The following is a 115,343-nucleotide window of genomic DNA, read 5'->3' as shown; positions in this document are numbered from 1 at the left end:
TCCCGCTTCGAGCGCCGGGGACCGAGAAGCGGCCACGCTGCGCCTGCACCAGCTGACGTCGACGACCACGACGGTCATCGTCAGCATCGGCCTGCTGGGCACGGTGATCCTGATGACCGCCGCCGGCGCCCTGGAGACGTTCTTCACTGCCATCGATGCTGCCAGCGGACACGCCTCAGCGCCCTTCTCCTCGATGAGTCAGGCGATCATGGTCATGGCCCTCGCAGTCCCCGGCTGGTCCTTCGTCGCCTGGGGTACGCGCGTCTTCTACGCCATGGAACGCTCCCGCCATGCGGCCGTGGCCACAACGGTCGGCTGGGTCTTCGTCATCGTCGGCATGGTGCTCGCGATCCTGGTCACGAACGCAGACGGAGACCCCGGCCTGACCCTCGTGGCAATCTGCGCCGGCTATGTCCTCGGCATGAGCGTTGCCGGTCTGTTCCTGCTCGTCTCAATGCGCCGGGTCCTGGGAGCGGCTGGCCTGCGCGGCATTGTGCGCCGCAGCCTGCACTCCCTGCTGGCCGCGGCCGTCGCCTCAGCCGCCGGTGTCCTCGTGTCGGGGTGGCTGGTCGGCCCTCTCGGCACCGCAGCCGTGGGGTCGGTGATCAACGGCGTGGTCTCCGCTCTTGTCGGCGTGGTGGTCTTCATCGGCATCCTCGCCATCGACCGCAGCTATCTCACCGAGGTTCGCGGACTGCTGTCGAATCGCCGAGGTGGTCCCGACCTCGCCGAACAGACCGACCCTGCCGTACAGGCGCAGCGACCGATCACTCCGAGCGAGAATGAGGATGAGAGATGAGAATCGTCTACGTGCTCGGTACATCGACCGGGGGAGTGGGCACCCATGTGCGTGCCCTGGCCCGTGACGTCGCAGCCTCCGGCCATGAGCTCGGGGTCATCGGTCCTGCGTCCACCGATGAGCACTTCGGCTTCTCCTCTCTGCCCGGAGTCCGCTTCGCCGCACTCGACATGGGAACCGGAATCGGTGCCCGTGACGGCGCTCTGATCATCCGGCTGCGAAAGCTCCTCGGCGCCTTCAACGCCGACATCGTCCACGCCCACGGCTTCCGGGCAGGCTTCGTCACTCTGCTGTCGACGCGGTCCATTCGGCACCGCCCCCGCCTCATCATCAGCCTCCACAACCGGGCCAGTGGTCAGGGGTTGAGAGCCACGGTCGAGACCGGTATCGAGACTATGCTGGCCAAGGGCGCTGACCTGACGATCGGTGCCAGCACCGACTTGGTGGACAGGGCTCGGGAGCTCGGCGCACGCGATGCCAGGTTCGTGCCCGCCGCAGCCCCGGAAGTCCAAGAGGTCCCCGCCGAGGCGGCCGTTGCCACCCGTGCGGCACTGGCCGCGGAGTTCGGATTCGGGCCAAACGCGCTCATCGTGCTCGCCGTCGGGCGTGTCGCACCGCAGAAGAACTATCCGATGCTCGTCCGGGCGCTGGGCCACCTCGGCGGGCGTCAACAACCAGAACTCGTCTTCCTCATCGCAGGAGCCGCCGACCGCGCCGTCCTCGACGAGGTGCACGGGCAGTACGAGGACGTCGCCGCCACCTCGGCGGTGCCTGCTCTGCATTTCCTCGGCCCCAGAGACGATATCGCCGAACTCAATGCGGCCGCCGATCTCTATGTGCTCACCAGTGTTTGGGAGGCCCGTGCACTGGTGCTGCAGGAGGCGCTGATCTCCGGACGAGCCATCATTGCCACCCGTACAGGTGGCACGACGGAACTCGTCGGGGATGCGGGCATTCTCATCGATGACGATGATGACATGAGCCTTGCCGCAGCCATCGGCGAATTGGCCTCGGATCCCGCTCGCAGGGCCCAGCTGGCCGCCCTGGCCAAGGCCCGCGGAGCCCAACTTCCCGATGAGAGGGAAGTGGCCAAAGAACTGGTGGGCATATACACGGAACTCATGCCCTCCCAGGTAGGGTAGAAGCAGCGTCGATCTAATGAAAAGGATGAGGAAATGAGCGAATCCGGCGAGGTCCACCCACTCAGCGCAGACACGAGGATTCTGCATGTACTCGCCGAAACCACGGGTCCCGTCGTCGAAGTCGCGAAACTCGCAGTCCTCGGGCATCTGCGCGCCGGCTTCAAGGTAGCAGTCGCTGCCCACCGTTCGCTGCTGGGCACATTCGGAGTCCCCGAGGACCTGGCGGACAACTTCCGCGAGATCGAGCTGGCAGCCCGACGACGCTTCACCTTGGCAGATCCCAATACCGCATTCACTCTGCACAAGTACTACCAGCACGTGGACATCGTCCACGCCCACGGCCTGCATGCTGCGACCCTCGCCGGCCTCGCCTTCACCGGTCTCCCCGCCCGCCTGCACCCGAAGGTCGTCGCGACGATCGAGTCCTTCGACGCAGCCGGCGTGATCGAGAAGACCGGCGCGGAGATCGTCGGTCGCACCGCAACCGCGCTCCTGGGCACCACCGAACCGGTCGTCGACTACTTCGGGGGCAAGGTCCCGATCGTCGAACGCGCCGAGCTCGTCCACCCGGACATCGACGTCGACCTCACCGTCAGGACACCGCGTGCACAGGTGCGCCGGGAACTCGGCGTCGAAGAGGGCACGTGGATGGTCGCCAGCCCCATTGCCCTACGCGACCACACCGCTCTGGCCACGGTCCTCGATGCGGCCGACCAGATCAACACGAAGCGGCCCGGCCGTTCCGTCGTCACGGTCCTCACAGGCACCGGCAAGGACCGGGCCACGATTGAGTCCGCCTTCGCCGACCGCGGCGTCATCGTCGCCCCGTCCGGTGACCTCGTCGACGTCGCAGCTGCCGCGGACGTCGTCATCGCCAGCGAGACCATGACAGGACTCAGCCATGAAGACCTCATGCAGCTGTCGAAGCCGGCCGTCTTCATCGGCAACCAGAGACGCGCCGGCATCTGGGGCGCTGCGGCCAAGGCCGTCGCAGCTGACGACACCGACGCGCTTCTGAGTGAGATCAATCATCTTCTCGACGACCCAGCCGGACGTGGATCGCAGGCTGTGGCCGCGAAGAAACGCGTGATTGACGTGAACAACGGGGCAGCGATCTCTGCGACGCTGCTTGACCTCTACGCCGAAGTCGCCGAATCGTCGGATTCGTGAGCCCAACTTTGATAGGATCAAATCCCGTGGTGAATCGAACTGGCCCAGGCGGCACAAATACGGCAAAGCACATCTTCGTCACGGGAGGCGTTGCCTCTTCGTTGGGCAAGGGACTGACGGCTTCGAGCCTCGGCCACCTGCTCACTCAGCGCGGACTCTCGGTAGCAATGCAGAAGCTGGATCCCTACCTCAATGTGGATCCCGGAACAATGAATCCCTTCCAGCACGGTGAGGTCTTCGTCACCGAAGACGGTGCTGAGACCGACCTCGACATCGGCCATTACGAACGTTTCCTCGACGTTGATCTCGACGGCGCAGCCAACGTGACGACCGGACAGGTCTACTCCTCGGTCATCGCCAAGGAGCGTCGCGGGGCCTACCTCGGCGACACCGTTCAGGTCATCCCGCACATCACCGACGAGATCAAGTCGCGGATGCGGGCCCAGGCCGAACGTCCCATCGACGAACGTCCCGATGTCATCATCACCGAGATCGGCGGAACCGTCGGTGACATCGAATCCCAGCCGTTCCTCGAGGCCGCACGTCAGGTCCGACACGACATCGGCCGCGACAACGTGTTCTTCATCCACGTGTCCCTGGTTCCCTACCTCGGACCCTCCGGTGAGCTGAAGACGAAGCCGACTCAGCACTCTGTGGCAGCACTGCGCTCGATCGGCATCCAGCCTGACGCGATCGTGCTGCGCTCCGACCGGGAGCTTCCGGACTCGATCCGCACGAAGATCGCCTCCTCCTGCGACGTGGAATCCGACGCCGTCGTGTCCTGTGTGGACGCACCGAGCATCTACGACATTCCGAAGGTCCTCCACGACGGTGGCCTCGACGTCTATGTGATCCGTCGCCTCAACCTTCCCTTCCGTGATGTCGACTGGACGAAGTGGGACTGGGTTCTCGAACGCGTCCACAACCCAGAGCACGTCGTGCGCATCGGCATCGTCGGCAAGTACATCGACCTCCCGGACGCCTATCTGTCGGTCACCGAGGCATTGCGCGCCGGTGGATTCGCCAACAACGCCAAGGTCAAGGTCGAATGGATCGCCTCCGATGACTGCGACACCGAGGAAGGCGCTCGTGAGCGTCTGTCCGGTCTGGACGCGATCTGCGTGCCCGGCGGCTTCGGCATCCGCGGCATCGACGGCAAACTCGGCGCACTCGAATACGCCCGGACAAACGGCATTCCGACCCTGGGTCTGTGTCTGGGCCTGCAGTGCATGGTCATCGAATATGCCCGGAACGTAGCCGGCATCGACGAGGCGTCATCCTCCGAATTCGACCCCGATACGCAGGTCCCCGTCATCGCCACGATGGCCGAACAGCTCTCCATCATCGAAGGCGAAGGCGACCTGGGCGGAACCATGCGCTTGGGCACCTACGAGGCGAAGCTCGACGAAGGCAGTGTCGTCGCCGGAGTCTACGAATCGACGCTCATCACCGAACGTCACCGTCACCGCTACGAGGTCAACAACACCTACCGTGATCAGCTGGCCACGGCAGGTCTCCGCTTCTCGGGCACCTCGCCCAGCGGTGAACTCGTGGAATTCGTCGAGCTGCCGGAATCCGAGCACCCCTACTACGTGGCGACGCAGGCTCACCCCGAGCTCAAGTCACGCCCGACCAAGCCGCATCCGCTGTTCGCAGGGCTCGTGGCAGCGGCACTGAAGGCCAAGAAGTAGGCAGGACCCCCAAATGAGCGATCTGCGCGACGAGGCCTATACGCCGACCATCACCGCATCCGACGTGGTCTACCACGGAGCGGTCTGGAACATCCGGCGAGAGACCTTCGACCTGCCCGAAGCATCTGGGCTGGTGCGCGACATGATGGCTCACACGGGTGCTGTGGCCATCGCGTGCGTGGATGAGCAGGAGCGGATCCTGCTCATCCAGCAGTACCGCCATCCCGTCCGGGCCAGGCTCTGGGAAGTCCCCGCCGGTCTCCTCGATATCCCCGGCGAAGATCTCTTCGACGCTGCGAAGCGAGAACTGGCAGAAGAAGCCGATCTTCGAGCCGGGCGCTGGGAAGTCCTCACCGACTCCTGCCTGACACCAGGCGGCAGCAGCGAATCGATCCGCCTCTACCTGGCCCGGGACCTCGAGCTCATCGCAGACGAGGACCGGCACGCACGCAGCGAAGAGGAAGCGGGCTTCAGATTCCGCTGGGCCAGCCTCGACGAGGCTCTCGACGCAGTGAGTGCGGGGGAGATCACGAACTCGATCGCGCAGCTGGCGATCCTGCAGGTGGATCGCATCCTGCGTGCCGAAGCCGCTGGGGAGCCCATCAGAACCCGCAGCGTCGATGCGCCCCGCCGTCTCATTGATGGCCGTGACGATGCTGCTGACCAGGGCACTGCCGGCGGCTCAGACCGACCGCGAGCCTGAGGTCTGAGCCATGGCCCGGCACGGTGCCGAACTGCTCCCGGAGCTGCCGCAGTCGCTGTCCCGCGCCTTTGAGACGTACCTGAACTCACTGCGGTTCGAGCGTGGGCTCTCGCGGAACTCCATCGATGCCTACGCCCGTGACCTGGCCAGGTACGGCACCTGGCTGAACGGGCAGGGGATCGGCCACCTCGGCGAGGTCGAACGCACCCACGTCGAAGCCTTCGCTCTGCATCTGCTCGATGAGAACCTCGCCCCACGGACCCGTGCGCGAGCACTCGTCGCGGTGCGCCGGTTCCACGGATTCGCCCTCGGCGAGGGACTGGCGGCCACAGATCCCGCATCCGAGGTCAGCCCACCACAGGAAGGGCTGCGCCTGCCCAAGGCGCTGTCTCTGGATGATGTCGAAGCGATGCTGGCCACAACAGGCGGCGAGGAGCCCGCACAGATCAGAGCGGCCGCACTTCTGGAGCTGCTCTACGCAACGGGGGCACGGATCTCCGAAGCTGTCGGCATCGACCTCGACGACGTCGATCTCGAGACCAGCCTTGTACGCCTCTACGGCAAAGGCGGGAAGGAGCGGATCGTGCCCTTCGGCTCCCACGCCTCCACAGCACTTGGCGCCTGGGTGTCACGGACCAGACCGAGCATGGCCGCGAAGGCCAGATCATCAGCACCGGCCGGGGCCCTGTTCCTCAACGCGCGGGGGACCCGCCTGTCGCGTCAGACCGCGTGGCAGATCGTCAAGGATGCCGGCGAACTCGCAGGGCTGGAGGCTGAAGTCTCACCGCATACGTTCCGGCACTCGTTCGCGACACACCTGCTGGAGGGCGGAGCCGATATCCGCGTCGTCCAGGAACTGCTGGGACACGCGTCAGTCACAACCACGCAGATCTATACCAAGGTGTCAGAGGAAACATTGCGGGAAGTGTACGCGACCTCTCACCCCCGGGCGCGGTAGGGTTGGGGAAGAGAGCAACGAAAGGTGGCCATCCGAGTGATGAATACGCAACAGGCGCTGGATATTCCCAAGTCGAAATCCACTGACCCTGAGCAGCAGGACTTCGACGAACCAGCACCGCTGGACACTCATGGGCCTGCCCGCATCATCGCGATGGTCAACCAGAAGGGCGGCGTCGGCAAGACGACCTCGTCGATCAACCTCGGCGCCTCTCTGGCCGCCTACGGGCGCAAGATGCTCCTCGTCGACTTCGACCCGCAGGGTGCCTTGTCCGTCGGACTGGGCGTCAACCCATACGACCTGGAAATCAGCATCTACAACCTGCTGATGAATTCGCGGATGGATCCGCACGAGGTCATCGTCGGAACCGACTTCGAGAACATCGACATCCTCCCGGCCAACATCGATCTCTCCGCCGCCGAAGTCCAGCTCGTGGGCGAGGTCGCCCGTGAGCAGATCCTCTCACGAGTGCTGTCGAAGGTCACCGACGAATACGATGTCATCCTCATCGACTGCCAGCCTTCCCTGGGCCTGCTGACCGTCAACGCTCTGACGGCCGCGCACGGTGTCATCATTCCCCTCGAGACCGAGTTCTTCGCCCTTCGCGGCGTCGCACTGCTGGTGGAGACCATCGAGAAGATCCAGGACCGACTCAATCCCTCCCTCGTCGTCGACGGGATCCTGGCCACGATGTTCGACTCACGCACCCTCCACTCGAAGGAGGTCATGTCGCGCGTGACCGAGGCCTTCGATGACAAGGTCTTCGATACGGTCATCAATCGCACTGTGAAGTTCCCGGACGCCTCGGTCGCTGCCGAACCGATCACGAGCTTCGCCCCCAGGCACGCGGGCTCCGAGGCCTACCGGCGACTGGCCAGGGAGCTCATCGCCCGCGGAGGCGCACCCTGAGCGAGACCGTCAGTGAAGGGTTCCAGGTTGAGCTGGAGAACTTCTCCGGTCCCTTCGACCTGCTCCTGGGCCTGATCTCCAAACGTCGTCTCGACGTCACAGAGATCGCCCTCGCCGAGGTGACCGATGAGTTCATCGCCTACACGACCGGTCTGAGTCAACGGGCAGGTGCCAAAGCCGGTTCCAGCCTCGCCGAGATCTCCCAGTTCCTGCTGGTGGCTGCGACTCTCCTCGACCTCAAGACGGCACGTCTGCTGCCGAACGAAGACGGCGAAGAGGAACTCGACCTCGAACTGCTCGAAGCCCGCGATCTTCTCTTCGCCCGTCTGCTGCAGTACCGGGCCTATAAGTCCGTGAGCAGATTCTTCGCCGAAGCCATGGCCGCGGGATCGATCAGGGCGCCGCGCAGCGTTGGACTCGAACCCGAGTTCCAGGACGTGCTGCCGCCGCTGGAGATCCATATCGGTCCAGGTGAGCTGGCTGGACTCTATGCGACTGTGCTCCAACGCGACCACACGCCGCCGAGCGTCGCCGTCGACCACATCCACCTGCCGCTGGTCAGCGTCTCCGAGCAGCGCGGCCACATCCTCAGCCTGCTGCGATCCGGGGACCTCGACTTCCAAAGACTCCTCGACACGTCCGAGAACACCTTGGTCGTCGTGGCCCGATTCCTGGCACTGCTGGAACTGTTCAAGGTCGGCCTCTGCGACTTCGCCCAGGAGGAGCCGCTCGGACCGCTGTTCATCTCCCGCACCGAGTCCACCGACGACGGGGTGGACCTGCGCACCGAGGGGGAGTGGGACGGCGATGGGGAGTGGGACGGCGATGCGGAATTCGACGCCGAGAACGTCCACGGAGTCGCCGGAGAGAACGCTGAAGGCATCGCCGGCGAACCGGATAGTGCCCACGATGACGAAGAGGGATCTGCATGATCGATGACGAAATTCTGGCCGGGATCGAAGCGGTCCTCATGATCAGCGACTCCGCAGTGTCGGCGAATGAACTGGCCGCTGCCCTCGGACTCGACGAGGACACGATCACGGATGCCATTGCCGAGCTCAAGGCCGACTACGACGGCGGAGACGGCGGCCGGCAGCGCGGATTCGAGATCCGCCTGGTCGCCGGAGGCTTCAGGATATTCTCCCGCGGGGACTACCACGAGATCGTCAAGGACTTCCTCACATCTGGCCAGAGCGCGAAACTGTCGCAGGCCGCCCTCGAGACGCTCGCCGTCATCGCCTACCGGCAGCCGATATCGCGCCCGCGCATCGCCGCCATCCGCGGGGTCAGCGTCGACGGTGTCATTCGCACTCTGCTCCTGCGCGGACTCATCGTCGAAGCCGGGAAGGAAGCGACCACCTCGGCGCTGCTCTACACCACCACGCACCAGTTCCTCGACGCGTTGGGGATGAACAGCATCGACGACCTGCCGGAGATCGCTCCCTACCTTCCCGAAGACGCCGACGTCGCCGAATTGGGTGCCGACAACTCCGAGGTTCTGGCCTCCGCAGACGACGAAATGGCCGATCTCGACGACGAGATGTCACGAGTTGACGATTGATTTGAGAGAATGGAGTTTATGAGTCCATACCGTGATCCCCGAGCGCCAGGCGGGCGCAACAATCGTCCGACCCGAAAACAGCGATCCAGCACCTCTTCGAAGGGGTCCCAGCGTTCGCAGTCAGGCACGGGCCAGAAGTCGGATGCCCATGTCAGCGGGGGTGTGAGACTCCAGAAGATCCTCGCCGAGGCGGGCCTGGGCTCCCGTCGTGCATGTGAGCAGCTGATCCTCGACGGTCGGGTCGAAGTCGATGGTGCCATGGTGACCGAGCTGGGCACCCGAATCGACCCCGAGACCCAGTCCGTGTACGTGGACACAATGAGAATTTCGACACAGACCGCGAAGGTCTACCTGGTGCTGAATAAGCCCGCAGGTGTCGTGTCGACGATGAGCGATCCTGACGGTCGTCCCTGCTTGGCGGACTACGTCAACAACCACGTCGAACGACTCTTCCACGTCGGACGCCTCGACACGGAGACGGAAGGTCTCATCCTTCTGACCAATGACGGAGAGCTGAGCAACCGACTGGCTCACCCGCGCTACGAGATTCCCAAGACCTACCTTGCTCAGGTCAAGGGACAGCTGGCCAAGGACGTCAGCTCCCGCCTCAAGGCCGGCATCGACCTCGACGACGGCTTCGTCAAGGTCGATGGGTTCAAACTCGTGGACTCGACGCCTGGCAAGTCAGTGGTCGAACTGACTCTGCATTCGGGGCGCAACCGGATCGTGCGGCGACTGCTCAAGGAGGTCGGCAACCCGGTCGAGCGTCTGGTGCGGATCAAGTTCGGTCCGATCACTTTGGACGAACAGAAGCAGGGCAAGATCCGCCCGCTGCGCTCAGACGAGATCGGCGAGCTCTTCGAGGCCGTCGGGTTGTGAGAATCCACATCATCGGCACGGGTCTGCTGGGTGCAAGCCTCGGACTGGCGCTGAGCGCACAGAAGTACCAGGTCAGCCTCGAGGACACCTCACCGACTGCGCAGCAGCTGGCCGCCGATCTGGGTGCAGGGACGATCGTCGCCGATGGCAGCAACGGCGGCAATGCCAGCGACGACAGCAACGGCGGCAATGACAGCGACGACAGCGACGACAGCAATGGCGGCAGTGGCAGTGATGGCGATAGTGGCGGAGATCCACAGATCGTCGTCATCGCCACCCCACCCGATGTTGCGGCCCAGACCATCGCAGCGGCTCTGGAAACATACCCGAACGCGACGGTCACTGACGTCGCAAGCGTCAAGACCAGCCTGCTCGAATCGGTGCGTGATCTGGTCGAACAAGTCGAACTCGACCGCTACATCGGGTGCCACCCGATGGCAGGCCGGGAGAAGTCGGGAGCGATCGCTGCCCGGTCGGACCTGTTCACAGCTCGACCATGGGTGATCTGCTCGGACGAGAATACACCGCCCAACCGCCTCGGCGAGGTCGTGGCCATGGCGGAGGCCACCGGCGCCTCCGTCATCCACCTCGATCCGCGCATCCACGATGCTGCGGTCGCGAAGGTCTCCCACGTGCCGCAGGTCGTCGCCTCTCTCGTCGCCTCCCAGCTCCGGCATGCGCCGCTGGAGGAAGTCGCACTGGCAGGTCAGGGACTGCGAGACGTGACTCGGATCGCCGCCTCCGACCCGCGTCTGTGGACGCAGATCCTGGCTGGAAACTCCGAGGAGGTCCGCTCCGTGCTGTTGGATCTGCGGACGGAGCTCGACGAGGTCATCACCGCCTTGGAGATGGGCCCGGGCGCGACCGGTGCGCTGGCCAAGGCCATTGCCTTGGGCAACGAAGGTCACGATCGGATCCCGGGCAAGCACGGACAGGCTCCGACCAAATATGCTGTAGTCACGATCCTGATTCCAGACACCCCGGGGACCCTGGCCACACTGTTCAAGGACATCGGTGACCTGAACATCAACGTCGAGGACTTCCGGATGGACCACGCACCGGACCAGAAGCTCGGAATCGTCGATGTCTCGGTGGTACCTGCCACCCAGCAGGAACTTGAAATCGGTTTGTTGTCGAAGGGATGGCAGATTCCTGAATCCGCCATCGAGAAAGAGGGAATTGCATGAGCGTCGTCGCCATTGACGGACCAAGCGGGGTCGGCAAGTCGAGCACCGCGAAGGAAACGGCCCGCCGATTGGGCTACAGCTACCTCGACACGGGTGCCATGTACCGTGCGATGGCCTGGCTGTGCCTGAACCGGGGTGTGAGCGACCCGGTCGACGTCCTCGAACAGGTGCGCGGGGTCGACCTGGAGATCTCCACCGATCCGGACGAGTTCTTCGTCTCCGTCGACGGAATTGATGTCAGCGAGGAGATCCGTGAACCCGAGGTATCGGAGAACGTGCAGACTGTGTCTGCCGTCGTCGACGCCCGCGAAGAGCTCATCGACATGCAGCGGACCATCATCGCCGCAGCGCCCGAGGGAATCGTCGTCGAGGGGCGTGACATCACGACCGTCGTGGCTCCGGATGCCCCGGTCCGCATCCTCATGACCGCTCGTGACGAGGTGCGCGTGGCCCGCCGGGCCAAGGAGCTCCACGGAAATGCCGACGCCGAGGCTGTCGCCGCCACCCAATCCCAGGTCACAGGCCGTGACGCCAAGGACTCAGCGACAACAAGCTTCCTAGAGGCCTCCGAAGGCGTCTACACACTCGATACCAGTGACATCGATTTCGACCAGGTGGTCGAGACGGTGCTGAAACTGGTGAAGGACTCACAATGACTGAATCAGAATTCCACGAGAACCCGGACGAGCATCTTGCCGAGCGTCTCGAGAACATCAGCGACGAGGAGGCCGAGAAGAGGGCGACTGCTCTCGAGGCCGGTCTCTCCAGCTACGACCTCGAAGACGAAGACCGGGCACTGCTCGACGCCTACGGCTTCGAGTTCGAAGACGAAGAGTCCCGCGGGGCTGATCCCGTCCTGGCCGTCGTCGGTCGCCCCAACGTGGGCAAATCGACCCTGGTCAACAGGATCCTCGGCCGCCGCGAAGCCGTGGTCGAAGACGTCCCCGGAGTCACCCGTGACCGGGTGAGCTACCGGGCGGAATGGAACACGAAGGAATTCACCCTCGTCGACACCGGCGGCTGGGACTCCGATTCCAAGGGCATGGCCTCTCGCATCGCGATCCAGTCCGAGGTCGCAGTCGACATGGCCGATGCAGTGGTCCTCGTCGTGGATGCGACGACCGGCCCGACCGCGACCGATGAACTGGTCGTGAAGATGCTGCGGAGGAAGAAGAAGCCCGTCATCCTGGCAGCGAACAAGGTCGATGACGAACGCGGCGAGCTCATGGCCGCCGAGCTCTGGGGCCTGGGCCTGGGACAGCCATGGACGGTGTCCGGACTCCACGGTCGCGGGGTCGCTGACCTCCTCGACGAAGTGCTGACCATCCTGCCCGAGGTCTCCGCCGTCGAAACCCGCATCGAAGAGGGCGGACCGCGCCGGATTGCTCTGGTGGGTCGACCGAATGTCGGAAAGTCCTCCCTGCTCAACCAGCTCATCGGCTCCGACCGTGTGCTCGTGGACAATGTCGCCGGCACCACCCGGGACCCGGTCGACGAACTCATCGAGCTCGGTGACAAGCAGTGGCGTTTCGTTGACACCGCTGGCATCCGCCGTCGAGCACATCAGGCCAGCGGTGCTGACTTCTATGCGGCGCTGCGCACCCAGACCGCTCTGGAACGCGCTGAGCTGGCACTGGTCCTCCTCGAGGTCCAGGAACCGCTGAGTGAACAGGACGTCCGCATCGTCACGACGGCCGCCGAGGCGGGTCGTGCCGTGGTGCTGGCGTTCAACAAGTGGGATCTGCTCGACGACGAACGTCGCTACTACCTCGAACGTGAGATCGAACGGGACCTGGCACATGTGGCCTGGGCGCCGCGAGTGAACATCTCGGCGAAGACGGGACGCCACGCCGACAAGTTGGTCCCAGCGATGGAAGCGGCTCTGGAGGGGTGGGACACGCGCATCCCGACCGGACGACTCAACGCATTTCTCGGGGAACTGGTCGCAGCGAACCCCCACCCGGTGCGCGGAGGCAAGCAGCCGAGGATCCTGTTCGGAACCCAGGCACAGTCTCGCCCGCCGAAATTCGTGCTCTTCACCTCCGGCTTCCTCGATCCGGGGTATCGTCGTTTCATCATCAGGCGTCTGCGTGAGACGTTCGGGTTCAAGGGAACCCCCATCGAGGTGTCGATGCGGATCAGGGAGAAGCGGAAAGGGCGCTGAGTGAGCGATGACGGTCAGGTCCGCGAGCAGCCGCAGGGGCTGACTCGGGAGCATCGTCCTTGGCATACGAGTCAGCCAGCCAGGGTGCTGGTAGTTGCGCTGACTCTTGCCGGTCTCGCGTATACTCTGATGTTCTTCAGAGGACTGCAGGACATCGCCGCTCCGGTGTTCCTGGCGCTGAACTTCTACATCGTCGTCTATCCGCTGCAGAAGTATCTGACCAGGCTGAAGGTCCCACGGGCAATCGGTGCCTGCGTCTCGGTGATCCTCGTACTTGTGATGATCTTCGGGTTCTTCGGGCTGACGGCATGGTCCGTCGCCGAACTCGTGCTCCTCATCCCCAGCTACGGCGAACGGCTCGTGGCGACCTATCAGAGCGCCTTGGCCTTCCTGTCCGACATCGGTGTCACCTCCTCGGTGCTCGAAGAGCAGTTCAAACAGTTCAACGTCAGATCCCTCATCGATGCCGTCTATCCGCTGCTGACCAATGTCTCGCTTGTTGCGGGCCTGCTCACCACTGTGGTGATGGCAGTGTTCTTCGTGGCCATGGACTCCATGGGCTTCGACCGGCGCATGCGGATGCTGCTTGACGTCAAACCCTCGCTGTCGGCTTCGCTGGGCGGCTTCGCCAGCGGAGTCCGACGCTATTGGATCGTGGCGACGGTCTTCGGCCTCATCGTCGCTCTCCTCGACGTCATCGCCTTGGCAATCATCGATGTGCCGCTGATCTGGGTCTGGGGTGTGCTGGCATTCCTGACGAACTACATTCCGAACATCGGTTTCGTCATCGGTCTCATTCCTCCCGCGCTGCTCGCGCTCGTCGACGGCGGGTGGCAGGCGGGCCTGTGGGTCGTCATCGCCTACAGCGTGCTCAACTTCGTCATCCAATCGATCATCCAACCGAAGTTCACAGGAGAGTCGGTCGGAGTCACACCGTTGGTGTCCTTCCTGTCGCTGCTGTTCTGGGTGTGGGTGTTCGGATGGCTCGGCGCACTGCTCGCGCTGCCTGCGACACTGCTGTTGAAGGCGCTGCTCGTCGACGCGGACCCGAAGGCGAAATGGGTGAACATCCTCATCGCCTCCGACCCGGGGACTGCGAATTCGTCGACGGAGGAACCACCGGTGTCGCCTCTCGGGACTGCTGAGGAGGACTCTCCGACTGCGCCTTCGGGCCGATCAGAGCACAGCACCACCTCGGCGACCTCCGGGGAAGCTGCCTCTGGGACGTCGGGGGACGACGTCCCTGGGACGGCGGTAGAAGGCGAGACTCCTGAGTCACCTGATGAACAAGCTCCCGTGTCGACCTCGGGCAAGTCACCTGTGACGCGGGCAGACGAGTCCCCGACGAACTGACCCTGAGGGGCGACGGGCAAAGAATTGTCCGAGCGATTGCGCCTGGCCCCTCGCCTCGTGCGCTGTGAATGGTTAGCATGAAGTATGGCGACACTACTGAATATTCATCCTGAGAATCCACAGAACCGAATGATCGACAAGGCCGTGCAGACTCTGCGGGACGGCGGACTGATCGCCTACCCCACAGACTCGTGCTATGCGCTGGGCTGTGCCTTGGACAACAAGGCCGGGATCGAACGGATCACCCGCATCCGACAGTTGGACTCGAAACATCACTTCACTCTGATGTGCCGCGACTTCGCGCAGTTGGGACAGTTCGTCATCGTCGACAACTCTGATTTCAGGGTCATCAAGTCGATGACCCCGGGACCCTACACGTTCATCATGAAGGCGACGAAGGAAGTCCCACGTCGTATGATGCACGCCAAGAAGCACTCGGTCGGTGCGCGGATCCCGGAGAATGTGACAGCTCTGGCACTTGTTGAGGCAATGGGCGAACCCATTCTGTCATCGACGTTGCTGCTGCCTGGCGCAGAGGACCCGCTGACCCAGGCCGACGATGTCGTCGATCAGATCGGCCACGATGTGGATGTGGTCATCGAATCGGGAGTGCCGGGAACAGTTCCCACCTCCGTCATCGACTTCACCGGTCGGGTGCCGGAGGTCGCACGCGTCGGGGCCGGAGACGTTTCACGCTTCGAATGAGCGTCAGCGGTTCGAACGAGCTCGCTCACAGCCCCAGCTCACAGCCCCAGCTGACAGCCCCAGCTGACAGCCCCAGCTCACAGCCCCAGGTAGGCTGCTTGCACCTGGGGATTGTCGAGCAGCTTGTCGGCATCGTCGGCGAGCACGACGCGTCCTTCTGCCAGCACATAACCGCGGTGAGCGATCGCCAATGAAGCCTTCGCATTCTGCTCACTGAGCAGCACCCCGATCCCGTTCCTGTTGATCTGGGCAATCGACTCGAGCACCTGTTCGACAACGAGGGGTGCCAACCCCATAGACGGCTCGTCCAAGATCAGCAGACTGGGATCCGACATCAGTGCGCGACCGATCGCCACCATCTGCTGCTGCCCGCCTGACAGCGAACCTGCCGGCTGGGCCGACTTCTCCTTCAGGATGGGAAACAGCTCGAGCACTTCGTCAAGGATCTCCTCGGTGCGGGTGCGGTCCCTGTGCGGGTACGTGCCCAGCCGAAGATTCTTCTCCACTGACATCTTTCCGAACAGATGCCGCCCCTCGGGGCAATGTGCGATGCCGCGCTTGACGATGCTGTTGGGGCGCGTTCGTTGGATCGTCTGCCCGTCGTATTCGATCGTTCCCGAGCGAGTACGCAGAAGTCCGCTGATGGTTTTGAACAGGGTGGTCTTTCCAGACCCGTTCGCCCCAAGGATCACGGTCAGCTCACCGGGCCGGGCGGTGATGCTCACCCCGTGCAGCACATCAGTCGCGTCATAGCCGACGCTTATGTTCTCCAGAGAAAGCATCAGTTCTCCTCATCCTTGGTCGATCCCAGGTAGGCACGAATCACGTCTGGATTGCTCTGGATCTCCGCTGGGGAGCCGATCGCCAGCTTCTGGCCGTGATCGAGGACGAGGATCGTGTCCGCCAGGTCCATGATCATCGACATCTTGTGTTCGACCAACAGCACCGAGACCCCGCGACTGGGCAGGGAACGGATGAGGTTGCCGAAGTCCGTCGTCTCCTCCTCGGGAATGCCTCCAGCCGGCTCATCGAGGAGTATCAGCTCCGGTTCGGTCGCCAACGCCATGGCCACAGCCGTGCGCTTCTGCACTTCTTGCGGCACATTTGACGCAAGATCGTGTCGGAACTCGGCGACACCGCAGAAATCGAGTGCCTCGAGTGCCTTGTCGTGGTTGAGTGCGGATTCACGTCGATGCCGCGGAGTGTGGAAGATCGCGTCGAACACATTGGACTTCGAACGCACGATGCGACCGGCCAACACGTTCTCCAACAGCGTGGAATCGTCGAAGAGGTGCGTCGTCTGGAAGGTTCGCGCAATACCCCCGTTGACCGAGTTGTGCGGAGACGACTGTGTGATATCCCGACCGTTGAAGGACACGGTTCCGGCGGTGGGGCGATAGAACCCGTGGATGAGATTGAACAGCGTTGACTTGCCGGCACCGTTCGGGCCGATCACAGCGGTGATCTGTCCTTCCTGCACATCGAGATCGACGTTCTTCACGGCATCGAGGCCGCCGAAGCGCTTTCCGAGCCCTCGAATTTCGAGCAGCATCACTTCTCCTCATCGTCGGTGGTGATGGTGTCGGCAGTCGTTTCCCTGCGTTCAGCAGCCCCGGCACGAGTGGAGCCGTCTGAGTTGGCAGACTTGTCGGCCCGAACAGAGTCGTCCTTCGTGGCCGTGCCGCCTGCCTGTGCGGTGCCCTGCGACCGGGCAGCCCCATCCTTGTGGGCGGAACCGATTCGTCGCTTCCGAGCTCGTTTGTCGATGAACCCTCCCAGATACCCCACGATTCCGCGAGGTGCGAAGATCACAAGAGCAATGATGATGGGTCCGAGAACGATGAAACGGTAGGCCTGGAAGTCCTGGAAGAGTTCGAACAGGAAGGTCACAATCATGGTGCCCACCAGTGGCCCCGCGACCGTGCCCATTCCTCCGACCAGGATGAACATCAGGAACTCGAAGGTCTTGTCCACGGTCGCCGCATCGGGGCCTATGAAACCGACCACAGAGGCGTAGAGGCCGCCGCCGATCCCGCCGAAGAACGCCGAGGCGGCGAACGCGAGCTGCTTGCTCAGCCCCACATTGACGCCGATCGCATCGGCAAGGTCCTCGCTGGTTCGAATCGTCAGCAGCGTGCGTCCAACGCTGGAGCGTCGAATCGCGTAGGTGATGTAGACGCAGATCAGCAGAATGATGAAGACGAGGTAGAACATCGCTGTCGGATTGCTGAAGTCCACGATGTCTCCTGCCTCGGGGAACTTCACATTGTTGACGCCGGAATGGGCGTGAGTCACCGCCTCCCACCGGCTGATGGTCAGGTAGATGATGAAGCCGATGGCCATCGTGAAGATGGCGAAGTACTCGTCCTTCGTGCGCAGTGCGATCAGTCCGGACAGGTACCCGATGGCAGAAGTGCCGACCACTCCGACGAGGAAAGCCTGCCAGAACGACCAATCGAAATCGGTTGTCAGCAAGCCGACTGCGTATGCTCCGATGCCGAAGAAGCCGCCTTGGGCCAGAGACAGCTGGCCTGTGAAGCCGAGGATGATGTTCATCCCGTAGACCGCGATCGCCGAACACAGGCCGACGGTGATCACTCGCATGATGTAATTCTCATCGCCGAATGCCACTGGTGTCAGGGCAATGATGAGCAACACGGCCAAGGTTCCGATGATTCGAGGATTCTTCAGTGCACTCATCGCTGCACCGCCTTTGCGAACAGGCCCGTGGGTTTGATCGCCAGGACCGCCACCAGAACGATGAAGGCCACGGCCTCTCCGACGGCCGAGGAGATGTACGTCGATGTCATCGTCTCGGCGATGGCGAGTGCGAAGCTGCCGACGATGGCGCCCGGCAGTGAACCAAGCCCGCCGAGGATGATGATCGCGAACACCTTGAGGTTGAGCGAATCACCCATGGTGGGGGAGAGGAGGTTGATGGGAGACACGAGACCGGCGGCGATTGTCACCAGCAGTGCCGATAGGCCCAAGGTGAGCATCGAGACCATCGCGGGGTTGATCCCGACCAGAGCGGCTCCGGTGCGATCCTGTTCGATTGCCTCGATCGTCTGGCCGTGAATGGACCGTTTGATGAACCAAGTCAGCAGGGAGAGCACAACGACCGCAGTCACGATGATCACGATGCGCTGGGCGGAGATCTCTGCGCCCAGAATGTGCACGCTCCCGGAGATCGGTGTCTCCATCCGCCGGAAATCAGCACCCCAGATCGCCTGCGCGACGGCCTGGAAGAAGAACATAGCACCGATGGCGGCAATCATGTGATGAGTGTGCGGTGAGTTGCGCAGCGGGTGGAAGACCAAGCGTTCGAGCAGCACACCGAGGACGAACAGGATGAGCGCCGCAATGCCGATGGCAGCCACGTAGGGCACACCGACAGTGGTCAGAAAGAAGTACGTGACATAGGCGCCGAGCATGTACAGCGAACCGTGCGCGAGGTTGGGAATGCGCAGGACGCCGAAGACCAGTGTCAGGCCGATTGCGGCAAGGCAGTACACACCGCCGAGTGCAACGCCGTTGAAGAGCTGTTGGGTGAAAAGTGTCATGAAGCGAATCCTCACAGGACGTCAGACGGCGCGACAGCGGGGTATGAAGCTCATACCCCGCTGTGGGAAGCGCCGACGGTGGAGACTACTTGGCGTCGGAAACCTGTTCGACGGGTACCTTCGTGTACTTCTCGTCCTTGTCCAGGTAAGTGACCTCCAAATCGGGATTCATCAAATGCCCTTGATCAGTGATTTTCGTCGGGAAGCCGTTGACTTTGTACTTGTCGTCGACCTTGCTCAGCGCATCCGGTACTGCCGCCCGGATCTTCTCGGGATCGCTGGTGGTCCCTGCGACTTCCATCGCCTTGGCGATGATCGCGATGCTCTGATAGTTCAGTGCCGTCTCGCTGGTTGCCACCTTCTTCTCACCGGCAACCTCCGCGAACTTCTTCAGGAAGCCCTTCGTGCCCGGATCATCGTATTCCTTGACAGGCAGCACCCCGACGGAATTCGTCAGGTTCTTGGGCTTCGTCACGGTCGCCATCTCGTCGAGCTTCGCCTGGTCCATGACGAGGAAGCTGCCCTTGAAGCCCTGCTTCTTCGCTTCTTCCATGATCAGCGCGGTCGGCTGTGAGGGGCCACCGACGAAGATGCTGTCCGGCTTCTCGGACAGGGCCTTCGAGACAGGGCCTGCGAAGTCAGACACGGTGGCGTAGTCAATGCTGTTGTCTGCACCGATCTTGCCGTCCGCCTTCTTCCACTCGTCCGTGATCGCCTTCGTCCACTGCTGACCGTATTCACTCTGTGTACCGAGCAGCGCGAGCTTCTTGCCACCATTCTTCATTCCCTGTTCGGTGAACGGCTTGGCGTAGGACTCGAAATTCGGCGGAATCATCATCGTCAGCGGATTGTCAGACTGCACGATGGCGGGATCCGAGGTGTACGCGGAGATCATGAACTTGGATCGGCCGTTGTTGATCTGCTGGATCGCTTTGATCGCGCCGGCGTTGGGGGAGACGACGACTGGCGCTTTGTCCTGGTCTGCCAGTCGCTGAGCGTTGCTGGCCGCGGTGGAGGGCGCGTACTTGTCATCAAGGGATTTGAGCTCGATGGTGACCTTCTTCCCGTCGACTTCGAGCCCATCCTTGTTGAGGTCATCGACAGCCATCTGGAGGCCAGTCTGGACGTTCTCTCCATAGGCCGCGCCGCCGCCGCTCAGGGGGCCGGTATAGCCGATGACGACCGAGCCGTCGCCACCGGAGTCACCGCTTCCACCGCCCCCACCACAGGCGCCGAGGGTCAGTGCGAATGTGCTGATCACGGCCGCCGCAAGCACAGGACGGCTCGCCCTTCGCGGGATTGAGGTCATCTTTTCTCCTTTGAAAAGTGAGACGGAGCAACAGCGCTCCTCAAGGTTGTCGGGATGCCTGAGCGGAAGCCCGAAGCCAATCTGAACGAATATTCGATTGAGGCTTAGAATGGAACCTATACATCATCAAATGTGATGTCAATCGCATTTTCGAAATCCCTGACATCTGTCCTCAATTCTTGTGGGGCGGCTGGTTCGTTCCTGACGTGTTCGTCCCTGGCTTGCACCCGATTCGCACTGACGTCGGCATTCGGCAGAGTCGGGTGAAAATCGCGGTCCAAAGTTTGAGCAAACAATCGTTCAGTTACTTTTGTGGTCTATGGTGGAAACTGCGAGAGGTGAGATCCAAGTCACCCTCTTCGTCATCAATTACGAACTATCATCTCGGAGGAAAATCGTCATGACTCGGACAGCAATCGTCACTGGTGGCGGCCGCGGCATCGGAGCCGCCATCGCCCAGCGCTTGGCCTCGGATGGAATGAACGTCGCGATCCTCGACATGGGCCCCACCGAGGATTCGGTTAAGGCTGTCGAATCCGCAGGTATGAAGGGGCTGGGAGTCGACACCGATGTCTCTGACGAAGCCTCCGTGGAGTCCGCTGTGAAGACTGTCGCGGAGACTCTCGGTGCTCCGACTGTCCTCGTCAACAATGCCGGCATTCTCCGGGACAACCTGCTGTTCAAGATGACTCATGAGGAATTCCAAAAAGTCCTCTCCGTTCACCTCGGCGGGGCATTTCTGATGACCAAGGCCGTTCAGTCATACATGGTGGAAGCGAAGTTCGGGCGCATCGTGTCGATGTCGTCGACATCGGCGCAGGGCAACCGTGGGCAGACGAACTACTCCGCTGCCAAGGCGGGGATCCAGGGGATGACGAAGACGTGGTCGATCGAACTCGGCAAGTTCGGGGTCACGGCAAACGCGATCGCACCCGGCCTTATCGAAACAGATATGACCAAAGCCACCGCTGAGCGGATGGGCGTGAACTATGAGGACTTCATCGCAGCGGGAGTCGGCCAGATTCCGGTGGCGCGCACGGGAAAACCCGAAGACATTGCCCACACCGCCTCATTCCTCGCCTCCGAAGGCGCCGGGTTCGTCTCCGGGCAGGTCATCTATGTGGCCGGAGGGCCCAAGGACTGACCCGCAGCGAATTCTGGTTCCACGATCATCGCGGCGAACTCAGGTCCGGCGCACCACACTGAAGAAAGGCACGTCATGCGCGAAGCAGTTATCGTCTCCACCGCCAGAACTCCGATCGGAAAGGCGTACAAAGGAGCGTTCAATAACACTCAGGCCCAGGAACTTGCTGGCCACGCCATTTCTCACGCTGTCTCACGGGCTGGCCTGGAAGGGGGCGAAGTCGATGACGTCATCCTCGGTGCGGCCCTCCAACAGGGCAGCCAGTCCACCAACGTCGCGCGCCAAGCGGCACTCCGAGCAGGTCTCCCCACAACAGTCCCCGGAATGACGATCGATCGTCAGTGCTCCTCCGGTCTGATGGGCATTGCGACGGCAGCGAAGCAGATTCTCTTCGACGGCCAGGAGATCGCAGTCGGCGGCGGCGTTGAGTCGGTGTCGCTGGTGCAGAACGACAAGATGAACATGTACCGGGCGCAGGACCCATGGCTGGTCGAAAATGTTCCCGGAATCTACTACCCGATGCTCGCCACCGCCGAGGTGGTTGCCGAACGGTATGGCATCAGTCGTGAAGCGCAGGACGAATACTCGCTGTCCTCGCAGCAGCGGACTGCCGCCGCTCAGGAGGCCGGCCGGTTCGACGATGAGATCGTACCGTTGCCGACGACGAAGATCGTCGTCGACAAAGAGACGAAGGAATCGTCAACCCAGCAGGTGACGCTTGACCGTGACGAGGGGAACCGCCCATCGACGACATTGGAGAGTTTGGCAGGGTTGAATCCCGTGCTCAAGCCTGGCGATGCGTCCAAGGTTCCGAGCATCACTGCGGGCAATGCCTCACAGCTTTCCGACGGCGCTTCTGCTTCAGTGCTGATGTCGGGCGACGAGGCGAGTCGGCGAGGCTTGGAACCACTGGGCATCTATCGAGGTATGGCAGTAGCCGGCTGTGATCCCGACGAAATGGGGATCGGACCCGTCTTCGCGATTCCGAAGCTGCTCAAGGCGCAGGGGCTGTCAATCGATGACATCGGACTGTGGGAGCTCAACGAAGCATTTGCGGTGCAGGCTCTCTACTGCCGTGAACGGTTGGGGATTGATCCCGAGAAGTACAACGTCGATGGTGGAGGCATTTCAGTCGGTCACCCATACGGAATGACCGGTGGTCGCCTTGTCGGCCATGCTCTTATCGAGGGACGTCGTCGCGGGGTCAAGTATGTAGTCGTCACGATGTGCATCGGCGGCGGCCAGGGTGCTGCGGGGCTCTTCGAGGTCTGCTGAGTCAACACAACGCGCTGAGCCATCAGAACGGTGGCTGTTCACCCGAGTCCCAGAACCACTGCTTCGCGTTCTGGCCGGGTAGGCGGGAGAAGGGGTCGATGTATTCGGCCCGGCCGGGGGACTGAAGTCCTTCGGCGGGACCAGCCGTCGGCTGTGCAGTTTGTGACTGCATGGTCGACGGCTTTTCTTCTGCCGTCTCTGATTTCTTGCGTCGGTTCTTCTTCCTGGGCGGATTCTCTGTGTCAGCAGGGGCAGGTTCCGTCGCAGGGGCAGGTTCCGTCGGACGTGCGGCTCCCGTCGGAGGTGCAGGCCCCGTCGAGGACGCAGCTGTCGGAGGTGCAGGCCCCGTCGAGGACGCAGCTGTTGGAGGTGCAGCTGTCGCAGACGTAGCCGGTGGTGGATCAGTCGTCTGGGGCGGGGGTGTGGTGAAATATTTGAGGAAGAGTCTCGCGTGCTCGACGTTGATCGGATTGTCGGGCGGCATGACTTCGGTGGTGATTCCGTGCCTGAAAATGTATTCGATCCGCCCAGGTTCTGTCATTCTGACTGAGAACTTCCGGTCTGTCTTGGCTTGGTGATGGAGCTTGCACAGATTGTGGAGATTGCCGAATCGAGTGTGGCCGCCGCTCTGTGGACTGTCGTGGTCAAAGGGAATGATGTGATCGACCTCTGTCAGCTCGGCACGACGAGTGCAACCTGGCATGGTGCAGTTCATCCACTGGGCGGCGAGAGACTGTCGAATGCTGTTGGGGATCGTGTAACTGGTTGCCTTTGCATCGAGTGGCGTGCCGGTTGCTGGGTCCGTGAGGATCCTGGTCCATGTTGATGCATATCCGGCGAGCCGGCGCGCCATGTCGGGTGGAAGGGGAGAGCCGTCTGGAAGCATTCCGGCCAGGTCGCATACATCTGTATCGGTCCGCTGCTCACCAGCGGTGTCGACCGAAGAGGACATTGTCGACGCTGTCGCCGTGGCTGCCTCTGTTCCTTCTGCGGCCGTGGTTTCTGCTGCAGTCGTTGCGTCGTCGGAGGTAGCCAGGAACTGGCTGAGGAGTGTGAGCATAGGAACGGTGATCGTCGTCCGCGCCTGGTGGGAGAGCCAATACTCGTGGGTCGGCAAGTCGAGGAGAACCTCGTAGCCGACTTTGCACTTTGATCCGTCAGGTTCGGACGAGGAATCAGTACCGAATTCTGTATCAGGATCGAACCCCGTCGGCCAGAAAGGGGCACCGGGTGCTGGTCGGCTGCTCTTCAGCGCTTCGAGGAACCGTGGGTCGCTCAGCCAGCAGTCGGACGATGTTTGCCCCTGAGTTTCGTTTCCGGCGTCGGCCGGTGCTGAAGCCTCGTCGTCCATCTGGCCGAAGGTCCGCTCGATGTAATCGAGCATAGATTCCTCGGGAGACATGGGGACACCGTCTGGTCCTGCGAACAGACCGTCGATCGGGAAGTCGGTACTCGTCGTCTCGCCAGTTGTGGTGTTGTTGCTGGTGATCCGCAGTTTCAGCTGCGGCCGAGTTCGAGTGAATATGTCGAGCATGAGCGCATCGATGCCGCGATCGTCTTCGAATGACTCCCCAGGGTTCAGCTGGTCGCCGAATGCGGAGGTGTTTCCCTTGTAGACGGAGCGAGCGAATGCTTCGACTCTTCTATAGCAGGCGGTGAGCTCTGGGGCCGGTCCGGTGAGAGTGAGGTAGGCGGTGCCGTCATCACCCGTGCTGATATCGACTCGGCGGCGAACTGCGACCTCCTCAAGGGTCTCCTGTGCTGGTTGAGTCGCCGCGATCTTCAGTGCGAGAGAGCGTTTGAACGTTTCGATTGTGATATCCGCACGCCTGTCGGCTAAATAGTCATCAATGCTCGGCAGGTATCTGAATGCGACGTCCCGGCAACGACGCGTCACGAAGGCAACATGTTCAATGGTGAAATCGCCGTCGGCGCAACGCTGGTGGAACTTCGGAAGCCCGTGCACCAACGTCATCGCAGAGGTGATGTGCTTATAGGCTCCGGACGTAGTTGCGCCGAGCAGTGCCGAGTATTCGCTGATGTCTTCAGCACAAGCGTATTGATGCGTCCATCCGTTGAACGTCGACGTGGGTCTGTATGCAGGGAAATCGGGAAGCGGTTCGGGGTGTTCTTGGGCTTCCCTCCGTTCACGACGCACCCTTCGCCCCGCTCCACGGTCCTTCTTTCTGCTTGACCCGCCAGCGGTATCAGCAGTGCCAGCCGTGCCCGCGTCACCCGAGGTGCCGGCGTCACCCCTGTCGTCCGATTTGGCGCTCGCCGTCGTGCTCTTCGCGGAACGGCTGCGGGGGCGTTTGCGGCTGGTGTGTCGGCGGACGGTCTCCGCGAGCGGCGCGAAGTCGTATGGAATCGTCAGGTCGGGACCCGCGAGGCTAAGGTAATGCGCAACCTCTCGGACGAAGATGCTGCTGGTTGCCTCCAGTGCCGCAAACTGTGCCTGGTCGCTGCAGGCGTAGACGGCCGACAGGTCGCTGAATGGTGAATCTTCATCGATATCAAGGCTGCGGCCGCTGAAGGCTGATGCACTGGAGTCGTCGGAGTGCACGCCGTAGTGAGAGCCGTCGTCGTCCATGTGCTTCATCGCGTCGCCTCCTCTCCACTGCGATGTGGAGTCTGCTGATAGTTTGGCGCCTAGTTTCATTATAACTGATAATAGAACGTAAAGCCATAGAAATTCGAATAATAGACGAACATAGAAAGATAGAAGCATAGATCTAGCGCGTCGGGACGTCACTTTCATATGATTGTGAAGTTTCTTCAGCCAGTACCGGGAGTAAAGTCCTGTTTGTTGTTATATGATCCCATTCGCCACTGACACGAGAAGCTGCGCTACCGACGCTGGAACGGTTGCCACTGGCCCGAGAGTCTGCGCGCCGTCGCGAGAGACTGCGCCACCGATTCGTTAGACTCGATACGTGGCAGCGATCGACAAAGACATTCTCCGTTTGGCACTTCCGGCCCTCGGAGCGCTGATCGCCGAACCCATCTTCTTGCTCTCTGACACGGCCATGGTCGGCCACCTCGGCGCCGGTGCACTGGGATCGCTGGCGATCGCGTCGACGATTCTGCAGACCGTCCTCGGACTGATGATCTTCCTCGCCTATGCCACCACCCCGCGGGTCGCCAGGCGAATGGGTGCCGGAGACCGCTCTGGTGCCATCAACGCGGGCTTCGACGGTATCTGGCTTGCTCTGTGCACCTCGGTGCTGCTGCTGGCGATCGGGCTGCCTCTGCTCAAGCCGGTGATCGCTGCTTTCGAACCCGGCGCCGAGATCGGCGAGGGCGCCTACTCCTATCTCGCCATCTCCTGGTGGGGCCTGCCCTTCATGCTCGTCGTCATCGCCGCCACAGGACTCCTGCGCGGACTGCAGGACACGCGCACACCACTTATCGTGGCTGCGGTCGGATGCATCGCCAACATCGGGTTGAACGCGCTCTTCATCTACGGCCTCGATATGGGAGTTGCCGGCTCCGCGCTGGGCACCGTCATCGCGCAAGCCGGGATGTGTTCGGTCTATGTGGCGATCTCGATCAGGGCGGCACGACGCTTCCACGCCTCTTTTCGGCCTGACTGGTCCGGGGTGCTCTCCTCGGCGAAGACCTCCGGTTGGCTGCTGGTGCGCAATGCATCCCTGCGCGCGGCTCTGATCATCCTCGTCTTCCTCGCCACTGCTATGGGAACGACCGAACTCGCCGCGATCCAAGTCGCACAGAGCATCTTCTTCGCTCTCGCACTTGCCCTCGACTCACTGGCGATTGCCGGTCAGGCCCTGATCGGACTGCAGCTGGGCGCACGGAACGTCGACGCGGTGGCCGCGATCAACCGCAGGCTGTGTCTGTGGGGCATCGTCTTCGGGGTCATCGTCGGTCTCATCCTCTTAGCAGGTGCTGGAATCATCCCGCGGGGCTTCTCTTCGGACCCGGCAGTCGTCGCACTGATGACGAGTCTCCTTCCCGTGCTGGCCCTGAGTATGCCCATCGCCGGCTATGTATTCGTCCTCGACGGAGTCCTCATGGGTGCCGAGGACGCCAGGTATCTGGCTCTGGCACAATTGGTTGCTGTGGGCGGATATGCGATCCTGCTGATTCCGATCGTCCTCTACTGGCCCGGTGCTCTGGGCCTGTGGGCCGCGTTCTGCATCGGCTTCGTCGGCCTCCGGGCGCTGACGTTGGGATGGCGGGTGCGCAATCGCAGTTGGATCGCTCGTGCGGTCGAGAAGGGAACCTCATGAACGAACGTCAGAACCAGGATTCCGCCGAGGCGGCCCGCCGGACCGAACTCAGGTCACGGATCCGTCCGTTGGGTGCAGAGACCCCAGACGAGGCATTCCTCCCTTTCCTCGATCTGTGCTTCAACTGGTCTATGGACAAGCCGAGGATCGACGTCGACGAGCTCCTCGAGCGTGACGATGCGGCCTTCTACTTCAAGGACTGGGGGCGCGAGGGTGACATTGCGGTGGCCGCCTATGCGAAGGACCCGAACGGTGGAGACGTCACCGACGAGCAGACCACCGACGAGCAGACCACCGACGAGCAGACCAGCGAAGACCACCCCGCCGACGGACAAACCGGTGCTGCGGATTCAGAACCGGAGATCATCGGTCTCGCATGGCTGCGTCTGGCCGCGTTCGATGCAGTGATCGAAAAGTCGACCGACACCACCTCCGAGGCGGGTTCGCGCTTCACCGGGTACGGCTGGGTGGCCGGGGACATCCCCGAGCTGTCATTGGCTGTTCTGCCCGATCATCAGTCCCAGGGAATCGGCGGCATGCTCCTCGACGTGGCGTGCACTTTGGCGAAGATGAGTGGTTTCCCGGCCGTCAGTCTGTCCGTCGAGGACGGAAACGGCGCGGCTCGTCTCTACCACGACCGCGGGTTCGTCACGGTCGGGCGCAATGGAGACGCCGATATTCTCGTCCGCCAGCTCAAGTGACTGAGCCGAGGTCAGCAATGACATCAGGAGCCAGGCGAACCAGCCCAGCCAGGCGAACCAGCCCAGCCAACCGAACCAACTCGGCCAACCGAACCGGCTAGGCCAGCTCGGGCAGCTCCTCTTCGAACAGCCACGGCCGGACAACCTCGGCGAGGTCGCGGCCGACGACGCCGGAGATGCACTCGAGGAAATCCGAGGTCTCGACCGAAGAATGACGATGCTTCGTCGTCCACTCGGAGATCGCAGCGAAGAAGTCCTCATCGCCGATCTCGAGTCTCAGCGCGTGCAAGCAGAGTGCACCGCGCTTGTACACACGGTCATCGAACATATCGGGACCGCCCGGGTCGCTGAGTACGAAGTCCTGCGGCTCGTCGGCCAGGGCCTCCCGCCAGGTCTGCGCACACTCGTGCGCGCTGCTGCGGCCCGATGCCTCCGACCACAGCCACTCCGAATAGCAGGCGAAGCCCTCATTGAGCCAGATGTCTGACCAGCGCCGAGGCGTCAGCGAGTTCCCGAACCATTGATGGGCCATCTCATGGGCGACGAGTCGCTCGGCCTCCCACTCCTCGCCAAGATGGTTGGGGCCGAGCACGGACAGAGGCTGTGACTCAAGGGGGATCTCGAGTTCGTCGTCGGTCACGACCACGTCGTAGCGGTCGAAGGGGTAGGGACCAAATCGTTCGATGAACTCGTTCATCATGGAGTGCTGGATCTGCAGACGAGTGGACGCAGCCGTCCAATGCTCGCCGGCGTAGAGGCCCAGGGAGACAGGAGAAGGCTCAGCACCATCCTCGGCGTCGATCTGGGTGTGCCGGTAGCGGCCGATCTGCACCGTGGCCAGATAGGTTGCCAAGGGAGTCTGTGACTCGTAGGTCCATGCCGTGCGGCCGGCCTTGCGAACCTTGTCGACGAGTTCTCCGTTGGACACGACCGTATATTCGTTTTCCGTGAGCACACGGATGCGGTACTTCGACTTGTCCGAGGGGTGGTCGTTGCAGGGGAACCAGGTTGAGGCCCCGACGGGCTGCCCGGCCACGAGGACACCGTCCTCGAGCTCCTCCCAACCCACGTCACCCCAGGTCCCGATCGCGGGCTGCGGGTTTCCGACATAGGAGACGTCGATGCGCACCGGCTGGTTCTTCGGCAGGAGATCTGTCGTCAGGCGCAGCTTCTTGCCCCGCGTGGAGTACCGAACCTTCTTGCCGTTGACGGCGGCCTTCGTGACTCGCAGACCTGTGAGGTCGAGGAGGATCGTCTTCGTCTCCTCCAGCACACGACCTGTCAGGCTCGCCTGTGCGGAGAGGCGGTTGGGCCCGATCCGGTAGTCGAGGTCGAGATCGTAGTGATCGATGGCGAGCTCGGCGCTGCCGACGTTGGGGGTATAGGGATCAAGCATCGTGGTGCCGCCTTGACGTTGTTTCGGGCTCGCTGGATCCGCCCTCAGGAAGTTCTGGTGCATCCACCCAGGGTATGACAGGATTGCCGCTGAAATAGGCGTGGGCCGGCACGAACTCTCCGCGCATGACCAGGGAGGTCGCACCGACCGTGGAATTCGTGCCCAAGCTGGAGGCGGGCAGGATCACGCTGTTTGGCCCCAAGGTCGATCCCTGCTCCAAATCGACGGTGTCCAAGCTCATGACCCTGTCGTGGAAGAGATGGGTCTGGACCACACAGCCGCGGTTGATCGTGGAGTTGTCGCCCAGGCTGACCAGGTCGGCTTCGGGCAGCCAGTAGCTTTCGCACCACACTCCGTGGCCGATCTTCGCTCCCATGGCCCGCAGATACCACACGATGGCGGGAGTTCCCACGGCATTCCGGGCGAACCATGGTGCGGCGATGAGCTCGACGAAGCAGTCCGCGACCTCGTTGCGCCAGATGAACGATGACCACAGGGGATGTTCGCCGGCTCTGATGGGACCGGCGCAGATCCACTTGGCCGCGATGGCGAGCCCCGCCGCCACCGCCCCAGCGGCCATCATCACGATGCCCGAGGTCAGCAGGGCGAGCCCGACAGAGGCCAGGAAAGCCCCGCCATCTCCAGCCGTGCCACCGGTCTCGGCAGCCGCGCCCGTACCAGCTGCAGACGTCCCTGCCCCCGGCAGTCCGAGGAGGAATTCGATTGTGAGGAGGACCGCGGCGACGAGTGCACCGGCGACCATCACCGAGGTGATCCGCAGGGTCTCGAAGAACGCCCGGGCCGATCTGACGCCGAGCTTCGGTGCATAGGTCAGGGCCTCATCGGCATCGACCGCTGCCCTGCGCAGCTGCACAGGGGGAGAGCCGAGCCACGACGAGCCCTTCTTCGCCTTCGCCGGGGCCGCCGACAGCACGGCAACCAGTGCGTTCTTGGGCACTCGCCGTCCAGGGGAAGCGATGCCCGAGTTGCCGAGGAAGGCGCGCTTGCCGACCTTCGCCTTGCCGGCTCGCATCCACCCGTGACCGAGTTCGTAACTGGCCACCATGGTGTCATCGGCCAGGAACGCACCCGCGGCGATGGTCGTCATCTTGGGGACGAACACCACCGTTGAGATCTCGGTGCCCGGCCCCACCTTCGCTCCGAGCAGTCGCAGCCACCACGGGGTGAGCATCGAGGCATAGAGAGGGAAGAGGAGATCACGGGCCAAGTCGAGGAGGCGCTCCGTGGCCCAGACACGGTAGCCGTGAGCAGAACGGACCGGGAACTCTCCCTCCTCCATTCCGATGGCCAGCAGCCGCACCGACACGAGGATGAACAGGGCCGTGCAGACGAACCAGATGCAGGCGATGAGAGGGGACCAGGCGAGAACGAGCAACGGAGACTCGACGACGCCGATGCCTGAGACCGCAATCATCAGTGCAATGCCCGGTACGGCAGCCAGATAGGGCAGAGCCGCGTTGAGCTGAGAGCCCACAGCATAGAGGAGGAAGGGCAGCCGACGGCGAGGCGGTGGAGCGGGCCAGCTCTTCTTGGCCTTGCCGATCCGGACAGCAGGGGAACCGGAGTAGATCTGGTTCCGGCGCACCTTGCCGGTCACAGCCGATCCGGCTTCGACCAGTGCGCCTTCACCGATTCGGGTGCCCGGCATCAGTGTGGAGCGAGCTCCGACCGTCACGTTGGCACCCACGTCGATCGTGCCGATGCGCAGCAGGTCACCGTCGACCCACCATCCCTTGAGATCGACCTCCGGCTCGATCGCGGCGCCCTCGCCCACGGTCAGCAAACCGGTCACCGGGGGAGCCGAGTGCAGATCGGCATCGGAGCCGATCCGGTTGCCAAGGAGCTTGGCGTACCAGGTCACCCAGGGGGCGCTGGCTACCGAGACGGCCGCTGCGAGATCGGCGATGTGCTCGGCCAGCCACAGGCGCTTATGCACCCACCCCGACCGCGGATAGTCACCCGGACGAATACCGAGCATGAGTGCGCGCGCGGCACCGGCGGAGATGAGCATACGGCCCCACGCGGTGACGAAGACGAGGAATAGGGTGATGACCACAGGCCAGGGGGTGACAGGGAGATCCGCGCCGAGGCTGCTGCCGAGATTCGCGAGCACCATCGCAATGACGACCCACCTGATCCCGCCGAGGATGTGGACCGGTACCGCGAGCAGAGTCTGGAAGGCCTGCATCCCCCGTGACGTCCGAGTGATCGTCCGCTTCGGGCGACCGGCGCCCGCCGCGGCTCCGTCGTCGGCGCGGCACAGGTTCGCGAGTGCGCCGAAGCGCGGGTGGGCATAGATGTCGCCGACGGTGACGCTGGGATGCTGGGTCCTCAGTCGGGAGACCATCTGCGCAGCTGCCAGTGAGCCGCCGCCAGAGGTGAAGAAGTCGCTGTCCGATCCCGGCCGTGATCCGAGCACTGCCGACCACTGTTCGGCGATCCACTCGACCTCGGGCTCGAAGGTCTCGGAGCTGTCCTCGGTCTCGGCGCCATCGCCCATCGGCCACGGCAGTGCGTTGCGATCGACCTTGCCGGAGGTCTTCGTCGGAAGTTCGTCGATGAGCGTCAGCCGCGGCACAAGAGCCGCAGGCAGCTCGGCTCGCAGCGCCTGTTCCCATTCGGAGATGCGGTCCTCGGGCTTCGCTGTACTCGACGCGATGTAGCCGACGAGGATGTCCGAGCCCGCCGGAGTCTGCTTCACTGCGGCCGCAGCACCTTCGACATCGGGCAGGGCCTGGAGAGCGGCGTCGATCTCACCGAGCTCGATGCGACGGCCGGCGAGCTTGATCTGCTCATCGGCTCGGCCGACGAAGATCAGTCCCTCGGGGTCGCTGATGACGAGGTCGCCCGAACGGTAGGCCCGGTCCCAGCCGAGGGTCGGCATCGGAGCGTACTTCTCGGCGTCCTTGGCCGGGTCCAGGTAGCGGGCCAGACCGATCCCGCCGATGATGAGCTCACCGGTCTGGCCGTCAGCGACCGGGATGCCTGCCGCATCGACGACGGCCAGGGACCAGCCGTCCAGGGGCAGTCCGATCCGAACAGGCTCGGAGCCATCGAGTTGTGCCCCGCAGGCCACCACGGTCGCCTCGGTGGGGCCATAGGTGTTCCAGACTTCGCGGCTCTCATCGCTGAGCCTGCGTCCGAGTTCGGGCGGACATGCCTCACCGCCGAAGATGAGGAGACGCACGGCATCGAGACTGTCGGCGGGCCACAGCGCTGCGAGGGTGGGAACGGTCGAGACGACGGTGATGCCACGTGAGGACAGCCACGGCCCCAGGTCCATTCCGGACTTCACAAGGGCACGGGGTGCCGGGACCAGACAGGAGCCGTGTCGCCAGGCCAGCCACATCTCCTCACAGCTGGCGTCGAAGGCTACGGACAGACCGGCCAGCACTCGATCTCCAGGCCCCAGCGGCTCCTCCTGACAGAACATCGCCGCCTCGGCGTCGACGAATGCGGCCGCACTGCGGTGGGAGACTGCCACGCCCTTCGGCTTGCCCGTCGATCCGGAGGTGAAGATGACCCAGCAGTCATCGTCGGGGGTCGGGCGACGCAGCTGCGAACGTGCGAGCGGACCCCGATCGGTTCGCGACTCGATCGCTCGGTCGGCGGTGATGACGCCTGTGACAGCCGCCTCGGTGAAGACTGTGTGCGCACGCTCATCGGGATCGTCGACGTCGACGGGAACGTATGCAGCGCCGAGCATCATCGTGGCCAGGATGGAGACGTAGAGATCGGCGGAGCCCGACGGCACTCGGATGCCGACCTTGTCTCCCGGCCCGATGCCGACAGCGGCCAATTCGAGAGCGAGATCACGGATCTCGAGGATCAATTCGGAATAGCTGAGGACGCCGCGCCCGTCATCGATTGCGGGCTGATCACCGTGTGCGCCTGCAACCTCGAGGAGGACGTCGATGAGTGTGCGGTCCTCGCGTGGTCGCGAAGCAGCGGGGAATTGAGCCGAATGTATGGTCACAGGACTTCCGGGTCGGGGCTGAAGGTGGACGACGGCGTGCGTGCCGCCAGTCACCGACCAAGACTATATATCGGCAAGGTGTCTCGAATGTGAACAGAGCGGTGATGACATCTCAGACAGTGAGCTTCTTCACTATGGTGCAGGCTCTTCATTATCCTTAATCCACCTGCACTATTTTCAATGATGAGGAGAACGCCAATGGTCACAGTCTTCAAGAACGCCAAGGTCTTCGACGGAACCAGGTTCCTACCGGGGCTGCGAGACATCGTCGTCGACGGGGGAGCGATCTCCTCGGTCACCGAGGGCGGACAGGGCTCGCACGATGCCGGTGACACCTATGTCGACTGTGCAGGCAAGACGATCATTCCCGGCGTCATCGACTGCCACGTGCACCTGATGAGCACGGGGGCCAGCAACTCCTCGTCATTCCATGATCCGTTCTCGCTGCAGTTCTACAACTCCGTCGACAATATGGAGAAGACGCTCAAGGGCGGAGTGACCACCGTGCGCGATGCCGGTGGCACCGACCTCGGCGCGAAGGTCGCCGTCGAGACGGGCATCGTTCGTGGGCCACGGATGTCGATTGCGGTGAACATCATGTCCCAGACAGGCGGGCATGGTGACTTCCACCTGGTCTCGGGTGCCGATTCGCCATTCTTAGCCCCACACCCTGGCCGTCCCTCGGGCGTGGCCGATGGTCTCGAAGGAGTCCAGCGCAAGACCCGTGAGCTGCTGCGAGCCGGAGCCGATCACATCAAGATCTGCTCGACAGGAGGCGTGCTCTCGCCGCGTGATGATCCCCGGCACTCCCAGTTCACCGAGGCGGAGATCGCAGTCATCGTCGCCGAGGCGGCTGCCCAGGGCGCGCACGTCATGTCCCATGCGCAGGGCGCACCGGGAATCAAGAATGCTGTCCGCGCGGGAGTGCGCTCCATCGAACACGGCATCTACCTTGATGACGAAGCCATCGATCTCATGCTCGAAAACGGCACCTTCCTGGTTCCGACCCTGCAGGCACCGCAGGCAGTGATCAAGGCCGCCGAGGCCGGATCGGCTCTGCCCCAGTCCGTGGTCGACAAGGCCCACTCGGTGATCGAGGCGCACCAGGAGTCGATCACGAGAGCCTACGAGGCGGGGGTGACGATCGCGATGGGCACCGATGCCGGTGTCGGCCCGCACGGTGAGAACCTCGAAGAGATCAGCCTCCTCGCCGGCGTCGGCCTCTCCACCAGTGAGGCACTGGCAGCAGGGACCTCCGTCGCGGCCGAACTGCTGGGCCACGACAACGTCGGCCGGATCGCTGAGGGGGCGCTCGCCGACCTCGTGGTCGTCGACGGTGACCTCAGCACCGAGGACGTCAGGGGGATCGAGTCGCGAGTGAGCTCAGTGCATTTGGGTGGCGACCTCATCTGAGGAGCCCGGCCGAACGCCTGAGCACGACAGCGGGAGAGTACGCCAGGTGAGGGAAGACTAACCTCACCTGGCGTACAATCGTGGCGTGAGCAATCGAAACCATCTGTGCAGTGCCGGTGCCAGTGCCGACAGCGGGGGCCCAGACGCAGCAGGCTGCAGGGACGACGATTCACGATGAACCCGCTGAACTGGTCGTTTCCCATCGCCGTGACGTGGCTCATCCTGTTCGGCATCATCCTGGCCCGCGCGGGAGGAACCTTCCTCCTGGGGCGGTTGGCGCGCAAGGGCATTCGAAAGATCGAACGCATCGACACGATCATGACCGGTCCGAAGTACCGCAGAGCCGAAGCGATGATCGAGCGTTTCGGGGCACCGGTGATCGCCGTGAGCTTCCTCATGATCGGGGTCCAGACCGTGCTCAATCTGGCGGCTGGAACCAGCGGCATGAGCTATCGCCGCTATGTTCCCGCTCTCGTCGTCGGCGGGTCCCTGTGGGCCCTGATCTATTCGACTGTCGGCCTCATCGGCTTCAAGGCCCTGGCCACGGCCTACCAAGCGGAGCCCGGACTGACCATCGGGCTCGGCGCCGTCTTCGTCCTGGCCATCCTCGGCCTGTTCATCGGGCTGAAGAAGAAGGACGAGCAGACCGAGCCCGCCGCCCAGGGCACGGCCTGACCGGTCCTGCCCGGAACCACCTCGGCGTGACCGGTCCTCCCTGGGACAGTCCTCCCTGGGACAGCCTCGGCGGAATCAGTCGCGTGGACGCACCGTGAGCTCTTCGGTCATGTCCTCCAGCTCGATTCCCTTCGTCTCGGGAACCTTCCACCAGACGAAGAAGAACGAGAGTATCGCGAAGAAGGCGTAGAAGCCGTAGGCGAAGGTCAGGCTGATATCGGAGAAGATCGGGAACGTCGTCGAAATGGCGAAGTTCGCGATCCACTGGGCCGCAGCAGCCACAGCCAGGGCACCGGCACGGATCCGGTTGGGGAACATCTCGCCCAGGAGCACCCAGACCAGAGGGCCCCACGTGGCACCGAATCCGACAACGAACACATTCGCTGAGATCAGCGCGATGATCGACCACGGTGCATCCAACTGGGCGCTGGTGGTGCCATCGGCGGCGGTGGCGAGCTCGGCGAACGAGAATGATACCGCCATCATCGCCAGGGAGATGCCCATCAGGAACGAACCGGCCAACAGCATCTTCCGACGTCCGACCTTGTCGACGAGGAGAATCGCCACGATCGTCACGACGATGTTCGTCACCGAGGTGATGACTGAGGTCAGAAGGGCGCTGGATTCGTCGAATCCGACCGACTTCCACAACGTCGTCGAGTAGTAGAAGATGACGTTGATGCCGACGAACTGCTGGAACACGGACAGCAGGATTCCGATCCAGACGATCGGCTTGAGGCCGAACCGTCTGCCGATGAGGTCCTTGAAGGACTCTTTGTCCTCCCGTCGGATCGAGTCGCGGATCCGTTCGATGAGGGAATCTGTGTCGGTGACCCCTGTGAAGACACGCAGAACTCGAGCGGCCTCGTTCTCTCTGCCACGGGCCACAAGGAACCGCGGAGATTCCGGAAGCCCCAATGCCATGAGTCCGTAGACCAGAGCGGGGAGTGCCTCGACCATGAACATCCAGCGCCAGGTCTCGATTCCGAACCACAGTGGATCGGCGGCTCCTCCGGACAGTGAGGCCAGAAGCGCATTCGACAGGAGTGCCGCGAAGATCCCGGTCACGATCGCCAGCTGCTGCAGCGAACCGAGGCGACCACGCACCCGGGCGGGGGACACCTCGGCGATATAGGCAGGAGCGATGACGGAGGCAGCGCCCACGCCGAGTCCGCCGATCATGCGCCAGATGATGAGATCCGTGACGCCGAAGGCCAGGCCCGAGCCGATGGCAGAGAGGAGGAACAGGACCGCCGCGACGACCATGACGGGGAGTCTGCCGTAGCGATTGGCCACAGAACCGGCGAACCAGGCTCCGAGTGCGCACGCCAGCAGCGCCGAGGAGACGGCGAAGCCCTTCAGTCCGGCGCTGAGGGCGAACTCCTCTGCCAGGGCGTCGACGGCTCCGTTGATGACAGCTGTGTCGAAGCCGAAGAGGAATCCGCCCAGCGCGGCGGCCAGTGAGATTCCGACGATCCGGGAATTCACACGTTCTCGACCGTGCAGTCTGCCATCGGGGGATGGTGCGTTCTGAGACAAGCGAGTCTCCTCCTGAGGATGACATTCGGCACGCGGCGCGAATGGGACGTCGATGAGCTGCACCCCAGGGTATGCCACCGAGATGGTGTTGAGCACGCGAGTGTCCGTGAAGTGGGCCACTGCGGGGAATGGACCCGGATGTCAGTAGAGTGGTGCCACGCCATCGTCGACGAGCTCGGTGGAACTCGTCATCACCATCATGAGAAAGGGACCGCCGGATGGCTGTTGCCTGGTGGAGTATCCTCCCGTTCATTCTGCTGTTGGGCTGCATCGCAGTCCTGCCGCTCATCCCGGCCACCGAGAAGATCTGGGACCGCAATCTCGTCAAACTCTCAGTGGCCTTGGTCCTCGGCGTGCCGATCGCTGTGTGGTTCGTCATCGGCGGAGCCGGTTCCACCGTTTCCCACGCCTTGGTGGAGTACGTCCAATTCATCGTTCTGATCGGCAGCCTGTTCGTTGCCTCAGGGGGCATCTTCCTCGTCGGCGATATCAGGGCAACACCGAAGAACAACACGATCTTCTTGGCGATCGGCGGAGTGCTGGCATCGTTCATCGGCACCACAGGAGCGGCGATGCTCCTCATCCGGCCGATCCTCAACACCAACCAGGACCGCAGGCACCGTACCCACACAGTCGTCTACACGATCTTCATCGTGGCCAACTGCGGTGGGCTTCTGACCCCTCTGGGCGATCCGCCGCTGTTCCTCGGAATGCTGCGCGGGGTTCCCTTCGAGTGGACCTTCGGGCTGTGGCCGTACTGGCTGTTCGTCAATTCGCTGCTCCTGGTCAGCTTCTACGCACTCGATCGCAGAATGTATGCGAAGGAGCCCGCCGAGGCGCTGGCGAAGGATGCGGAGTACGTCACCAAGCTGGGGCTGCGAGGGGCGAGCGGACTCGCCTTCCTCGCTGTCATCATCATCGCCGTCGCCTTCATCCCCTCGATCGACATGCATGCGGTCGAATCCGGGCACGCGAGCCTGTCGCAGTACGTTCCCTGGCGCGAGGTCGTGATGCTCACAGCCGCAATCGCATCGTTCCTCTTCGGAGACCGAGGCGCCCGCTTCAACCTCAACAAATTCACATGGACCCCGATTCTGGAAGTCGGAGCACTGTTCATCGGCATCTTCCTCACGATGATGCCAGCGCTGGCCTACCTTGGTCAGATCGCGCATCGGATACCGCTCAATGAGATCTCTCTGTTCGTCTTCACCGGTGGCCTCTCCTCGGTGCTCGACAATGCTCCGACATATGTGACCTTCTTCGAAATGGCCTCTCAGGTGCAGGGGGAGCCCCGGGTGGCTGGTGTTGCAGAGACTCTGCTGATCGCGGTGTCCCTGGGCGCAGTCATGGGTGGGGCGATCACCTACATCGGCAATGGGCCGAACTTCATGGTGAAATCCGTTGCGGACTCGGCGAACGTGGCCATGCCGAGTTTCGGAGGCTATGTCGGGTGGTCGATGTCCCACCTGGTCCCGATCCTGGCGGCAATGGTGCTGCTGTTCATGACCGATGGCATGTGGTGGAAGCTCCTCGGGATCCTGCTGACTCTGCTCGTGCTCGGGCGGGCCGGGCTGAATGTGCGAGCAGGCCGACGTGAAGCGAAGGAAGGACCGGCCTCGTTCGACCGGGCGAGCGAGTCCGGCGAATGAGCCATCGGCCCAGCTCCGGAGCCCGTGCGATAGCCGGCGTCGGTCTCTACTTCGGCTGCAACGGCCTCATGTTCGCGGCACTGCTGCCGTGGTACCCGCTGTTGGTCGAGCGGCTGGGACTGAGTTCCTGGGAGTTCGGGCTCGTCGTCGCTTCCTTCGCCCTCGGCGCCATCGCCTCCTCTGTCGTCCCGGCGCACCTCATCTCACGGTTCGGAGCCAACGCTGTCGTCGTGGGAGGCACTCTTCTCCTGGGACTCTCCGCGGCCGCCACAGCGTGGTCCGTCAATGGCTGGATGATGGCCGCCTGTCTGTTCTTCGTCGGCTTCTTCGATGCCATTGTTGATGTGGCGCAGAACGTCGTCGGCATCGGGGTGCAGGAGAGTCTGTCGCGCGTCATTCTCTCGTCGATGCACGCGCTGTGGAGTCTCGGAGGTCTTGCCAGCGGTGCAGCTGCCACCATTGCTGCAGGCAACGGCGTGGACATGAGGGTCCATCTGGCCCTGATCGCGGTGGTGACTTTCATCGTGATCATGTCGGCCCGCAGGCTGATCGGAGACGTTGGCCAGAGCAGACGGCGGGCAGGAACGGGCGTTGACGCTGAGGCCGCAGCCGATGTCAGCGAGCCTTCCAACGGTGCTCGACCAAGTTCGAAGCGTGCGGTTCTGCTGGTGGCGCTGCCGCTGGCCGTGGTCGCAATCTGCGGAACGGCTGTGGAGGACATTGCGAACAACTGGTCCGCGATTGCGGCAGTCGAGTTCAGCGGGGTGCCTGCCGCCACCGCCGGAATCGCCTTCAGTGTGGTCATCGGCAGTCAGTGTCTGGGCCGCTTCAGCGGGGACTTCCTGGTCCAGCGCTTCGGCTCCAGCCGGATCGCTCGCCTCGGGGGAGGCCTCATCGCCCTCGGCGGGATCGGTGTCGTCACTGCCATCGAGCCGGTTCAGCTGTTGGTCGGACTGACACTCATGGGGTACGGATCGGCGACTCTGGTTCCAGGAGCGCTCGGAGCCGCTGCTCACATTCCAGGTGTGGGCAGAGCCGGAGGAGTGACGCTGGTCAACTGGATCATGAGGGTCGGATTCCTGGCCACCAGCCCGCTGGTGGGAATCATCGCCAGCCTCGGCACGCTCCGCTGGGGTCTGTCCGTGCTGATCGTCATCGGCGCGGTCACAATGATCTTCGCCGGTCGGCTCGGAGGAGCGCAGGAGCAGGCGGAACGATGACGTGAGCCAAGCTGACGTGAGACATGCAGTGAACGATGTCGTGAGACATGCACCCGAATGTGCGCGCGATGTCGTGAGACTTGGCCGGGTCAGAAATGAGCTTGACTGGGTCAGAAAAGAGATTGACCGGGTCAGAAAAGAGAAATGTGCCGCGACATCGAGTGAACGATGTCGCGACACATCACACCGGTCGGGCTAGCGGGATTTGAACCCACGACCTCTTCACCCCCAGTGAAGCGCGCTACCAAGCTGCGCTATAGCCCGTTTCCGTGATGCTTCGGAAAGCAACGAGACCCACCCTATAACGATCCCCGGCCAAGTGCCAAAACCGCGTTTCGTGACCTCGAAAAAACGGGTATCATCCCAGGTAGTCACGTGAGAAGCGGGTGCGAGCCTGGGCTGGTCCCGAGGATCGGTAACATTTCTGTTTCGTGATTGTTATGAAATCACCTCAGGCGGCTATGCTTGGAGGACCAACAAGCTAAGAGGAGTCGACATGGCAAACCTGGATTATCCAGTGTCCTTGCGATACTCACGCGACCACGAATGGGTCGAGACCACGGACAACAGTGCAGTTGTGCGGGTGGGTATCACCGATTTTGCCCAGGAACAGCTGGGTGACGTCGTGTATGTCGATCTTCCTGATGTCGGCGATAAGACCACTGCTGGAGAATCCTGTGGTGAGGTTGAGAGCACGAAGAGCGTGTCCGATCTCGTCGCACCCGTGTCCGGTTCGGTCACGGAAGTCAACGAAGGACTCGACGACGCTCCCGAGACCGTGAATTCATCCCCGTTCCAGGACGGCTGGATGTATCTCGTCGAACTCAGTGATCCAGAGCAGGTCGACGCGCTGTTGGACAGCGAGCAGTACCAAGAGCTCATTAAGAGCGAGGAGGCGTAATGTCGCAGAATAACGATCAAGGTCGTCCCAACCCCTCGCAGACCTGGTATGACAACGGTCAAGTGCCGCAATCGAAGAAGTTTCCGTTCGGCGCCGGCAATGGTGATGAGAGCACGGACCCCGAAACACGCCACAACCCGCTGGTCGACCCATATGGTCAGAACGGCGGCGGCAGCCAGGGCAACGTCCAGAACTATGCCCAGTCGCAGCCACAGGGCGGACCGACTCCGCAGGAGACACCTCCCTACGGCCAGCAGCCCGTGAACAACGGATCGCAGGCGCCGCAGTACGGCAATGCTCCGCAGCAGAACAGTGCTCAGCAGCCCGGCTACGGTCAGTATGGTGTGCCGCAGAACCAGGGGCAGCAGGGCCAGTACAACAACGGTCAGCAGCCTTCGTATCAGCAGGGTCAGCAGCCTCCATATCAGCAGCCGCAGTACCAGCAGGATCAGGGGCAGTATCCTCCTCAGGGCAATCAGCCCCAGGGCGGTGGCTATATTCCACAGGATCCCAATGGTCAGGGCGGTCAGCCGCAGTACGGCAATCAGCCGCAATCCGGCAGCCAGGGCCAGAACCCGTACAACGGGAATGGTCAGGGCCAGCAGTACGGCAACGACCGGCCGGGCTCCAACGATTCCGGCAGCCAGCAGTTCCATGGAATTCTGGATCCGCATACCGGCGAGATCCACCCTGTGCCCGACCTTGAAGGTCTGCAGGACACAGATGCGCTGCTCGTCGTCGTCTCGGGCCCGGACTCGGGTTCGCAGATTCTGCTCGACACTGATGTGGTGACAGTGGGGCGCAGCCCGAACGCGGACATCTTCCTTGACGATGTCACAGTCTCGCGCAAGCACGCCGAGTTCATTCGGACTCCAAGCGGATTCACGCTTCGCGACACCGGGTCGCTCAACGGGACCTATGTGGGTCGTCAGCTGATCGATTCAATTGAACTGCAGAACGGAGCCGATGTGCAGATCGGCAAGTTCCGGATGATTTTCCAGCAGCGTCCGCGCTCCTGACCGGGGGATAATGTCAAACATCGAAGTTGAGGTTGTTGGTGTTCGCATCGAAATGCCAGCCAACCAGCCGATCCTGTTGCTCAAAGCAACCGAACCGGCCTACTACCTGCCCATCTGGGTCGGAGCCATCGAAGCAAATGCACTCTCGATCGCGCAGCGGGGACTGACCCCGCCGCGACCGATGGCACATGCGCTTCTGCTCGACACGCTCGAAGCATATGAAGCATCATTGGCCGACGTGACAATCACCGGCCGCGACGGGCAGATCTTCCTGGCCGAACTTCATACGAACGATGGAAAGTCGATTTCGGCACGACCCTCCGACGCGGTGACGCTGGCTCTCACGGCACAGTGTCCCGTCTACGTCAATTCAGAACTTCTCGAAGAATCCGGAATCGAAGCACCAGCGGCTGACGAAGAGGAAGTGGCCCAGTTCCGGGACTTCCTCGACAACGTCTCGGCCGAGGACTTCGAGACCGGTACCGAAACATCATGAAAGAACGATTGTGAGCCTCCATATCGATCCGGTATTCGCCAACAGGGACAGCGCCCCAGCGGGCACGAACGATCTCAGCGGTCTTGACGACTGGCGTGAGATGAATCCGCAGCAGCAGCCGACCTATCTCGATGGCCAGGCCCTCGACGATTCGCTGACCAGCCTGCGCAGCTCTCCTCCGCTGGTCTTCGCGGGCGAGGCCGATGTCCTCAAACAGCGCATTGCAGCTGCTTCTCGCGGCGAGGCCTTCGTCCTTGCCGGTGGTGACTGCGCCGAGTCCTTCGCCGGCGCTCAAGCTGACAAGATCCGCGCCCGAGTGCAGACCGTGCTGCAGATGGCGGCGGTGCTCACCTACGGCGGTTCGATGCCGGTCGTCAAGATCGGTCGCATGGCCGGCCAGTTCGCCAAACCCCGGTCCGCGGATACGGAGACGCGGGACGGCGTCACGCTTCCCTCGTACCGCGGCGACATCGTCAACGGCTATGAGTTCACCGAGGAATCACGCCGTCACGATCCGGCGAGACTGCTGCAGGGATACCATGTCTCCGCTTCCACGCTCAATCTCATCCGAGCCTTCACCCAGGGTGGTTTCGCAGACCTGCGACTCGTCCACGAGTGGAATCGCGGATTCCTGACATCGAACCCCGGCTACCAACGCTATGAGCAGACTGCGCGCGAGATCGATCGTGCGATCCGCTTCATGGACGCGTGCGGAGCTGACTTCGATGCGTTGAGGACCACCGAATTCTACGCCGCTCATGAGGCTCTCCTGCTCGAATACGAACGTGCACTGACGCGGATCGACTCACGGACAGGCGAGGCCTACGACGTGTCCGGACATTTCCTGTGGATCGGCGAACGCACCCGTGACATCGACGGAGCCCACGTGGACTTCCTGTCGAAGGTCCGCAATCCGATCGGCGTCAAGCTCGGTCCGACGGCCACCGCAGACGAAGCGCTGGCGTTGGCTGAGAAGCTCGACCCGGATGCCGAGCCCGGCCGACTGACCTTCGTGACTCGCATGGGCGCAGGGAAGATCACCGAGGCTCTGCCGAAGCTGCTTGCCGGAGTCGGTGACCGCCTGCCGCACGTGACCTGGGTCTGCGATCCGATGCACGGCAACACCATCACCTCGAATACCGGGTACAAGACCCGCCGGTTCGAAGATGTCATGGCCGAGGTCGAAGGATTCTTCAGCGCCCATCAGGACGCCGGGACCATTCCGGGCGGACTGCACATCGAACTCACCGGTGACGACGTCACAGAGATCATGGGCGGAGCGACCGAGATCGACGACGAGGGTCTGCGCCGTCGCTATGAGACACTCGTCGATCCTCGCCTCAATCACGACCAGTCACTTGAGATGGCCTTCCAGGTCGCGGAGTACCTGACTCGTCGCAACTGATGTGAGTGTCGGCTGACAGACGTCGACTCGTCTTCTCAGATACCAGAGAAGCAGGTGGCCGTGCGAACGAATCGCACGGCCACCTGTTATTTCATTCGGCTTCAGAGAAAGACCCGCTGTGGGGAAGGGTCCCTGATCGATGTGATCAGTCTTTCTTCTTCTTGTCTTCGTCCTTCTTGCTGTCCTTGTCGTCGTCCTTCTTCTTCTCGTCCTTCTTGTCGTCCTTGGACTCTTCCTTCTTCTCCTTGCCCTTGGAGACGCGGACAATGATGAGAGAGTCATAGGGCTTCGCCTCAGAGCTCTTGGGCCACTGTGAGACCACTTTGCCCTTGGGGATGTCGTCGGAGAAGACCTCGTCCTTGCCCACACGGAATCCGCGTTTGGCCAAGGTCGCATATGCGGCATCGAAGGTCAGGCCCTCGACATTGGGCACGGGGGTCGGCTTGACTCCCTTGGACACAACGAGATCGACCTCGGTGCCCTTGGACAGGTCCTCGCCCTGCTTCTTCGACGCTGAGATGACATCGTCGTTGTCGACCGAGTCACTGTACTCTTCGTCCACCTTGCCGAGCTTCAACTCGGCCTTCTTCAGCGCGGCCTCAGCTTCGTCGGAGCTGAGCCCCTTGAGCTTGGGGACGGGGAACATCTCTTCGCCCTTGGACACGACGACCGTGACGGTCGAGTCCGGGGCAAGTTCGGATCCGCCGACCGGGTCTGTGCCGATGACGACACCAGCTGGGACGCTGTCGTCGAAGACTTCCTTCGGCTGAGCGTCGAGACCGGTGTCCTCGATCTGCGAGGTCACCTTGTCAAGGTCCTTGCCCGCCAGCTGGGCCGGCACGATCGAGGTGGGCGCGGGAAGGTTTGCGATGACCAGCCAGGCCACAAGGGCGAGCACGAGCAACGCAGCCCCGACGGTTGCCGCCAGTCGTCGTCTGCGTCGACGGGTTGGTGCTGAAGTCGCCGAGGCTGTGGCTGCTGCCGCCGCGACTGCGGTCTTGTCGTCGGCCTTGTCTTCGCCGTGCTCGGGTTCGTTCTCGTCACCGTGATCGGTGTTGTCCTGGGAGACACCGTCGGGGGAGGTCGCCGCATCGTCTGCCTTCGAGGCGGCAGCGGCACCAGCGGCACCGACACCAGCGGCACCGATGCCTGCGGCACCAGCCGCTGCGGCTGTCCCCGCCGCACCAGACTCTTCGTCGGTGTCAGTATCGGCGTGCTCCGCCTCGGCGTTCTCGTTGTCTTCGTCGTTCTCGAGGTAGGGGATCTCGTCGGTGCGCGATCGCTTCTCTTTCGGAGCTTCAGCTCCGAGATCGATGCTCGCTGTCAGCTTGGGGGAGTGCTCACCCGGTACGACATTGGGGTCGCCGAGGTCGAGTTCGCTCTCGCTCATCTCGGATCGGGCCTCGGCGAGGGCATGACGGAACTGCGCGGCGTCATCGGGACGGTCGGCGGGATCCTTTGACGTCGCCCACAGCACCAGGGCGTCAAGGCGCGGACTCAGTCCGGTGACCTGGTCTGACGGAGGCGGTACGGAATCGTGTACGTGGCGGTATGCGACCTGGATGGGGACTTCATCCGTATAGGGCTGCATCCCGGTGAGCATCTCGTAGAACATGATGCCGACCGTGTAGAGGTCGGTGCGGATATCGGCGCCAGTCCGCGTGACGAGCTCAGGCGCCACATATCCGACAGTGCCGATCAGGGTCTTGGTCGTCGTCGCGGTGGTGACGGCGCGCGCCAAACCGAAGTCCGCGAGCTTGACCTGACCATCGGTGCCGAGGAGGACATTGTCGGGTTTGAGATCGCGATGGATGATTCCCGTGGAATGGACTGCTTCGAGTGCGGCGAGGATCGCATCGAGGACGACGATCGCCTGACGCGGAGTGAAGGTGCCCCGGTGCTTGAGCTCGCGGCGCAGAGTCACCGACGGCAGGTACTCCATCACAAGATAGACCGTGTCGCCGTCGCGGGCCTGGTCATGGATGGCCACGAGATTCGGGTGGGTCAGCCGTCCGGCGTTGATGGCCTCGCGTCGGAACCGTTCGACGAAGGTGTCGTCGCTGATGAGGTGGTCATGCATGACCTTGATCGCGATCTCACGGTCAAGGCGCAGATCCGTGCCGCGGTAGACCATCGCCATTCCACCGCGCGCGATCTTCGCGTCGATGCTGTAGCGGTCATTGAGAATTGTGCCGATGAGCGGATCCGTACGGGCACTCATAGCGCCTCCTGCATTCGCTGTCGCTGCATTTGAACGGCGCGGACGAAGGCCTTCGTCTCGGGCAGCAATCCCTCGGATCTCACGGAGCGAAGATCCTGATAGTAGCCCGCCAGTGCCTCGTTCTCCGATTCTGCAGTTTCGATCAGCCATCCCAAGATGACTGTTCCCGCAACGATGTTGTCGCCGAGATCAAGGAGATCGAGACTGCGGCCGACGATGTCGCTGGCCCACCTGCCCGATCGAGGAGTGACCTGCATGATGCCGATGGCATTCCCCGCCGAGACAGTGGTGTGCTGGAAACCTGATTCCTGCGCGGCAACGGCCTGCATGAGTGCCGGGTCGGCTCCGAGCTCCTCGGCGATTGAGGCAACGATGAATCGGGCCTGGGCCGGTGCCGGGTGAGTTCTCTGCAGGAGTGTGAATTTGTTCAGTCGTGCGGCTGCGAGCACATTGGGTCTGATGCCCTCGACCTGAGCGCTCGTGGCGACGCGCGGAATATCGGTCGGTGGCTGGGGCGGTGTGCGATGCCGTCGAGCCGTCGAATCTCTGAGCAGCAGCAGCTCGCCGACCTGGAGGAACGAGTCGTCGCCCATCGAATTCGCACGGCGCAGGCTGCCGGGCGACATCTGATGCCTGGCGGCGATTCCGGGCAGAGTCTCGCCCGGTGCGACGACATGCGAAGGGTCGGTATCGGGCAGGTCGTTCTTCTCAGGCAGGGACAGCACCTGACCCTGATGGAGATTCTGCCGCGGCGAGATGCGATTGAGCTCAGCCAGAGCGGGCACGGAAACGCCATGTTTGCTGGCGACTCCGTACAGAGTGTCACCGTCTCTGGTTTTGTAGGTGCGACCGCCGTGCGTCACCGGAATGGTCTCACCGTTGGTTCCAGACGTCCATTGCGGCCCCGGCGCAGCCTGCGATGATGACGCTGGGGAGTTGGTCGGTGTGCCGGGGGAGCTCTCATGGTCGTCGGCACGGGAGGAGGCCGCCTCGGCGAAGTCGAGGTCAGCGTTGTCGTGATCCGTGGGGATGGGGTCGGTGAGTCCCGGGATGGGGCCGGTGGAATTCACCTTTGAAGCAGCACGGATGTCAGGAGCGGCGGTAACGGGCACCTGAGGATTCCGTCGCATACGTGTCATCTGTCACCTGTTGACTTCATATCGGATGGGGAAGTTTCACACTCCAGACTATCGAGTGCCCGGGCTGCACCCGAGCATTCGACTCCGCATGGCGGGGTGTTTCTCTCAAATATTGCTAGGCTTGAGGATGTGAATACGGAAGAACTCGTCCAGGATTGGGCCACATTGCCAGATATCGCCGAGTCGACGGGTCTTGGCATCATGCAGGTGCGCAGGCTCCTGGAGGACGGTGCGATCTGCGGCTATAAGCACGGGACACCCAAAGTGATGCAGGTGCCGACGGCGTTCTTCGTCGACGGCTCGGTGCTGACCCCGTTGAAGGGCACTCTGAGCACATTGCGGGACGCGGGCTTCGACGATCGTGAGTCCATCCACTGGCTGTTCACCCCGGATGATTCTCTGCCCGGGCGTCCCATCGATCTGCTGCGGGCCGGCAATCGCAAAGAGGTCAGACGGCGGGCCCAGGCCCTGGCCTTCTGATCCCTCAGCCTTCTCGTCGTTCAGCAGGGTCTCTCAGCTCGTCCGATAGCTGAGAGACTCGGCGAACCCCTCGAGCTGCCTTTGGGCAGCGGCGCCGATCGTTGTCCGTGTTGTGTCAGCGTGGGCACCTTTATCCGCCCATTCGCGGACCACGGACAGTGCTTCGTCATACTTGGTCCGAATGAAGGATTCGACCGCGTCGAGGCCGCCGGATTCGGTGAGCATCTCCACGCACTCGTCGACCTCGTCATCTGAGAGATTCGGGTTTCCCAGACGCTCTGCCATGACCTGAACCTGCTCCGGGCGAAGGTTCTTCATGCTCTCGGCGATGAGTACGGTGCGTTTGCCCTCACGGATGTCATCGCCGGCCGGTTTCCCGGTGGCAACGGGATCGCCGAAGATGCCGAGCACATCGTCGCGAAGCTGGAATGCCTGCCCGAGCGGGAGTCCGAACTTGGAGATCTCTGCGAGCTGTTCCTCGTCGGCACCGCCCAGGGCCGCACCGAGAAGGAGCGGCTGTTCGACCGAATACTTCGCGGACTTGTAGCTGAGAACCTCCCAGGCCCTGTCGCCGATGCGTTCGTCCTCAAGCGGGACCACCTCGGCCAGGACGTCGAGGTACTGCCCGACCATCACGTCCCTGCGGAGCGTGGCACGCAGATCTCGTGCCAAGGGCGTAATGCCCAGGACGGTCTGGGATTTCTCGAAGAGCTCTTCGCTGAGGGCAAGGCAGATGTCTCCGATGACGATGGCTGCCGCGATTCCGAAGGGCTCGGCTCCGCCTTGGTAGCTGCGTCCGGCGTGATAGGACTCGAATTGGCGATGCAGTGCCGGCTTGCCGCGACGCGTATCGGAATGATCGATGACGTCGTCATGGATGAGAGCGGCCGCATGGAGAAGTTCGAGCGAACCGGCGGCCTCGGCGACACCGCCGGTCATGCTGTCCCTTGCAGGATCGTCTCCGGCTGCCAGCTGGTAGCCCCACCACAGCAGGACCGGACGGATCATCTTCCCGCCCCGTGTGAAGTCGAGGAGCGCCTGCCCGATGTCGTGCGCATCGGGTGAGATCGTGAGGAACTCGGCCGCCTTCGATTCGAGGAACCCTTCGATTCCCGTCGATACCTCGGCGGCAATGGATTCGGGGGACTTGAGGGCTTCGATGGTGCTCTTCCGGCCGGACGCCTCTGGTGTCTGCGCGGTCTCCGCCTCAACTGCAGACGGAGAGTCGGCACCCATCATGGAACGATGTTCCCGCCGACTGTCACGATCGAATTCGGCTTCTTTGAAGGGTCCTTGGCGATTGTGACGACGAGCAGACCTTCATTGTCCTTGTGTCGGAAGTTCACGACCTGGGCACTCTTCGTCTTGATCTCGTCGCCATACGTTTCGAATCCGGCCTTCTTCAGTGCCTTGGAGTAGAACGTGAAGATGTCCTTGGGTTCGGCCTTGGCGCTCATGACCAGGCTGACCTCTTCGAGCTTTCCTGAATCGGCTCCGTTCTCGGCCTTCGCACGGGCGCTCGACAGCACAGTCGAGTCCGGGTAGGGCTTGAGGTATTTCGGGAGATCTTCGACGTCGGTGGAGGCAGCCTCGGAATCCTTGCTCGGCTGTTCGCTGCTCGCGGCCTCCGAACCTTCGGGCGTCGAGGCTGCGGACGAAGACTGCGTCTTCTCCGGAGTGGGTGATCCTTCTGCCGCCTCGTTGGCCGGTCCCGAACATCCTGCGAGGACGAGAGCAGCGGCGAGGGGCAATGTCATGACAGTGGCGCGCGTTACCATGACTACAGACTACCCGGACTCGGCGACGGGAGCCGAAAGGAGCCAACGCAGACACATGAGTGCCCGATGAGTCGTAAACAGCTGTCACGATCCGGTGGCGATCTCAGCCGTCTCGGGACGGACGATGCCGGAGCCACGATGCTCCACCTGGACATGGACTCCTTCTTCGTGTCGGTGGAGCTTCTGAGCCGCCCGGAACTTCTCGGCCGTCCCGTCATCGTCGGCGGTCGCAGCGGGCGGGGCGTCGTGGTTTCGGCGAGCTATGAGGCTCGTGAGTTCGGTGTCCATGCGGCCATGCCCATGGGTCGGGCGATGAGTCTCTGTCCCTTCGCCGAGGTGATCCCTCCTTCGCATGGCCTGTACTCTTCGTATTCCCAGAAGGTCTTCGACCTGGTGGGTGAGGTGACACCCGATTATCACCAGGTGAGTGTCGACGAAGCGTATATCGACGTGTCAGGAGCGGTGCGCAGATTGGGGTCGCCGGTGCTGATCACATCCGAGCTTCGAGCCGAGATCGAAGCACAGACGGGGCTGAACGCATCGGTGGGGATCGCTGGCAGCCGAGTCGTGGCGAAGCTCGCGTCCACCCGAGCCAAACCGCGCGGACAGCTGCTCGTCCCGCTGGCGGCGACTCAGGAATTCCTCGATCCGATGCCGATCGAAGCGCTTCCAGGAGTGGGGGAGAAGACGAAGGATGGGTTCTTCAAGTACGGCATACGTCTGATCGGGGACTTAGCCGCAGTCGACGAAGCTTGGGCAGGTCGGGTATTCGGCGCCCACGGCCATCATCTGTGGCGCAGCGCCCACGGACTGGACTCACACGGCATGGACAGGCAGGTGAAGGACCGGTCGATCAGCGCCGAGCACACCTTCAACGACGACGTCTGGGATCTGAGTCAGCTTGAGCATGAGCTGCTGCGGCTGTCGGACAAAGTTGCACACAGGGTTCGGGCCGAAGGCAAGGTCGCCACCACTTTGGGGCTGAAATATCGACTCGGTGATTTCACCACATTGTCGCGATCGATCACTCTCGATGCTCCCACCGACCTCGCCCGTGAGATCTATGAGGCCCTGCGGCCGGCCATGAGAAACCTGCGGGAGCAGAAATCCAAGGGGGTGCGTCTGCTGGGTATCCGCGCAGCCGGTCTGATGGACTTCGCCGCCAGCGGCAGACAGGCGAGACTGGACGAGGCCGAGCACTCAGGCAGGGAAGCAGAGGTTGCCCTTGATGATGTGCGGAAAAAATTCGGGACCGCTTCGATCTCGCAGGCGTCTCTGCTCAGAAGGCGCCCTGACCCCGAAAATACGGGTCCTGACCACGTTTAGGCAGTGAGGTGCTTCATAGTCTGAGGACGCAGTGAGAATCCAGGGGATGCAACGGTCCTCAAGATGTTTTTTCAGTGTTCAGAGACTATGATTGTGTCATCAGGCCATAGTAAGGAAACGGGGGTTCGAGATGCCACTCTCCGATCACGAACAGCAGCTGCTCGATCAGTTGGAGAAGCAGCTGCGCAGTGAAGACCCACGTTTCGCACGCAATATTTCAGAAACCCAGGCAGCCGCTAACGGGCCAGGGTTCTCCGCGAAGCGATTCGTGCTGGGTATTCTGCTCACGCTTGTAGGACTCGCCGCAACGATCTTCGCCATTTCTATGGTGACGAACAGCACATGGTGGATCATCCTCGGCGTCGTCGGCTTCGGGTTGATGGTTGCCGGAATGTACTGGGCTTTCAGCCGTCCGCGTCAGATCGGCGACAAAGCCAAGCGTGCTCAGCCATCGAAAGGTCCCCAGTCTGAGGCCAACGGGCCGTCCGGTTTCATGAATCGGATCGAAGACCGGTGGGAGAAGCGCCAGCGCGGCGAATGATTCGCGCGGCACTCGGTCGAGCCGCTGAGACTGATTGTCAGCCGGATGACCTGTGGGCCGATCGCGACTGCCCGCGGGTACTCTCCGAGTGATACTTGGTACACAATCCACCCCAGTGAAGCGTCCTCTGCAGAGGGGGCGCTTTTTCGTGCTCGATAGTGCATCGGCATCCGCAGGCATCATCACTCACCGGCTTCGGCACACGCAGCGCCGTCACGCATCGTGGTGGTTCAATCTCACCGACAGTGCTCCGGTGCTGGACCAGGTCCGCGCCTGATGCTGGTTGAGGACGCACTCGCCCGTTGGGGACGCAACTCTGCCCGTTGCGGACGCACTCGCCCGTTGCGGACGCACCTGCCCAATGATGGCTGTAGCGATGGCACCTTGAGCGGGCGCTGCCTCGAACGGACGCTGCCATGGAATAGGAGCTTCGCTGGAATAGGAACTGCCCCGGAGGCACAAGGCATCCGGGGCAGCAACAGGGCATCGCAATCAGCGCGGTGGATTGAAGATACTTGCCGGCCAGATAATGGCGGTGATCTTGTTTCCGGGCGACGCGTTGTCTGCGAGGTCGGTCCTGACTTCGTCGATGAGGGCACTGACCGCGGTTGACGAGATGTTCTTCTCACTCGCACCGTAGCGGTGGGCTTCAAGTGCGTCGACGAAGGCTGACAACGCAGTGTCATCGCCGGCGTTGCGTGACTCTGACGGTGGGGCCGGGCTGCGCAGCGCGGCGAATCCATCACTGGAATCGCCACGTGCCTCAGACGACGAAGAACCTGGTTCCGCAGTGGGGTCCTCAGACTCAGCGATCCCTCCACCGGCTCTGCTGGCCAATACGAGTTCGTTGTATCGCAACGTTCGGCTGGGGTCGAGGCTCTGACCATAGTCGGTCGACAGCGCCCGTATCTCCGTCCAGACCTTCTCGAGCTCGTCAGGGTCACGTGTGCGTCGACGCCGCAGAATGAGTCTCCACAGCGCCGGAATCGCTGCAATCAGCAGGATCGCAAGCACGATGAGACCCGCCCAGAGGTACGTACCGAGATTCGCACCAGCTGGTTCCCCAGCCGCTGATGCCTCGGGGCTGGAGCTCTCGGATTCCGCCGCTTCCGATTCCTCGGAGCCCTCTGTGGGCTCCTCAGACGGCGACGAGGTCTCTTCGGAGTCCTCTTCGGAGTCCTCCTCGGAGTCCTCTCCGGTGCTGCCGCTGGCAACCGTCCATTTCGGCGGGTCGCCGGCTGGACCGCCTGGAGTGGGTTCGAAGCGGACCCATCCGGCTCCCTCGAAGTACAATTCCGGCCACGCATGCGAATCCTGCATGCTGACTTCGAAGCCTTCACCGCTCTTGGTGCCTTCGCCGTAACCGACGCCGATGCGTGCGGGAATCCCCATCGTCCGAGCCATGATCGTCATGGCCGACGAGAACTGAACACAGTACCCCTTCTTATCGACGAGGAAGTCAGAGATCGCATCGCCGCTGGCTTTTTCGGGAGCATCCAGCGAGTATTCGAAGTCGCCGCTTCGGAAGTAGGCCTGGAGCAGGACAGCGGCTTCCCATTGGTTGTCCGCGTCCGCAGTGATCTTCTCGGCGGTTTCCTTCACGCTGCCGGGCAGGCTGTCCGGAACTTCGAGTTCCGTCTCGAAATCACCGGAGTCCACCGGTGCTGCGCTCTGCAGATCGTTGACGTCGGGGTTGATGGAGAGATACTCCATCGTGTAGTCCTGTCCACCCGATTTCTCGCCATTGCCGACGATCGTCAGCGATGTCTCGTCATAGATCCAGCGCCTGTCCAAGCCAGTCGGCTGCTGTGGGGCGTACGGGGTGGGAAGATACTGCTGATCGTAGTCGTCGGAGACTGTGACGTCGATGCGCTCTTCCTTGTAGTTCTTCTCGCGCGGCAGTCCCTGCGGCCAGGGCAGTCCCTCGTTCGCGATCGCAAAGGGGTCGAGGGGGAACGGGGTCGGTGCCCACGACTGGCCGTCAAAGGAGTTGATCGATGTCAGCCTGATCGGCTGCCCTTCGGATTCCGAAGTGGTGTATTTCAAGAGGGTCGAATCGTCACGGTCACCGAGATCGGCACGCAGGTCGAGGAACGGGTTCGTCACGGTGAGATCGCCCTTGTCGCTGGCAGCGCGATCAGGCAGGGTCGGAACCGGAGGCAGGAGCACGGGTGCTCCGATGCCGATTGCAATGGCCACAGCTCCAGCCACGGTTGCGGTCAGACCGCCGCGCCACTTGGCTGCAGGGAAGTAGGGGCTGAGCATGAGGATGAGGAATGCGGCCAAGATGGCGACGACGTGCCACCACATCACCTGGGTGGGGGCGAAGAAGACCGGGATCATCCACAGCACCAGGAGCAGAACGCCGCTCACCTTCGGGGCTCTGAGGTCGGAGACGAGTCCGTCGATGAGGATGGTGATCAGCGTGAACGCGATCGTGAGCATCGTGGTGAAGCCAGGAGTGCTGGGCGCTGGGGGAGTCGTGGCGTATAGGTCGCTGACTCCCGAGGACAGGAGGTCGATCACGGTGGTGAATGAACTGCCGGTGGGCACGACGCCGAGAATGAGCGTGCTCGGTGCACATAGCACGAGGATTGCGATCAGACCCACAATGCACTGTGCGATGACGGCAGCACCTGTGGCCCGAAGGACCGGGACGCTACGGAAGATCGCGCCGACGAGAACGATCAGGAGAATTGCGATGAGCACGGAGGGAAGCCACGCGAAGTCGGAGAAGACGGCGGAGAGTCCGATAGCGGCCAAGACCATGGCCACGAACACGGCACAGGCTTCGAGCCAAGCCGGTGAATGTCTGTCTGCACTGTCTGATGTTTCGGGGTTCATCGCTTCACCCGCTTCGAATCGAATGCGGTCCATGATTCCGGCAGATCCTCACTCAGTCCCACCATCGTCAGGTCATTGATGTCGTCGAGGCTTCGGACGGTCACCGGAACGCGACGGGAGAATTGGGCCGCCAGCTCCTTTCCGCGAGCGTCGTCGACGGCGCAGATGACGATGTGGTTGGGGTTGTCATGGGAAGGCAGTTGCACTCGGCCGGCCTCGACGAGGGCGGTGAGCAATCGCAGTCTGTCGATATCGCGCTGTCCTTTGAACCTGATCTGATGGCCGGGTGCGACGACGAAGACCTCATAGCCAGCACGCAGGAACGCCGTGCCGGCCGCGGCCGCGGCGGCCAGGAGGAATTCGATTTCCAGGGCGTCCGGGCGGTCATCGTCACCCTTGAGATCGACGATGATGAGAGCGTAGAGCGTCTCCTCGTCGGCTTCGTGACGGACCATGAGCTCACCGGACTTCGCGGTGCTCGGCCAATGGACGTGTCGGAGATCGTCTCCGGGAACGTATTCTCGCGTGTGGAAGTCCCGAGCAGTGTGGCCGGCACGGACCTTGCCGTCATCCAAGCGGGCCGGTCTGATCGCCGAGTCGGTGGGAATCCGTGCGGGAAGGATCGGCACCGAGACAGCTACAGGGTAGCCGGCGATGACCTTCTTCTTCCTCGTCACCAGGCCGAAGGGGCCAGAGACAGTGATCAGCACAGTTTCCACTCCGCTGAGTCCACGACGATTCGGGGTGAAGGACGTCAGGATGGTCTGAGAAGCTCCGTGGGCCAGAGGTGGAACTTGCCCGACCGTGGAATCGCCGAAGCCCTCGCCTGCCACGAAGCTGATTGTCGAGGACGGGATGGCCAGACGCCCGGTGTTTGTCACCAGTGCCTCGACCTGAACCTCTTTCCCCTCGTGAGCAAGCGGGTAGCGGTCTCTGGACTGAGGCAGCGCCACGGTAGGCAGTCCCGTCCGCAGCGTGATCGAAACGCGGCGGGTGCCCCAGGTGATCAGCAGCGCCGAAAGGATGACCAGCGCCAGAAGCAGAATTCCAGCAGGCAGCAGCCCGGGGAGCGCGAACCGATATGCGGTGATGATCAGTGCGACTCCGGCGAGGACGAAGATGATTCCTGAGGTGCTCAGACGCATGTGGTCACTGAACCGTCGAAATGGGCACGCGGGCCAGGAGGCGGCCGATCAGTTCGGCTGCCAGCTCCGAATCGTCACCGTCGCGCGGGATGATCCGGTGAGCCAAGATGTAAGGGGCCAGAGCCTGAATGTCATCCGGAGTCACGAAGGTCCGTCCCGAGAGCGCGGCGCGAGCCTTGGCCGCGCGGAGAAGGTGGACACCGCCTCGGGGCGAGCAGCCGAGAAGGATGGCCTCGTCATTGCGGCTGGCATGGAGGATGGAGACGATGTATTCGCGCAGCTCTCGGGCTGCGCTGACATGTCGGACGATTCCCCGAGCCTGGTTGATCTGCTCGAGGCTGGTCACCGGAGTGGCGCTGGACAGCGGATCGTGCTCGATCTGGTTGTCCAGAAGGTCGATCTCGTCAGCAGTTTCAGGGTAGCCCAGCGAGATTCGAGTCATGAAGCGGTCCCGCTGTGCTTCGGGAAGCGCGTACGTACCTTCCATGTCGATCGGGTTCTGAGTTGCCACGACGATGAACGGCGATGGCATCTGGTAGGTCTCGCCGTCGATGGTGGCCTGACCTTCGGCCATGCACTCAAGCATCGCGGACTGAGTCTTGGGGGAGGCGCGGTTGATCTCATCGGCAATGACGATATTGGCGAACACGGGACCCTGCCGGAACTCAAAGTGCCGGGTCTCCTGATTGAACAGGTTCACGCCGACGACGTCAGTCGGCAGCAGGTCGGGGGTGAACTGGATGCGCCTGACCGAACCATCGACGACCTTGCCCATGGCTCGTGCCAACAGAGTCTTCCCGACTCCGGGCACGTCCTCGAGGAGGACGTGGCCCCCTGCAAGGAGCGCAACCAGAGACAGTCCGACTGCTTCATCCTTGCCTTCGAGGACGGCGTTCATTGCTGTGCGTGCCCGTGAGGTGAGTTGCTGCACCCATTCGATGTGCTCGGCACCGATCACGGAATTGGCCTGAGTACCTTCTTGGCTGATCGACATGATCCCATTGTCCCCTATCCCGTCTCCTGCATCCACACGGGCATCGTTCGACCTTTCGGGCAGTCGTCGCTCGACCTTTCCGCTGGCCACCATTCGGCCGTTCGGGCAGCCGCGTTCGGCATCACCGGTCCGCGCCGGCGCGGGGGTCTGATTCTGGCGTCTCGGCCGCGGTGCCGGCGGCTGGGGGACTGCGCAGCTGCCCTTTCCTGTCCTGCAGAACAGGCCCCTCCACATCGCTCCCCACTTTCCTCCCCACATCGCTCCACCAGAGATCTCCACTTCCCTCCCCACTTCCCTCCCCACTTTCCTCCCCACTTTCCTCCCCCGAGGAGCTCTGGGCCTCGGTCTTCCGCGCAAAATCAGGGATCTGGCCCCCTGATGGCCACCGCGTCGAGGCGGCACTGAAGGCTGAAATGCACCGTAGAAGGCCCATTGCGCACCACTTCCGACTCGCCGATCGCAAATTTTCCCCACTTTCCTCCACCTATCTGACCTGGGATTTTATAGGTCTAATAGGTGCCGTAGGGGTAAACCACTAGATTGGGTGGAGGGAAGTGGAGTACTGTGGTTGCTATCGGAGCCAATTGGGTTTCGAAAGGGGTGAGACGACATGTTCTTGGGCACTCATTTGCAGAAGCTCGACGACAAAGGTCGGCTCATCCTGCCCGCAAAGTTCCGGGAGGAGCTTTCGCCCGGTCTCGTATTGACCCGTGGACAGGAGAACTGCCTCACCCTGTTCCCCACCACGGAATTCGAAGCCGAGCACGAGCGAATCCAGAACGCGCCGAAGACGAATAAGGAAGCTCGCGATTACCAGCGTGTGTTCCTGTCGGCGGCCTTTGCGGATCAACCGGACAAACAGGGACGCATCACGGTCCCGAACATATTGCGGCAGTACGCATCACTTGATCGGGAAGTTGCGGTGATCGGCATGGGCAACCGCGTCGAGATCTGGGACTCACCGACATGGGATAACTACCTGGTCGGCGCTCAGCAGGCATTCGCTGAACGTGAGAACGAGGTGATTCCAGGAGTGATCTGATTCTGCTCGGGTTTGATCCTTGCCCGCCGTGTTCGAGTTTCGGGGAACTTCCCCGTTTCCGAAGTTCGGCAGTCCTGACACACTTCCCCGGTGCCAGGGCAGCGGCGGACAAGGTTCTGGCTCCAGCAGTTCACCCCCATGACCACCACCCACGAAGGACTCACCTATGAACGATCAGCACGTACCAGTGCTCCTGGAGCGCGTGGTCGAGCTCATCGGGGTCGGAGTCCAGGCCGCCAGAGACAATGGACACACCCCCACCGTCGTCGACGGCACGCTGGGCATGGGAGGCCACTCCGAGGCCATCCTCACCGCCTTCCCCGATGTCCACCTCATCGGAGTCGACCGCGACACCCAGGCCATCGATATCGCCACGAAGCGACTTGCGCCCTTCTCCGACCGCATCGACATCGTCCATGCCGTCGATGACGAGATCCCAGAGATCCTTGACGACCTCGGCGTCGATCGCATCAGCGCCGTTCTCCTCGACCTCGGGGTATCGTCCCTGCAGCTCGACGAGGACGAGAGAGGGTTCTCCTACTCCCGTCCGGCGCCCTTGGACATGAGGATGGATCGAACCCAGACCCTGACCGCCGCCGAGGTGCTGGCCACCTACCCCGAAGCTGAACTCCGACGCATCCTCCGTGAGTACGGCGAAGAGAAGATGGCCGGCCGGATCGCGAAGATCATCGTCACCGACCGTGAAGATGCGCCATGGGAGACCTCGCAGCAGCTCGCAGCGATGCTGGGACGGGTCCTTCCCCAGACGAAGAAGAAGTCCCACCCCGCGAAGCGAACGTTCCAAGCCCTGCGCATCGAAGTCAACGACGAACTCGGTGTGCTGCGGACAGCTCTCCCGGAGGCACTGCGGGCACTGCATATCGGGGGAGTGGCGGTCATCGAGTCGTACCAGTCCCTCGAGGACACGATCGTGAAGAAGATATTCCGCTCCGCAACCACCACCTCGGCACCGCCGGACATGCCCGTCGTGCCTGAGGAACTCCAACCGTGGCTGTCCGAAATCATTCGCGGTGCGGAACTGGCCGACAGTGACGAAGCAGACAGAAACCCTCGCGCCAAGAGCGTGCGATTGCGTGCAGTACAGAAGATCAGGGAGGCAAGATCGTGAGGAACGCTCAAGCGGCAAGCCGCCAACCCCGCGTCACTGAACGGACGCGGCGCCTCGACGAGTCCGCCAGCCGGCCGGTACCGCCTCGGCTCAAGCTCCTGAAGTTCGAGCTGCCGAAGGCCAGGGTCCCGTTCTCTATGCTCTGCGTGGCGATCCTCGTTGCCACCCTCGTGGCGGTGCTGCTGCTCAACATCTTCATCTCCCACACCTCGTATCAGATCGACCAGCTGAACTCCGAGAAGGAACAGCTGGCCGAGCAGAAGGATCGACTGGTCGAAGACAATTCGTACCGCGAATCTCCGCAGAACATCTCGATCGCGGCCGAGGAGCTCGGACTGGTCCGCGACTCCTCGCCCGAGTTCCTCGATGCGAAGACCGGAAAGATCATCGACGCACCTCCGATCGACGTCAGCGGAGAAAAGAAGCCGACAGTTGTCCCCGGCCCGCGTGCCAATACCCGCGAAGACCTCCGTCCCAATCTACGATCGGATGAGAAGCTGCCAGTAGTCGGGGGCAGTCCCAGCAAGGACATCGCGCCACCGGCTCAGGAAACTCCGAAATAAGGAGAGCCCGACAGCCATTCGCCGACAAGCAAGGACCAAGGACAGTGCAATGGGCCCACGAGCCACTCGGGTGAAGAACAAAGGCGGACGAGGCAAACCCAACCTTCGCCTGCGGATGGCACTGATCGCGGCTCTGTCCATCCTGGTTCTCCTCGTCACCTCCGGACGGCTGATCTCGATCCAGGGCATGGATTCGATGAAACTGGCCGAGAAGGCACTGTCGAACCGACTCGTCACCAAGACCCTGCCGGCCTCGCGGGGTCAGATTCTGGCCTCCGACGGCACGGTCCTGGCCGACAGCGTCTCCCGATATCAGCTCGTCGTGGACCAGCAGAACGTGGCCCAGTACAAGGTTGACGGAAAACTGGTCGGGGCCTGGGGAGCAGCCGAGGCCCTGGCGAAGCCCCTCGACACCGACCCCGGACTGCTGTACCCGAAACTTGTCGGCGACAAACGCTGGAACCCCGTTGCCAAGGGCCTCACCTCCGAGACCTGGCGGGCCGTGAAGAAGCTCAACATCCTCGGCCTCTCCGCCGAGGAGTACGCCGTGCGCTCCTACCCATCTGGTGCAGTGGCAGGGAACCTCGTGGGCTTCCTCAGCTCGGACGGCCAGCCTCAGGCGGGCCTGGAGATGGCCTACAACGACCAGTTGAACGGGCGCGACGGTCAACAGCAGTACGAACGCGGTGCTCGAGGCGAGATCATCCCGCTCGGCGACAACAACACGCGCAATGCCGTCGATGGCAAAGGCCTGCAGACGACGATCGACCCGGCCCTGCAGTACTACGCCCAACAGGCGATCGAGGAGCAGCGGAAGGAACATGAGGCCGAATCAGCCTCGATCGTCATCAAGGACATCGAGACCGGCAAGATCCTCACCGCCGCAGACGCACCCAGCGTCGATCCCAACTCACCGGGCAAAGTGGGCGGCACCGACCGTGGTTCGCGCATCTTCACCGACGTCTTCGAACCCGGCTCGACCGCAAAGATGGTCACGGCCGCGGCTCTGCTCGACCAGGGTCTGGTCACCCCTGAACAGGAGTTCACAGTTCCGGACAAGTGGAAGGCACCCAACGGAGAGGAATTCCGGGACTCGCACCCGCACCCGGACGAGAAGCTCACCTTCGCCGGAATCCTCTCCGAATCCTCGAACACCGGCACCATTCTGGCGGGCAACAAACTCTCGGAAGAACAGCGCTACGGCTACTTGAAGAAGTTCGGATTCGGTTCGCCGACAGGCATCGAGTTCCCTGCCGAGACCTCTGGCATCCTCCACCCCTACAAGGACTGGGACGGCCGCACCAAATACACCGTGATGTTCGGCCAGGGCGTGGCCGCGAACGCCGTGCAGACCACCGACGTCATCGCGACCATTGCCAACGGCGGAGTGCACGTCCCCTCGAAGCTCGTCGATGGAACGGTTTCCCCATCAGGGAAGACGATCCCGAATCAGGCAGGCGAACCTCAACGCGTCATCAGCAAGAAGGCCGCTGACCAGACTCTGTCCATGCTCGAAGGCGTCGTTGCCGAGGGCACCGGCAAATCGGCACAGGTCTCCGGCTACAGGGTGGCGGGAAAGACAGGAACCGCGCAGGCACCGGCAGCCGAGGGCGGCGGCTACGACGGCTACACAGCCTCCTTCGTCGGCGTCCTCCCCGCCGAGGACCCGCAGATCGCGATCTCTGTGACGTTGCAGCGGCCCCGAAACGGCTATTACGGTGGAAGCGCCGCAGCTCCGGTATTCTCCGATGTCGCCGGCTTCGCCATGCGGCACCTCAAGATCCCACCGTCGACCGCAGATCCCCAGCTCCCTGCTCGAGAATGGAAATAATGCGCATCTCACAGCTGCTGCCAGCAGCCCCTGGAACCATTCATGGAGATCCCGACCGCGAGGTCGGGGGAGTCTCTCACGATTCGCGCACGGTATCGCCCGGCCACCTCTATGCCGCGCTGCCGGGCGCGAACGTCCATGGAGCGAAGTTCGCGCCGGATCTCATCGATCGCGGGGTCGCCGCGATCCTCACCGACGCGACCGGCTGGGACATGATCGCCCACAGTGTCGACCCGCAGACTCTCGCCGAGGTGACCGGGCTGATCGTGGAGCACCCGCGAGCCGTTCTGGGTTATGTCTCGGCCGCCGTGTACGGCACCTCGGGGCGCCCTCAGCTGATCGGTGTGACCGGAACCAACGGAAAGACGACGACGACCTATCTGGTCGACGGTATGCTTGAGGCCCTCGGTCATCGCACCGGTGTCATCGGGACAGTGGCGACGCTGATCGCCGGTGTCACCGAGCCAAGCGTGCGCACGACTCCGGAAGCTCCCGAGCTGCATGCCCTGTTCGCGAAGATGCGCGCTGCTGATGTCGACACCTGTGCCATGGAAGTGTCCTCACACGCGCTGAGCCAGCACCGCGTCGACGGTGCCCACTTCGCCGTCTCAGGATTCACGAACCTCTCCCAGGACCATCTCGACTTCCACAATTCCATGGACGAATACTTCGGCGTCAAGGCCGAGCTGTTCACTCGCGGCTTCTCCGACACCGCCGTCATCGTCGTTGAGGACAGGTGGGGCGAGAAGATGGTCGAGGCGGCACAGGTGCCGGTGCGCACGCTGGGACGCGACGATCGCAGCGACTGGCGGATCGAACACACTCCAGGAGAATCAGACTTCGCCCTCCACCTCGACGGACCCGATGATGAGGGCATCGCACTGCGATCCCCGCTGCCGGGAGATTTCAACGTCACGAACACTGCACTGGCCGCAGCCATGCTCCTGGAAGCCGGAATTCCGGCCACCGACCTCAACGCAATCGGCCGAACCTTCGTCGCATCGGTCCCCGGACGGATGGAGATCATCGACGTCAGTGGACCACGTGCCGAGGGCCAGTCTCATCCGGAACTCCTCCCACGCGCGATCGTCGACTACTCGCACACCCCCGACGCGATCGAGAAGGCGCTGGAGTCACTCCACGCCGACAGCGACGAACTGGTGATCGTCTTCGGCGCCGGCGGTGACCGGGACAGAGGGAAACGATTCGGAATGGGCCAGGCAGCCGCTCGGGGAGCCGATGTGATCGTTCTCACCGACGATAATCCGCGCACCGAGGATCCGGCAACGATCCGGGCCGCCATCAAAGATGGCATCGATGCTGAGATCTCAACCGGAGGTGCACGTGTGAAGAAAGTCATTGAAGTGGCAGAAAGAGGGGCCGCCATCGACCAGGCGATTGCTGCTGCCGGAACCTCCACAACCGTGCTCATCGCAGGGAAGGGGCACGAAACCGGACAGTCCGCAGGCGGGGTGGTGACCGACTTCGACGACCGGTTGAGGACACGCTCGGCGCTGCGCGCGCGACTTGGCGGCGTACAAACAGGTAAAGTTCACAGTTGATATGAAGCGACTGAGTGCAGCCGAAATAGCAACCGCCGTCTCCGGCGAGTTGTACGGCGTAGACCCCGAGACCAAATTGTCCGCCGGAGTGGTAACCGATTCGAGAGAAGTCGGACCCGGCGATATCTACGTTGCCCGCCGAGGTGAATCCTTCGACGGCATCGAATTCGCAGCAGCAGCCGTGGAGGCCGGCGCAGCGCTGATCATCGGCGAATCCGTTCCCACGCTTGACGATGCGACCCTGCCGACGGTCCTCGTCTCCGATGCCACTGAGGCACTGGGCCAGTTGGCCAAGGCCAACATCGAGGCACTGCGCGAGGTCGGTGAGATCACGGTCATCGCGATCACCGGATCGGTCGGCAAAACCACAGTGAAGGATCTCGCCGCCGATCTGCTCGCCGGCGAGGCCGAGACGGTGTGGCCGCCGAACTCCTACAACAACGAGGTAGGCGTGCCCCTGACGGCACTGCAGGCGGGGGAGACCACGCGCTTCCTGGTCCTTGAGATGGGCGCCCGTTCGATCGGCAATCTCGCCTACCTCACCAGCCTTGTCCGCCCAGACATCGCTGTCGAGCTCGCGGTCGGCACCGCCCATTCGGGTGTGTTCGGCTCGATCGAGAACACCGCCCGTGCGAAGGCTGAGCTCGTCGAGTCCCTCACTGCCGGATCCGTTGCCATCCTCAACGCCGACGACTCACGAGTGGCCGGAATGCGAGAGGTCCTCTCGCCGGAGGTCGACACCTTGTGGTTCTCACAACGGGAATCGCTGCCAGAGTGGGTTGCCGGTGAGGACTCCGTCGTCCGTGGCACAGGCGTCACGACAGACGCCTCCGGACACGCAACCTTCTCGCTGAACCTGCCAGGGGAGGAGCCGCAGGACGTTCGTCTGGCTCTGATCGGTGAACATCACGTGGGCAATGCCCTTGCCTCGGCAGCCATCGCCCACGCCTGTGGGGTGGGCGTGAAGTCCATCGTGACCACGCTCTCAACCTCCTCGGCCGCGAGCCGCTGGCGCATGGAGCTCATCGACTCACCCTCGGGCGTGACCGTGCTCAACGACGCCTACAACGCGAACCCGGAATCAATGCGCGCCTCTTTGAAGACGCTGGCGTCGATGGGCCGCGGCGACGAGGACAGCCGACCACGTCGGACGTTCGCCGTCCTCGGCGAGATGCTGGAGCTCGGCGACGAATCCATTTCCGCACACTCCGATATCGGTGAGCTCGTCGTGCGACTCAACATCACCCGCACCATCGTCGTCGGTGACGGGGCGAAGCCCATCTTCAATGCTGCGAACCTCGAAGGTTCATGGGGCAACGAAGCGGCTTGGGTCGCGACCGCTGCCGAAGCGAAGGACCTGCTGAGTGCGGAATTGGCTCCTGGGGACATCGTCCTGTTCAAATCCTCCAGAGATGCCGGTCTGCGCTATCTCGGAGATGAAATCGCCGGTGTATCGGGGGCCCAATGATCGCCGTACTGCTCGCCGCCTGCCTGGCACTGATCCTGGCACTGGTCGGCACGCCGCTGTTCATCCGTGTTCTGGTCAAACGAGGCTACGGCCAATTCGTCCGTGATGACGGACCGACCTCACACGCCACGAAACGCGGCACACCGACCATGGGCGGCGTCGTCATCATCGGTGCCGCCATCCTGGCCTACCTGCTCGGACACCTGTTCACCGGATCCGTGCCCACCGCTTCCGGACTCCTCGTCCTCTGGCTGGCCGCAGGACTCGGAGTGGTCGGCTTCCTCGACGACTTCATCAAGATCAAGAAGCAGCGCTCCCTGGGCCTGCGACCGGTGCCCAAGCTCCTCGGCCAGGCCTTCGTCGGAATCTCCTTCGCTGTGCTGGCCCTGCAGTTCCCGAACTCATTCGGTGAAACCCCGGCGTCGACGAAGGTGTCGTTCATCCGCGACACCAACCTCGACCTGGCATTCGGATCCGCAGTGCTCGGACTCATCCTGTTCGTCATCTGGGCCAACCTCATCGTCACCGCGGTATCGAATGCGGTGAACTTGACCGACGGCCTCGACGGACTGGCCGCCGGCGCTTCGGTCGTCGTCTTCGCCGCTTATGTCGTCATCGGCACATGGCAGTCGACGCAGAACTGCAATCTGATGACGGATGCCACGAACGCCTGCTACTACATGCGCGATCCACGTGACCTCGCTATGGTCGCCGGCGCCATGGCAGCTGCGTGTTTCGGCTTCCTGTGGTTCAACACCTCACCTGCGAAGATCTTCATGGGGGATACCGGCTCCCTGGCCATCGGCGGCGCAATCGCCGGTCTCGCGATCATGTCGCGGACCGAGCTTCTGCTCGTCGTCCTCGGCGGACTCTTCGTCATCATCACACTGTCTGTGATCATCCAGGTCGTGTCGTTCAAGACCACCGGAAAACGCGTCTTCCGAATGGCTCCGCTCCAACATCACTTCGAACTCAAGGGATGGGCAGAGGTCACGATCGTGGTCCGGTTCTGGATCATCGCCGCACTCTTCGTCATCGCCGGAATCTGTCTCTTCTACGCCGAATGGGTGTCTCGCGTTGGCTGAGAATCCCCTCACCGATTATCCGAACGCCGAGGCGATCCCGGCCGCACTCGTGGGGCCGAGCTCGTCCTTGGACGGGTTGCGGATCCTCGTCACCGGTCTCGGCGTGACAGGGTTTCCCGCAGCTGTCCATCTCGGCGAACGCGGTGCCGATGTGATCGTCGTCGACGGCGATGATCAGTCGGACGTCAGCGAGAAGGCTCAGATCCTCGAGGTCTTCGACGTCGATATCCGGCGCGGAGAAGACCACGTCACGAACCTGCCCGTGGAACCGCTCGATCTGGTCGTGACGTCGCCCGGGTGGCGTCCCGATCACCCCTTGCTCCTGTCCGCCGCCGAGGCGGGTGTGCCCGTGATCGGCGAGGTCGAGTTGGCCTGGCGGATCCGTGGCACCAACGACGCCAAATGGCTGGCGATCACCGGCACCAACGGCAAAACGACGACCACGACCATGCTCGAATCCATGCTCCTGGCCGGTGGTTGCAAGGCCAAGGCCTGCGGCAACATCGGTGCACCGCTCCTTGAAGCCGTGCTCGAGCCCGGACTCGAGGTGCTGGCGATCGAACTCTCGAGCTTCCAGCTCCACTGGCAGTATTCGCTGAGTGCCGATGCCGCCGCTGTGCTCAACATCGCCCCCGATCATCTGGACTGGCACGGCAGCGCCGATGCCTATGAGGCCGATAAGGCCAAGATCTATCACCAGGCCAAGACCGCGTGCATCTACAATGTCGCCGACGAGGTGACACTGCACATGGTCGAAGAAGCCGATGTCGTCGACGGTGCCAAAGCCATCGGCTTCACCACGGGCATCCCACGACCGGGGGAGCTGGGCGTCGTCGAAGATATGCTGGTCGATCGCGCCTTCATCCCGCAGCGATACTCCTCGGCCGCTGAACTCGCCTCCCTGAACGATGTCGCCGCCGCGACCGGAGTTCCCGGCCGTGCGCCGGCAGACCACCAGGTGTCGAACGCACTCGCGGCCGCAGCCCTGGCACGGAGCATCGGGGTACCGGGTCAGGCGATCTCGTCGGGACTGAAGAACCACTCGCTCGGAGCCCACCGGATGGTCACCGTGGCGGAGAGCAACCAGATCACCTGGGTCGACGATTCGAAGGCGACGAACACCCACGCAGCCAATGCTTCGCTCGGCAGCTTCGACTCGATCGTCTGGATCGCCGGAGGGCTGCCCAAAGGAGCGGACTTCACCTCACTTTTCGCCGAACACGGCCACAGGCTCCGAGCACTCGTGCTCATCGGAGCCGAAGAAGCAGCCTTCCGTGAGGCCATCGCGGCGACAGTTCCAGATCTCGACGTCATCAGGATCGAACCTGCTCTCGGCGTGGACTCGGGCGTACCCCGACGCCGGGGCGAAGCCGTGGTCGCTGCAGCAGTGGAAGCAGCCGCAGACATCGCCCGCGCAGGCGACACCGTACTGCTGGCTCCCGCGGCAGCCAGCATGGACCAATTCCTCAACTACAACACTCGGGGTGAACTCTTCACCCAGGCTGTCCACGCTCACCTGGGGAGCTGACATGGGACGGCAGGCAACCGCGAGATCTCAGTCTCGCCGTCACCGATCAACCAAGTCGGCCGAGCCGGCCCAGCCGGCCGTTGGCCCCGCGGGGAACACGAAGGCCGCAGCGAAGAAGACTGCAGCGAAGCCGAGCGCGAAGCCGAGCGCGCCGAACGCGCCGAAGACCGCGACTGTGAAGAACACCGCGACCGCGAAAGCGTCGTCTTCGACGACCACAGCTGGCACGAAGCGGGCAGGGCCGAAGAAGACCACTGCTGCTGCAAAGAAGGCCACGCCGAAGAAGAACGTTCGCACGAGTTCTGCTCGCAACGGCAAACAGACGACGAGCGTACGCAGCACCCAGACGACTCACCCTCGGGCAGGAGCTGCTCGGGCAATGCTGTCTTCGGTGCGCCGTGAATTCGACCGAGTCTCTGCCTATCCGCTGACGACCTATTACCTGATTCTGGTTTCGGTCCTCGCACTCACGTCCCTCGGACTCGTCATGGTCCTCTCAGCGTCCTCGATCACCTCTTATGACGGCGGAGAAGGATCATCCTTCGCCTACTTCAATAAGCAGGCTGGGTTCGTCGCGTTGGGCATCGTCCTCATGGTCGTGACCTCGTTCTTTCCGCTGCACACTTGGCGGAAAGTGTCATGGTGGGCGCTGCTGCTCGGCGTTGTCATGCAGGCATCCGTCTTCCTCCCCGGTGTCGGCAAGTCAACGAAGGGCAACGCGAACTGGATCCAGTTCGGCGGGTTCCAGCTCCAACCCTCAGAGTTCCTCAAGATTGCCCTGGCTGTGTGGCTGGGAGCGGTCCTGGCCAGCAAATACGGAAAGATGACAACCTTCGGCCACGCCATGGTCCCCGTCGTCCCGGGCATCATCATCGCTGTCGGCCTCGTCGTCGGCGGCAATGACCTCGGCACGGGACTGGTGCTCATGGCCATGTCCCTGGTGTGTCTGTTCATCGGCTTCTTCCCCTGGAAGTACTTCCTCCTGCTCTTCGGCGCTTTGGCCGCTGTCGCCGCGTTCTTCGTCTTCAGTTCTCAGAACCGACTCCAACGCATCACCGCGGCACTCACCGGTCACGCAGACCAGACTGCATCCGATGTCACCGGCCAGGCTTGGCAGTCCAACCACGGTCTGTTCTCGTTGGCCTCCGGAGGTTGGCTGGGAGTGGGCCTCGGTGCCAGTCGAGAGAAATGGTCCTGGCTGCCCGAAGCCCACAACGACTTCATCTTCGCCATCATCGGCGAGGAGCTCGGCCTGCTCGGGTCGCTGGCCGTGATACTGATGTTCGTCGCCTTGGCCTGCGGGATGATGAGGGTGATCCTGCGCTCGAAATCCCGATTCGTCCAGATCGCCACGGCCGGACTCTTCGCCTGGCTGATCGGCCAGGCGGCAATCAACATCGCTGTCGTAACCGGACTGCTGCCGGTCATCGGACTGCCCCTGCCCTTCGTGTCCTATGGGGGATCCTCCATCGTCGCCTCTCTGCTGGCGGTCGGGGTGATTCTGTCCTTTGCCAGAACCGAGGACGGAGCTCCCGCCGCGATCAGAGTGCACAAGGACCGTGTGAGGTCCTCGTTCGCCGTACTGGCCAGAAAGAGAAAGAAGTGAGATGACGAGCATTCTCCTCGCCGGTGGAGGTACCACCGGCCATATTTCGCCCATGTTGGCGATCGGCCGCGAGCTGCGTGAGATCCACCCCGATTGGGACGTCTTCGCCCTCGGCACCGCCGACGGCCTCGAAGCCGACATCGTTCCGAAGGCCGGCTTCGAACTCCTCACGATCGACAAGGTCCCGATGCCGCGCTCGATCAGCCCTGCCGCATTGAAATTCCCGAAACGCTTCGCCGCCAACATCTCCCACGTCAAGGCGATCATCGCCGAACGAGATGTGAAGGCCGTCGTCGGAGTCGGCGGATACGTCTGCCCACCCGCGTTCATCGCCGCCAAACAGGCGAAGATCCCTCTGCTCGTCCACGAGGCGAATGCGAAGCCTGGAATGGCGAACCGGCTTGGCGCCGCCCTGACGAAACAGGGCATGGTCGGAGTCACCTTCCCCGATACGAAGCTGCGCAATTCCGAGCTCGTGGGAATGCCGATGCCGACCGAGATCTCGACGCTCGACCGCAGCGACTCAGTCCAGCGACAGGCGTGGCGAGAAGATCTCGGTCTCAACGACGACAAACCCGTCCTCGTGGTCACCGGCGGGTCCTCCGGAGCGCAGCGCATCAACGATGCCTTCCTCGCAGCGGCACCGATGTGTCAGGAGAACGGAGTGCAGGTCCTGCACATCACCGGTGCCGGCAAGGATGACGCTCTGCGGGAAGCAGCAGCCCAGCTGCCCGACTACCATGTTGTCGACTACGTCGATGGAATGCACAGAGCCTACGCGGTCGCAGACCTGCTTGTGGCACGGTCGGGCGCAGCGACCGTGTCGGAGGCCACTGTGGTCGGAGTTCCCGCGCTCTACGTCCCACTTGCCATCGGCAACGGCGAACAGCGCCTCAACGCCGCCGGCAGCGTCAGAGCCGGCGCGTCACTGCTCGTCGACAACGCGGACTTCACCCCGTCAACCGTGACCGAACAGATCCTGCCCCTGGCGACCGACCACGCTCGCTTGGACGCCATGAGCAAGGCAGCCCTTGAGCTGCACTATCCGACCAATGCCGCCACCACCATGGCCACCATCGTCACTCGCGCTCTGAGAGGTTGAACATGAGCACAGCTGAAATCGTCCCGGCCACAGAGCTGGGTGCCGTCCACTTCATCGGAATCGGCGGTTCGGGCATGTCCGGGATCGCACGGATCATGGTCATGAACGGCGTCACCGTCTCTGGCTCCGATGCGAAGGAATCAGCGGTCGTCGACGTGCTGCGGACACTGGGCGCCAGAGTCGAGATCGGACACTCGGCGGACAACCTCGGCGAGGCAGACACCCTCGTCATCTCCTCAGCCATCCGCAAAGACAATCCCGAGCTCGTCGCCGCCGAAGGCAGGGGCCTGCGGATCCTCCATCGCTCAGGTGCACTGGCATCGCTGATGGCCGACAAGCGAGCCGTGGCGGTGGCCGGGACCCATGGCAAGACCACCACGACGTCCATGACGACCGTGGCGCTGCAGGCCTGCGGGCTCGATCCCTCGTTCGTCATCGGGGGAGTGCTGTCCACGACAGGCACCAATGCCCATCTGGGCACCGGAGACGTCTTCGTCGCAGAAGCGGACGAATCGGACGGCTCGTTCCTGCTCTACGAACCCACGATCGGCATCCTCACCAACGTCGAAGCTGACCACCTGGACTACTACGGGACCCCGGAGAAGGTACGGGAGGCGTTTGTCGAATTCTGTGCCGGAATCGGTGCCGACGGCGGCACCGTCATCGCCTGCGCCGATGACCCGGGTTCGCTCGATGTCGCCGAGGAGGCACGGGCGCAGGGGACTTCCGTCATCCTCTACGGCACCTCCGAAGCCGCAGATATCCGCCTCCGCGAACTCCGATCGGGTCTGGTCTCCGAATTCGTTCTCGACGTCCCAGGACAGGCAGAGCCATTGCCGGTCGCGCTGCGGCAGCCGGGTACCCACAACGCACTCAACGCGACGGCGGCTATCGCCGTCGCCCACAGCCTCGGCGCAGATGTGGCCAAGGCGGCCAGCGGACTCGGAAACTACGGAGGCACCCGTCGACGTTTCGAAGAACGCGGAATCGCGGCCGGTGTGCGCGTCATCGACGACTACGCTCACCATCCGACCGAGCTGCGAGCGGTACTCAGCGCAGCTCGGGGTGTCGTCACCGAAGAGGGCAGGGTGTGGGCGATCTTCCAGCCACATCTCTACTCGCGCACGATGGAATTCCGAGCCGAATTCGGCGAAGCCCTCGGGCTCGCCGACGAGGTCGTCGTCCTCGACGTCTTCCCAGCCAGGGAGGACCCGGTTCCAGGTGTCACCGGTGCGCTGATCTCCGATCGCGTCCCACACGAGAACGTGACCTTCGTCGAATCATTCAACGAAGCGGTGCCGTATGTCGCAGCGCGTGTGCGCCCCGGCGACCTTGTGCTCACACTCGGTGCCGGGGATGTGACGATCCTCGGCCCTGAGCTGCTCACCGCTCTGGAGGCCTGAGCACCGTGGCGCCCCTTCCCGAACCGCGCACCGGTGACAACTCGACAGCGGACCTCACCGGGATCATCCGGGCACGTCGGAACCAGGTCTGGCGCCAGCGTCTCGTGCTCATCGGGGCAGTCGCGGCGGTCCTCGTCATCGCCGCCGTGCTCTGGCTCTCGCCGCTCTTGGCCCTCGACAAGGTCAGTGTCAAAGGCAGCGAGCTGGTCGACCACGAACAGGTCTCGAAATCAGTGCTCGACACCGAGGGCGGCACACCGCTGCCCCGGGTACGCCCCGGCGCAGTGGAGAAGAACATCCTCAAGGAGTTTCCCCGGGCAAAGGAAGCCTCGGTGCACTATTCGGGACCACGGAGCCTGAGCATCGAAATCACCGACAGGGACCCGGTTCTGGCGATCACAACGACCAGCGGATTCAAGCTCTTCGACGATGAAGCCGTCAATCTGGGCACCGTCAAGAAGGCTCCCAAGGGCGTGACCGTTCTCGAAGAGTCCGGCGGCGCACCAGACCAGAAGACCGTGGCTGCCGTGATCCGCTTCATGGCAGAACTCCGACCACAGGTGCGCTCCGACCTGGCCTCGATCCATGCCAAGGACGAGAACAACATCGCAGGGGTCATCGACACTGGAAAGGCGAAGGCGAAAGTGGTCTTCGGTGACAGCACAAACGCAAGCCTGAAGATGCGCACCGCCCTGCAGCTGGCGGCCGATGGTCGCACCGATATCGACGTCTCAGTTCCCTCTGTGCCCGTCACCAACTGAAAACCTGCGAAACCAGGCCGGTTGACCGGCATTGGCGCCGACACACCGGGTCTGAAGTTTGGCCGATGTCCGACACTCCGGCGAGAATGGTTGCAGTGGTGTTGCCCCGGACAATAGCCTCAGGGCAAAGAAGACTTTTCGAATTTGCACGCAGATGATGCGTGGACGATGCGCCGAAAGAGGAACCGACTTGGCTGAATTCCCACAATCCGGAGCGGATATCAAAGTTGCCGGTACCGGCGGCGGCGGTGTCAACGCTGTTCAGAGGATGATCGACGTCGGACTGCGCGGCGTGGAGTTCATCGCGATCAACACCGATGCCCAGGCGCTTGTGCTCTCGGACGCCGACGTGAAGCTCGAGATCGGACGCGACCAGACGCGCGGACTCGGCGCCGGTGCTGATCCGGAGATCGGCCGTAAGGCCGCAGACTCCAGCGAAGAAGCCATCCGCGACGCACTCGAGGGTGCCGACATGGTCTTCGTCACCGCTGGTGAAGGCGGCGGAACAGGCACAGGTGCGGCTCCGGTCGTCGCCCGTGTCGCACGTTCGCTGGGCGCACTGACGATCGGCGTCGTCACCCGCCCATTCACCTTCGAGGGACGCCGTCGTTCCGCGCAGGCCGAGGCCGGCATCGCCGCGCTTCGCGAAGAGGTCGACACCCTCATCGTCATCCCCAACGACCGACTGCTCTCCATCTCGGACCGCAGCGTCTCCGTCGTCGACGCATTCCGCTCGGCTGACGAGGTGCTGCGCTCGGGTGTCCAGGGCATCACCGACCTCATCTCCGTTCCCGGCCTGATCAACCTCGACTTCGCCGACGTGAAGTCCGTGATGCAGGACGCCGGCACGGCGCTCATGGGCATCGGAGCAGCCACCGGGGATGACCGTGCCGTTCAGGCGGCCGAGTCGGCCATCGCCTCACCTCTGCTCGAAGCCAGCATCGACGGTGCCCACGGCGTGCTGTTCTGCATCCAGGGCGGCGCCGACCTCGGCCTGTTCGAAGTCAACGAAGCAGCTCGACTGGTGCAGGAAGCCGCGCACCCCGAAGCCAACATCATCTTCGGTGCAGTCATCGATGACAATATCGGCGACGAATGCCGCGTCACCGTGATCGCCGCCGGTTTCGACAACACGGTCGCAGGCCAGGACTCAGCCCCGGCCGAGGCTGCTGCTCCTGCCTCGATTCCGATGGCGGCGAACCCCGCAGAAGTCGAACCCGCGCCAGCCGAACAGGCTGAGCCGGCAGCGGACGTCGAGCCTGAACCTCGCAGCGACGAGCACCAGATTCCGACTTCCCTGCCTAATGAGCGCAGCACCTCGAGCCTCGACAACGACCTCGATATCCCGGATTTCCTGAAGTAAGATGCTGCACTCGAGATTCGTCGTTCCCGGAAGGCTGAACGCACATGTGGCGTTCACCGACCGGCACGGCGGCTACTCGAGGGGCGACCTGTCATCGTTCAACCTCGCCCGACACGTCGGGGATGATGATGAGCTCGTCGCCGCCAACCGGGCCGCTCTGGCTCAGGTGCTCGGGCTGAGCGGCGAGCGGCTCAGCTTCGTGTCCCAGGTCCATGGAACCGATGTGCGCAACATCGATTCGCCGGAACAGCTGCGTGAGGATCCTGCGACAGCCGACGCTCAGGTCACGACCCGCGCCGGTATCGGACTGGCCATCATGGTCGCAGACTGCACACCGATCATGCTCGCGGACACCGAGGCTGGTGTCATCGGTGCGATTCATGCAGGCCGGCCCGGAATGGCAGCAGGCGTCGTGCCGGAGACGATCACCCACATGCAGAATCTGGGCGCCACGGACATCCATGCGATCATCGGACCATCAGTGTGCCCACGCTGCTACGAAGTTCCTGCCGCACTGCGGGACGAGGTCGCCGCAGTGGAACCCGTGGCCGCCTCCGTGTCTGTGACGGGAACCCCGGCGATCGATGTGGCGGGGGCGGTGGCTGAACAGCTGCGCCGTGCAGGCGTGAGCATCGACCATTTCTCACGGACCTGCACACGGGAATCCGAGGATCTGTTCTCCTACCGGAGGCAGCACAGCACCGGCCGATTCGCAGGCGTGGTCTGGCTCCAGGAAGAAAACACCACGACACACCCATGAGACTCACCCGCCAGGCTGGTCTGTTGAGATAGTTTGGCGGCAGGCGAGGAAGTGCCTAAGGCCGAGGAGTGGAAAAATGTCAGCAATCAAGAAGACGCTGGAATACCTGGGTTTCGTCGAAGAAGAGGACGAGCCCATCGAACGTCGGGACCGTGAGGTCATCGACACCTACGAAGAGCCCGTCGAAGACTACGTCGAGGACGAGGAACGGCCCCCTGCCCAAGTGACGCCGATCCATCCGACACCGATACGTCCAGTTGACTCTCCCGCGCCAGGAATCTCCATGAATCGCATCAAGACCATCCATCCCCGCAGCTATAACGACGCTATGGTGATCGGTGCCGCGTTCCGTGAGGGAACACCGGTGATCATGAACCTGTCCGAGATGGACGAGAACAACTCGAAGCGCCTCGTTGACTTCTCAGCCGGACTGATCTTCGGCCTGCACGGTTCCATCGAGCGCGTGACGAACAAGGTGTTTCTTCTCACCCCTGAGGACATCGAGGTCAGCGGAGAGAACGAGTCGGATCCGGATACTCAGGCGAGCTTCTTCAACCAGAGTTGAGCAGTTCGACGTCGGGTTGACGACGTTCTTATCTCATCCTCAGCTCCGACGTATAGGCTGTGGAGCGACAGCTAAGCATCAAAGAAAGGCACGAGGAAACACGTGGCCATCATCTTCTACATCCTCGGCACGGCACTCAGTCTTTACGTCTATGTTCTCCTGGCACGAGTGGTCCTCGACCTCGTTCAGGTGTTCTCGCGCGAGTGGAAGCCCGCCGGCTTCTTCCTTGTGCTGGCGGAGATCGTGTACACATTGACCGATCCGCCGCTGCGTCTGCTGCGCAAGGTGATTCCACCCTTGCGGTTGGGACAGATCTCACTGGATCTGGGCTTCATCGTGCTGCTGATCGGAATTCAGATCCTGGCATCAGTGCTGTTCAACTTCTCGAGGGTCACCGCCTGAAAACCACCCGCTCGGACAGCGCACGGCGAGGTGTTACGACTTCGTTACGCGAATGATGCACACGTCACTGTGAGGATCGTGAGATGGTCCCCGGTTCGCTGAACAGATCCGAGTGTTGCTAGGCTCGATTATTACAACTTCGTCATATGAAAATTGCGACACGGCTTTTCTGCAGGACAAAACTGCAGGTGTTACGCTAATGTGACGTTGAAGCCGTCTTGATGGCGGCAGCGTAATGAATGTAGATCGACCAAAGGTGACCTCATGGCGCTCACGCCTGAAGACGTAGTAAACAAGCGGTTCCAGCATGTGAAGTTCCGCGACGGGTACGACCAGGATGAAGTCGACGATTTCCTCGATGAGGTTGTCGTAGAGATCCGCCGTCTCTACCAGGAGAACGACGAACTTCGTCAGAAGCTCTCCACTGCCGAACAGCGCGTCAAGGAACTCGACGCCGGCGGGGCATCTGCTGCTGCACCTGCTCAGGACATCGATGCCACTCAGGCTATGCCTGCTGCGGTGCCAGCTCCCTCGTCCCCGAACAACGCCGATGCGCCGAAGCAGGGCCAGACTCCTGCAGCACCTGCTGTTCCGGAGAAGACCGAGCAGTCTTCGGCACCTGCAGTCAAGGAAGCATCGCCCGCTTCGCAGACCCCTCCTGCGAACCAATCAGCTCCAGCCGTCAACGGCGCTGCACCTGCTGCGGCAGGCACTGCCGCCGGGTTGGGCCTCGGATCGAGCTTGGGCAGCGGAGATGGCGACGCTCACGGACTCATCGCTCTTGCTCAGCGCGTCCACGACGAGCACGTGGCAGAGGGCGAACGCCGTCGCGACGAGCTCATCAGGAGTGCAGAGACCGAAGCCAAGGACATCGTCGGCAAGGCCGAGACCAAGCGTGATGAGACCCTGTCGAATCTGGAAACTCAGAAGTCGACTCTCGAGCGTTCGATCGACCAGCTGTCGAACTTCGAGCGTCAGTACCGGACGCGTCTGAAGAGCTACCTCAACGATCAGCTGCGCGACCTCGAGAACTCAACCAGTCTGGCACCGGAGACCCTGGACGGGAACTCCTTCGGTTCGTCGTCGAATCACAAACTCTGATTCGTCACAGCAGACACGCAAGGTCCGGGAACTCCTTGGAGATCCCGGGCCTTGTTCGTGCCCTCATGAGTTGGACCGAAGCTTCGGAGCTGCCGCCTTCGTGCCCTCAGTCAGTGAGTTAGAATGAGCCAAATGAACGACGATGCCACTGAGACGAGACCCCGGCGGCGCAGAATGCTCGGGACGTTGTTCGGCATAGCCGTGATCGTCCTCGTGGTGGATCAGTTCACCAAGTTCCTCGCAGTCACATTACTTGAAGGTCAGGAGCCGATCTCGGTCATCGGCACGCTGGCGGGCTTCAACTTCTACCGGAATCCCGGGGCGGCGCTGGGACTCGGCTCCGGAGTGACCTGGATCTTCCCCCTGATCGCGATCATCGTGTTCGCAGGCATCATCATGCTGTCGAGGAAGTTGGGCTCGGTGGCGTGGGCCATCGGACTGGGACTGCTGCTGGGCGGACTGTTCGGCAACCTTGTGGATCGTCTGTTCCGTGAGCCCGGTTTCCTCCACGGAGCCGTCGTCGATTTCATCGACCTATCGTTTTTCATCTGCAATGTCGCCGACATTGCGATATCCGCAGCGGCAGTCACCCTTGTGGTGGCAAGCCTCAAAGGCATTGAACTGGACGGATCGGACTCGAAGCACCCGAGCACGGTCGGAGAGGACACACATGGCTGAACGCTCGATCCTGGTACCCGAGGGCCTAGAGGGCCAGCGGGTGGACTCGGCGCTGTCGAAGCTGCTGGGGCTCTCCCGCACAGCAGCCGCCGACATCTGCGCAGAAGGGGGCGTGCAGCTGTCCGGACAGATCGTGGCAAAATCAGACCGCGTCGAAGCCGGTGCACGCCTGGACATCATGATGCCCGAGCCTCCACGGCCGTTGGAGGTCGTGGCAGATCCGGTCCCTGGGATGAAGATCGTCCATGACGAGGATTCCTTCGTCGTCGTCGACAAACCCGTTGGCGTCGCGGCACACCCGGCGCTGGGATGGAAGGGGCGCACCGTCGTCGGCGGGCTCGCTGCCGCCGGTTTCAGGATTGCCACTTCGGGTGCGCCTGAGCGGCAGGGGATCGTGCAGCGTCTCGACGTGGGCACCTCGGGCCTGATGGTCATCGCGAAGAGCGAGTACGCCTACAGCGTGCTCAAACGCGCGTTCAAGGAACGTACCGTGGAGAAGACCTATCACGCGGTCGTCCAGGGACTGCCGGATCCGGTGCTCGGCACGATCGACGCACCCATCGCTCGCAATCCGCGACATGACGGCCTCTATGCCGTCCACAGCGGAGGAAAGAACGCGATCACCCACTATGAGGTCCTCGAAGCGCACCGTCGGGCCTCCCTGGTGGAGGTTCATCTCGAAACCGGACGCACCCACCAGATCCGAGTTCATTTCTCCGCCCTCAAGCGTCCCTGCGTCGGTGATCTTCCTTACGGAGCCGATCCGGGCCTGGCCAAGGATCTGCGCCTGGAACGTCAGTGGCTGCACGCCGTCAAACTCGGATTCCATCACCCGGAATCGAACGAATGGGTCGAATTCGAGAGCGGATACCCCGACGACCTGCAATATGCGATCGATCGCATCCGCACACCCTGAACGCAAGCCGGATGAGTGCACCGAACACCGCATCATCTCCTCGCTGAGCGATTCTGCTTCGGCCGCCGAGGTGGTGGCGCAGGCCTCGTCGGGCGAGTCTCCTGTGGACTGATCTGTCAGTCTCGGATGGTCTAAGCTGGTGGTCGCAACACAGGTCATATCAGAGGGAAGGCTGCCAGTGCCGAAAGACGATTTCGTCCATCTTCACGTTCACACCGAATACTCGATGTTGGACGGAGCAGCCCGACTCACGGACCTGATGGCCGCGACGAAGGCCTCGGGAATGTCGGCCATCGCGACCACGGACCATGGTTACCTGTTCGGAGCCTTCGACTTCTGGTCACAGGCGACCGCCGCCGACATCAAACCCATCATCGGAGTCGAAGCCTATGTCACCCCGGGAACTGACCGGCGTGACAAGACGAGGGTGAAATGGCGCACGGACGAGTCGCAGAAACGCGATGACCTCTCAGGCGGCGGCGCCTACACCCACATGACGCTGCTCTCACGCAACAACACCGGCATGCGCAATCTGTTCAAAGCGTCGTCCTATGCCTCCCTCGATTCCGTGTTCAGCAAATGGCCGCGCATCGACCAGGACTTGTTGGAGACCTATTCTGACGGGCTGATCGCGACGACAGGCTGTCCCTCGGGGGAGATCCAGGTTCGTCTGCGCCTGGGACAGTACGAAGAGGCGAGGGCCGCGGCCGGCAAATACCGTGAGATGTTCGGCAAAGACAACTACTACGTCGAACTCATGGATCACGGGCTCTCCATCGAGAAGCGAGTGACCAAGGACCTGATCCGTCTGTCGAAGGAGATGGACATCCCGTTGGTCGCGACCAACGACCTGCACTACACACATGAGTCCGATGCGAAGGCGCACGAGGCGCTGCTGGCTATCCAATCGGGGTCGAAGCTCATCGAGCCCACGTATGACCAGGGCGGTTCGCGCTTCGCCTTCTCCGGATCCGGCTACTATCTGAAGTCTCCTGCGGAGATGCGGGCACTGTTCTCCGAGTTCCCCGAAGCCTGCGACAACACGCTCGAGATCGCCGAGAAGTGCGAAGTCTCTTTCGACACATCTGCGAACTACATGCCGAAGTTCCCGTGCCCGCCCGGAGAGGACGAAACCTCGTGGCTGGTCAAAGAGGTCCAGACGGGCCTCGAATATCGGTATCCGGGAGGAATTCCCGACGATGTTCGCAAACAGGCCGACTACGAACTCGACGTCATCATCTCGATGGGCTTCCCTGGCTACTTCCTCGTCGTCGCCGACTTCATCAACTGGTCGAAGGACAACGGCATCCGGGTCGGCCCAGGACGTGGCTCGGGGGCCGGCTCCATGGTCGCCTACGCGATGCGCATCACCGATCTCGATCCGCTCAAGCACGGACTGTTCTTCGAGCGCTTCCTCAACCCGGACCGTGTCTCCATGCCCGACTTCGACGTCGACTTCGATGATCGTCGCCGCAGCGAGGTCATCGACTATGTGACCAGAAAATACGGCGACGAACGTGTCGCGATGATCGTCACCTACGGCACGATCAAGACGAAGATGGCGCTCAAGGACTCCGCACGAGTCCTCGGCAAGCCGTTCTCGATGGGGGAGCGCCTGACCAAGGTGCTGCCACCGGCCGAGATGGCCAAAGACATTCCGCTGGCCGATATCGAGAACACGGAATCCAAGCGCTACAACGAGGCCGGGGAGTTCAGAGCATTCGTCGACTCGGACACGGATGCGCGTGAGACCTTCGAAACCGCGAAAGGCATCGAGGGACTGAAACGGCAGTGGGGCGTCCACGCAGCCGGAGTGATCATGTCCTCCGATCCGATCATCGACGTCATTCCGATCATGCGCCGGTTCCAGGACGGTCAGGTCATCACCCAGTTCGACTATCCCACCTCTGAGGGGCTCGGACTGATCAAGATGGACTTCCTGGGGCTGCGAAACCTCACGATCATCTCCGACGCTGTGGAGAACATCAAGGCGAACCGTGATTACGATCTCGATCTGGAGCACCTGGATCTCGACGACCGCGGGGCCTACGATCTTCTCTCCCGTGGCGACACCCTCGGTGTGTTCCAGCTCGACGGCGGCGGACTGCGCGCCCTGCTGCGGCTGATGAAGCCGGACAACTTCGAAGACATCTCCGCAACGATTGCGCTCTACCGGCCGGGCCCGATGGGTGCCGACTCCCACACGAACTTCGCGCTGCGTAAGAACGGGCTGCAGGAAGTCACACCGATCCATCCGGAACTCGAAGAGCCGCTCGAGGACATCCTCGGCACCACCTACGGGCTCATCATCTACCAGGAGCAGGTGATGGCGATCGCGCAGAAGGTCGCCGGATACTCGCTGGGTCAAGCAGACATCCTGCGTCGTGCGATGGGCAAGAAGAAGAAGTCCGAGCTGGACAAACAGCAGGTGGGCTTCTTCGGAGGGATGAAGGAACGCGGCTACTCCGAGGCGGCAGCTCAGGCGCTGTGGGACATCCTGCTGCCCTTCTCCGACTATGCGTTCAACAAGGCCCACTCTGCCGCCTATGGTCTCGTGTCCTACTGGACCGCGTTCCTCAAAGCCCACTACACGGCGGAGTACATGGCCGCTCTGCTCACCTCGGTGGGCGACAACAAAGACAAGCTGGCCATCTACCTCAACGAGTGCCGGCGGTTGGGCATCACCGTGCTGCCTCCGGACGTCAACGATTCGGCCCTGCACTTCACCCCAGTCGGTCAGGACATCCGCTTCGGCATGGGCGCAGTACGCAACGTCGGTGCCAATGTCGTCGACGGCATCGTCGAGGCACGTGAGGAGAAGGGGGCATTCACCTCGTTCACCGATTTCCTCGACAAAGTGCCCAGCCACGTGTGCAACAAGCGCACGATCGAATCACTCATCAAGGCCGGCGGATTCGACTCGCTGGGACAGACCCGGCGCTCCCTCGTCGAAGTCCACGAAGAGGCAGTGGATTCGGTCATCGGCGTCAAACGTCAGGAGGCCAACGGACAGTTCGACCTGTTCGCCGGCCTCGGCGGGGACGATGACGAACCGAGCTTCTCCGTGGCGATACCCGATCGCCCCGAATGGGAGAAGAAGGAGAAGCTGGCCTTCGAACGCGACATGATCGGCCTCTATGTCTCCGACCACCCCCTCAACGGTCTTGAGGGGGTCCTCGCCGCCGAATCGGAGGCCTCCATCGCCGATGTGGTGGATCCGGAGACCCACCGCCACGACGGTTCCCAGGTGAAGATCTGCGGCATGATCACCCAGGTTGCGCGCAAGGTCTCGAAGAACTCGGGCAAACCGTATGCGATCGTGACCGTGGAGGACCTCGAGGCAGAGGTCGAGGTGATGTTCTTCGGCGACACCTACGAACCCGTGGCGAGCCTGCTGGCCACCGACCTCGTCATCAGCCTGACCGGACGCATCCGACTCTCCGATGATCGACCGACCTCGATGATGGCGATGTCGATGACGATCCCTGATGTCACCGATCCGAAGGACCGGCCGCTCAACCTGATGCTGCCGATGGAGAAGGCCACGGAGGAGATGGCATCCAATCTGCTCCGGGTCCTCGAATCGCACAAGGGACAGACCGATGTGCACCTGGTCCTCTCACAGCCGGGCAGACAGACCGTGATGCGGCTCGACCGCGCCATCCGCGTCGACCCGAACCCCAGCCTCTACGGTGACCTCAAGGCACTGTTGGGATCTCGTTGCCTGACCGCCTGAGGCAATGCGTGACCGCCTGGAGCGGAGGCAGGGGCAATCGGCGAAGGGACGGGGACTAGAATGGTGCGAGTGAACATTCTGGACTTCCGCGGTGAGAGACTGAGCAAGAGATTCCTCAAGCAGAGGCTGCCCCGTGCCGCCGATACACATGCCGATATCGAACGAAGAGTGGCCGAACTGCTGAGCCAGGTGCAGACGGGCGGTACTCGTGCCGTGAAGGAATTCACCGCGAGATTCGACTCCGTCGAACTCGAGACTCTGCGTGTGCCCGCCTCCGAGCTGAAGCGCGCCGAAGACGAACTGGACACTTCCGTCAAAGCTGCCCTGGTCGAATCGATCTCTCGCGCCAGGAAGGTCGCTGACGACCAGCGCCCCACCGATGTCCGCACAGAACTGGTCTCCGGGGCCCACGTCACCACACGGCACCTGCCGATCGAACGGGTCGGCCTCTATGTGCCCGGCGGTCTGGCCGTCTATCCATCCACCGTCGTGATGAACGTCGTGCCGGCTCAGGCAGCAGGGTCCGCCTCACTGGCCATCGCCAGCCCACCCCAGAGCAACGGACTGCCTCACCCCACAGTGCTCGCCACAGCTCACATCCTCGGCATCGATGAGGTCTGGGCCATGGGCGGTGCCCAGGCCATCGGAGCACTTGCCTACGGGCTTGACGATGAGGAGCAGCTGGAACCCGTCGATCTCATCACCGGCCCGGGCAACGCCTACGTCGCCGCCGCGAAATCACTCATGCGAACCCACGTGGGCATCGACGCGGTCGCCGGTCCCACCGAGATCATCATCCTCGCCGATGCGAGCGCCGATCCGGCGTTCGTCGCCGCCGACCTCATCAGCCAGGCCGAACACGACGAACTGGCTGCCTCCGTCCTCGTCACCGATTCGACCGAACTGGTTGAACGCGTGCAGGCCCAACTCTCCGCCCAGGTGCCTGCCGCGACCCACAAGGAGCGGATCGGCATCGCCCTGGCAGGAAAGCAGTCCGCCATCGTCCTCGTCGATGATCTGGACGCAGGAATCGACGTCGTCAACGGATACGCCGGAGAGCACGTCGAGGTCCACACCGCCGACGCTCATTCTGTTGCCGCGCGGATCACCAACGGGGGAGCGGTGTTCGTGGGGGACTGGGCACCGGTGTCGCTGGGAGACTACTGCGCAGGATCGAATCACGTCCTGCCCACGATGGGAACGGCAGCACACGGATCCGGGCTGGGCGTGCACTCATTCATCAAGGTCAGCCAGGTCATCGACTATGACCGTTCGGCTCTGGCCGAGGTTGCCGACCACATCGAGGTGCTGGCGGACAGCGAGCAGCTCCCCGCTCACGGTCGAGCCGTCAGCATCAGGTTCGAGGAGTAGATATGCGTTGTCCGTTCTGTCGTGAATCAGATTCTCGAGTCGTCGATTCGCGGACCAGTGAAGATGGCGCCGCGATCCGTCGCAGGCGTCAGTGCCGTCATTGCGGGCGCCGCTTCACAACCATGGAAGCGACCAGTCTGTCGGTGATCAAGCGCTCCGGAGTGACAGAGGAGTTCTCCCGTCAGAAGATCATGTCTGGTGTGCGCAAAGCCTGTCAGGGGCGACCGGTCAACGATGACGATCTGGCGAAGCTGGCACAGAAGGTCGAAGAGGACATCCGTTCCAAGGGGATTGCTGAGATCGACGCCGACGAGGTGGGACTGAGCATCCTCGAGCCGCTGCGTGAGCTCGACCAGGTCGCGTACCTGCGGTTCGCCAGCGTCTACCAGGGCTTCGACTCCCTGGAAGACTTTGAGACGGCGATCGACTCCCTGCGCGCGGATGCGGCTCTGAAATCGGGCGATGCCAGGCAGGCGACGCCCGAAGATTTCCAGGACTGAGAAAACCACCCCATAAATCTGTGAGCGGAGTAGCCCAGCGCACCGATTCTTGTGTAACATTGACAGTGCGCGCTTCTGGCGCGCGGCCGCTTGCGGTTCGGAGGGGAAGCCGAACCGTTAAGCGGCCCTTTACTTTCTCCATGAGGATGGAAACAGCCTGGTCGCAGGCCGAATATCTGCGCAGAGAGAAACTGAGGGCGCATCGGAGATGACTCCGATGCGCCCTCAGTCTGCGTCCAGCCGGTGCCGGTCGACGCGAGAGATGCCGCGCTGACTCAGTCGGCCATGAGGTCGCTCAGTTCGGTCGCTGCCGCAGCCAGGATCCGCAGCCGGTCCGTGGTTCGAGTCAGCGATACATAGAGCGCGCCGACCCCGTCCTCGTGACCGTCAGGGGCGATCAGCCCCGGTTCGACGATGACGACCGAATCGAATTCGAGTCCCTTCGCCTGCTGCGCCGTGATGACTGCGATCTGATGGTCGAGGCTGGTGACCGAACGGCCGATGTCGAAGCCGGCGAGCACCTCGGCGGCGGAATCGATGAGATCGACAGGCGCGATCACGGCGATCTTCCCGCCTTCCACGGATTCGACCTCTTCCGTGATGGTGGGCACGAGGGCATTGACCGCGTCCTGCGCCGAAGCGAACGACCGCATCTGCGGGTCGGGGCCGCCCTGTCGGACGGATTCGACGAGTTCGAGCTGCGGGAAATGACGGTGCAGGTAGCGGTTGGCCAGGTCCATCACCGACTGAGGCGTCCGGTAGGACACGGTCAGCACCTGCAGTGCGTAACGGTCGCCGACGAACTCGGACAGGATGGAATTCCACGTCCGGGTGTTGTCCACGTGCGAGGACTGTGCCAGGTCGCCCACGACAGTCGCGGACTTCGACGGAACTCGTCGGAAGAGCACGCGCCACTGCATGGGCGAAAGCTCCTGAGCCTCATCGACGACGAGGTGGCCGTAGGTCCATTCGCGATCGTCGAGCGCCCGCTCTGCCAGGGTGACAGTCGGCCCTTCTTCTTCCCACCTGGCGGCCAGCGTCTCGGCATCGATGAGGGCAGAGGTGTCCGTCATGTCGAGGACCGCCTCGGCGTACTCACGAGCGGACTCGTCGCGGGCAGCAGTCTGCTGCGGACTGCTGCCGAGCAGTTCCGCGAGTTCGTCGAGGAGAGGAACGTCTTCAACGGTGAGCTCGGCGTTGGACGGGCGAATCAGCGTCTGCTGATCGTCGGGGGAGAGCAGGTTCCTGGCAGCGGCCTGCAGCTTGTGCGGTTTGGACAGCAGGGCACGCAGTGCCGCAGCAGGACTGATCGGGAACCAGGCGAGGTTGAGAGCTCGGCGCACATCCACGCTCGAGCGCAGCTCGTCCATCAGCTCCGGCAGTCTCTCACCTGCACCGTCGAGGCCCATCTCCCTGGCCAGATCTTCTGCGAGTGTCTTGAGCAGACCTGAGACGAAGCCGTTGCGGGCGGCATTGTGAGCATCCCCGCTGCGACGGGCTCGATCGCGAGCTCCGCGCACGTCGCGGCGGCGCAGCCAGATGGTGTGCGAGCCGACGCGCAGCTCTTCGTCCTGCTCGGGTATCCGCTCGTAGTTCGCGATGTGGTTCTTCAGCACCGCAGCCATCTCGGAGCGGCCCTTGATCACTGCCACATCCGTGTCATCGGTCAGCTCGGTCTCGAGACCTGGGTAGAGCTGGCCCGGTGTCAGCAGAAGCGCACCGGTCTCGCCGAGGCTGGGCAGGACCTTCTCGATGTACTTGAGGAACACAGTGGAGGGGCCGACGAGCAGCACGCCCGACTTGGCGATCCGCTCCCGGTGCCGATAGAGGAGGAAGGCCGCGCGGTGGAGTGCCACCGCCGTCTTTCCGGTTCCCGGCCCACCCTGAACCACGAGCACACCCTGGAGCGGTTGGCGGATGATGGCATCCTGCTCGGCCTGAATGGTCGCGACGATATCGCCCATTCGACCGGTCCGGTGATTGGTCAGTGCCGCAATCAGCGCACCCTCGCCCTGCAGATTCGATCGGTCTGCATCGTCGAGAGCATCGATGTCGAGCACATCGTCTTCGAGGTCTGTGACCGTGCGGTTCTTCGTCACCAGGTGGCGGCGCCGGACGACTCCCGCCGGGTTGGCAGCAGTCGACTGGTAGAAGCGCTCCGAAGCCGGTGCGCGCCAGTCGATGAGGATCTGCTGACGGTTGGCGTCGGTGAGCCCGATCCGTCCGATGTAGCTGGGCTCGGCGTCTGATCTGAAATCGAGACGACCGAAGCACAGCCCGTCTTCGGCGCTGTTGAGCCGGATCAGCTGGTCCTCATACAGGGTGGCGAACGCATCCCGTTCGCTCCGGTGCTGATGATTGCCGCCGACTTCGGAGATCCTCACCGTACCCAGCCGGGCAGTTGCCTCATCTCGTAATTCGTCGAGTCGTGCATAGAGCTCGTCAAGCTTGACCTGCTCGACGCGTATTTCTGAAGTCTCGGTCATCTCACCTTCCCAATCGGCATTCCATTATGCCGAACTTTTCTCACCGGGAGTAGTTGGAAGCAATGATTCATGCCAGGTGTGTTCCGTCACAGCCCCAGTCTCGACTTCAGCCCCTGCCCCGTCAGGAAGGTCGCCATTGTCGCCGCAGTGCGCAGACTCCTATCGAGTTCGTGCACCTGCAGCGGGGAATTGGAGGCGATGACAACGACGTTCCCACGTCTGCGTCCTTTGAGGATTCCGGGCTCGGCGGCGGCAGCGACATGGTCGAACGCAGAATCCAGCAGCTCCAGTTCTGCTCTGAGGACGCGGTGATCGCCAGCATCGGGGACGTTGGCGATATAGACACCCGAGTCCTTGAGGATGCGCGCACAGGTGGTGAAGAACTCCGAGGCCTGCAGCGCAGGTGGCACCGAGTCATGGTCGAAGGCGTCACGGATGAGCACGTCAAGGGTGTCGGGACGGAACTTCTCGGCTTCGACCGCGCCGTCTCCGGCACGCAGAGCCAGACCCGGTGCGCGCGGCAGATCGAACCAGGTGCGTGAGTAGTCGAGGAGCAGGGGGTCGATGTCGATCGCCGTCTGCTTCGAACCGGGCCGCTGGGCATGGATGGCTCGGGCAAGTGCACATCCGGCTGCCCCGATGTGGACTGCTCGCAGCGGGCCGGCCGCGAACTGGATATCGATGATCCGTGACATCCAATCCAGATACTCGAAGTCCAGCCGAGTCGGCTCGCTCAGAGAGATCGACGAGGAGGGCACCCCATTGACATGGAGGACATAGCTGTCGACCTGCCCGTCGACCTTCTCCAGGCGCGCGGTGCCGGTCGAGATTTCGACGACTTGTGAGCCGGGTGCTGTGTATATCCGTCGTTTCGCCACCCCTCACTTGTATGCCAGTTGAGCCGCGGTGGCAATTCTGTGCGACTTCGCGTGGGGATATCGGCCCACACTCATGTGCGTCTGGGCTGTGGACACTTCAAAGGTTTCCACATGCGCTCAGCTCACTCTGGCCAATCCGGCAGGGCAGGAGCTGAAGTGTTGCCATGGAGACCACAGCGAAGACAGCAGAAGACATCATCGGAATCGTGCCCCACACTCTCGGCTACATTCCACGGGAGAGCCTCGTGGCCGTCATCGTGGGCACCGACGAACACGGCGCCCAGACATGTGCGACGACGCTTCGCGTCGACTTCGACCTGGAGACTGCGGCCCATCTCGTGGCCGAAGGCGGGCAGTGGTACAGCGATCTCATCGCTGGAGCGTGCACGGCGACGGGGGTGTTCCTCGTCCTCTACGACTCGGAATACCAGAGCGGATTGCCAGAGGCGGCTCTGGCAGGAGTCAGGGGGCACAGCGACGAGTACCCACGCGTCCACCGAGACCTCATCCGGGCGGCGATCGATGAGATCGCGCTGTCGCTGGGGGACCGAGGCATCGATACTCTGAGCGCATGGTGGGTCAGTGAGGAGCGGTTCGGCCGCATCGACGACGATGCGCAGCTGAGCACGCTGCTCGAAGCTGCCTCGGCCTCGGCCTGTGCAACGGAACTCGTCGCGGCGGGTTCCTCGCCTGCGGCGTCCCCACAGGAACTCGTGGTCAGGCCCGTATCTGCAGCAGAATTCACTGCCAGTCGCAACGGCCGCCGCGACATCTGGCTGAGCATCGCCGAGGGCTTCGACGTCCTGTCCCTCCTCTACCCTCGCCTCGCTCGTCTGAGCGAGGTCGAGGACAGCACCGACCCGACTGCCCTCGCAGACCTGATGACTCTCCAGACGACCATGGCCATCGACGCGATCCTCAGCGAAAAATGGTCCCGGGACGCACTCGAAATGATCCTCAGCTTCGATCATCCGAACTTCGTGCCGGCCGACATCGAGAAGTGCGGCCCCGGACAGCTGCACCTTCGCGCGCAGAGATACGCGAGGTCCCCGCAGGCCGCACAGGACATGGTGGGGCTGTCCCCACATGCACCTCGTCCCCGTGATGTTCAGTTGGGCATTGAGTTCCTCAAGGCCTACATACCCCTGGGGCATCCCGACGTTCGAGCCACCGCCTATGCTGTGATCGCATGGTTCGAATGGTCGTTGGGAGGCTCGACCATGGCAGAGCACTACGCCCAGGCAGGGCTCGAACTCGACGCTGACCATGCGATGGCCACCCTGATCCTGAACGCAGTGGAACAGGGGTACCTTCCACGGTGGCTGATGTCAGCACGCCGAGGCCCCGGATGAGCCCGACGATGCGGTGGCGACTCTTGGCGAAGAGCTTGGCACAGGGGCCCGAACCACCGTCGGGGGCTCAATTCGCAAAGCCGGGAATATCGTGCGAAAATTGGGTGTTGACCCTGTCATAGCATCATGGGCGAACTATGTGTTCCTCACAGGCCCGATACCTGGACCTCTTGACATGGGTCTTAGTAATGTCCTGGTGCATTCGAGAAGTTTCAACGCTCGCGAAAGGTGAACACGTGCCGAGAGTCGACAAGGAATCCACGACGGTGACGGAAAAGTCGGAGGGAACGGCCGCCAAGACCTCCACCGCTGGATCCAAGACCACTGCGGCGTCGAAGGGAGCCAAGAAGACGACGAAGACATCGGCTTCAGCGACCGCAGCGGAAACCGGGACCAAGCAGACCACCGCGGCCCGAAAGACGACGACCGCCAAGGCCGCTGCGACGAAATCGACAGCAGCTAAGGTGGCGAAGACCGCCGCCGCTAAGAAGACGGTGACGAAGCCCACCAAGGCCGCAGGGGCGAAGAAGAAATCCGACGACGTGCTCGAGACGGGCGAGGCCGTCGAGCCGGCAACCGATACTCTCGGCACTGAGCAGAGCCCAGCTGAGGCGACCGAGACGAAGAACTCCGAAGAGAAGGAGAAGAACGCCGCTGTCACAGAAGCTGGCGGCTTCATCGTCTCCGACGCCGACGAAGAAGATGCACCTGCACAGCAGGTCGTCTCTGCGGGAGCCACCGCGGACCCGGTCAAGGACTACCTCAAGCAGATCGGCAAGGTCGCACTGCTCAACGCGGCTGAAGAGGTCGATCTGGCCAAGCGCATCGAAGCCGGAATGTACGCCGAGCACCTGCTCGATGCCGGTGGCATCACCGAACCGCGTGAGTCCATGGACTACAAGTGGATCATCCACGATGGTCGCATTGCGAAGAACCACCTCCTCGAGGCCAACCTGCGTCTCGTCGTCTCATTGGCCAAGCGCTACACCGGTCGTGGAATGCTCTTCCTCGACCTGATTCAGGAGGGCAACCTGGGCCTCATCCGTGCAGTCGAGAAGTTCGACTACACGAAGGGGTTCAAGTTCTCGACCTACGCCACGTGGTGGATCCGTCAGGCCATCACCCGTGCCATGGCCGATCAGGCTCGCACCATTCGCATTCCCGTGCATATGGTCGAGGTCATCAACAAGCTTGCTCGTGTCCAGCGTCAGATGCTGCAGGACCTCGGACGCGAACCGAGCCCGGAAGAGCTCGCCAAGGAACTCGACATGACGCCAGAGCGCGTCGTCGAGGTTCAGAAGTACGGCCGCGAGCCCATCTCTCTGCACACACCACTGGGCGAAGACGGCGACTCGGAGTTCGGTGACCTCATCGAGGACTCCGAAGCGGTCGTGCCGTCAGACTCGGTCAGCTTCACCCTGCTGCAGGAACAGCTGCACTCGGTTCTCGACACCTTGTCCGAACGCGAAGCCGGTGTCGTGTCGATGCGCTTCGGCCTCAACGACGGCCAGCCGAAGACACTGGATGAGATCGGCAAGGTCTACGGAGTCACGCGTGAGCGTATCCGCCAGATAGAGTCGAAGACCATGGCGAAGCTGCGGCACCCCTCGCGTTCCCAGGTTCTGCGGGACTACCTCGACTGAGACAGCTGTCTCCTGCCGTGGCTGCGGCCTGACGGCATGAGCCCGGTGACCACGATCGCCTGCGGACGCGAATACTCGCGACCGCAGGCGATCTGTCTGTTGCAGGACCTGCCCAGCCGGTGTCGTTCAGGTTCGGTCGTTGCCCGTTCAGTACCAGTCGACGATGCCCTGCATCAGAGCCTCGGCATACTTCTGCTGACCGGACTTCGATTCCATGGTCTTGGCTTCGTCGGGATTGCGCATCTCACCGCATTCGACGATGACAGCAGGAACCGAGGCGTTATTGAGTCCTGCCAGGTCGGGTCGCCGACTGATGGCGTTCTTCCCGTATGCGCTGTTGGGGGTGAACGGATCAGCCATTGCCTTGCTCATGGCATCGGCGAGGCGGTTCGAGTCGTCTTCGACGGCGTCGGAGCTGCCCGGTTTCGCGACGATGACGTGAAAGCCCTTGGTCGTCGCCGATTCGCTTCCGTTGGCGTGGATGCTGACCATGAGGTCGGCGTCATCGGCGAACGTGCCGCGCTCATCGACGCAGGGTCCCACGCCCTTGTTGTCGTCGCGACTCATGACCACTTCGGCCCCCGCGTCTTCGAGTTCCCGCTCCAGTTTCTGTGCAACGCCCCAGTTGAAATCGGTCTCGGGATAATCGGTATCCGTGGCGGTTCCGGTGGTGTTGCAGGCTTTGGTCCCGCCTCGTCCATCCGGAACCGGACGGGAGATCTTGCTCGGGTGGGAGGCGTTGCCTCCGTTGTGGCCAGGGTCGATGGCGATTGTGCGGCCGCTGAGGTCGACAGCAGGGTTCGTTGTCGAGGTATCCTGCGCGGCGGAGCTCGTCGAACTCGACATTGCCTCGGGCTCGGCGGGTGTGGACGCAGCGGGCTGCGGGGGAGGGCTCGCATTGCACCCGGTGAGGCCCGGCAAAGTGAGAACCGCGCACACGAGGGGGACCAGGGCACTGCGACGAGGAGACATAGTGCCATTGTTCCAGGAAAGATGCCGTCAACAGGTGGTTTCGGCGGAATCGACGCGAGACACGGCGCGCAATGGCAGAGACAGAGCCCGTTGAGGGATTAGAATTTAATCGAACGAGAGGAAACGTGTGGAAGAGGAAAGTTACGGCGCCAGGCATCTGTCAGTGTTGTCGGGTCTCGAAGCGGTTCGCAAGCGTCCGGGCATGTACATCGGGACCACTGATTCCCGTGGGCTGATGCACTGCCTGTGGGAGATCATCGACAATGCCGTCGACGAAGCTTTGGGCGGCTTCGGCAAGTCCATCCTCATCGAACTCGAACCGGACGGCTCAGTGGCGGTCACGGACAGCGGCCGAGGCATCCCCGTGGACATCGAACCCAAGACGGGACTGACCGGCGTCGAGGTGGTTCTCACCAAGCTCCATGCCGGAGGCAAGTTCGGAGGCAGCTCCTATGCCGCGTCCGGCGGTCTGCACGGCGTCGGCGCCTCCGTCGTCAACGCACTCTCTGCTCGACTCGATGTCGAAGTCACACGTGGATCGAAGGTTCACAAGATGTCCTTCCACCGAGGTGTGCCGGGGCGCTTCGACGATTCCTCCGGACAGCCCGGTCCTGACAACCCCTTCGAGGAGTTCCAGGAACCGACCGGACTCGATGTCGTCCGCAAGGCGAAGAAGGGAGTCACGGGTACCCGAGTCCAGTACTGGGCTGACCCGCAGATCTTCCTGTCCAAGGCCCAATTCGACTACCAGCACCTCGTTGAGCGTGCACGCCAGACGGCATTCCTCGTCCCCGGGCTCGAACTGCGGATCGAAGACCGCCGTGGAGTCGCCCGCGACGAGACCGGCGAAGTCATCGCCGAACGCCTCGAGGTCTTCCGCTTCGACGGCGGCATCACCGAATTCGTCGACCATCTGTCGATCGACCCTCCGATGACGGACACCTGGCGTCTGCAGGACACCGGAAAATTCAGCGAGACCGTCCCAGTGCTCGACTCCTCGGGTCACCTGGTCTCGAAAGAGGTCGAGCGCGAAGTCGGCGTCGATATCGCCCTGAGGTGGGGGACCGGCTACGACACGAAGGTCAAGTCCTTCGTCAACGTCGTGTCCACTCCGCACGGCGGAACCCACCTGGCAGGTTTCGAACAGGCCAGCCTCAAAGCCATGCGCAAGGCTGTCGAAGCCAACGCCCGCAAGCTCAAGCTGGGCAAGGACAAGCTCGAGAAGGACGACGTGCTGGCCGGCCTGACCGCGGTGGTCACGGTGCAGCTGGCCGAGCCGCAGTTCGAGGGGCAGACCAAGGAAGTCCTTGGTACGGCCGCTGTCAGGCAGATCGTGGCGAAGACGGTCGAAAAGCAGCTGGGTGACATCCTGTCCTCGACCAAACGCGCAGAGAAGCAGCAGGCTGCAGTCCTCATGGAGAAGGTCGTCGCGGAGCTCAAATCACGCATCTCGGCCCGCACCCACAAAGAGAACCAGCGGCGCAAAACCGCGCTCGAGGCATCCTCCCTGCCAGCCAAACTCTACGACTGCCGTGACAACGGAGTGGAGAACACAGAGCTGTTCATCGTCGAGGGCGACTCCGCGATGGGAACTGCGAAAGCCGCTCGCAACTCCGACCACCAGGCACTGTTTCCCATCCGCGGCAAGATCCTCAACGTGCAGAAGGCATCGTTGTCGGACATGTTGGCCAACGTCGAATGTGCTGCACTGATCCAGGTCATCGGGGCCGGATCCGGCCGCAGCTTCGACATTGATGCGGCCCGCTACGGACGTGTCATCATCATGACCGACGCCGACGTCGACGGCGCTCACATCCGGACCCTGCTGCTGACCCTGTTCTTCCGCTATATGAAGCCACTGGTCGAACAGGGACGAGTGTTCGCAGCCGTGCCGCCCCTGCACCGTGTGGAGGTGGTCACGAAACGCGGCACGCCCAACGACGTCGTCTACACCTACAGCGAGGCCGAACTCCACGCTCTGCTGAAGAAGCTGGAGAAGTCGAAGAAGACATACAAGGAACCCATCCAGCGCTACAAGGGGCTGGGCGAGATGGACGCCGACCAGTTGGCGGAGACGACGATGGATCCGAGCATGCGCACACTGCGCCGTGTGACCATGGCCGACGCCGAGGCAGCAGAGAACACCTTCGAACTTCTGATGGGTTCCTCTGTCGGGCCGCGAAAAGAGTTCATCGTCTCGGGAGCCGCCGTTCTCGACGCTGAACGCATCGACAGCTGAGCCGGGGCGAGGCGAGGGGTCAGAATCCGGAAGCGACGGGGGCGAAGAGCAACAGGCTCGGGACCAGCAGAAGACCCAGTGCCACTAGCGTCGACGTCACACGCACCGGTACCCGTGCAGGATCCAGAGGCCGGGACAGACGGTCGACGCGCTGAGCCGAGAGATCGCTGCGATGCTCTGGGCTGATGCCCGCCGCTTCCCGCACTGCCTTCGCCAGAATCGCCGGGTCGACGTGCTCGCGAGCCTGGTCATCGGCCATGAGCTCAATCAGACCATTGACTGAGTTGAGGCCGATCGCTGTAGCCGAGAAGAACGGCAGGGCACGGTGCCACGCGGCGAAGGGAATCACCAGCACGTCGTGGCGGAAGTCCAGATGGGCTCTCTCATGTGCGATGACGGCTGTGCGCTCGTCCTCGCCGAGGACTTCGAGCAGTCCGGTTGAGAGCACCGCAGTTCCTTTGCGCGGCCCCTGGGGCAGGCAGTAGGCCACGGCTTCGTCGGTCGTGATGATGCGCGTATCAGGGTAGGTCGCGGATGGTTCGCTGAGGAGATGAAGAATCTCATCATGGCGAATGCGAGTTCTGCGCGCGGAGTAGAACGTCAGGGCAAGACACCCCAGCAGTCGGGCGATGAGTGCCACTGCGATGATGAGGAAGATCCAAGCGAAGACGGTGAGGTGAGCGTGCGACTGTCCTCTGGCGAGCTGCCAGAGTCCCTCAGGCAGACTGTTCGAGGCCGGAGCAACGGCAAAAGCCAGGGCTGTGCCGATAAGTGAGAGACCACCGGAGAGACCGACGGCCTGCCACAGAATGACCTGCGAGATGGGGTCTCCCCGAAAACGGGAGAGCGCGGCTGGAACCGGCCACGCTAAGAGGAATGCAAGTACCGCGAGGACGGATCCCACGACGCTCATGCTCGGGAACGACCTGCGTCAGGAGTTGGTCGAGTGATTGCGTCCCAGCATGTTACGCAGAGCCTTCGTGTCAGCCTCCGAGACGGTGCCGAGGAATCGGGCAAGAACGGCCTGGCGATCCGGGGCCTGTGACAGGACTTCGGTCATCAGTTCTGCAACATGGTCTTCCCGCGTCGAAACCGCGAGGTATCGATGCGGACGGATGCTGCGGTCGCGAGTGACGAACCCCTTCTTCTCCAGCCGGGTGAGGACTGTGTGGACGGTGGTCAGCGCCAGATCGCGTGCTGCCAGCACGTCGCGGAGTTCGGCCGCGCTCAACCCATCATCATGTACCCAGATGGCGTCCATGACGCTGCGTTCGAGTTCGCCCAGTGTTCCCACGGTGTCCTTGTCCTTCGAGGTGATGGTTCGTGTTGCCAGTTCAGTCTAACTCTACAAGCTGTCGAATTCCATGTGAGATCGACCGTAATTCGCTTCGTCGCCGCTGCTGGTGCGCTCATCGGTCGAATCGGGGTCGTGTGCACACCTCGGCGGAGTAGGGTGAGCGCAAACGGGCAATGGCGCGCGTTCTGGGACGGCAGATCTTGGATGGCAGAATATTGCCTTGATATCTTCTACGCGTTGTAGAATTCTACGTGTTGTAGAAATTTGGTCTTCCACGAACGGAGTACCCATGGACCTGGATCCGGTTCTCATCGGGCGCTGGCAATTCGGCATCACCACCGTCTATCACTTCTGGATGGTCCCACTCACTCTCGGCCTTGGCATGCTGGTCGCGATTCTGCAGACCATGTACCACCGCACGGGCAATGAGATGTACCTGCGCAGCACCAAGTTCTTCGGGAAGCTCTTCCTCATCAACTTCATCATGGGAGTGGCGACCGGCTTGGTCCAAGAGTTCCAGTTCGGTATGGCGTGGAGTGAGTATTCCCGTTTCGTCGGGGACGTCTTCGGTGCGCCGCTGGCGCTGGAGGCGCTGCTCGCGTTCTTCCTGGAGTCGACGTTCCTCGGACTCTGGATCTTCGGCTGGGGCAGACTCCCTCGTGCTGTCCATTTGGGCAGCCTCTGGTGCGCGGTCATCGGGTCATGGATCTCCGCCTACTTCATCATCGTCGCGAACTCGTGGATGCAGCATCCGGTCGGCGTCGAGATGGTCGACGGCAGACCGGTGATGACCGATGTCTGGGCGGTGCTGACGAACAACACGGCGATCGCCGCCTATACGCACGCGCTGTGCGGGGCAGTGGCTGTCGGTGGCAGCTTCCTGCTCGGAATCTCCTGGTATCACCTGTACCGCCGGCGCAAGGACGGCATTGACACCATCGGGCCCGACGGAAAGGTCGTCGTCGGCTCCGCGCCCGATGTGCCCGGACGGGATGCCATCGACCACCAGGTCTGGATCCGTTCTCTGCGGATCGGCGCGGTCGTCGGCATCATCGCCTTCGCCGGTGTGGCGATCACCGGCGACATCCAGTCGAAGCTCATGTTCGATCAGCAGCCCATGAAGATGGCCTCGGCCGAGGCCGCCTGCCACGATGGAACAGAATTCTCGGTGCTCACGATCGGAGACCCCTCTTCGAACGACTGTGATGGCGTTGAGAACGTGTTCGAGATCCCCGGTCTGTTGTCCTTCCTCGCCAACGGAGACTTCAACACCCCGGTCCACGGTGTGACGACTCTGCTTCCTGACTATCAGGAGAAGTACGGCACCCATCTGCCCGAGAATGAACTCTACGGCCAGCACTCCGGTGAGAAGATCGACTACCAGCCCATCATGATCGTCACCTACTGGGGCTTTCGACTCATGATCGGCTTCGGCATGATCGCAGCTGGAGTCAGCGCTCTGGCGCTGTGGCTGACGCGCAAGGGCACCGTCCCCGCCTCGGCCTGGCTGATGCGCGGGGCGCTCCTGTCCATCACAGCTCCCTTCATCGCGAACTCCGCCGGCTGGATCTTCACGGAGATGGGACGTCAGCCGTTCGTGGTCGCGCCGAATCCCGCACGACAAGACGCTGTGTACATGTTCACCCAGGCAGCGCTGTCGCCCGAGCTCACGCCGGCGATGCTGCTGTTCTCCTTGATCAGCCTCAGCCTCGTCTACGGCATTCTCATGGTCGTCGAACTGCGGCTGCTCATCGTCTACATCAGGGGAGGGGTCGCCTCGGCGATGCCAGAGGTTGCGAAGACCAACCACACCCCGCGGATCACGAACGACGAAGACGACGTCCTGTCGTTCGCGTACTGAGGAGAAGACACGATGGAAATTCTCGCAACGATCTGGTTCGTCCTCATCATCGTCCTGTGGACGGGGTACCTGTTCCTCGACGGCTTCGACCTCGGCGTCGGCATGCTGATGCCGGTGCTGAGCCGTACCGAACGGCAGAAGCGGGTGCTGCTCAACACGATCGGGCCGACATGGGATGGCAACGAAGTGTGGCTGATCACTGCGGCCGGGGCCACGTTCGCAGCCTTCCCCCATTGGTATGCCTCCCTGTTCAGCGCCCTCTACATACCGCTGACGCTGTGCCTGCTGGCACTGATCTTCCGCGCAGTCGCCATCGAATATCGCGGCAAGGGACACAGTCAGGCATGGAAGTCCTTCTGGACCTGGGCGATGGCACTGGGATCGGCTGGAATCGCGTTCTTCATCGGTGCCATGCTCGCCATCACCTCCAGCGGGCTGCCGCTCAATGACAACGGTGACATCGTCGGCGGGGCATTCGCCTGGATGGGGTGGCCCGCAGTCTTCGGCGGTGTGGGCGGTGTCGGCTTCGCCCTCGTCCACGGCCTCATCTTCCTGGGTCTGAAGACGCAGGGCGAGATCCGAGACAAGGCTCAGCGGTGGGCGCGGAGGATGCTGCTGCCGTGCTCAATCGGCTTCCTCATCTGGTTCGGTCTCTCGATCACCCAGCGCCCATGGCTCATTGCTGTGGTCATCGCAGCGGTGATCGCGCTGGGAGCGGCGTACTTCGCTGTGCGGTCCGGGGCGGAGAAGGCGGCCTTCACTCTGCACGGGCTCTACCTCGTGTTCGGACTCTTCGCTGTGTTCGCCGGGGTCTATCCCAACGTGCTGCCCTCAACACTGGACTCGGCGAGGTCGCTGACAATCGCCTCGGCGTCGTCATCGGACTACACGCTCACGGTGATGCTGGTCGTGACCGTGATCTGCCTGCCGATCATCATCGGCTACCAGATCTTCAGCTATCGCATGTTCCTGGGCCGTATCGCCGAGACCCACATCCCCGAAGCGCACCGTGTGCCGGTGGCGATCAGGTCATGAAGTCCCCACTGCGGATTCTGCTCGACCTGCCGGGCGGTCAGCGCGGATTCTGCCTCTCCCTGTTCAGCGCCCTGGCTCGGGCCGTGGGCATCGTGCTCATCGCCGAGGCTCTGGTGCGATCGATCATCGGGTCAGGCCCCGTCGCAGTCTGGGCGGTGCTGGGGCTCCTGGGAGCGGCTCTGCGGGGTGCGAGCCTGTGGACGGATCATAGTCTGGGGACGTCTCTGGCTGCTGCGAACAAGCAGCGGCTGAGGTTCTCGATCCTGCGATCACTCCTCTCCGGGCGCGGGCAGCCGCGAATGAACACGGCAGTCACCGTCACACGCGGCATCGACGACCTCGACGACTACTTCACGACCGTAGTGCCGGCGGTGAGCGCGGCAGCTGTGGTGCCGCTGACGCTGCTGATACGGATCGTCTTCACCGATGTCCTCTCAGCCGTCATCATTGCGTTGTGCCTGCCGTTGGTGCCTGTCTTCATGATCCTCATCGGCCGATTCACGCAGGCTTCGACAGCCGCCAGCACCACAGCACTCGAACGTCTCTCCGACCACCTCGCCGAGCTGGCAGAAGGGCTGCCCGTGCTCATCGGGCTCGGGCGATCCAGGGACCACGCGCGCACCCTGCGCGCTTTGGGGGAGAAGTACCACAGCGCCAACCTCGCCACGTTGCGTATCGCGTTCCTCTCAAGCCTCGCCCTCGAACTCATCGCCACGATCTCCGTGGCTCTGGTCGCCGTCGTCATCGGGCTGCGCCTCGTCTCTGGAACCATGGACCTGAGCTCCGGCCTCTTCGTCCTGCTCCTGGCGCCCGAGTGCTTCACTCCGCTGCGCGAACTCGGCGCCGGCTACCACGCCAGCGAGAACGGCCGCGAGGCACAGGATCGTGCCCACGCGCTGATCGCAAGCACCGACAGCGCGATGCCGGAAGGGCTCGACGGCGACGATACGTCTGGTGGAAGTGCGGCAGATTTCACTGCGGCCGGTGTCCGTGCAGCCAGTGATGGAGCCACCGGCGCCCGGCACCGTGTCATCTACCCGAACGGTACGACGATCGAGTGGAACGGTGACTTCCCGGCCACTCCCGGCATCACTGCGGTTCGAGGAGCCTCGGGTGCAGGAAAGTCGACGATTCTGGCAGCCCTGGCCGGTCATCTGCCGGCACAGGCCAGAACCACGATGAGACCGCGCCGAGTCGCCTTCGTCCCACAGGCTCCACGCATCTTCGGTGCGACGATCGGCGCCGAGCTCGAGGTCTACGGTCTCCCACCCTCGCAACAGGCGACTGCACTGCGCGGAGCCCGTCTGCCTGAGGACCCGACTCTGTCGACATCCGCTCTGAGCCCTGGCCAACTTCGTCGACTCGCGTTCGTCCGGGTGCTCCACCTGGTTGACGGTGACGCGGAGACCCTCGTCCTCGACGAGCCGACTGCTCACCTCGATGATGACAACGCGCAGATCATCATCGATATGATCGCCGAGGCGGCAGCTCGTGTGCGAGTCATCCTGGCCAGCCATGACGACCGGGTCGTCGCACTCGCCGAAGGCGAGATCACTCCCAGGAAACCCAGCCTGGGCACGTCCGCAGCAACGTCAGCACAGACGCGCGCACAGGAAACTGATCCGGCGGTACGCACCGCCTCAACGAGGCTCACCGAGCCTGCGATGCCCGCAGATCCTGTGATGCCCGCCGATCCCGCAGCGGCTGGCAGAACACAGAGCGCGGAAGCAGCGGAAACAGTGGGCGAGGACCACGGCTGGGCACAAGGAAGTCGAAGAGCGACTCTTCGTCGGCGGTGGTCGCTCCTGCGGTCGAGCATGCCTCTCTTCACCCCGAACATGATCATTGCTCTCCTCGCGTCCTGCGCCTCCAGCCTGGCGGCCATCGCGCTGACTGCAGTCTCCGCCTGGCTCATCGTCGAGGCGTCCTACCAGCCACCCATCATGATTCTCATGGTCGCCATCGTCGGCGTGCGGTTCTTCGGGCTGAGCCGATCAGTGCTGCTCTATCTCAGTCGGCTCAAACTGCACTCGGCGATCTTCGCTTCCTTGGGCAGACTGCGCTCTCGACTGTGGGAGCACTTCGAAGCAGTCGGCATGGGGGATCGGAAGCTGCTGACCTCTGATGCCGCGCTGCGCACCATGGTCTCCGATGCTGATGATGTTCGGGACCTGATTCCGCGGACTCTGTTCCCGCCTGTCGCCTCGTCGTTGGTCTTTCTCGCCGTGCTCATCGCGGCCTGGGCACTCGACCCGGCGACGTTGCCGGTGTTCCTGGCGCTCGGAGCTCTCAATCTGGTCGTGGTGCCAGCAGCAGTGATCTGGAGCGAAAGCGGCCTCGCTGGCCGAGTCCGAATGCTCCGCAGTCGGATACTCTCCGTCCTGGTTCGGGCACTGAATGCCAAAACGGATCTGCGCACGAATCGAGCAGACGCCACGGTGCTGACAGTCCTCGCTCGCGAAGAGCAGGAGCTGCAGCGTGTCCAGCGTCGCTCCTCACACCGCTTCGGCATAGCGCAACTCTGGCTGCAGCTGAGTACGGTGGGCGCTGCTGTGCTCATCGCGATGTCATCGTCGGCACCAACCGAGATCCGGGCCGTCGTCGTTCTCATTGCCCTGGGCTCTGCAGATCTCTTCTCACAGTCACTGCTCGCATACCGTGCACTGCCGACCCTCGGCGCTGTCCTCGACCGCATCCCCGCACTGTCACCTGCCCAGTCCAGTCCCTTGACCCGCAATCACAGAGGCCAGGCCTGCGATGCGAACGCGTTCACTGTCCTCGAGCTCGAGGACATGAGCGTCGGGTGGGATGACGGTCCAGTCGTCGACGATGTGGATCTGCGAGCTCAGAAGGGCAGGTGGACCGTCCTGCACGGCGAGAGCGGAACCGGAAAGACGACAACGCTGAGTGTGCTGCTGCGTTTCCTCGACCCGTGGTCAGGTTCCTATCGAGCCGAAGACGATGCAGGACACGAGACAGACGTGCTTAGTCTGGCACCAGAGGACCTCGCCGGCCGAATCGCGTGGTGCCCGCAGGAGGCGCATGTGTTCCGGTCGACTGTGAGGGGCAATCTGGCGATTGCGCGCAGAGACACACCCAGCAGCGAGGAGATGTTCGCGGCTCTGACCAGCGCGGGCTTGGGCGAATGGGCTGATCCGGCCGGACTCGACCTCTGGGTCGGCGATCACGGAGCGCAGATCTCCGGGGGCCAGCGTCAGCGCCTGGCCGTGGCCAGGACGCTTCTGAGCGGAGCCGAAGTGCTCGTACTCGACGAGCCGACAGCACATCTGGACGATGAGATGGCTCACCGGCTTGTGAGCGATCTGCGGGAGAGTCTGGACTCACACGCCGTTGTGATGGTCACTCACGACCGCAGCCTGATCGCAGAGGGCGATCGACTGGTTGAGCTGGGAAGCGAACTCAGTCGCGCTTCGAGCCGAACATGATCTCGTCCCAGCTGGGGATCGATGCGCGACTGTTCTTCTTCGACTTCGCCTTCGACTCTGTGTCCTTGAACTGATTCGAATCTTCGCTGACACCCGGCTCATTGAGCAGGGACAGCTGATTGTCGTCGTCGAATCTGCCGACCTCCTGGGTCGGCTCCTGAGGTTCATCCGGGTCGACGGCCGTGGGATCGGCAGCTGCCGGGTCCTCGAATGCGAAGACCTCGTCATCGGTGGCGTCTGTGGGCCGTCCCGGCGCGGTGTGCGCACCTTGAGGATGCGTTTCCGGGTCCTCGGTGACTGCGCGAAGTCTGCCACGTGGCTCGTCCTCGTCCTCATGACGACGACGCTTGCGCAGATTCTCCAAGATCCGTCCGGTCTCCGCCTGGTGGTCCCGGGCGGCCGGAGTCGAATCGTTCGGAGCTGGGGGAGCAGTCGGGGTGTCGATCTCCTCGGTGATCTTCTGACGTTCGGCACCGGTTCCGTAGTTCGGAATCGGTCCTGTGTCCGTGGGTCCCGAATCGGCGAGCCATTTCGCTTCGTCATCGATGGGGGTCAGCGACCGGCGGTAGTAGCTCCATCCGGCCGTGCGGGTCCGATCCGCGGCGGTGAAGCTGAGCTGGATGTACCAGTTGCCGTCCTGCTGCTTCCACGCATCCCAGTCCATCGTCTCGATGTCGACGTCGCGCATCGCCAGACGGGTCTGACACAGCTCCACCAGGGGAGTCGGGTCGCCGTTGGGGTCATGATCGGAATAGATCGGATGCTGACTGGCCGTATACGCGGTGTGTGCGCGTTCGGCAAGAGCAGGGCGCTCATAGGTGCGGACCTGTTCGATATCGGCACCCGTGGAAGCAATGACTTCCTCTGCGCTCATCCCGCCCCGGATCATCGCCTGGATGTCGCGAGGGCGCACAGGGGTCTCGGGTTTGACTGTGGTGCGGTCCTTGCGGACAGCGGCGTACAGAGCTTCGTCGAGAGCCAATCGATACTGCAGCCCGTTTTCGTCGTTCAGCAGCAGATGAGTGCCGTCGGCGTCGACTCCGTTCAAGATCAGTTCACGCATGCCTTAAGCTCCTTTATCGCGTCTCCCTGCATCGTGTCACGTCCGGGGCCGCGCATAGGGCAGATTTGCGCGCGAGTCGCGAAATGGCCGCTCTCATCGGTCAGCGGCTGGTCGGTGCGGTTCGATCAGCGGCCGGTCGGTTCGGTGGGCGCCTGGACCGGACAGCGGCAGTCCGGTCTGAACGGTGAGTGGAACTGACTCACTGTGCGGACAGCGGGCGCGGAAACTCTACAGGCTGTAAAATCGATGACTGTGAACAACACTGAACCCATTGACACTCTCGTCCTCATGTCATTCGGGGGACCGGAGGCTCCAGAAGAAGTCGTCCCGTTCCTCAAAAACGTCACCGCCGGTCGCGGAATACCGGAGGAGCGACTCGAAGAAGTCGGTGAGCACTATTACAGTTTCGGTGGAAAGTCGCCCATCAATGATCAGAACAAAGCACTGCTGCAGGCTCTGCGCGCGGAGCTCGAGCGTCGAGGCGTCGGCACCCCTCTCATCTGGGGCAACCGCAATTGGGAACCGTACCTGACCGACGAGGTGCGCGCCGAGGCGCAGGCTGGGCGAACTCGATTCCTGTCCATCGACACCTCGGCGTACTCGTCGTATTCCTCCTGCCGTCAATACCGTGAGGACTTCGCCAAGACGATCGAGGAGCTGTCAGCAGAGGGTACGACCGTCACGATCGATAAGATCCGGCAGTTCTACAACTACCCCGGCTATGCAGAGGCGTGTGCAATCCTTCTGAGGGAGGGCATTGCCGACTTCACGAAGCAGGTCGGTGCCCTTGATGCGTCGAAGCATCGGATTCTCTTCGTCACACATTCGATTCCCAACGTCATGCAGGACGCTTCGGCCGTGGCGACCAGCGGCTATCGCGCACAGCACGAAGAGCTCATGGCCCACCTCGTGGATGGGCTCCCTGCGGCCGAGGTCCTTCCGGCGGAGTTGGTGTACTGCTCCCGCTCGGGCTCCCCAGAGGTTCCATGGCTCGAACCTGATGTCAACGATCGAATGACGGAACTCGCGGCAGACGGTGTCACCGGAGTCATTCTCGTGCCGATCGGGTTCATCTCCGATCACATGGAGGTCGTCTTCGACCTCGACACCGAAGCGAAGGAGACGGCGGCCGAACTCGGCTTCGCCTTCACCCGTGCAGCGACAGTCGGGACGCACCCACTGTTCGTTTCGGGGCTCGTCGATCTGGTCGAGGAGAGAATCGCGCAGCTGCGCGGCGAACAGACTGCTGCGCCGACCATCACCGGCTCCACTGCGCTGGTCCCCGGCAGCGGTGCGTGCAGCATCGAATGCTGCCTCGGACGCATCGAACGGGCGACCGAGCCCAACTGGCCAGCCTGAGCTCAAGCGTCCCGAGCGCCCTTCAGGAACCAGAGCGCTCTTCAGACAACAGAAATCCCTCCTCTGCCAGTTGCGCAGGGGAGGGATTCTCGGTGTCGGTCTTCTCCGGGAGTCAGGACTCTTCAGGTGCGGGAATGACCGGAATCGCTCCGGTCTCTGCTGTGATGACCGCCGCGATCGGACCGGTGTCCACATCGTTGCGATCGGCGAGCTCCAAGAGATTCTGCAGGTCGTCGATCAGGGTCTCGACGAGGTAGTCGTCCCCCGCAGACCGGGCTTCATGAATGCGATGACGGACATCGTCGATCCTGGTATCGAGTTGATTTGCGAATTCACTCATCGTGTATCCGTCCTTCCTCGGGCCGTCCCCCATGCATGGGGCGAACCCAGTTTCATTCACCGAAAAAATGCTATCGGCGCTATTCGACTTATGTATTCTCGCAGAGCTTTTCGAGAGTCGTATGTGCGAACCGTCACGAAGCGACTCGGCAGTGATGATAATCACTGTGAACATGGACGATCTGATCTTGCCAACTGCAACCATACAGTGCACAATGCTGGGGACACGTTTGGCGAGAAGGGTTGAAAACCCTCTTCAGCACACCCGACAGAGAGCGATGAGCCATATGGCAACAGATTACGACGCACCTCGTAAGCAAGACGATGAAATCAAAAGCGATTCGATTGAACAGCTGAAGGCTTCACGCTCGCAGGCGCAGGCAAGCAAGATTGACGAAGATGAGACAGCAGTTGCCGAAGGGTTCGAACTGCCCGGCGCGGACCTGTCGAACGAAGAGCTCTCCGTTCGAGTGCTGCCCAAGCAGAATGACGAATTCACCTGCATGGAATGCTTCCTGGTTCGCCATCGCTCGCAGCTGGCGAGCGAAGAGGGTGGAGTCCCGATCTGCACGGACTGTGCTGGCTGAAGCACCTGCCGAACGATACAAGAACGCGCCCTTGTCGGGGCGCGTTTCTGTGTCTCGGCCCGTTTCGGTCCGGGTGCGCCAGCTCGCTCCTCCGTCGAGGCAGTTGCTCACCACGTGAGTCTGCGAGCTGGCGCAAGTGTCAGGGCTTGAGAGCCGCGGCGAGCTCCATCGGACGTTTGCTCGAAACCAGCCAGTAGGGAGTCGGGTCGCTCTCATCGTGGATGTCGATGCGCACAGCACATTTGGCCCAAGGGCGCAGCATGAGGAATGCCCGAGCGTCGAGACCCGTTCCTCGGGCCGTCCGTGCGTATTCGGCGTCGTAGCCGGTGGCATCGGTGACGTATCGGCGATCGATATGCGCATCACCGACGAAGAGCTGTCGTTCGGTGACGATGATTGAGATCCCGAGCGAACGCAGCCACCACGCCAAGAGGACGAAGCTGATCACCGGGAGGATGATGGTGCCGGCCGTCCACACAGGGAGGACCATGAGTGCGGTCGAAGCCGCGGCGATCACGATGAGAATCCACATGCCGATGGAGGGACCGAGTTTCTCCCTGTAGACCACGCGTGTTTCGGGTTGAGTCGTTGCCATAGAGCCATTCTCCCATAACGGACTTTTTGGAAGCGCTCAGGCTTCGGCGTTAGAGTGCATCTTTGTGGCAGAAATCCTGAAGATTGACCTCAAACTGCTTGATGCAGGTATGACTCCTCCCTCCTACGCGCACGCGACCGATGCGGGTGCCGACCTGTGCTCGGCGATCGACTACGTCCTCGAACCGTTTGAACGGAAAGTCGTGCCCACCGGGATCGCAATTGCGCTGCCGGTCGGCTGCGCAGGATTCGTCCATCCGCGATCGGGACTCTCGAGCAGACACGGAGTCACCGTCATCAATGCTCCGGGCACGATCGACGCCGGCTATCGGGGTGAGATCAAGGTGCCGCTGATCAATCTCGATGCGCGGACTCCCCTGCGCATCTCGCGCGGAGACCGCATCGCCCAGCTCGTCATCCAGGAAATCAAACAAGCAGACTTCACTCTGGTCGAATCGCTGGACGACAGTGATCGCGGGGCAGGGGGCTTCGGCTCCACAGGTGGAGTGCAATCAGGTCTGACCGAGAAAGAGGTGTGAACGACCATGGGACTGTTCTCCCGATTCTCCAAGAAATCCTCCGCTGAGAAGATCGACGACAGCGTCGATGAGGAACATGACGTCGACGACGTTGTGACGAATGACACCGCTGCCGAAGACTCAACCGAAGCCGATTCGGACGAGACCGACTCGAGCGTGTCCGAAGGCTCGACTGCAGACGAAGACTCTGATGGCCCGACAGACGACGAAGACGTCGACGAACTTGACGAGGAGGCCCTGCTCGAGAAGTCCGCTCCCTTCGATCGTTCCGAGAAGGGCCCGTTCGACGCCGCAGAGGATTTCCCTGAGCTCAACCGGCTCGATCTGGGCGCTCTCAAGGTGCCGGTCGTCGACGGCATGCAGGTGCGCCTGGACACCGACGACGACTCCCAGCGAGTGCTGGCAGTGACACTCATCCATGAAGGCGGGGGAATCCAGCTGCAGGCCTTCGCGACCCCACGCTCGGAAGGACTGTGGAATACCGTTCGCAGACAGTTGGCCACCGGCGTGACCTCACAGGGCGGCGACGCCTCGGAGCTGCACACCTCGCTCGGCAAGGAGCTTGCTGTCGAGGTTCCTGCCAAGACCGAGGACGGCCGCCCAGGCAAGCGTGCCATGCGCTTCGCAGGAGTCGACGGTCCACGCTGGTTCGTCCGCGCAGTGTTCTCCGGCAAGGCCGTCACCGACGAAGAGATCCGGTCCGAACTCAGCGCACTCTTCCGGGGCGTCGTCGTCGACAGAGGACATGAGGCGATGGCTCCGCGTGAGCTCATCGTGCTCACCGCACCACAGGTCGACGGAGATTCTGAGACCAAGGACGAGGACAAGGACGAGCTCAACCCGTTCGAACGCGGTCCGGAAATCACCGAGGTCCGCTGAGTTCCATGCTGGATCTCATCACACGCCTTGTGCGTGACTTCGGGTCCAGGGACGCCGAGGCGCGGGCGGATCTGAGACTGGTGTCCCAGATTCCCGGCGTCATCAGCGTGCAGGATCTGACCCCTCGGAAGACGTCGAGGATCGCCGGTGTCGTCAGTGCAGTGACACAGTCATGCAGCGGCGACAGCCCCCGTTTGCACATCACGGTTGCCGATGGGACCGGGGAGGTCCATGCACAGTTCCTGGGCCGCCGCGAGATCAGCGGAATCAGGCCGGGAGCACTGATCGTCCTCGAAGGACGCTTCTGTGCTCATGACGGAGCGCTGAAGGCCCACAATCCGGTCTACGAGCTGATTCAGACCCGCGACGACCACGAGTGAACTGAGCCGACCTCGGGTGTCCCGCGACGACCAGGAGTGAGCTCATCGAGCGGGAGCCTGCAGCAGTTCGAGCAGCGCGCCTTCCTGATCCGGTGAGGAGAGGAAGAACAACTCATCTCCGGCCTCGATCACGTCATCGGCGCTGGGCGCGAACGCCCGCGAGTTGCGGATGATCGCGACGAGCACCGTGTCCAGCGGGAAGGCGATTTCGCCGATCCGTGAGGCGACGAGCGCGGACGACTCATGAACGGTGAACTCCATCAGACCAGCCTGACCGCGTTCGAAGCTCATCAGATGCACCAGGCCGCCGACCTCGACGGCCTCCTCGACAAGTGCGGTCATCAGTCGTGGAGTCGACACTGCCACGTCGACGCCCCAGTTCTCGTCGAAGAGCCACTCGTTCTTCGGGTTGTTCACCCGCGAAACGGTGCGCGGCACACCGAACTCCGTCTTCGCCAACAGAGACAGAACGAGATTGGTCTTGTCGTCACCGGTCGCGGCCACGACGACATCGGCCTCCTCGAGCTTGGCCTCACCCAATCCCGCCAGCTCGCACGCATCCGAGAGCAGCCATTCGGCCCCCGGTATGCGCTCATGGCCCAGAGCCTCCTTGCTCTGATCGATGAGCATGACCGTGTGCTTCTTGTCGAGGAGCTCCCGAGCCACTGAACGACCGACGGATCCGGCCCCTGCGATGACGACTCTCATTCTTCCTCCATTGCTCGCACCGGCTGGTCCAGGATCTTCTCGATCTCGCCGAGGCGGTCCACCGGGCACATCAGATGGACCAGATCCCCGTCCTGGAGGAGCAGATCCTCGTGAGCGAGGATGCCCTCGGAGAGGCGGGTGACGTAGGCGACCCGTGCCTTGGTCCTGGTCTCGATCTCCTTGATCGGCCTGGCTACCCAGCCGGGATCGAGATGGACTTCGGCGAGCACGAGCCTGCCTGAAGGCTCGCGGAATTCGGTGATGGATCCCTGCGGAACGAGTTTGCGCATCACCTGGTCGGCCGTCCACCTCACTGTGGGAACGGTCGGAATGCCCAGTCGTTCGAACACCTGGGCGCGGTTGGGATCGTAGATTCTGGCCGCGACGTTGACCACGCCGAAGGTCTCCCGGGCGACACGCGCGGCAAGGATATTGGAATTGTCTCCGCTGGACACGGCGGCGAAGGCGTAGGCGTCCGAAGTCTTCGCCTGGGAGAGGGTCTCACGATCGAACCCGATGCCGGTGATGGTGGAACCGCTGAATTCCCTGCCGAGCTTGAGGAACGCATCGGGGTTGCGATCGACTACTGCCACCGAGTGCCCGTTGGCATCGAGGGCTTTGGCCAAGGACGCTCCGACTCGGCCGCAGCCCATAATCACGAAGTGCATGGGTAATCCTCTCCGCATTGATCTACCATTAGTGCCCGTGGCCAGCAGTTTTTCTGATGCCGTCAAAAGACTACTCGTTGGACGGCCCTTCCGCAGTGAGGACAGGCGTGCGCCTGCGCTGAAGAAGCGCATCGCAATGCCCGTCTTCGCCTCCGACATGCTCTCGTCCGTGGCCTATGCCCCCGACGAGATCCTACTGGCGCTGTCCCTGACATCTCTTGTCGCTCTGACTGTAGCGCCCTGGATCGGTGTAGCCGTCGGCGCGGTGATCTTGGTGATCGTCGCCTGCTATCGCATCAACGTCAAGGCCTACCCCTCGGGCGGCGGCGACTACGAGGTCGCGTCGAAGAACCTCGGGCCCCGTGCCGGTCTGGTCGTCGCCGCGGCCCTGCTGGTTGACTACGTGCTGACCCTGGCCGTGTCGATGACGGTCTTCGCCGCCTACATCACCACAGCCTTCCCAGTTCTGGCCCCATACCGTGTCCCCGTGGCGATCATCGGGATTCTGCTCATCACCCTGGCCGGACTGCGTGGTTCACGCGCCACCCCTGTGCTGCTTGCCGTCCCGACCTACCTGTTCCTCGGCGCTGTATTCCTCACCATGTGCGTGGGCCTGCTGCGGGTCGGCGCCGGAGACCTCCCACAGGCGGAGACGGCCGATTACACCGTTGCCCACACGGGGATCAACGACGAAGCCACCCTCGGGCTGGCGACGGTCCTCATCGTCCTGCGCGCCTTCTCCTCGGGCTCGGTGGCATTGGCCGGTGTGCAGACGGTGGCCACAGCGGTGCCCGCATTCAAGAAGCCGCGCGGCAAGAATGCCGGCAACACCCTGCTGCTCTCTGGCCTGCTGGCGGCCCTGATGCTCACCGGCCTGACCTATCTGGCGTCGGTGACCGGGGTCAAATACGTCGACGATCCGCATCTCTACCTGATGCGACCCGACGGCAGTGCGGTCAGCGCCGAATACGAACAGGAACCGGTGCTCGCGCAGCTGGCCCATGCCATCTTCGACAATGCACCCGTGATGTTCTACCTCGTTGTGCTCGTCGCAGCGCTCGTGCTCATCGTCGCCGCGAACACCGCGGTCGAAGGATTCCCCGGCCTCGCCTCCCGGCTGGCACGCGACGGATTCCTGCCCAGGCAGCTGGCGACGAAGGGCGATCGGCTGACGTTCTCGAACGGCATCCTGCTCTTGGCCTTCGCCGCTATCCTGCTCGTCATCGCAACGCAGGCTTCGGCGACGACGCTGATTCAGCTCTATCTCGTCGGCGTCTTCGCCAGCTTCGTCGTCGGTCAAGCGGGCATGGTCCTGCATTGGAACAAGCGCCTGCGACTGGTCATCGACTCGAAGGCGCGGGTGCGGATGCACCTCAACCGACTCGTCAACGGGGCCGGGTGCATCATCGCCTCAGGTGTGCTGCTCGTCGTCATCGTCTCCAAATTCCTCGCCGGAGCCTGGCTGGCGGTCGCGGCGATGGCCGGACTGTTCCTGATCATGGGCGCAATCCATCGTCACTATTCTCGCGTTGCCCGGGAACTGGCCCCGGAGACGGACGGGGGCTCGCGCACGATCCCGTCGAACACCCACGCGATCGTCGTCGTCAATGAGATCAACAAACCGACGCTGCGAGCCCTGTCGTATGCCCGGGTGACACGGTCGAGTCAGCTCGAGGCCATCACCGTCGCCGTCGACGAGGAATCGGCTGGCGCGCTGCAGCGGCAGTGGAACGAGATGGCGCTGCCCGTGCCGCTGACGGTCCTCGACTCGCCGTATCGGGAGCTCCTCCGGCCGCTGCTGGCGCATGTGCTCGCTATCCGCCGCCGATCACCGCGTGACCTTGTCATCGTCTACATTCCCCAGTTCATCGTCGGGCGCTGGTGGGAACACATCCTGCACAACCAAGTAGCCTTGAAGCTGCGTACTCGTCTGCTGCTGGTCCCCAACGTCGTCGTGGTCTCCGTGCCCTGGCGGCTGCGTTCCTTCTCCCGGCAGTACGAGGGCGATGGACCCGAAAACGACAATCAACTGTACAGACAGGCCTGAATACCGATGAGCGCACCTTCAGCCGAAGAGATCCCGGCCATGGATCTGACCCTGCACATCGAGAGCCCGGCCGCCGGCGGCAGCAGCATTGCACGCCACGAGGGGCAGGTCGTCTTCGTCACCGGAGCCATCCCGGGGGAGACGGTGCGTGCTCGCACCGAGGCCGGATCGGCCGCGAAGTTCCTCCGCGCCGACGTCACCGAGGTGCTCGAGGCGTCCGAACATCGTGTTCGAGACCGTCGCGAGCAGTTCCTCGCCGAGGACGCGCAGAGTCCGAGACTGTTCGGTGGGATGGAGTTCGCCCATGTCGACCTCGCCCACAGCCGTGAGCTCAAGGCTCAAATCCTGCGCGACCAGCTTTCGCGCATTGGGCATATCGACCGCAGCGTCGATGTCGTGGCAGCACCGGGGGAGACGACCGGCCTGAACTGGCGGACCCGGGTCCAGCTGGCCGTCGACGGACATGGCCGCCTGGGCATGTTGGCCCCGCGTTCCCACGATGTCGTGCCCCTGGTCTCGCCTCCGTTGGCGGCATCCGCCATCGCCGAGGTTACCCTGACGTCCCTGCGCCTGCCGGGTGCCGATCGACTCGAGTTCGCCTGGTCAGGTGATCGCGGAGCCGCGATCGTACGCGGTGACTGTGATCCCTCGGCACTGACCGAGCTGGCACGGGCGCTGCCTGCGCAGTGGTCAGTCCTCGCCGATGCGCGAAACGGAAGCAGCCGGAAGAGGATCAGCACCAAGGGCGGCCACACGAAACTCTCCGTGGTCAGGGGAGAGGACCAACTGATCGAAAAGGTCGCCGGGCGTGACTACCGGGTCGCGGCTGATGGGTTCTGGCAGGTTCACGAACAGGCTCCCCAGCTGCTGAGCGCTCAGGTCAATGCGGTGCTGAGTGAGAAGACGCAGATGATCACGGATCTGTTCTGCGGAGTGGGGCTGTTGGGAATCAGCGCCGCCGATGCCACTGGTGCCAGGCTCTACGGGGTCGAAGGCGCGAAGTCGGCGATCGAGAACGCGAAGGTGAATGCACAGGGCCTCAACGCCGCCTTCGACGCGTCCCGGGTCGACCGAGTCACGATTCCGAACTCTGACGTCATCGTTCTCGATCCTCCGCGTTCCGGAGCGGGAAAGGCAGTCACCCGAGCTCTGCTCGAGTCGAGGGCGAAGACGATCGTCTATGTCTCCTGCGACGCTGCCACACTGGCTCGGGATCTGGCGGTCCTGGTCGACGGGGGATTTGCGATCGAGAGCCTGCGCGGCTTCGATCTGTTCCCACTCACTGCCCACGTGGAAACGGTCACCGTCCTCAGGCGATGACCGCATCGGGACTGCAGGCCCACCTCGGTGAGGGAGAGATCTCAATCGGAGTCCACCTCGGCGGCTGAGGATCTCAGGTTCGCGCTCTCTGGGGGAGGAGGATGAGGACGATGAGCGCGATGAAGGTGGTGAGGAAGCCCCATAGGCCCCACCATCCTGAGGAGCGGCCCTTCTCATCGGCCAGGGTTCGACAGATGACGGCGAAGATGATGCCGACGAGGAGTGCCCCGAATCCGAATCCGGCTCCGAGAGTGAACGGGTCCATGAATGCTCCTAGTTCGCAGCTGTTGATGTGACTCCAGATTAGGGACGTGCGGCGCCGCTTGGCGCGGGAGTTGTCCGGACTGTGACTTGGGGAAAACCCGATTCTCAGGTCACCGACAGGCAATGCTCCGAAGGTGGTCAAGGGCGAGCAAATGAGATAGAATTTATCTTGACGTCAAGATACTTTTGGAAACATTTGTGTCGCGTAAATCGGTGCGCGGCTCACGGGCTGGCCCGGTTTCTTGGATGAGTGTCGGATGAAACAGGAGAATCACGATGAGCAACGTCGATACGTTCAAATCGAAGAGCACCCTGACCGTAGGCGAAACGGATTACGAGATCTATCGCCTGGATCAGGTCCCAGGATCAGAGAAGCTTCCATTCAGCCTCAAGGTGCTGTTGGAGAATCTGCTGCGCACTGAAGACGGTGCGAATATCACTTCGGAGCATATCGAAGCCCTTGGCAGCTGGGATCCCAGTGCTGAGCCGGCTACGGAAATTCAGTTCACGCCCGCCCGTGTGGTCATGCAGGACTTCACCGGCGTGCCCTGCATCGTCGACCTCGCGACAATGCGCGAGAAGGTCGTCGAACTCGGCGGAAAGCCGGAACAGGTCAACCCGCTGGCTCCGGCCGAGCTGGTCATCGACCACTCGGTTCAGATCGACAACTTCGGCACCGCCGAGGCGATCGGGCTCAACATGGACATGGAGTACAAGCGCAACGGTGAGCGCTACCAGTTCCTGCGCTGGGGCCAGACGGCCTTCGACGACTTCAAGGTCGTTCCTCCAGGCATGGGCATCGTCCACCAGGTCAACATCGAACACCTCGCACGCGTCGTCATGCCGCGTGAGGTCGATGGTGTGCTCCGCGCCTACCCGGACACCCTGGTCGGCACCGACTCCCACACCACCATGGTCAACGGACTCGGTGTGCTCGGCTGGGGCGTCGGCGGAATCGAAGCCGAGGCAGCAATGCTCGGCCAGCCCGTCTCGATGCTCATCCCTCGCGTCGTCGGTTTCAAGCTGACCGGCGAAATCCCCTCCGGTGTGACCGCAACGGACGTCGTGCTCACGATCACCGATATGCTGCGTCAGCACGGAGCAGTCGGAAAGTTCGTCGAGTTCTACGGCGAGGGCGTCTCCGCGGTGCCTCTGGCCAACCGCGCGACGATCGGCAACATGAGCCCCGAGTTCGGTTCGACCGCTGCGATCTTCCCGATCGACGAGGTCACCATCGACTACCTGAAGCTCACCGGTCGTTCGGCCGAACAGATCCAGCTGGTTGAGGACTATGCCAAGACCCAGGGCCTGTGGCACGACCCCAGTAAGGAAGTTGAGTACTCGGAGTACATCGAGCTCGATCTCTCTACCGTCGTGCCTTCGATCTCAGGACCGAAGCGCCCGCAGGACCGCATCGAGCTTTCCGACGCGAAGAACCAGTTCGCCAAGGACATCCACAACTACGCGAAGCCCGGTGAAGAGAACAAGTCGGCTCCCGTCACCACCGGCGACGGATCCAGCTTCGAACTGGCCAACGGTGCTGTGGCGATCGCTTCGATCACTTCGTGCACCAACACCTCGAACCCATCGGTGATGCTGGCTGCAGGCCTCCTGGCCCGCAATGCTCGCAAGCGCGGACTCAACTCCAAGCCCTGGGTCAAGACCTCCATCGCCCCGGGCTCGAAGGTCGTCACCGAGTATTACAAGAAGGCCAACCTCATCGAGGACCTCGAGGCGCTCAACTTCTTTGTCGTCGGCTACGGCTGCACCACCTGCATCGGCAACTCCGGACCGCTCGATTCCGATATCTCGGAGAGCATCCAGGACAACGACCTGGCGGTCAGTGCAGTTCTCTCCGGCAACCGTAACTTCGAGGGCCGAATCAGCCCCGATGTGAAGATGAACTACCTTGCCTCGCCTCCACTGGTCATCGCCTATGCTCTGGCCGGAACCATGGACTTCGACTTCGAGAACCAGCCTTTGGGCCAGGACTCGGAAGGCGTGGACGTCTACCTCAAGGATCTGTGGCCCTCGCCGGAAGAGGTCGAATCGGTCATCGCTTCGTCGATCTCGACAGATATGTTCGACGAGGAATACGGCCGGATCTTCGAAGGTGACGACCGCTGGAAGGCGCTGCAGACGCCAGAAGGTGCGATCTTCGAGTGGGACGATGAGTCGACCTACGTGCGCAAACCCACCTTCTTCGACGGAATGGGCCTGGAAGCAGAGCCCGTTTCCGACATCAAGGGCGCACGCGTGCTGGCGAAGCTCGGCGACTCGGTCACCACTGACCACATCTCGCCTGCAGGTTCCTTCAAGGCCGACACCCCGGCCGGCAAGTACCTCATCGAGCACGGTGTCGAACGCAAGGACTTCAACTCCTTCGGTTCGCGTCGCGGCAACCACGAGGTGATGATCCGCGGCACGTTCGCGAACATCCGCCTGCAGAACCAGCTCCTCGACGGAGTCCAGGGTGGCTTCACCCGCGACTTCACGCAGGAGGGCGGTCCGCAGACCTCGATCTTCGACGCATCGGTGAACTACGCGAATGCCGGCACCCCTCTTGTCATCCTCGGTGGCAAGGAATACGGTTCGGGATCTTCGCGTGACTGGGCTGCCAAGGGCACGAAGCTGCTCGGCGTCGAAGCCGTCATCACCGAGAGCTTCGAGCGCATCCACCGCTCGAACCTCATCGGCATGGGCGTTGTGCCGCTGCAGTTCCCCGTCGGTGAGTCAGCTGACTCACTGGGTCTCGATGGCACGGAGACCTTCTCGATCTCCGGCATCACCGAGCTCAACGAGGGCAAGACTCCCAAGACCGTCAAGGTGACGGCCGCGAAGGAAGACGGAACCACCGTCGACTTCGATGCAGTGGTCCGCATCGACACCCCGGGTGAAGCCGATTACTACCGCAACGGCGGCATCCTGCAGTACGTGCTGCGGCAGCTCGCGACTGCTTGATCACAGGCTGCTGCTTCTTCGGCGGCAGCGTTGATTGACGAAGGCCGGTGGGTTCAACCCGCCGGCCTTCGTTGTCGTTTGGACGTGAGACCCCGCGGGGTCGGACAGCTGTGAAGGGACGCCCAGGGGAGTGTCACCAGACACAATCAGTGCCTGCCTCACCCTCGGGTGGACCAACTCTGCGTCGTGAGGCGTTAAGATGATTCGAGCGGAAATTGCAGTATCAGACCAACTATTGTGCATTCAGGAGCGAGGCCGAATGACATTCCTCGAGTCGATGAACTCGCCATCTCAGCTGCGTGAGCTCGACGATGCCGAATGCGAAGTTCTGGCGAAGGAGATCAGGGACTACCTGGTCACGGCCGTCGCCGGAACAGGTGGACACCTCGGCCCCAACCTCGGCGTGGTCGAACTCACTGTCGGTCTCCATCGCGTGTTCGAGTCTCCGCACGATACGATCCTCTTCGACGTCGGTCACCAGACCTACGTTCACAAACTCCTCACCGGACGTATGGGGGACTTCTCGAGTCTGCGCCAGCGTGATGGGCTCTCCGGATACCCCAGCCGGGCCGAGAGCGAACATGACGTCATAGAGAACTCGCACGCTTCAGCATCTCTGTCCTGGGCCGATGGAATCGCCAAGGCGCATCAGCTCAAGGGCGAAAGCGATCGCCACGTCGTCGCCGTCATCGGAGACGGAGCACTCACCGGCGGTATGGCTTGGGAAGCGCTGAACACCATTGCGGCTGACAAATCGACACCACCGCGCAAGCTCATCATCGTCGTCAACGACAACGGCCGCTCCTACGCGCCGACGGTCGGCGGGTTCGCTGAGCACCTCGACGAACTGCGCACCACCTCGGGATACGAAAAGCTGTTGTCCTGGGGAAAGTCGACGCTCAGGCAGTCGGGCGTACCCGGACGCGCCGCCTACAGTGCCATCCACGGGGTCAAACGAGGTCTCAAGGACATGGTCAGCGCGGAGCAGGCAGGCATGTTCGACGAACTCGGCATCAAGTACCTCGGACCGGTCGACGGACACGACCTGCCGATGGTCGAGAAGGCCCTCCAACGGGCCAAGCAATACGACGGCGGACCCGTTATCGTGCACATGATCACACAGAAGGGCCAGGGCTACGACCCGGCTCTCAACGACGACGCTGATCAGTTCCACTCCGTCGGCGTGATCGATCCGCTCACCGGCAAGTCGACACCGTCGAAGCAGACCTCATGGACGTCCGTCTTCGGCCAAGAGGTGCTCCGGATCGCACAGACGCGCGAGGACATCGTCGCCGTCACAGCGGCGATGCTCCTGCCGGTCGGCCTCGCAAAGTTCGCCGAGGCATACCCAGAGCGGGTCTTCGACGTCGGCATCGCCGAACAGCACGCAGTGGCATCCGCCGCGGGACTCTCCTATGGCGGGCTGCACCCCGTCGTGTGCATCTACGCGACGTTCCTCAACCGCGCCTTCGACCAGCTGCTCATGGACGTGGCCCTGCACGGCCAAGGGGTCACCTTCGTCCTCGACCGTGCCGGAATCACCGGACCGGACGGCGCCAGTCACCACGGAATCTGGGACATGGCGATGCTGCGTATCGTGCCCGGTCTCAAACTGGCAGCCCCTCGTGACGCCGCGCGTCTGACGGAGGAGCTGGCCGAAGCCGTCGCCATCGAGGACGCACCGACCGTGATCCGCTTCCCTCGTGGAAGCGTAGGTACAGATATTCCTGCGCTGCGTCGCCTCGATGACGGCGTCGACGTTCTGCGAGAGGTCCCAGCAGGTTCCTCCAAAGACGTGCTCATCGTCTCCGTCGGTCCGTTCGCCGGGCGCGCTCAGGAAGTGGCCGAAGAACTGGCCGACCAGGGAATCGCCTCAACGATCGTCGACCCGCGTTGGGTTCTGCCTGTGCCAGGCGGAGTCATCGACATGGCCGTTGAGCACAGCCTGGTTGCTGTCATCGAGGACGGCGTCAAGGTCGGCGGAATCGGTTCGCAGATCCGCAGCGACCTGCGGGCGGCTGACTCGCGGGTCGGTGTCCTCGAACTCGGTGCCCCTGATGAGTTCCTGCCGCAGGGCACCCGCGACGAGATCCTCGAATATGCAGGACTCGACGTGGCCACAATGGTCTCCGAGATCGTTCACATTCTGCCGTCAGAGGTCAGGAATCGGGCCCAGCAAGGATCACGCAGAGCCGTCTGACTAGCAGGGCCGTCTGACTGGCAAGAACCTCAGGCTGCAGGCAAGGTCTCGATGGAGTCTCTGAGCATCGGAGCACTCAATTCGACCTGCCATGGCCTGGCCCCGCGTTCGAC

General features: G+C 62.7%; 96 protein-coding genes and 1 tRNA gene (2 of these 97 cut by a window edge). 67 read left to right on the top strand and 30 right to left on the bottom strand.

Features of this window, described 5'->3' with window-relative positions:
- The 15 genes from murJ to JFC13_RS07445 all read left to right on the top strand — a co-directional run.
- Positions 1-799, top strand: partial view of a murein biosynthesis integral membrane protein MurJ gene (gene murJ, locus JFC13_RS07515; protein WP_198396449.1) — the final stretch only. 926 nt of this gene lie to the left of the window's left edge; 799 of the gene's 1,725 nt are visible here — the last part of the coding sequence; its start codon lies off the left edge, out of view; its stop codon occupies positions 797-799.
- Entirely contained in the window at positions 796-1,941 is a 1,146-nt protein-coding gene (locus JFC13_RS07510; RefSeq protein ID WP_198396448.1) for a glycosyltransferase family 4 protein, read from the top strand. Before murJ ends, JFC13_RS07510 begins: the two co-directional genes overlap by 4 nt.
- Positions 1,942-1,974: 33 nt before the next feature.
- Positions 1,975-3,111 (top strand): group 1 glycosyl transferase, encoded by a 1,137-nt coding sequence (locus JFC13_RS07505; protein WP_198396447.1) that lies wholly within the window; start codon positions 1,975-1,977, stop codon positions 3,109-3,111.
- Between the two features lie 8 nt (positions 3,112-3,119).
- The gene (locus tag JFC13_RS07500) at positions 3,120-4,802 is read left to right on the top strand and encodes a CTP synthase (protein ID WP_232488360.1); all 1,683 of its coding nucleotides are present in this window, start codon (positions 3,120-3,122) and stop codon (positions 4,800-4,802) included.
- 13 nt (positions 4,803-4,815) lie between these two features.
- Positions 4,816-5,505 carry an NUDIX domain-containing protein gene (locus tag JFC13_RS07495; protein WP_198396445.1) on the top strand — a complete coding sequence of 230 codons (690 nt, stop codon included), beginning with the start codon at positions 4,816-4,818 and terminating at the stop codon, positions 5,503-5,505.
- 10 nt (positions 5,506-5,515) lie between these two features.
- Positions 5,516-6,463 carry a site-specific tyrosine recombinase XerD gene (gene xerD / locus JFC13_RS07490; protein WP_198396444.1) on the top strand — a complete coding sequence of 316 codons (948 nt, stop codon included), beginning with the start codon at positions 5,516-5,518 and terminating at the stop codon, positions 6,461-6,463.
- Positions 6,464-6,502: 39 nt separating this feature from the next.
- Positions 6,503-7,372 (top strand): ParA family protein, encoded by an 870-nt coding sequence (locus JFC13_RS07485; protein ID WP_198396443.1) that lies wholly within the window; start codon positions 6,503-6,505, stop codon positions 7,370-7,372.
- Entirely contained in the window at positions 7,369-8,304 is a 936-nt protein-coding gene (locus tag JFC13_RS07480; protein ID WP_232488359.1) for a segregation and condensation protein A, read from the top strand. The genes JFC13_RS07485 and JFC13_RS07480 overlap by 4 nt, the downstream gene beginning before the upstream one ends.
- Entirely contained in the window at positions 8,301-8,933 is a 633-nt protein-coding gene (gene scpB, locus JFC13_RS20000) for an SMC-Scp complex subunit ScpB (RefSeq protein ID WP_198396442.1), read from the top strand. The genes JFC13_RS07480 and scpB overlap by 4 nt, the downstream gene beginning before the upstream one ends.
- 18 nt (positions 8,934-8,951) lie before the next feature.
- Positions 8,952-9,812, top strand: coding sequence for a pseudouridine synthase (locus JFC13_RS07470; RefSeq protein WP_232488296.1), 861 nt, complete (start codon positions 8,952-8,954; stop codon positions 9,810-9,812).
- A complete protein-coding gene (locus JFC13_RS07465) occupies positions 9,809-10,999 on the top strand; it encodes a prephenate dehydrogenase (RefSeq protein ID WP_198396440.1) in 1,191 nt (396 codons plus the stop codon). The genes JFC13_RS07470 and JFC13_RS07465 overlap by 4 nt, the downstream gene beginning before the upstream one ends.
- Positions 10,996-11,655: a (d)CMP kinase gene (cmk, locus tag JFC13_RS07460; protein ID WP_198396439.1), complete on the top strand. Its 660-nt coding sequence runs from the start codon at positions 10,996-10,998 to the stop codon at positions 11,653-11,655. The genes JFC13_RS07465 and cmk overlap by 4 nt, the downstream gene beginning before the upstream one ends.
- On the top strand, positions 11,652-13,163 hold the full coding sequence (der, locus tag JFC13_RS07455) for a ribosome biogenesis GTPase Der (protein WP_198396438.1): 1,512 nt from the start codon (positions 11,652-11,654) through the stop codon (positions 13,161-13,163). The genes cmk and der overlap by 4 nt, the downstream gene beginning before the upstream one ends.
- Entirely contained in the window at positions 13,164-14,516 is a 1,353-nt protein-coding gene (locus JFC13_RS07450; protein WP_332839357.1) for an AI-2E family transporter, read from the top strand.
- Between the two features lie 84 nt (positions 14,517-14,600).
- Positions 14,601-15,221 (top strand): L-threonylcarbamoyladenylate synthase, encoded by a 621-nt coding sequence (locus JFC13_RS07445; protein WP_198396437.1) that lies wholly within the window; start codon positions 14,601-14,603, stop codon positions 15,219-15,221.
- 77 nt (positions 15,222-15,298) lie between these two features.
- Here the strand turns inward: JFC13_RS07445 and JFC13_RS07440 are convergent, their stop codons facing one another.
- The 5 genes from JFC13_RS07440 to JFC13_RS07420 form a co-directional block, all read right to left on the bottom strand.
- Entirely contained in the window at positions 15,299-16,003 is a 705-nt protein-coding gene (locus JFC13_RS07440; protein ID WP_198396436.1) for an ABC transporter ATP-binding protein, read from the bottom strand.
- On the bottom strand, positions 16,003-16,773 hold the full coding sequence (locus tag JFC13_RS07435) for an ABC transporter ATP-binding protein (RefSeq protein ID WP_232488295.1): 771 nt from the start codon (positions 16,771-16,773) through the stop codon (positions 16,003-16,005). Before JFC13_RS07435 ends, JFC13_RS07440 begins: the two co-directional genes overlap by 1 nt.
- Positions 16,773-17,921, bottom strand: coding sequence for a branched-chain amino acid ABC transporter permease (locus tag JFC13_RS07430; RefSeq protein ID WP_232488294.1), 1,149 nt, complete (start codon positions 17,919-17,921; stop codon positions 16,773-16,775). The genes JFC13_RS07435 and JFC13_RS07430 overlap by 1 nt, the downstream gene beginning before the upstream one ends.
- Positions 17,918-18,784 (bottom strand): branched-chain amino acid ABC transporter permease, encoded by an 867-nt coding sequence (locus tag JFC13_RS07425; RefSeq protein WP_198396434.1) that lies wholly within the window; start codon positions 18,782-18,784, stop codon positions 17,918-17,920. Before JFC13_RS07425 ends, JFC13_RS07430 begins: the two co-directional genes overlap by 4 nt.
- 85 nt (positions 18,785-18,869) lie before the next feature.
- Positions 18,870-20,093, bottom strand: a complete 1,224-nt coding sequence (locus JFC13_RS07420; protein ID WP_198396433.1) for an ABC transporter substrate-binding protein — start codon at positions 20,091-20,093, stop codon at positions 18,870-18,872.
- A gap of 400 nt (positions 20,094-20,493) precedes the next feature.
- On the opposite strand from JFC13_RS07420, the gene JFC13_RS07415 reads away from it, so the two are divergent.
- Both JFC13_RS07415 and JFC13_RS07410 read left to right on the top strand, forming a co-directional pair.
- The gene (locus JFC13_RS07415; protein ID WP_198396432.1) at positions 20,494-21,237 is read left to right on the top strand and encodes an SDR family oxidoreductase; all 744 of its coding nucleotides are present in this window, start codon (positions 20,494-20,496) and stop codon (positions 21,235-21,237) included.
- 75 nt (positions 21,238-21,312) lie between these two features.
- Positions 21,313-22,512 (top strand): acetyl-CoA C-acyltransferase, encoded by a 1,200-nt coding sequence (locus JFC13_RS07410; RefSeq protein WP_198396431.1) that lies wholly within the window; start codon positions 21,313-21,315, stop codon positions 22,510-22,512.
- A 22-nt stretch (positions 22,513-22,534) separates the two neighbouring features.
- Here JFC13_RS07410 and JFC13_RS07405 read toward each other — a convergent pair whose 3' ends face one another.
- Positions 22,535-25,111: an HNH endonuclease signature motif containing protein gene (locus JFC13_RS07405; protein WP_232488293.1), complete on the bottom strand. Its 2,577-nt coding sequence runs from the start codon at positions 25,109-25,111 to the stop codon at positions 22,535-22,537.
- Between the two features lie 334 nt (positions 25,112-25,445).
- Here JFC13_RS07405 and JFC13_RS07400 point away from each other — a divergent pair, with 334 nt between their 5' ends.
- Positions 25,446-26,762, top strand: coding sequence for an MATE family efflux transporter (locus tag JFC13_RS07400; RefSeq protein WP_198396430.1), 1,317 nt, complete (start codon positions 25,446-25,448; stop codon positions 26,760-26,762).
- Positions 26,759-27,463, top strand: a complete 705-nt coding sequence (locus tag JFC13_RS07395; RefSeq protein ID WP_198396429.1) for a GNAT family N-acetyltransferase — start codon at positions 26,759-26,761, stop codon at positions 27,461-27,463. Before JFC13_RS07400 ends, JFC13_RS07395 begins: the two co-directional genes overlap by 4 nt.
- A gap of 97 nt (positions 27,464-27,560) precedes the next feature.
- On the opposite strand, the gene JFC13_RS07390 is transcribed toward JFC13_RS07395, so the two are convergent.
- Both JFC13_RS07390 and JFC13_RS07385 read right to left on the bottom strand, forming a co-directional pair.
- On the bottom strand, positions 27,561-28,859 hold the full coding sequence (locus tag JFC13_RS07390; protein ID WP_198396428.1) for a M1 family metallopeptidase: 1,299 nt from the start codon (positions 28,857-28,859) through the stop codon (positions 27,561-27,563).
- Positions 28,852-32,856, bottom strand: a complete 4,005-nt coding sequence (locus tag JFC13_RS07385) for a non-ribosomal peptide synthetase (RefSeq protein WP_198396427.1) — start codon at positions 32,854-32,856, stop codon at positions 28,852-28,854. Before JFC13_RS07385 ends, JFC13_RS07390 begins: the two co-directional genes overlap by 8 nt.
- 198 nt (positions 32,857-33,054) lie before the next feature.
- Between JFC13_RS07385 and JFC13_RS07380 the strand changes: the two genes are divergently transcribed.
- Complete coding sequence (locus JFC13_RS07380) at positions 33,055-34,269, top strand: metal-dependent hydrolase family protein (RefSeq protein ID WP_198396426.1); 1,215 nt, start codon at positions 33,055-33,057, stop codon at positions 34,267-34,269.
- 174 nt (positions 34,270-34,443) lie between these two features.
- Positions 34,444-34,944, top strand: coding sequence for a DedA family protein (locus JFC13_RS07375; protein ID WP_198396425.1), 501 nt, complete (start codon positions 34,444-34,446; stop codon positions 34,942-34,944).
- Positions 34,945-35,019: 75 nt separating this feature from the next.
- Here JFC13_RS07375 and JFC13_RS07370 read toward each other — a convergent pair whose 3' ends face one another.
- On the bottom strand, positions 35,020-36,420 hold the full coding sequence (locus JFC13_RS07370) for a sugar porter family MFS transporter (protein ID WP_198396495.1): 1,401 nt from the start codon (positions 36,418-36,420) through the stop codon (positions 35,020-35,022).
- Between the two features lie 281 nt (positions 36,421-36,701).
- On the opposite strand from JFC13_RS07370, the gene JFC13_RS07365 reads away from it, so the two are divergent.
- On the top strand, positions 36,702-38,132 hold the full coding sequence (locus JFC13_RS07365; protein WP_198396424.1) for a sodium:proton antiporter: 1,431 nt from the start codon (positions 36,702-36,704) through the stop codon (positions 38,130-38,132).
- Positions 38,129-39,352, top strand: coding sequence for an MFS transporter (locus JFC13_RS07360; protein ID WP_198396423.1), 1,224 nt, complete (start codon positions 38,129-38,131; stop codon positions 39,350-39,352). Before JFC13_RS07365 ends, JFC13_RS07360 begins: the two co-directional genes overlap by 4 nt.
- A 190-nt stretch (positions 39,353-39,542) precedes the next feature.
- On the opposite strand, the gene JFC13_RS07355 is transcribed toward JFC13_RS07360, so the two are convergent.
- A tRNA-Pro gene (locus JFC13_RS07355) sits at positions 39,543-39,616 on the bottom strand.
- 232 nt (positions 39,617-39,848) lie between these two features.
- Between JFC13_RS07355 and gcvH the strand changes: the two genes are divergently transcribed.
- Genes gcvH through JFC13_RS07335 form a run of 4 tightly spaced genes read left to right on the top strand, consistent with a single transcriptional unit; the run spans position 39,849 to position 43,173 of the window.
- The gene (gcvH, locus tag JFC13_RS07350) at positions 39,849-40,253 is read left to right on the top strand and encodes a glycine cleavage system protein GcvH (protein ID WP_198396422.1); all 405 of its coding nucleotides are present in this window, start codon (positions 39,849-39,851) and stop codon (positions 40,251-40,253) included.
- Entirely contained in the window at positions 40,253-41,272 is a 1,020-nt protein-coding gene (locus JFC13_RS19995) for an FHA domain-containing protein (protein ID WP_408610729.1), read from the top strand. Before gcvH ends, JFC13_RS19995 begins: the two co-directional genes overlap by 1 nt.
- 52 nt (positions 41,273-41,324) lie before the next feature.
- Positions 41,325-41,768, top strand: a complete 444-nt coding sequence (locus tag JFC13_RS07340; protein ID WP_232488291.1) for a bifunctional nuclease family protein — start codon at positions 41,325-41,327, stop codon at positions 41,766-41,768.
- Positions 41,769-41,778: 10 nt separating this feature from the next.
- On the top strand, positions 41,779-43,173 hold the full coding sequence (locus JFC13_RS07335; protein WP_198396420.1) for a class II 3-deoxy-7-phosphoheptulonate synthase: 1,395 nt from the start codon (positions 41,779-41,781) through the stop codon (positions 43,171-43,173).
- Between the two features lie 145 nt (positions 43,174-43,318).
- On the opposite strand, the gene JFC13_RS07330 is transcribed toward JFC13_RS07335, so the two are convergent.
- Positions 43,319-45,394, bottom strand: a complete 2,076-nt coding sequence (locus JFC13_RS07330) for a protein kinase domain-containing protein (RefSeq protein ID WP_198396419.1) — start codon at positions 45,392-45,394, stop codon at positions 43,319-43,321.
- A complete protein-coding gene (locus JFC13_RS07325; RefSeq protein ID WP_232488290.1) occupies positions 45,391-46,533 on the bottom strand; it encodes a lytic transglycosylase in 1,143 nt (380 codons plus the stop codon). Before JFC13_RS07325 ends, JFC13_RS07330 begins: the two co-directional genes overlap by 4 nt.
- A 129-nt stretch (positions 46,534-46,662) precedes the next feature.
- Between JFC13_RS07325 and JFC13_RS07320 the strand changes: the two genes are divergently transcribed.
- A complete protein-coding gene (locus tag JFC13_RS07320) occupies positions 46,663-47,013 on the top strand; it encodes an Rv2175c family DNA-binding protein (protein ID WP_198396418.1) in 351 nt (116 codons plus the stop codon).
- Between the two features lie 33 nt (positions 47,014-47,046).
- Here the strand turns inward: JFC13_RS07320 and JFC13_RS07315 are convergent, their stop codons facing one another.
- Both JFC13_RS07315 and JFC13_RS07310 read right to left on the bottom strand, forming a co-directional pair.
- Complete coding sequence (locus tag JFC13_RS07315) at positions 47,047-48,252, bottom strand: polyprenyl synthetase family protein (RefSeq protein WP_198396417.1); 1,206 nt, start codon at positions 48,250-48,252, stop codon at positions 47,047-47,049.
- A complete protein-coding gene (locus tag JFC13_RS07310) occupies positions 48,249-48,791 on the bottom strand; it encodes a hypothetical protein (protein ID WP_232488289.1) in 543 nt (180 codons plus the stop codon). The genes JFC13_RS07315 and JFC13_RS07310 overlap by 4 nt, the downstream gene beginning before the upstream one ends.
- Positions 48,792-48,857: 66 nt before the next feature.
- Here JFC13_RS07310 and dinB point away from each other — a divergent pair, with 66 nt between their 5' ends.
- Both dinB and JFC13_RS07300 read left to right on the top strand, forming a co-directional pair.
- A complete protein-coding gene (gene dinB / locus JFC13_RS07305; RefSeq protein WP_198396416.1) occupies positions 48,858-50,117 on the top strand; it encodes a DNA polymerase IV in 1,260 nt (419 codons plus the stop codon).
- Positions 50,118-50,247: 130 nt separating this feature from the next.
- Positions 50,248-50,658, top strand: coding sequence for a DUF3040 domain-containing protein (locus JFC13_RS07300; protein WP_198396415.1), 411 nt, complete (start codon positions 50,248-50,250; stop codon positions 50,656-50,658).
- A gap of 492 nt (positions 50,659-51,150) precedes the next feature.
- Here the strand turns inward: JFC13_RS07300 and JFC13_RS07295 are convergent, their stop codons facing one another.
- From JFC13_RS07295 to JFC13_RS07285, 3 genes are read right to left on the bottom strand one after another with little or no spacing between them, the layout of a single operon-like run.
- Positions 51,151-53,535, bottom strand: coding sequence for a transglutaminase family protein (locus JFC13_RS07295; RefSeq protein WP_198396414.1), 2,385 nt, complete (start codon positions 53,533-53,535; stop codon positions 51,151-51,153).
- Complete coding sequence (locus JFC13_RS07290) at positions 53,499-54,647, bottom strand: DUF58 domain-containing protein (protein WP_198396413.1); 1,149 nt, start codon at positions 54,645-54,647, stop codon at positions 53,499-53,501. Before JFC13_RS07290 ends, JFC13_RS07295 begins: the two co-directional genes overlap by 37 nt.
- 4 nt (positions 54,648-54,651) lie before the next feature.
- Positions 54,652-55,641 (bottom strand): AAA family ATPase, encoded by a 990-nt coding sequence (locus JFC13_RS07285; RefSeq protein ID WP_198396412.1) that lies wholly within the window; start codon positions 55,639-55,641, stop codon positions 54,652-54,654.
- 610 nt (positions 55,642-56,251) lie between these two features.
- Here JFC13_RS07285 and mraZ point away from each other — a divergent pair.
- The 8 genes from mraZ to murD all read left to right on the top strand — a co-directional run bounded on the left by mraZ (position 56,252) and on the right by murD (position 65,849).
- Positions 56,252-56,683: a division/cell wall cluster transcriptional repressor MraZ gene (mraZ, locus tag JFC13_RS07280; RefSeq protein ID WP_009883133.1), complete on the top strand. Its 432-nt coding sequence runs from the start codon at positions 56,252-56,254 to the stop codon at positions 56,681-56,683.
- A 166-nt stretch (positions 56,684-56,849) separates the two neighbouring features.
- Complete coding sequence (gene rsmH / locus JFC13_RS07275) at positions 56,850-57,812, top strand: 16S rRNA (cytosine(1402)-N(4))-methyltransferase RsmH (protein WP_198396411.1); 963 nt, start codon at positions 56,850-56,852, stop codon at positions 57,810-57,812.
- The gene (locus JFC13_RS07270) at positions 57,809-58,375 is read left to right on the top strand and encodes a hypothetical protein (RefSeq protein WP_198396410.1); all 567 of its coding nucleotides are present in this window, start codon (positions 57,809-57,811) and stop codon (positions 58,373-58,375) included. The genes rsmH and JFC13_RS07270 overlap by 4 nt, the downstream gene beginning before the upstream one ends.
- A gap of 49 nt (positions 58,376-58,424) precedes the next feature.
- Positions 58,425-60,206, top strand: coding sequence for a peptidoglycan D,D-transpeptidase FtsI family protein (locus tag JFC13_RS07265; RefSeq protein ID WP_198396409.1), 1,782 nt, complete (start codon positions 58,425-58,427; stop codon positions 60,204-60,206).
- Entirely contained in the window at positions 60,206-61,768 is a 1,563-nt protein-coding gene (locus tag JFC13_RS07260) for a UDP-N-acetylmuramoyl-L-alanyl-D-glutamate--2,6-diaminopimelate ligase (protein WP_198396408.1), read from the top strand. The genes JFC13_RS07265 and JFC13_RS07260 overlap by 1 nt, the downstream gene beginning before the upstream one ends.
- 1 nt (position 61,769) lies before the next feature.
- Entirely contained in the window at positions 61,770-63,236 is a 1,467-nt protein-coding gene (locus tag JFC13_RS07255) for a UDP-N-acetylmuramoyl-tripeptide--D-alanyl-D-alanine ligase (protein WP_198396407.1), read from the top strand.
- On the top strand, positions 63,233-64,321 hold the full coding sequence (gene mraY / locus JFC13_RS07250; protein WP_198396406.1) for a phospho-N-acetylmuramoyl-pentapeptide-transferase: 1,089 nt from the start codon (positions 63,233-63,235) through the stop codon (positions 64,319-64,321). The genes JFC13_RS07255 and mraY overlap by 4 nt, the downstream gene beginning before the upstream one ends.
- The gene (gene murD, locus JFC13_RS07245) at positions 64,314-65,849 is read left to right on the top strand and encodes a UDP-N-acetylmuramoyl-L-alanine--D-glutamate ligase (RefSeq protein WP_198396405.1); all 1,536 of its coding nucleotides are present in this window, start codon (positions 64,314-64,316) and stop codon (positions 65,847-65,849) included. Before mraY ends, murD begins: the two co-directional genes overlap by 8 nt.
- Positions 65,850-65,888: 39 nt before the next feature.
- Here murD and JFC13_RS19305 read toward each other — a convergent pair whose 3' ends face one another.
- A complete protein-coding gene (locus JFC13_RS19305; protein ID WP_232488288.1) occupies positions 65,889-66,146 on the bottom strand; it encodes a hypothetical protein in 258 nt (85 codons plus the stop codon).
- 94 nt (positions 66,147-66,240) lie between these two features.
- Here JFC13_RS19305 and ftsW point away from each other — a divergent pair, with 94 nt between their 5' ends.
- The 14 genes from ftsW (at position 66,241) to nrdR (ending at position 82,113) form a co-directional block, all read left to right on the top strand.
- The gene (ftsW, locus tag JFC13_RS07240) at positions 66,241-67,455 is read left to right on the top strand and encodes a putative lipid II flippase FtsW (protein ID WP_332839356.1); all 1,215 of its coding nucleotides are present in this window, start codon (positions 66,241-66,243) and stop codon (positions 67,453-67,455) included.
- 1 nt (position 67,456) lies between these two features.
- Positions 67,457-68,557, top strand: a complete 1,101-nt coding sequence (locus JFC13_RS07235; RefSeq protein ID WP_198396403.1) for a UDP-N-acetylglucosamine--N-acetylmuramyl-(pentapeptide) pyrophosphoryl-undecaprenol N-acetylglucosamine transferase — start codon at positions 67,457-67,459, stop codon at positions 68,555-68,557.
- A 2-nt stretch (positions 68,558-68,559) separates the two neighbouring features.
- A complete protein-coding gene (gene murC, locus JFC13_RS07230) occupies positions 68,560-69,960 on the top strand; it encodes a UDP-N-acetylmuramate--L-alanine ligase (RefSeq protein ID WP_198396402.1) in 1,401 nt (466 codons plus the stop codon).
- A 5-nt stretch (positions 69,961-69,965) separates the two neighbouring features.
- Positions 69,966-70,721, top strand: coding sequence for a cell division protein FtsQ/DivIB (locus JFC13_RS07225; RefSeq protein ID WP_198396401.1), 756 nt, complete (start codon positions 69,966-69,968; stop codon positions 70,719-70,721).
- Between the two features lie 190 nt (positions 70,722-70,911).
- The gene (ftsZ, locus tag JFC13_RS07220) at positions 70,912-72,084 is read left to right on the top strand and encodes a cell division protein FtsZ (protein ID WP_198396400.1); all 1,173 of its coding nucleotides are present in this window, start codon (positions 70,912-70,914) and stop codon (positions 72,082-72,084) included.
- A 46-nt stretch (positions 72,085-72,130) separates the two neighbouring features.
- Positions 72,131-72,844, top strand: coding sequence for a peptidoglycan editing factor PgeF (gene pgeF, locus JFC13_RS07215; RefSeq protein WP_332839355.1), 714 nt, complete (start codon positions 72,131-72,133; stop codon positions 72,842-72,844).
- Positions 72,845-72,920: 76 nt separating this feature from the next.
- Complete coding sequence (locus JFC13_RS07210) at positions 72,921-73,409, top strand: cell division protein SepF (RefSeq protein ID WP_198396398.1); 489 nt, start codon at positions 72,921-72,923, stop codon at positions 73,407-73,409.
- A gap of 102 nt (positions 73,410-73,511) precedes the next feature.
- Positions 73,512-73,811 carry a YggT family protein gene (locus tag JFC13_RS07205; RefSeq protein ID WP_143923775.1) on the top strand — a complete coding sequence of 100 codons (300 nt, stop codon included), beginning with the start codon at positions 73,512-73,514 and terminating at the stop codon, positions 73,809-73,811.
- Positions 73,812-74,075: 264 nt separating this feature from the next.
- Positions 74,076-74,912, top strand: a complete 837-nt coding sequence (locus JFC13_RS07200; RefSeq protein WP_198396397.1) for a DivIVA domain-containing protein — start codon at positions 74,076-74,078, stop codon at positions 74,910-74,912.
- 132 nt (positions 74,913-75,044) lie between these two features.
- Positions 75,045-75,590 carry a signal peptidase II gene (locus JFC13_RS07195; RefSeq protein ID WP_198396396.1) on the top strand — a complete coding sequence of 182 codons (546 nt, stop codon included), beginning with the start codon at positions 75,045-75,047 and terminating at the stop codon, positions 75,588-75,590.
- A complete protein-coding gene (locus JFC13_RS07190; RefSeq protein ID WP_198396395.1) occupies positions 75,583-76,506 on the top strand; it encodes an RluA family pseudouridine synthase in 924 nt (307 codons plus the stop codon). Before JFC13_RS07195 ends, JFC13_RS07190 begins: the two co-directional genes overlap by 8 nt.
- Positions 76,507-76,732: 226 nt before the next feature.
- The gene (dnaE, locus tag JFC13_RS07185) at positions 76,733-80,242 is read left to right on the top strand and encodes a DNA polymerase III subunit alpha (protein WP_232488352.1); all 3,510 of its coding nucleotides are present in this window, start codon (positions 76,733-76,735) and stop codon (positions 80,240-80,242) included.
- Positions 80,243-80,302: 60 nt separating this feature from the next.
- Positions 80,303-81,613, top strand: a complete 1,311-nt coding sequence (hisD, locus tag JFC13_RS07180) for a histidinol dehydrogenase (RefSeq protein ID WP_198396393.1) — start codon at positions 80,303-80,305, stop codon at positions 81,611-81,613.
- Between the two features lie 2 nt (positions 81,614-81,615).
- The gene (nrdR, locus tag JFC13_RS07175; protein WP_198396392.1) at positions 81,616-82,113 is read left to right on the top strand and encodes a transcriptional regulator NrdR; all 498 of its coding nucleotides are present in this window, start codon (positions 81,616-81,618) and stop codon (positions 82,111-82,113) included.
- Between the two features lie 275 nt (positions 82,114-82,388).
- On the opposite strand, the gene JFC13_RS07170 is transcribed toward nrdR, so the two are convergent.
- Positions 82,389-84,599 carry a HelD family protein gene (locus tag JFC13_RS07170; RefSeq protein ID WP_198396391.1) on the bottom strand — a complete coding sequence of 737 codons (2,211 nt, stop codon included), beginning with the start codon at positions 84,597-84,599 and terminating at the stop codon, positions 82,389-82,391.
- An 86-nt stretch (positions 84,600-84,685) separates the two neighbouring features.
- Positions 84,686-85,477 carry a spermidine synthase gene (locus JFC13_RS07165; protein WP_198396390.1) on the bottom strand — a complete coding sequence of 264 codons (792 nt, stop codon included), beginning with the start codon at positions 85,475-85,477 and terminating at the stop codon, positions 84,686-84,688.
- A 164-nt stretch (positions 85,478-85,641) separates the two neighbouring features.
- On the opposite strand from JFC13_RS07165, the gene JFC13_RS07160 reads away from it, so the two are divergent.
- Both JFC13_RS07160 and JFC13_RS07155 read left to right on the top strand, forming a co-directional pair.
- A complete protein-coding gene (locus JFC13_RS07160; protein ID WP_198396389.1) occupies positions 85,642-86,829 on the top strand; it encodes a DUF4192 family protein in 1,188 nt (395 codons plus the stop codon).
- Between the two features lie 188 nt (positions 86,830-87,017).
- Positions 87,018-88,472 (top strand): RNA polymerase sigma factor, encoded by a 1,455-nt coding sequence (locus tag JFC13_RS07155; protein WP_232488286.1) that lies wholly within the window; start codon positions 87,018-87,020, stop codon positions 88,470-88,472.
- A 147-nt stretch (positions 88,473-88,619) separates the two neighbouring features.
- Here the strand turns inward: JFC13_RS07155 and JFC13_RS07150 are convergent, their stop codons facing one another.
- Complete coding sequence (locus JFC13_RS07150; protein WP_198396387.1) at positions 88,620-89,444, bottom strand: N-acetylmuramoyl-L-alanine amidase; 825 nt, start codon at positions 89,442-89,444, stop codon at positions 88,620-88,622.
- A 127-nt stretch (positions 89,445-89,571) separates the two neighbouring features.
- Between JFC13_RS07150 and JFC13_RS07145 the strand changes: the two genes are divergently transcribed.
- The gene (locus tag JFC13_RS07145) at positions 89,572-91,683 is read left to right on the top strand and encodes a DNA gyrase/topoisomerase IV subunit B (RefSeq protein ID WP_198396386.1); all 2,112 of its coding nucleotides are present in this window, start codon (positions 89,572-89,574) and stop codon (positions 91,681-91,683) included.
- A 19-nt stretch (positions 91,684-91,702) separates the two neighbouring features.
- Here JFC13_RS07145 and JFC13_RS07140 read toward each other — a convergent pair whose 3' ends face one another.
- Entirely contained in the window at positions 91,703-92,596 is an 894-nt protein-coding gene (locus JFC13_RS07140; RefSeq protein WP_198396385.1) for a M56 family metallopeptidase, read from the bottom strand.
- A gap of 18 nt (positions 92,597-92,614) precedes the next feature.
- Positions 92,615-92,977 carry a BlaI/MecI/CopY family transcriptional regulator gene (locus JFC13_RS07135; RefSeq protein ID WP_198396384.1) on the bottom strand — a complete coding sequence of 121 codons (363 nt, stop codon included), beginning with the start codon at positions 92,975-92,977 and terminating at the stop codon, positions 92,615-92,617.
- A gap of 298 nt (positions 92,978-93,275) precedes the next feature.
- Here JFC13_RS07135 and JFC13_RS07130 point away from each other — a divergent pair, with 298 nt between their 5' ends.
- From JFC13_RS07130 to cydC, 3 genes are read left to right on the top strand one after another with little or no spacing between them, the layout of a single operon-like run.
- Positions 93,276-94,841: a cytochrome ubiquinol oxidase subunit I gene (locus tag JFC13_RS07130; RefSeq protein ID WP_198396492.1), complete on the top strand. Its 1,566-nt coding sequence runs from the start codon at positions 93,276-93,278 to the stop codon at positions 94,839-94,841.
- Between the two features lie 12 nt (positions 94,842-94,853).
- Positions 94,854-95,876 (top strand): cytochrome d ubiquinol oxidase subunit II, encoded by a 1,023-nt coding sequence (gene cydB, locus JFC13_RS07125; protein ID WP_198396383.1) that lies wholly within the window; start codon positions 94,854-94,856, stop codon positions 95,874-95,876.
- Entirely contained in the window at positions 95,873-99,322 is a 3,450-nt protein-coding gene (cydC, locus tag JFC13_RS07120) for a thiol reductant ABC exporter subunit CydC (RefSeq protein WP_198396382.1), read from the top strand. Before cydB ends, cydC begins: the two co-directional genes overlap by 4 nt.
- On the opposite strand, the gene sepH is transcribed toward cydC, so the two are convergent.
- Positions 99,297-100,385 (bottom strand): septation protein SepH, encoded by a 1,089-nt coding sequence (gene sepH, locus JFC13_RS07115; RefSeq protein ID WP_198396381.1) that lies wholly within the window; start codon positions 100,383-100,385, stop codon positions 99,297-99,299. The two genes, cydC and sepH, sit on opposite strands and share 26 nt — an antisense overlap.
- A gap of 246 nt (positions 100,386-100,631) precedes the next feature.
- Between sepH and JFC13_RS07110 the strand changes: the two genes are divergently transcribed.
- The gene (locus tag JFC13_RS07110; protein ID WP_198396380.1) at positions 100,632-101,744 is read left to right on the top strand and encodes a ferrochelatase; all 1,113 of its coding nucleotides are present in this window, start codon (positions 100,632-100,634) and stop codon (positions 101,742-101,744) included.
- A 112-nt stretch (positions 101,745-101,856) separates the two neighbouring features.
- On the opposite strand, the gene JFC13_RS07105 is transcribed toward JFC13_RS07110, so the two are convergent.
- The gene (locus JFC13_RS07105; protein WP_198396379.1) at positions 101,857-102,084 is read right to left on the bottom strand and encodes a hypothetical protein; all 228 of its coding nucleotides are present in this window, start codon (positions 102,082-102,084) and stop codon (positions 101,857-101,859) included.
- A gap of 286 nt (positions 102,085-102,370) precedes the next feature.
- Here JFC13_RS07105 and JFC13_RS07100 point away from each other — a divergent pair, with 286 nt between their 5' ends.
- On the top strand, positions 102,371-102,670 hold the full coding sequence (locus JFC13_RS07100) for a DUF4193 domain-containing protein (protein WP_092107696.1): 300 nt from the start codon (positions 102,371-102,373) through the stop codon (positions 102,668-102,670).
- 139 nt (positions 102,671-102,809) lie between these two features.
- On the opposite strand, the gene JFC13_RS07095 is transcribed toward JFC13_RS07100, so the two are convergent.
- On the bottom strand, positions 102,810-103,265 hold the full coding sequence (locus JFC13_RS07095) for a DUF3093 domain-containing protein (protein ID WP_198396378.1): 456 nt from the start codon (positions 103,263-103,265) through the stop codon (positions 102,810-102,812).
- Between the two features lie 64 nt (positions 103,266-103,329).
- On the opposite strand from JFC13_RS07095, the gene dut reads away from it, so the two are divergent.
- The 3 genes from dut to JFC13_RS07080 are packed head-to-tail and all read left to right on the top strand — an operon-like array spanning position 103,330 to position 105,062.
- Positions 103,330-103,803, top strand: coding sequence for a dUTP diphosphatase (gene dut, locus JFC13_RS07090; RefSeq protein WP_198396377.1), 474 nt, complete (start codon positions 103,330-103,332; stop codon positions 103,801-103,803).
- Positions 103,804-103,809: 6 nt separating this feature from the next.
- A complete protein-coding gene (locus tag JFC13_RS07085; RefSeq protein ID WP_198396376.1) occupies positions 103,810-104,682 on the top strand; it encodes a DUF3710 domain-containing protein in 873 nt (290 codons plus the stop codon).
- A gap of 5 nt (positions 104,683-104,687) precedes the next feature.
- A complete protein-coding gene (locus JFC13_RS07080; protein ID WP_198396375.1) occupies positions 104,688-105,062 on the top strand; it encodes an OB-fold nucleic acid binding domain-containing protein in 375 nt (124 codons plus the stop codon).
- 42 nt (positions 105,063-105,104) lie between these two features.
- Here JFC13_RS07080 and JFC13_RS07075 read toward each other — a convergent pair whose 3' ends face one another.
- Together JFC13_RS07075 and JFC13_RS07070 are read right to left on the bottom strand one after the other, a co-directional pair.
- Positions 105,105-105,770: a potassium channel family protein gene (locus JFC13_RS07075; RefSeq protein ID WP_198396374.1), complete on the bottom strand. Its 666-nt coding sequence runs from the start codon at positions 105,768-105,770 to the stop codon at positions 105,105-105,107.
- Positions 105,767-106,438: a potassium channel family protein gene (locus JFC13_RS07070; RefSeq protein WP_009884402.1), complete on the bottom strand. Its 672-nt coding sequence runs from the start codon at positions 106,436-106,438 to the stop codon at positions 105,767-105,769. Before JFC13_RS07070 ends, JFC13_RS07075 begins: the two co-directional genes overlap by 4 nt.
- 136 nt (positions 106,439-106,574) lie before the next feature.
- Between JFC13_RS07070 and JFC13_RS07065 the strand changes: the two genes are divergently transcribed.
- On the top strand, positions 106,575-108,485 hold the full coding sequence (locus JFC13_RS07065) for an APC family permease (protein ID WP_198396491.1): 1,911 nt from the start codon (positions 106,575-106,577) through the stop codon (positions 108,483-108,485).
- A gap of 6 nt (positions 108,486-108,491) precedes the next feature.
- Positions 108,492-109,805 (top strand): class I SAM-dependent RNA methyltransferase, encoded by a 1,314-nt coding sequence (locus JFC13_RS07060; RefSeq protein WP_232488284.1) that lies wholly within the window; start codon positions 108,492-108,494, stop codon positions 109,803-109,805.
- 73 nt (positions 109,806-109,878) lie between these two features.
- Here JFC13_RS07060 and JFC13_RS07055 read toward each other — a convergent pair whose 3' ends face one another.
- Positions 109,879-110,070 carry a hypothetical protein gene (locus JFC13_RS07055; RefSeq protein ID WP_198396373.1) on the bottom strand — a complete coding sequence of 64 codons (192 nt, stop codon included), beginning with the start codon at positions 110,068-110,070 and terminating at the stop codon, positions 109,879-109,881.
- Between the two features lie 275 nt (positions 110,071-110,345).
- On the opposite strand from JFC13_RS07055, the gene acnA reads away from it, so the two are divergent.
- Both acnA and dxs read left to right on the top strand, forming a co-directional pair.
- Positions 110,346-113,030, top strand: coding sequence for an aconitate hydratase AcnA (acnA, locus tag JFC13_RS07050; RefSeq protein WP_232488283.1), 2,685 nt, complete (start codon positions 110,346-110,348; stop codon positions 113,028-113,030).
- 259 nt (positions 113,031-113,289) lie between these two features.
- On the top strand, positions 113,290-115,230 hold the full coding sequence (dxs, locus tag JFC13_RS07045; RefSeq protein ID WP_198396372.1) for a 1-deoxy-D-xylulose-5-phosphate synthase: 1,941 nt from the start codon (positions 113,290-113,292) through the stop codon (positions 115,228-115,230).
- 29 nt (positions 115,231-115,259) lie between these two features.
- On the opposite strand, the gene JFC13_RS07040 is transcribed toward dxs, so the two are convergent.
- On the bottom strand, positions 115,260-115,343 hold the 3' end of the coding sequence (locus JFC13_RS07040) for an HRDC domain-containing protein (RefSeq protein WP_198396371.1). The gene runs 1,092 nt beyond the window's last position; 84 of the gene's 1,176 nt are visible here — the last part of the coding sequence; the start codon falls outside the window, past its right edge — the gene reads right to left on this strand; it ends in the stop codon at positions 115,260-115,262.

Origin of the sequence: Brevibacterium antiquum (assembly GCF_016107655.1) — a bacterium.
GTDB lineage: Bacteria > Actinomycetota > Actinomycetes > Actinomycetales > Brevibacteriaceae > Brevibacterium > Brevibacterium antiquum.
This window is presented reverse-complemented; position numbering and strand designations above follow the sequence as displayed.

Excerpts from the sequence above, each read along its gene's own strand:
- rsmH (WP_198396411.1), top strand. The coding sequence starts at position 56,850 with ATGAACGATCAGCACGTACCAGTGCTCCTGGAGCGCGTGGTCGAGCTC.
- JFC13_RS07365 (WP_198396424.1), top strand. The coding sequence starts at position 36,702 with ATGGCTGTTGCCTGGTGGAGTATCCTCCCGTTCATTCTGCTGTTGGGC.
- JFC13_RS07300 (WP_198396415.1), top strand. The coding sequence starts at position 50,248 with ATGCCACTCTCCGATCACGAACAGCAGCTGCTCGATCAGTTGGAGAAG.
- JFC13_RS07055 (WP_198396373.1), bottom strand. The coding sequence starts at position 110,070 with ATGGACCCGTTCACTCTCGGAGCCGGATTCGGATTCGGGGCACTCCTC.
- JFC13_RS07295 (WP_198396414.1), bottom strand. The coding sequence starts at position 53,535 with ATGGACCGCATTCGATTCGAAGCGGGTGAAGCGATGAACCCCGAAACA.
- JFC13_RS07260 (WP_198396408.1), top strand. The coding sequence starts at position 60,206 with ATGCGCATCTCACAGCTGCTGCCAGCAGCCCCTGGAACCATTCATGGA.
- JFC13_RS07070 (WP_009884402.1), bottom strand. The coding sequence starts at position 106,438 with ATGCACTTCGTGATTATGGGCTGCGGCCGAGTCGGAGCGTCCTTGGCC.
- JFC13_RS07360 (WP_198396423.1), top strand. The coding sequence starts at position 38,129 with ATGAGCCATCGGCCCAGCTCCGGAGCCCGTGCGATAGCCGGCGTCGGT.
- JFC13_RS07390 (WP_198396428.1), bottom strand. The coding sequence starts at position 28,859 with ATGCTTGATCCCTATACCCCCAACGTCGGCAGCGCCGAGCTCGCCATC.
- JFC13_RS07150 (WP_198396387.1), bottom strand. The coding sequence starts at position 89,444 with ATGTCTCCTCGTCGCAGTGCCCTGGTCCCCCTCGTGTGCGCGGTTCTC.
- JFC13_RS07310 (WP_232488289.1), bottom strand. The coding sequence starts at position 48,791 with ATGGTAACGCGCGCCACTGTCATGACATTGCCCCTCGCCGCTGCTCTC.
- JFC13_RS07435 (WP_232488295.1), bottom strand. The coding sequence starts at position 16,773 with ATGCTGCTCGAAATTCGAGGGCTCGGAAAGCGCTTCGGCGGCCTCGAT.
- sepH (WP_198396381.1), bottom strand. The coding sequence starts at position 100,385 with ATGCGTGAACTGATCTTGAACGGAGTCGACGCCGACGGCACTCATCTG.
- JFC13_RS07290 (WP_198396413.1), bottom strand. The coding sequence starts at position 54,647 with ATGCGTCTGAGCACCTCAGGAATCATCTTCGTCCTCGCCGGAGTCGCA.
- mraY (WP_198396406.1), top strand. The coding sequence starts at position 63,233 with ATGATCGCCGTACTGCTCGCCGCCTGCCTGGCACTGATCCTGGCACTG.
- murC (WP_198396402.1), top strand. The coding sequence starts at position 68,560 with ATGAGCACAGCTGAAATCGTCCCGGCCACAGAGCTGGGTGCCGTCCAC.
- JFC13_RS07470 (WP_232488296.1), top strand. The coding sequence starts at position 8,952 with ATGAGTCCATACCGTGATCCCCGAGCGCCAGGCGGGCGCAACAATCGT.
- nrdR (WP_198396392.1), top strand. The coding sequence starts at position 81,616 with ATGCGTTGTCCGTTCTGTCGTGAATCAGATTCTCGAGTCGTCGATTCG.
- JFC13_RS07085 (WP_198396376.1), top strand. The coding sequence starts at position 103,810 with ATGGGACTGTTCTCCCGATTCTCCAAGAAATCCTCCGCTGAGAAGATC.
- JFC13_RS07235 (WP_198396403.1), top strand. The coding sequence starts at position 67,457 with ATGACGAGCATTCTCCTCGCCGGTGGAGGTACCACCGGCCATATTTCG.
- JFC13_RS07445 (WP_198396437.1), top strand. The coding sequence starts at position 14,601 with ATGGCGACACTACTGAATATTCATCCTGAGAATCCACAGAACCGAATG.
- JFC13_RS07265 (WP_198396409.1), top strand. The coding sequence starts at position 58,425 with ATGGGCCCACGAGCCACTCGGGTGAAGAACAAAGGCGGACGAGGCAAA.
- JFC13_RS07430 (WP_232488294.1), bottom strand. The coding sequence starts at position 17,921 with ATGAGTGCACTGAAGAATCCTCGAATCATCGGAACCTTGGCCGTGTTG.
- JFC13_RS07060 (WP_232488284.1), top strand. The coding sequence starts at position 108,492 with ATGAGCGCACCTTCAGCCGAAGAGATCCCGGCCATGGATCTGACCCTG.
- JFC13_RS07285 (WP_198396412.1), bottom strand. The coding sequence starts at position 55,641 with ATGTCGATCAGCCAAGAAGGTACTCAGGCCAATTCCGTGATCGGTGCC.
- gcvH (WP_198396422.1), top strand. The coding sequence starts at position 39,849 with ATGGCAAACCTGGATTATCCAGTGTCCTTGCGATACTCACGCGACCAC.
- hisD (WP_198396393.1), top strand. The coding sequence starts at position 80,303 with ATGGTGCGAGTGAACATTCTGGACTTCCGCGGTGAGAGACTGAGCAAG.
- JFC13_RS07105 (WP_198396379.1), bottom strand. The coding sequence starts at position 102,084 with ATGAGTGAATTCGCAAATCAACTCGATACCAGGATCGACGATGTCCGT.
- JFC13_RS07195 (WP_198396396.1), top strand. The coding sequence starts at position 75,045 with ATGAACGACGATGCCACTGAGACGAGACCCCGGCGGCGCAGAATGCTC.
- JFC13_RS07095 (WP_198396378.1), bottom strand. The coding sequence starts at position 103,265 with ATGGCAACGACTCAACCCGAAACACGCGTGGTCTACAGGGAGAAACTC.
- JFC13_RS07100 (WP_092107696.1), top strand. The coding sequence starts at position 102,371 with ATGGCAACAGATTACGACGCACCTCGTAAGCAAGACGATGAAATCAAA.
- JFC13_RS07170 (WP_198396391.1), bottom strand. The coding sequence starts at position 84,599 with ATGACCGAGACTTCAGAAATACGCGTCGAGCAGGTCAAGCTTGACGAG.
- JFC13_RS07200 (WP_198396397.1), top strand. The coding sequence starts at position 74,076 with ATGGCGCTCACGCCTGAAGACGTAGTAAACAAGCGGTTCCAGCATGTG.
- mraZ (WP_009883133.1), top strand. The coding sequence starts at position 56,252 with ATGTTCTTGGGCACTCATTTGCAGAAGCTCGACGACAAAGGTCGGCTC.
- xerD (WP_198396444.1), top strand. The coding sequence starts at position 5,516 with ATGGCCCGGCACGGTGCCGAACTGCTCCCGGAGCTGCCGCAGTCGCTG.
- JFC13_RS07380 (WP_198396426.1), top strand. The coding sequence starts at position 33,055 with ATGGTCACAGTCTTCAAGAACGCCAAGGTCTTCGACGGAACCAGGTTC.
- JFC13_RS07395 (WP_198396429.1), top strand. The coding sequence starts at position 26,759 with ATGAACGAACGTCAGAACCAGGATTCCGCCGAGGCGGCCCGCCGGACC.
- JFC13_RS07325 (WP_232488290.1), bottom strand. The coding sequence starts at position 46,533 with ATGACACGTATGCGACGGAATCCTCAGGTGCCCGTTACCGCCGCTCCT.
- JFC13_RS07375 (WP_198396425.1), top strand. The coding sequence starts at position 34,444 with ATGAACCCGCTGAACTGGTCGTTTCCCATCGCCGTGACGTGGCTCATC.
- JFC13_RS07425 (WP_198396434.1), bottom strand. The coding sequence starts at position 18,784 with ATGACACTTTTCACCCAACAGCTCTTCAACGGCGTTGCACTCGGCGGT.
- JFC13_RS07340 (WP_232488291.1), top strand. The coding sequence starts at position 41,325 with ATGCCAGCCAACCAGCCGATCCTGTTGCTCAAAGCAACCGAACCGGCC.
- JFC13_RS07330 (WP_198396419.1), bottom strand. The coding sequence starts at position 45,394 with ATGAGTGCCCGTACGGATCCGCTCATCGGCACAATTCTCAATGACCGC.
- JFC13_RS19995 (WP_408610729.1), top strand. The coding sequence starts at position 40,253 with ATGTCGCAGAATAACGATCAAGGTCGTCCCAACCCCTCGCAGACCTGG.
- JFC13_RS07140 (WP_198396385.1), bottom strand. The coding sequence starts at position 92,596 with ATGAGCGTCGTGGGATCCGTCCTCGCGGTACTTGCATTCCTCTTAGCG.
- scpB (WP_198396442.1), top strand. The coding sequence starts at position 8,301 with ATGATCGATGACGAAATTCTGGCCGGGATCGAAGCGGTCCTCATGATC.
- dinB (WP_198396416.1), top strand. The coding sequence starts at position 48,858 with ATGAGTCGTAAACAGCTGTCACGATCCGGTGGCGATCTCAGCCGTCTC.
- cmk (WP_198396439.1), top strand. The coding sequence starts at position 10,996 with ATGAGCGTCGTCGCCATTGACGGACCAAGCGGGGTCGGCAAGTCGAGC.
- JFC13_RS07440 (WP_198396436.1), bottom strand. The coding sequence starts at position 16,003 with ATGCTTTCTCTGGAGAACATAAGCGTCGGCTATGACGCGACTGATGTG.
- JFC13_RS07405 (WP_232488293.1), bottom strand. The coding sequence starts at position 25,111 with ATGAAGCACATGGACGACGACGGCTCTCACTACGGCGTGCACTCCGAC.
- dnaE (WP_232488352.1), top strand. The coding sequence starts at position 76,733 with ATGTTGGACGGAGCAGCCCGACTCACGGACCTGATGGCCGCGACGAAG.
- JFC13_RS07080 (WP_198396375.1), top strand. The coding sequence starts at position 104,688 with ATGCTGGATCTCATCACACGCCTTGTGCGTGACTTCGGGTCCAGGGAC.
- JFC13_RS07075 (WP_198396374.1), bottom strand. The coding sequence starts at position 105,770 with ATGAGAGTCGTCATCGCAGGGGCCGGATCCGTCGGTCGTTCAGTGGCT.
- JFC13_RS07255 (WP_198396407.1), top strand. The coding sequence starts at position 61,770 with ATGAAGCGACTGAGTGCAGCCGAAATAGCAACCGCCGTCTCCGGCGAG.
- JFC13_RS07495 (WP_198396445.1), top strand. The coding sequence starts at position 4,816 with ATGAGCGATCTGCGCGACGAGGCCTATACGCCGACCATCACCGCATCC.
- JFC13_RS07210 (WP_198396398.1), top strand. The coding sequence starts at position 72,921 with ATGTCAGCAATCAAGAAGACGCTGGAATACCTGGGTTTCGTCGAAGAA.
- JFC13_RS07510 (WP_198396448.1), top strand. The coding sequence starts at position 796 with ATGAGAATCGTCTACGTGCTCGGTACATCGACCGGGGGAGTGGGCACC.
- JFC13_RS07110 (WP_198396380.1), top strand. The coding sequence starts at position 100,632 with ATGACTGTGAACAACACTGAACCCATTGACACTCTCGTCCTCATGTCA.
- JFC13_RS07065 (WP_198396491.1), top strand. The coding sequence starts at position 106,575 with ATGCCCGTCTTCGCCTCCGACATGCTCTCGTCCGTGGCCTATGCCCCC.
- der (WP_198396438.1), top strand. The coding sequence starts at position 11,652 with ATGACTGAATCAGAATTCCACGAGAACCCGGACGAGCATCTTGCCGAG.
- JFC13_RS07155 (WP_232488286.1), top strand. The coding sequence starts at position 87,018 with ATGTCCTGGTGCATTCGAGAAGTTTCAACGCTCGCGAAAGGTGAACAC.
- acnA (WP_232488283.1), top strand. The coding sequence starts at position 110,346 with ATGAGCAACGTCGATACGTTCAAATCGAAGAGCACCCTGACCGTAGGC.
- JFC13_RS07315 (WP_198396417.1), bottom strand. The coding sequence starts at position 48,252 with ATGATGGGTGCCGACTCTCCGTCTGCAGTTGAGGCGGAGACCGCGCAG.
- dxs (WP_198396372.1), top strand. The coding sequence starts at position 113,290 with ATGACATTCCTCGAGTCGATGAACTCGCCATCTCAGCTGCGTGAGCTC.
- JFC13_RS07160 (WP_198396389.1), top strand. The coding sequence starts at position 85,642 with ATGGAGACCACAGCGAAGACAGCAGAAGACATCATCGGAATCGTGCCC.
- JFC13_RS07505 (WP_198396447.1), top strand. The coding sequence starts at position 1,975 with ATGAGCGAATCCGGCGAGGTCCACCCACTCAGCGCAGACACGAGGATT.
- JFC13_RS07190 (WP_198396395.1), top strand. The coding sequence starts at position 75,583 with ATGGCTGAACGCTCGATCCTGGTACCCGAGGGCCTAGAGGGCCAGCGG.
- cydB (WP_198396383.1), top strand. The coding sequence starts at position 94,854 with ATGGAAATTCTCGCAACGATCTGGTTCGTCCTCATCATCGTCCTGTGG.
- JFC13_RS07420 (WP_198396433.1), bottom strand. The coding sequence starts at position 20,093 with ATGACCTCAATCCCGCGAAGGGCGAGCCGTCCTGTGCTTGCGGCGGCC.
- JFC13_RS07410 (WP_198396431.1), top strand. The coding sequence starts at position 21,313 with ATGCGCGAAGCAGTTATCGTCTCCACCGCCAGAACTCCGATCGGAAAG.
- cydC (WP_198396382.1), top strand. The coding sequence starts at position 95,873 with ATGAAGTCCCCACTGCGGATTCTGCTCGACCTGCCGGGCGGTCAGCGC.
- JFC13_RS07415 (WP_198396432.1), top strand. The coding sequence starts at position 20,494 with ATGACTCGGACAGCAATCGTCACTGGTGGCGGCCGCGGCATCGGAGCC.
- JFC13_RS07485 (WP_198396443.1), top strand. The coding sequence starts at position 6,503 with ATGAATACGCAACAGGCGCTGGATATTCCCAAGTCGAAATCCACTGAC.